This is a genomic window from Amycolatopsis sp. NPDC004772, from assembly GCF_053601215.1.
In genome coordinates this window covers 57,672-173,014 of sequence record NZ_JBSGBK010000008.1, presented here as the reverse complement: position 1 = coordinate 173,014, position 115,343 = coordinate 57,672, and the positions used below count along the sequence as shown (strand labels likewise).

Here is a 115,343-nt window from a genome sequence, read left to right as displayed (position 1 = left end):
ACACGCTCGCCGTCGAGATGGACGCGGACCTGTTCACGCAGACGCCGGCCGCGGCGCGCGGTGACTTCGAGAAGCTCGGCCCGGCTTCGGCGCTGCGCTGGAGCCACGTCGCCGCCGAGGTCGCGCCGCCCGCCGCGCCGGGTGCCGGCCAGGCGGTCCTCTCGACCTGGCGCCAGCTGATCGACAACGGTTCGCTGCAGGACGGCGAGCCGCACCTCAAGGGCACCCAGCGCACCCCGGTCGCGCGGCTGTCCGCGAAGACCGCCGAAGGGCTGGGCGTCACCGTGCGCGTCAGCACCGAGCGCGGTGCGATCACGCTGCCGGTGGAGATCGCCGACCTGCCCGACGGTGTCGTGTGGCTGCCGGGCAACTCGGACGGCTCGGCCGTGTTCAAGACGCTCGGTGCCGGGCACGGCGCCGTCGTGAACCTCGCTGGAGGTGGGCAATGACCCCGCTGCTGACCGAAGCCGCCGTCGGGAGTGTTCCCGACGCGGCTACCCGGGCGGCGCTGCTGGCCGATGACCCGTTGTGGCTGATCCTGCTCAAGTGCGTGGTCATCCTGCTGATCGGGCCGATCATGACGATCTTCCTGATCGTCTGGGAGCGCAAGGCGGTCGGCCGGATGCAGAACCGGCCCGGCCCCAACCGGGTCGGCCCGGGCGGCTACCTGCAGTCCCTGGCGGACGCGATCAAGCTGCCGTTCAAGGAACAGATCATCCCGGACACCGCCGACCGCAAGGTGTACTTCCTCGCGCCGGTCATGTGCGTGGTGCCCTCGCTGATCGCGCTGTCGGCCATCCCGTTCGGGCCGGTCGTCTCGATCTTCGGCGAGCGGACCGTCCTGCAGCTGCTCGACCTGCCGGTCAGCGCGCTGGTGATCCTGGCCTGCTCCTCGATCGGCGTCTACGGCATCGTGCTCGCCGGCTGGTCGTCCGGCTCGCCGTACCCGCTGCTCGGCGGCATGCGCTCCGCGGCGCAGGTGATCTCCTACGAGATCGCGATGGGGCTCTCGATCGTCGCGGTGATCCTGCAGGCCGGGTCGCTGAACCTGGCCGACATCGTCGGCGCGCAGCACAAGGTGTGGTTCCTCTACCTGGTCCCGAGCTTCGTGATCTACCTGATCTCGATGGTCGGCGAGACCAACCGCGCCCCGTTCGACCTCCCCGAGGCCGAGTCGGAGCTGGTCGGCGGCTTCCACACCGAGTACAGCTCGATGAAGTTCGCGATGTTCTTCCTCGCCGAGTACGTCAACATGGTGATCGTCTCGGCGTTCGCGACGACGCTGTTCCTCGGCGGCTGGATGGCCCCGTGGCCGCTGTCGCTGATCGGGAACAACGTCCTCAACACCGGCTGGTGGCCGGTGCTGTGGTTCTTCGCGAAGATGTTCATCCTGCTCTTCGGGTTCATCTGGCTGCGCGGCACGCTGCCCCGCCTGCGCTACGACCAGTTCATGCGCCTGGGCTGGAAGGTCCTGGTCCCGCTGAACCTGGTCTGGATCATCATGGTGACGTTCGCGAAGGTCATCGCCTGGAACACCGCGACCATCATCATCGCCGCGGTCGCGATCTTCATCGTCGTCGCGCTGTTCTTCTACGTCCGGGCCGCGAGCCGGGAAGAGGAGAGCGAAAGCATCCCGGTCACCGGCGGCGGCTTCCCGGTCCCGCCGCTGGACCTCAAGGTGCCGCAGACCACCCCGCGTCAGAAGGCTTTGGCCAAGGCCGAGGCGAAGGCGGCCCGCCGCAAGCCGGCGGCCGTCGGTACCGCAAAGGAAGGGGCACAAGATGGGGTTTCTTGATCCCGTCAAGGGCTTCGGCGTCACCTTCGGGATGATGTTCAAGAAGGTCGCCACCGAGGAGTACCCGGAGGCCGGCGCGCCCGCCGCCCCGCGCTACCACGGCCGGCACCAGCTGAACCGCCACCCGGACGGCCTCGAGAAGTGCGTCGGCTGCGAGCTGTGCGCGTGGGCGTGCCCGGCGGACGCGATCTTCGTCGAGGGCGGTGACAACACCGAGGAAGCCCGGTACTCGCCGGGCGAGCGGTACGGCGCGGACTACCAGATCAACTACCTGCGCTGCATCGGCTGCGGCCTCTGCATCGAGGCGTGCCCGACCCGGTCGCTGACGATGATCAACTTCTACGAGCTGGCCGACGACGACCGCCAGCGGCTGATCTACACGAAGGAAGACCTGCTCGCCCCGCTGCTGCCCGGCATGGAGCAGCCGCCGCACCCGATGCGGCTCGGCGAGAACGAGCAGGACTACTACGTGAACGGCCCCGAGCTCGCACGCGGGGAGGGCGTCAAGTGATCTCCGCAGTTCTGGCCGCGGCGCCTTCCCCGTCGGCCGGTGTTTCCACCGGCGAAGCGATCGCGTTCTGGGTCCTCGGCCCGCTCTCGCTGCTCGGCGCGCTCGGCATGATCTTCTCCCGCAACGCCGTCCACTCGGCGCTGTGGCTGGTGCTGACCATGCTGAGCCTGGGCGCGCTGTACATGATCCAGTCGGCGCCGTTCCTGGGCTTCACCCAGATCATCGTCTACACCGGCGCGATCATGATGCTGTTCCTCTTCGTGCTGATGCTGGTCGGCCGGGAGAGCTCGGACTCGGTCGTCGAAGTCCTGCGCGGGCAGCGGCTGGCCGCGACGGTGCTCGGCATCGGGCTGGCCGCGCTGCTGGCCACCGGCATCTACCGGGCGCTGGCGAACGTCACCCCGGCCGTCCCGCTCGACTCCGCCACTCCCGCGGGTGGCGGGCCGAAGGGCCTGGGCCGGCTGATCTTCACCGACTACCTGTTCCCGTTCGAGCTGACGTCGGCGCTGCTCATCACCGCCGCGATCGGCGCGATGGTGCTGGCCTTCACCGACCGGCACGCCAAGGGCGGGAAGCTCACGCAGAAGGAACTGGTGCTCCTGCGGTTCCGCGGCGAGCACGACCGGCCGTCGCCGCTGCCCGGCCCGGGTGTCTTCGCCACCGCCAACTCGGTGGCCACCCCGGCGCTGCTGCCGGACGGCACGGTCGCCCCGGAGTCGCTGTCGGCGATCATCGAGTCCACTTCGGCGATCGAGCTGGCGAAGGAACGCAAGCTCGTCGCGGACGAGGGCCCGCACCCGGACGCGCACGCCCTGGTCGGTTCCGAGGGCACTCCGGAAGGCTCGGAAGGGGAGAAGGCATGACCCCCACGTACTACCTGCTGCTGTCGGCGCTGCTGTTCGCGCTCGGCGCGGTCGGCGTGCTGGTACGGCGCAACGCGATCGTCGTGTTCATGTGCATCGAGCTGATGCTCAACGCCGTGAACCTGTCGCTGGTCACCTTCGCCCGGATCAACGGCGGGCTCGACGGCCAGATCATGGCGTTCTTCGTCATGGTCGTCGCGGCCGCCGAGGTCGTGGTCGGCCTGGCGATCATCATGGCCATCTTCCGCACCCGGCGCTCGGCCTCGGTCGACGACACCAACCTGCTGAAGTACTAGGAGACCCCCGAGTGACCGCATCATCGTGGCTGCTGGTGGCCCTCCCCGGTCTCGGCGCCTTGATCCTCCTGCTGGCGGGGAAGCGCGCGAAGGCCTGGGGGCATCTGCTCGGCTGTGCCACCGTCACGCTGGCTTTCGTCTACGGCGTCATCCTGTTCTTCAGCGCCGACACGGGCACGACGACCGACACCAAGGTCTACTCGTGGATCCCGGTCGGGGCGCTGCAGGTGGACTTCGGGCTGCGGATCGACGCGCTGTCGCTGACGTTCGTTCTGCTCATCACCGGCGTCGGCATGCTGATCCACTACTACTCGATCGGCTACATGGCCGACGACGAGGGCCGGTACCGCTTCTTCGCGTACCTCAACCTCTTCGTCGCCTCGATGTTGATCCTGGTGCTGGGCAACAGCTTCGTGACGCTCTACCTGGGCTGGGAGGGCGTGGGTCTCGCGTCCTACCTGCTCATCGGCTGGTACCAGGGCCGCCCGTCCGCCGCCACCGCGGCGAAGAAGGCGTTCCTGATGAACCGCGTCGGGGACGTCGGGCTCGCGCTGGCCATCTTCATCATGTTCAAGTACGCGGGCTCGACCGGCTACGCCGAGGTCTTCAAGGCGGTCGGCGACGGCAAGTTCTCCACGGGGGCGATCACCGCGATGGCGATCCTGCTCCTGCTGGGCGCCTGCGGTAAGTCCGGCCAGTTCCCGCTCCAGGCGTGGCTCCCGGACGCGATGGAGGGCCCGACCCCGGTGTCGGCCCTCATCCACGCGGCGACGATGGTCACCGCGGGCGTCTACCTGGTGGCCCGCTCCAAGGACATCTTCAACGCCACCGAAGACGGCCGCCTGATCGTCACGTTGGTCGGCACGGTGACGCTGCTGCTCGGGTGCATCATCGGCTGCGCGTACGACGACATCAAAAAGGTCCTCGCGTACTCGACGGTCAGCCAGATCGGCTACATGATGCTCGCCGTCGGCCTCGGGCCCATCGCGTACGCGCTGGGCATCATGCACCTGGTGGCGCACGGCTTCTTCAAGGCCGGGCTCTTCCTCGGGGCCGGGTCGGTCATGCACGGCATGAACGACGAGGTCGACATGCGGAAGTTCGGCGGCCTGCGCAAGAAGATGCCGATCACGTTCATCACCTTCGGCCTCGGCTACCTGGCCCTGATCGGCATCCCGCCGCTGTCGGGCTTCTTCACCAAGGACGCGATCATCGAAGCGGCGTTCAGCCAGGGCGGCTGGCGCGGCTGGGTGATGGGCGGCGCCGCGCTGCTGGGCGCCGGGCTCACCGCGTTCTACATGACCCGGCTGATGGTGATGACGTTCTTCGGCAAGGAGCGCTGGAAGGACATCAAGAGCACCGACGGCCGCGACTTCCACCCGCACGAATCCAAGGCGATCATGTGGGTCCCGATGGCGGTCCTGGCGGTCGGCTCGGTCGGTGCCGGCGCGTTCTTCGCCCTCGGCGACCGCTTCGCCCACTGGCTGACCCCGTCGGTCGGTGAGCTCGAAGAGGCCCACCACTCGCCGCTGAACGCCGGCGTGATCTCGGCGGGCGCGATCGTGTTCTCCGTGCTCGGGGTCCTGATCGCGTACTTGATCTTCCGTCGTGACGTCCCGGTCGAGCAGCCCCAGCGGGTCTCGTTCGTCACCCGGGCCGCGCGCAAGGACCTGTACGGCAACACGCTCAACGAGACGCTGGTGGCCCGCCCGGGCACCTGGCTCTCGCGGGCGCTGGTGTATGTCGACAACCGCGGCGTCGACGGCGCGGTCAACGGCCTGGCCGCCGGTCTCGGCGGCGGGTCCGGCCGGCTCCGGCGGCTCCAGACCGGGTTCGTCCGGTCCTACGCGCTGTCGATGCTGGGCGGCACGTTCCTGCTTCTGGCGGCTCTCCTGCTGGTGAGGTTCTCCTGATGACCTGGTTGCTCATCCTCATCCTGGTGCCGCTCGCCGGCTCCCTGGTGCTGGCGTTCCTCAAGGGGAACGACCGCGCCGCGGTGCTGACGGCGTTCGGGTTCTCGCTGCTCGAGCTGGTGCTGATCATCCCGTTCTGGCTCAGCTACTCGCCTTCGGGCGCGCGGCTGCAGATGACGTCCAGCTTCGACTGGATCCCCAGCTTCGGCGTGCACATCGCGTTCGGCACCGACGGCATCTCGCTGATCATGATCGCGGTGATCGCGCTGCTGGTGCCGATCGTCGTCGGCGGGCTCGGCACGCTGGACAAGCTCCCGGAGGGGCGCAGCGCGGGCGGGTTCCTGTCGCTGATCCTGCTGCAGGAGGCGCTCACGATCGGCGTGTTCGCCGCGACCGACGTCTTCCTGTTCTACGTGCTGTTCGAAATCATGCTGATCCCGATGTACTTCCTCATCGGCGGCTACGGCGGCGCGAACCGGCAGTACGCGGCGGTGAAGTTCTTCCTGTACTCGTTCCTCGGCGGCCTGATCATGCTGGCGTCGGCGATCGGGGCGTACTCGCTGGCGTCGGACAAGCTCGGCAAGGGCACGTTCGACTGGGCCACGCTGGTGACGGTGGTGCGCGACGCGCCGCTGTCCACGCAGATCTGGCTGTTCCTCGGGTTCTTCCTGGCCTTCGCGATCAAGGCGCCGCTGGTGCCGTTCCACACCTGGCTGCCGGACGCGGCGGGGGAGGCGCCGATCGGCGTCGCCGTCCTGCTGGTCGGCGTGCTGGACAAGGTCGGCACGTTCGGGTTCCTGCGCTACTGCCTGCCGATGTTCCCCGAGGCGAGCAAGACCCTGGCGCCGCTGGTGCTGGTGCTCTCGGTGGTCGGTGTCCTCTACGGCTCGATCCTCGCCGCGGGGCAGCGGGACATGAAGCGGTTCATCGCCTACGTCTCCATCGCGCACTTCGGCTTCATCTCGCTGGGCATCTTCGCGTTCAACGAGCAGGCGATGGTCGGCTCGGCGACGTACATGCTCAACCACAGCCTGGCGACCGGCATGCTGATCGTGGTGATCGGCCTGGTGATCGCGCGCGGCGGGTCGTCGCGCATCTCGGACTACGGCGGCATGGCCAAGGTGACGCCGTTGCTGGCCGGGCTGTTCCTGCTCGCCGGTCTGTCCACGCTGTCCCTGCCGGGCACCAACTCGTTCGTCTCGGAGTTCCTGGTGCTCATCGGGTCCTTTGTGGACCAGCCGGTGTACACGATCCTCGCCACGGTGGGCATGGTCCTGGCCGCGGCATACGTGCTCTGGCTCTACCAGCGGGTCTTCCAGGGCCCGGTCCGCGGTGACGCTCTCGTGGGCGTCGGCGGGGGCCCGGGTACGGCCATCGCGCCGGAACTGGGCGCGAAGAAGGCGATCACCGACCTCAACGGCCGCGAGATCGCGATCCTCGCGCCGCTGGTCGTGCTGATCATCGTTCTCGGCTTCTACCCGAAGCCGGTGCTCGACACAGTCACCCCGACGGTGCAGCAGACGCTGTCCGCGGTCCAGGGAGGCAAGTAAAAGTGCTCGACATCCTCCTGACCCAGGCGCCGACGCCGATCACGACGCCGTCGATCGACTACCCGGCGGTGCTGCCGGTGCTGATCGTCTTCGGCGCGGCGTGCGTCAGCGTGCTGGTCGAGGCGTTCGCGGCGAAGCGCTCGCGGTTCGGCATCCAGGTGGGCCTAAGCCTGGCGTCGATCGTCGCGGCCGGCGTCAGCCTGATCATCTACGCGACGGGCAGCGCCCCGGCGGGCGGCGTCACGACGTTCAGCGGCGCCATCTCGATCGACCGGCCGGCGCTGTTCCTCTGGGGCACGCTGCTGGCGCTGGCGGTCGGCGCGGTGCTGCTGATCTCGGACCGCGTGGTCGAGCCGGGCGGCGCGCTGGTCGCGCAGGCCGGCATCCGCCCGGGCACGGTCCAGGACCGCGCCCAGACGGCGACGGTGATGCAGACCGAGGTGTTCCCGCTGACGCTGTTCGCCCTCGGCGGCATGATGGCGTTCACCGCGGCGAACGACCTGCTGACGATGTTCATCGCGCTGGAGGTGCTGTCGCTCCCGCTGTACCTGATGTGCGGCCTGGCGCGGCGCCGCCGGTTGCTCTCGCAGGAAGCGGCGGTCAAGTACTTCCTGCTGGGCGCGTTCTCCTCGGCGTTCTTCCTGTACGGCCTGGCGCTGCTGTACGGCTACGCGAACTCGGTGAAGCTGGGCGAGATCGCGGCCGCGGCGGCGGGTTCGGACCGCTCGGACACGCTGCTGTTCGCGGGCCTGGGTCTCCTGGTGGTGGGCCTGCTGTTCAAGGGGTCGGTCGGCCCGTTCCACACGTGGACCCCGGACGTCTACCAGGGAGCCCCGACGCCGGTGACGGCGTTCATGGCGGCGTGCACGAAGGTGGCGGCGTTCGGCGGCATCCTGCGCGTGCTGTCGGTGGCGTTCTCGTCGACGTCCTGGGAGTGGCGCGGCGTCCTGTGGGGCGTGGCGATCATCTCGATGGTGATCGGCGCGGTGCTGGGCCTGACCCAGACGGACGTCAAGCGCATGGTGGCGTACTCGTCGATCGCCCACGCGGGCTTCCTGCTCGTGGGTGCGATCGCGATGACGAAGGACGGGCTGTCGAGCACGCTGTTCTACTTGCTGGCGTACGGCTTCACGACGCTGGCAGCGTTCGGCGTGATCAGCCTGGTGCGCGATTCGTCGGGCGAGGCGACGCACCTGTCGGCGTGGGCGGGGCTGGCGAAGCGCTCGCCGTTGCTGGCCGGGGTGTTCACGTTCCTGTTGCTGGCGCTGGCGGGTATCCCGTTGACGTCCGGTTTCATCGGGAAGTTCGTCGTGTTCTCGGCGGCGTTGTCGGACGGAATGGCCCCGCTGGTGGTGGTGGCCCTGGTGTTCAGCGCGGTGGCGGCGTTCTTCTACCTGCGGGTGATCGTCCTGATGTACTTCTCCGAGCCGGCGGCGGACGGCCCGTCGGTTTCGGTCCCGGGCTTCGGCACGGGAACGGCGATCTTCCTGGGCACGGCGGTGACGCTGGTACTGGGCCTGGTCCCGGCGTTCGCGCTCGGCTGGGCGGGTTCCGGCGGTTTCGCTTTCTGAGTTTGTGCTTTTCCCGGGCCGCCGCTCTCGCTATTCGAGGGCGGCGGCCTTCAGCATTTGGCTGAGGTTTTCGTTTTCCCCGGGGGCGACGTTGATGTAGCCGTTTTTGAGGGCAATCCCGACGCGCCCGGCTTTGAGGTCGAGGTAACTGACGGTCTGCTCGCCGGCGTGGAGCTGCCCGACGCCGAAGTGGGGCTGCCGCAGGAGGGCGTCGAGCTCCTGCGCTGCCCGGCTGCGCTCTTCGTCGAAGACGTCGCTTGCCGGTGGCGTCCGGAACTCGTCTTGGGGGAGCGAGAAGGGCTTGAGATCGGCGGCCCGGCGGTGCGGCAGGTGCGCGACGAGGGCGTCGGCGGGATGGACGTCAACCTCAGTGAGCTCGACTTGATCCCCGCGGCAGACCACGCAGACGGAGGTTCCGTCATCGGCCGCGGCGAGGATGCTGGTTTGGCCGGCGGCGTCCCGCGTGTAGGCGAAGTATTCCTGGGCCGGTTGGTCGATGAGGTGCAGGAGGTCTTCGAATTCGGGGGTGAAGCCGTCGCCTTGGGTGACGCCGTATTGGCTGAGTTCGTCGAAGGCTTCGCTGGTGATTTGTTGTTTGAGAGAGGGCGGAATGTAGCGAAGGCCGTTGGCGAAGACGGGGTGCGGATCACCGCAGCCGACACCGCGCATGGCGGTGAGCAAGGTGCCGAGCGAGAAGATCATCGTTTCTTGTGCTCACCGATAACGGGCGGCATGGGCTTTTCGGTGAAGCCGCCGAAGGTCTCGTCGGGATCGGGGTTCTGGAGGTAGGGGGCTGGTTTCTTTTCACGGTCTTCTTCTTTGCCGCCACGCCCGGCGAGCGGAGTGCCCATGGGGAGGCCGTTGGCGCCTCGGGGGCCGGCGGAGCCACGGACGGGGTTCTGGCCGGGAAGCCGTTCCTCGGGGAGGCGGGCGCCGGTGCTGCCGCCGGGGGCGCGGGTGCCGGGCTGGTTGGCCCTGCTTCCGGTTCCTGGTCCCGTTCCTGGCGTTCCCGTGCTGGGCGTTCCTGTGCTGGGCGTTCCCGGTCCGGTGCTGGTTCCCGGCATTCCTGGCCCGGTGCTGGTCCCGGGCAGTCCGGGTCCCGGCTGATATCCGCCGCCGTATGGCCCGAACTCACCGGGCCAGTTCGTCCCGGTCAGGTTGCTGACGGGCTGCCCAGTAGGCCCGAAGTCATACCCACCTTGAGCGGCGGGCAGGACGGGCTTGGGGGCGTAGCTGTTGGCGTGGGTGTAGTCGGTGGTCGTGTTCCCGCTGCTTGCGGTTCCGATGTTCCCAGACTGAACCTGGTTCGGCCTGGGCTGTCGATCCTGCTGAGTTTGCCGTTGATTTCCGCCGGTCACCCGGTTCTCCCCGGGCCGAACGGTCTGCCGATCCTGACTCGGAACCTGCGTATCCCGGGGGTTTCGAGCCCATTCCCCGGTATCAGTAGCCCCGGCTTTGTCCCCGGAGGTCCGCATGGAAATAGGAGCCCCCGATTCGGCAAGCTGCGCGTATTGCGCGGGCATCTGCCCACCATTGGAGGTGCTGGCGGAGTGATAGGCACTAAAGGCATCGATGTTGGCTTGGCTGTCCGCCTGCCATTGGGAAACTTTGGTGTGGTAGGAACCCCACCCGTTGTCCGAAATGGCCCGAACAACATCCTCGGCCCCAAGTTCAGGTGGCTGAGCGGCAACCGGCTTGACGGAATACTTGGCGGTGCCAAAGGCATCCATCTGAGCCCCAACAGCACTTTGAGCATTCTGAAGATGAACAGCATCATCAGCAGCGGCTTGAACAAGAGGAAGAGTCGCATCCGCAGCGGCCTCCCCGGCATTCCCACGCCAACCGGACATGGTCTTGGAGCGGAGAGCACTGATCCGCTGAGCCCGTTCAACCATCCGAGTGGTCAACTGTCGAGCACCGTCCTGAGCGTCAGCCAACGAGCCGACACCTTCGCCGCCAGTGATCTGCTCATAAATCTGCGCTGCCGTCAGCGGATATTCTTCGGCCATCAGCTTCCCTCTCGCAGAGTTGCTAGTACCTTCGAGCCAACGGTGCTCGCGGCGGCGCAGGGATCTGTTTTGCCGATGTTGCCGCGCGACTGCGTAATCGTGATATCTAATGTACTGTGGTCCGATGTACCGATGGCGATAGAGCAGATGCCATCAGATCGAAAATCTGAGGTTCCGTAAGCTGCTGCCGGGTATCCGCTAATGGGTTCCAGGGGTTGGAAAAATTTGTATTCACTACCTTTTGCTTGGTAGATACTGGTCAAGCCAAGTTGGTCGACGGTCGAAAATATCAGGTTGATAGTGGCGCCGGTCAGGTCGGCGGGAGTCCAAGTGCACGTGGGGCCTGCGGGTGCCTGCGTATCAGGCTTGGATGTCGAGCGCCCGCCGAAGATCTCATTTGCCTGAACTTCGGTGAGCGCCGAACAAGGTGCAGACTCGAAGCTCTTCGTGTTGAGCGGTGTCTCCACCTTCGGGACGCCAGGTCCAGGCACTTGTTGCTCGGTGTTCGGCCTTCCTGGTGAACTTGGCGTGCTGGCGGGCGAAGCGGTGCCGGTGGTCTGCGGTGAGCAGGCAGTTGCCAACATCAGGCCGATGCCGCACGGCGCGAGTATCCGACGCACTAGAGGGTGCCTTTCGTGGTCCGGCTGATCTCAATGGCGTGAGCTTCCTCGGCTGACGCGTAACTGCCCAGGGCAGTGACGAACCTCGCGGCCATTGCGTCGCAATAAAGAGCTCGTTGTCGCAATGTTTCGGATAGTGATTTGCCAGATGCTCGGATCAGCTCTGCGTTGTTTCCGCTGGCGTATTCGAGTCCTGGACCGTGCGCCCGTTCGAGTGCCTCGGCCTGCGCAAAGTCTGCTCGAAACTCGTTCGCGAGATCGCTCCACTCGCGCACCAGTTCGTGCAGCGTCTCCTCGTCATAAGCGAACCCCGCCCCACCAGAAGAACCACCAGCAGGCCCATAAGACCCCGCCAGCGGCACCCCATTGGGCCCCGGCAGCTCCCAATCCCCGCTCGGGTCGTAGACCTCAGGCACAGCACACCGTCGTCATCAGCTCTCCCCTAGCTTGCAGTGTGCTCCGCCCCGAGCACCCTGCGTATCCGACGCACCGCACCCTACCAGGGTTCCCGCACCACAAAAGCCAAGGTCACAAGGGCCGCGGCGGTCCTCTCGGCGCTCTCCCAAGCCGCGGCCCTCGTGACGTCTACGGGGTCGGCGTGCAGCTCGTGCGCCCCAGCGTCACCGCTCCGCTCAGGCCCGATGGTGGGAGAAAGTCGATTCGCAACATCGTCAAGCCGATGCTTCCGTCGCCCGGGACGTCCTGGATGTTGAATACCGCGTTCGCCACGACCGTTCCGTCCGGTTTCCGGAGCGGCGATACGTATCCCACCGGGACCGGGCTCGGCGGGTTCGCGATCCCCGACAGCCCGCCGTACGTCCAGTTCGCGTTCGTCTGCGTCTGGGTTCCCACGCACGTCACCGTGTAGCTCGACAGCTTCACCTGGGGCCCGCCCGCGGCCACCAGCGCCGACAGGTCGAAATTCTTGCCCGTAGCGGTGGAGGTCGTCGAGTCGCCGGAGGGCGACGTCGTGCACGAGGACGTTCCGCCGCCGAAGGTGATGCCCGGCTTCGAGACCTGCTGGGCCGTTGCGCTCGTCGGGCCGCCGATCGAGCAGGGTGCCTGGGGCGCGATCACGACCTTCGCGAACGCAGCCGCGCCGATGTCCGCCACGCCAGGCTGGGGAGCCGCCCACGAAGTGCCGGAAGCCGCCAGGCCGGTCACCACCAAGGCCGTGACGATCGTGCTGCGCATCCGCTGTCCTCCTCGCCGCCGGAGAGGGGCCTGGGCGGCCGCTCTTCCAGGACTGAATATCCGCCCGCCGGAGACCCGCGTTGCGCCTGGGAACGGCGATCACCCTTTCGAGGATCACCAACCACCCGGGCGGTGTCATGTTCATCACCGTTTCCGCAGGACAGCGGGTAAACGACCGCGCGGCGGAGCCACTACGCTCAAGGGGCAACCGACCGGTGCACGAGTAGAGCGGAGCCGACGTGTCTGTGCCTTCCCCAGCCCCCGGGGCGGGATCCCTCCCCGCTGCGCCGGGCGGCGCCCTCGACGACCTGCGGGCGTCGGTCGGGCTGCAGATCGCCGACGAAACCCTGCTGCGGTCGATCGCCGGCGGGCTGACCGAGGTCGAGAAGCTGCTGCGCGAGGTCGTCCGCAGTGACGTCCAGGCCGTCAACGACGCCGCATTGCACCTGGTCGAGGCCGGGGGCAAACGCTTCCGTCCGCTGTTCACGCTGCTCGCCGCGCAGTTCGGCCCCAAGCAGGACGACCACGTGGTGATCGCCGCCGCCGCGGTCGAGCTGGTGCACCTGGCCACGCTCTACCACGACGACGTCATGGACGAGGCCACCATGCGGCGCGGCGCCGAGAGCGTCAACGCCCGCTGGGACAACACCATCGCCATCCTCACCGGCGACTTCCTCTTCGCGCACGCCTCCCGCCTGGTCGCCGACCTCGGCACGGACGCCGCGCGGATCATCGCCGAAACCTTCGGCGAGCTGGTCACCGGCCAGATGCGGGAGACCGTCGGCCCCGGCCCGGGTGACGACGCCGTCGCGCACTACCTCACCGTCATCGCGCAGAAGACCGGTTCGCTGATCGCCACCTCCGGCCGGTTCGGCGGCATGATGTCCGGCGCCGCCGAGGACCACATCGAGGCGCTGCGCCGGTTCGGCGACATCATCGGCACCGCCTTCCAGATCTCCGACGACATCATCGACATCGCGTCGCCGTCCGACGAGCTCGGCAAGGCGCAGGGCACCGACCTGCGCGAAGGCGTCCGGACGCTGCCGATGCTGTACGCGCTGGCCGACCCGGAGACCGACCCGCGGCTGATCGAGCTGCTGTCCGGCCCGATCGCCGACGACGCGCTCGTGCAGGAGGCGCTGGACCTCCTCCGGGTCAGTAGCGGACTCGATCGAGCACGCGTCACCCTTTCCGACTACGCTCAGCGCGCGCGAGCCGAGCTCACCGCGCTGCCCGCGTCACCCGCCCGGGACGCGTGCGAGTCGGTCGCCGACTACCTGGTCGCGCGTACGCGCTGAGCACTTAACAGGGGCAGGAAAAGATGTCCATATTCGGACAGGTCTGGCTGTGGAGCCTCGCCGCGTTCTTCGTCGGGGTCCTCCTCACCTGGCTGGTGCTGGTGCTGCCGCTCCGCAAGAGCGTCCGCCGGCTGGAGAGCTCGCTGGCGCAGGCCCACGCCGACGCCGCGCGCACCCCCGCGAACGCCGCGACGGTCGGCAGCGGCACCGACGCGTTCCGGCGGCGCGAACCGGAGCCGTCCCGCCAGGAGACCTCCTACCCCGGCACGCTGGTCGCCGCGCCGCCGATCCACCGCGACGACGTCCACGACGACATCGACGAGGACTTCGCCGAGCTGGACGCGCAGGTGCCGTCCCGGATCCCGCCGGAGCCGGAGCCCGTCCGCGCGCCCGAGCCGGAGCTCGAGGAGGACGACCCGTACCGGAGCGCGGCCACCCAGTTCCTGACGTCGGACGAGGAGCCGGAGCGCGCCTCCGCGACCCAGTACCTGGCCCCGGTCGGCGACTCGTTCGACGACGAGCCGGAGCCCGAATCGCCGGCGTTGTCGCGGCTCGAGCAGCTCGACACCGACTCCGCGGGCTCGCTGTTCCAGCCGCCGGCCGGCGAGGCGGCGGACACGCCGGACTGGTTCGACGACGAGGCCCCGTCCCAGCGGTCGGCGTTCGAAGAGCCGGTGGAGCGCACCCGCTTCATCACCGAACACCCCGGCTCGGTGCGCCAGGACGAGCCGGAAGACGCCGAGCCGCCGCAGTACGCGTTCGGTGGTGACATCGCCGAAAGCGAGCTGGACGTGCCGCCGGAGACCCCCGCCGAAGCGACGCAGGTGCTGCCGAAGCGACAGCCTCGGGAGGCGGTGCGCGGCGGGTTCGACGCCCCGCAGCCGATCCAGCCGTCGATGCGCACGGTCGAGCGCCGCGAACCGGACCTGTCCGGCGCGCACAGCGGCTCGCTGTTCGAGCCGTCGGTCCAGCCGAACCAGGCGGCGGCCGCCGCGAGTGTCGCGGCTCCGGAGCCGCCCCCGGCCCGGCAGGCCGCGGGTGACTCGGTCCCGCCGGGGCCGTTCGGCCCCGGTTCGGCGATGCCGCGCCCGGGCGGCGGTGCCCCCAGCGACAGCTTCGCCGTGAAGGCCAGCGTCACGGCTTTGCGGTACTGCACCGAGGAATCGGCGCAATTCCCGAAGATGGTCGCCGAGGTCTGGTTCCGGACGGCCGAGGACGCCGAGCGCGTCGGGTTCCGCCCGCTCAGCTGACGCCCGGCGCGGCCTCGAACAGCACGAGGGCCGCGCCACCGGGATCGGTGACCACCACCAGGGAGCCGAACGGGAGGTCGGTGCGCTCGCGCACCAGGGTTCCGCCCAGCGCCAGCGCTTTCGCCGCGGCAGCGTCCACATCGGACACCGGCGCGTAGGGCAGCCACTGCGGCGCCCGGTCGTCGCCGGGCGCCAGCTCGGTGAGGCCGCCCCAGGGCGCGCCGCCGGTCGTCAGCAGCGTGTCGTCGGCTTCCCAGCCCAGCAACTCGGCGAAGAACCGCTTGCTGCCCGCCGCGTCGGCGGTGCGGACGTCGAAGAACACGAAAGGTGAATTGGGTCGCATGGCCTAAAACTTAGGACACTAGTCCCAGCCAAGGCAACCCCGAAGACGCCGAAGGCCGCCATGCAGCGGGCATGGCGGCCTTCGGGAAGCAGCGGTTACGCGACCGTCCAGGTGTCCTTGCCGCGCAGCAGCCCCTGCAGGTCCGGCTTGCGGGCCGCGCGGGCCTCCTCGACCTGGGCGCGGGCGCCGTCGTCGTACGTCGGGCGCTCGACCTGGCGGAGGACGCCCGTCGGGACGTGGTTGAGGTTCTGGTCGCCCAGGCGCGACAGCGCGAACGCGTACGACGTGTCCGCGATCGACGGGTCGTGCACGACGAGGTTGTCCTCGCCGATGTCCGCGACCTTGGCGACGTCCAGGCCGCCCCAGTCGCCGCGCTTGACGCCGAACTCCTGGTTCGGGCCGAACCGGATCGGCTCGCCGGCGCGCAGCGGGATCAGGCGGGTGGCGGCCTCGTCGGCGTCCTTGAGGACGTCGAACGCGCCGTCGTTGAAGATCGGGCAGTTCTGGTAGATCTCGACCAGAGCCGAGCCGCGGTGCTGCGCCGCCGCCTGCAGGACCTCGGTGAGGCCCTTGCGGTCGGAGTCCAGCGCGCGGCCCACGAACGACGCTTCGGCGCCGATCGCCAGCGAGAGCGGGTTGAACGGCGTGTCCACCGAACCCATCGGCGTCGACTTCGTGACCATGCCCTGCCCGGACGTCGGGGAGTACTGGCCCTTGGTCAGCCCGTAGATCCGGTTGTTGAACAGCAGGATCTTGATGTTGACGTTGCGCCGCAACGCGTGGATCAGGTGGTTGCCGCCGATGGACAGCGCGTCGCCGTCGCCGGTGACGACCCACACCGACAGGTCCGGGCGGGTGGTCGCCAGGCCGGTCGCGATCGACGGCGCGCGGCCGTGGATCGAGTGCATGCCGTAGGTGTTGAGGTAGTACGGGAACCGCGACGAGCACCCGATGCCCGAGATGAAGACGATGTTCTCGCGCTTGAGGCCCAGCGTCGGCAGGAACGACTGGACGGCGTTGAGGACGACGTAGTCGCCGCAGCCGGGGCACCAGCGGACTTCCTGGTCGGACTTGTAGTCCTTGGCCTTCTGCGGCTCGTCGGTGGTGGGCACGAGGTCCAGGCCACCGATGGTGGGAAGCCCGATGTCGATTGCGGTCATTTCGCCGCCTCCGTAGTAACGCCGGTGATGATCTCCGAGAACAGGTTCTGCAGCTCTTCGGCCTTGAACGGCAGCCCGGCGACCTTGGTGTGCGAATGGACGTCGACCAGGTACTTCGCCCGCAGCAGCAGCGCGAGCTGGCCCAGGTTCATCTCCGGCACCACGACCTTGTCGTAGCTGCGCAGGATGTCGCCGAGGTTGGCCGGCAGCGGGTTGAGGTGGCGCAGGTGCGCCTGCGCGATCGGCAGGCCGAGCTTGCGCACGCGCCGGCAGGCCGCGCCGATCGGGCCGAACGAGCTGCCCCAGCCGAGCGCGAGCACGCGGGCCTTGCCGCCGCTGGGGTCGTCGACGACCAGGTCGGGGACGTCGATGCCGTCCACCTTCGCCTGCCGCAGCCGGACCATCTTGTCGTGGTTGTCGGGGTCGTAGGAGATGTGACCGGTCTTGTCGGCCTTCTCCAGCCCGCCGATGCGGTGCTGCAGCCCCGGGGTGCCCGGGACCGCCCAGGCGCGGGCGAGGGTCTCGGGGTCGCGGACGTACGGCCAGAACTCGCCGGAGTCGTTGTCCGCGTTGGGTTCGCTGGCGAACTCGACCCGCAGGTCGGGCAGCTCGTCGACGTCCGGGATCAGCCACGGCTCGGAGCCGTTCGCGATCGCGCCGTCCGAGAGCAGCAGCACCGGCGTGCGGTACTTCAGCGCGATCCGGGTCGCCTCGACCGCCGCATCGAAGCAGTCCGCCGGCGACAGCGGCGCGATGATCGGGACCGGCGACTCGCCGTTGCGGCCGTACATCGCCTGCAGCAGGTCGGCCTGCTCGGTCTTGGTCGGCAGGCCGGTGGACGGGCCGCCGCGCTGGACGTCGATGACGACCAGCGGCAGCTCCACCATCACGCCGAGGCCGACGGCTTCGGACTTCAGCGCGACACCGGGCCCGGACGTCGAGGTGACGCCGAGCGCGCCGCCGTAGGACGCGCCGAGCGCGGCGCCGATGCCGGCGATCTCGTCCTCGGCCTGGAAGGTGATGATGCCGAAGTTCTTGTGCTTGGACAGCTCGTGGAGGATGTCCGAGGCCGGCGTGATCGGGTACGTGCCGAGCAGGATCTGCAGGCCCGAGCGCTGCCCGGCGGCCACGATCCCGTACGCGAGCGCGGTGTTGCCGGTGATCTGCCGGTAGGTGCCCTGGGTCAGCTTGGCCGGGGCGACCTGGAACGTCGTCGCGAACGACTCGGTGGTCTCGCCGTAGTTCCAGCCCGCGCGGAAGGCGAGGATGTTCGCCTCGGCGATGTCCGGCTTCTTCGCGAACTTCTCGCGCAGGAACCGCTCGGTGCCCTCGGTCGGCCGGTGGTACATCCACGACAGCAGGCCGAGCGCGAACATGTTCTTGCAGCGCTCGGCGTCCTTCTTGCCGAGGCCGGTGTCGGCGAGCGCGCCTTGGGTCAGGGTCGACATGGCGACCCGGTGCACCTGGTAGGGCGTGAGCGTGTCGTCGTCCAGCGGGTCCGTCGCGTAGCCGACCTTGGTCAGGTTGCGCTTGATGAACTCGTCGGTGTTGAGGATGATCGTGCCGCCGTGCGGGACGTCGCCGAGGTTCGCCTTGAGCGCGGCCGGGTTCATCGCCACCAGCACGTCCGGCCGGTCGCCGGGGGTGAGGATGTCGTAGTCGGCGAAGTGCACCTGGAAGCTGGAGACGCCGGGGATGGTGCCCTGTGGCGCGCGGATCTCGGCGGGGAAGTTCGGCATCGTCGACAGGTCGTTGCCGAAGGCGGCGGCTTCGGACGTGAAGCGGTCGCCGGTCAGCTGCATGCCGTCACCGGAGTCGCCCGCGAACCGGATGACCACCCGGTCCAGCTTGCTGACCTCGGTCGGCCTGGTTGCGGCGAGCGAGCCGTGACCAGCGCCGTTGCCGTTCGCACTCGTGCTCATGGGTCAGGGATTCCCTCTCTCCCGACGGTACGGCTTCCGTTCGCCTGCCGGTGCCGCGGCTGCGTTCACCAGGTCTACTCCCGAGGTTAGCTCGCCCTCAACACCGATGTTGGTAGTGTCCCGGGTGTTGGACGACCTCTTCGGTGCTCTTCAATGTCCCCTTCGCAGGTCCGTCAGATACCTGTAACTCATGGTAACGGTTAGTTGCCGCGCGGACCTGTGACGCGCGTCTCCCGCGTCACGGCCGGGACCGGATCCGTTCCCGTATCAGGGAAAGCCGTTCGGCGAACTCCGGTGACGCCAGCGAGGCGAGCTGCGGCCGGATCTCGACGTCGACGGCGTCGCTGTGCTCGGCCAGGCCCGCGGTGGCGCGCAGGCTGCGCTTGGTGGCGATCAGCGCTTCGCGCGGCGCGGCGACGGCGGGGTGAGCGAGCTCACGCGCGGCGGTCAGCAGTTCGTCATGGCCCCCGTCGACGACGCGCAGAGCCAGCCCGGCCCGCACGGCGGCTCCGGCGTCGAGCGGCTGCCCGAACAGCGTCATGGCGGCGGCCTGCTGCGGGCCGGCGATCCGCTGCGTCATCCAGGTCATCCCGCCCCCGGGGTGCAGCCCGAGTTCGAGGAACCGGGCGACGAACTTCGCCTGCGGCCCGGCCAGCCGCACATCGGCGGCGAGCGCGAGGTTCAGCCCGGCTCCGACGGCGGCACCCCCGACGGCGGCAATGGTCGGCAGCGAGCACCGCGCGACGGAGAGGAAGCCCTCGTAGATGGCACGCAGGCCGGCTTCGTCGGCTTCGGCCAGGGCGGCCAGATCGGCGCCGGCGCAGAAGGCGGGCGGAGTACCGGTGACGACGACGGCGTGCACGGATTCATCCCGCTCGGCGGCGGCGACGGCGTCGGCGAGCTGCGCGGAGAGGTCGAGGGTCAGCGCGTTCCGGCTCCCGGGAGCGTCGACGGTGAGGAGGGCGACGCCGCCGGCGTGCTCGCTGACGATGCTGTCGGTCATCGGATCAGGGTATTGGTGGGGTGTGGTGGAACTGCTGGTGGTGCTGGTCGGCAACCTGCTGACGATGATCGACATGTCGGAGCTGTTCGGCGGACGGCGCCGCCGATCCCGCGCCGCGGCCCTCGCGCGCGGCGAGCGGGTGGAGTACCCGTGCGTGCTGCGGTCCGAAGAGGTGACCGACGGCCGCGAACGGCGGGGCTGGATCGCGGTGGGCGGGAGGAGGGCGACGTGGCGGACCCCGGGCGCGGAGCCGGTGCCGTTCGACCCGGGCGAGCTGACGATGCAGGCGGTGGACCGCCAGGCGGTGACGTTCCGGTCGCCGGACGGCCGGACGGAGCTGCGCCTGCACCCGGACGAGGCACCGCCGGTGCTGCGCGCGCTGGGCGGCTGAGCGCTTTCGGCCCTGCTTGGTCGCGGCCGGGGTGAGGGTGCGTTTCGGGCCCTGCCTGGTCACGAGGTGGAGTCGCGCTTCGGTCTGATGCTGGGGCTCACCCCCGGCCTGGGTGACGGAGGGGGGCTCACTGCTCCGGAGTAGGCGGCCGCTCCAGCAGCCGCGAGAGCACCACCGTCGACACCGTCCGGTCCACGATCTCCAGCCCTCGCAGCCGCTCGAGCGCCGTCTCCAGGTGGTGGATGTCCGCCGCCCTCAGGTGGACGATGGCGTCCGCCGCGCCGGACACCGTGTACGCCGCCACCACCTCCGGCAAGGGTTCCAAGCGGGCGCGGATGCGGGCCGGCGTGATGTTGCCCTGGCACGTGACCTCGACGAACGCCTCCGTTCCCCAGCCCAGCGCCTCCGGGTCGACCACCGCCGTGAAGCCGCGCAGGATGCCCGTTTCGAGGAGCCGGTCCACCCGCCTCTTGACCGCCGGCGCCGACAGGCCGACCACCTTGCCGATCTCCGCATAGCTTGATCGCGCGTTCGCCACGAGGCACGAAACGATTCGCTGGTCGATGGTGTTCACACGCAACATCTAGCACAGATACGCGCAGCGAACAGCGATTGATTGCGAGTTTAGGCGCGCCTTACCCTGCAACCATGCAGGCGATGCGCGTACCGACCACCCGTCGATACCTGATGTGTCCCCCGCGTCACTTCGCGGTGGACTACGTGATCAACCCCTGGATGGACCCGACCCAGCCGGTCAGCGCGGACGTCGCAGTCGCGCAGTGGACCGAGCTGCGCGACACCTATCGCCGCCTCGGCCACACCGTCGAGGAGATCGAGCCCCAGCCCGGCCTGCCCGACATGGTCTTCGCCGCCAACTCCGGCACCGTCGTCGACGGCCGCGTGCTCGGCTCGCGGTTCCGCGCCCCGCAGCGCGCCGCGGAGGCCGAGCACTTCCGCCGCTGGTTCGTCGAGCACGGCTACCGCGACATCACCATGCCGGAGAAGATCAACGAGGCCGAGGGCGACTTCGCCTGGACCGGCTCCCTGCTGCTCGCCGGCACCGGGTTCCGCACCGACCCGGCCGCGCACGCCGAGGCCCAGGAAGTCCTCGGCGTCCCGGTCGTCTCGCTGCAGCTGGTCGACCCGCGCTACTACCACCTCGACACCGCGCTGTTCGTGCTCGCCGAAGCGACCGACACGACCCGCGCGCAGATCGTCTACTACCCGGACGCCTTCTCGGCCGGCTCGCGCCGGGTCCTGGAGCGGGTGTTCCCGGACGCGGTCCTCGCGACCCGGGAAGACGCCGAGTGTTTCGGCCTCAACGGCGTGTCCGACGGCCGCAACGTCGTGCTGCCCGTCGAGGCCACCCGATTGGGTGAACTTCTCGCCGCGCGGGGGTACGAGCCCGTCTACGTCGACATCTCTGAGCTGCGGAAAGCCGGCGGCGGCCCGAAGTGCTGCACGCTGGAAATCCGCAAAGGCTAAATAACGGCAAAAAAGTGTAACTCACCCGTTTGCCAGTGCGATTAATCGAAGTAACAAATCGACTACTCGCGGTGGCAGGCGGTGGGAGTGGTGACGGTGATCCTCGCCGTGCACGGGGTGGGCCGGCCGGCCCGCCAGCTCGACCCCGGTGAAGACGAGCGCTGGCTGACCGTCGAGCAGTTCGAGCGCGTCCTCGACGCCGCGGCGGACCGCGAAGACGTCCGGCTCACCTTCGACGACGGCAACGACTCCGACGTCGAGATCGTGCTGCCGCGGCTGGCCGACCGCGGGCTGACGGCGGAGTTCTTCCCGCTCGCCGGCCGGCTCGGGCAGCGCGGCTACCTCGACCGCGACGGCCTGCGCGAGCTCGTGCACGCCGGCATGGAGATCGGTTCGCACGGCTGGGAACCGCGCGACTGGCGGCGCCTCGACGACCGCCACGCCGACCGCGAGCTGAAGGACGCGCCGAAGCTGCTGGGCGACCTGTGCGGCCGCCCGGTCCGGCGGTACTCGCTGCCGTTCGGCGCCTACGACCGGCGCGTGCTCGCCCGGCTCCGGCAGGCAGGGGCGACCCGGGTGTATTCGAGCGACGGTGGCGCGGTCCACCCCGACGGCTGGCTCCAGCCTCGAACGGAGCTCCCGCACGACCTCGACGGAGATTGGCTCGACGGCGTCCTCGCCGGCTCCCGCCGACGCGCGACCCGCTGGGCGAACCGCCTGTTCCGCCGCACTGCCCAGTAGACGCGGACCCCGCGAGGCGGATGCCTAGTGTCGCGCCGGGCGAGCGGCCAGCCGTGCTACGGCAAGGCCTGTCCGATAGGCGAACTTCGCCGGATCCCGGCCACCCCACTGCGTCCCGGCGAACGGGACACCCGCCGAACCGGTCGCCGCCGGGTCAGAGCGGTGAGCAGCCTTTTCGTCAACTCGGGCCACCTGATGGGAAATTCCCGCACCCGAAGGCCTTGAACGTGCCCGCCTCCGCGGTGCATCCTGGTGCCCCGCCGCCGTAAGGAAAGTTTCCTAACTAAAGGGAGCACCAGGAATGCGGAAACTGATCCTGCTCGCGACGCTCGCGCTGGCGTCGGCCGTGGTGCCGTCGGCCGTCGCGTCCGCGTCGCCCGCCCCGGCCGTGGCACCGGCCACCGCGGCACCGGCCACCGTGGCCGCCGCCCCCACCGCCGCGCAGCTGCTCGCCAAGACCAACAGCTGCAAGCAGATCTCGAACGGCAAATACAAGACCGACGAAGACGTTTCGAGCAAAACGGTCGCCGTCTGCGATGCCAACGGGGCCGTCTTCTGGAAAGCCGACATGGACATCGACTGCGACGGGCAGCGCACCTCGCAGTGCAACGAGGACACCGACTGCTGCTTCCAGGACGACACCGCGTTCCACCAGTCCGACGGCAAGCCGCTCAACGCCGCGAAGCTGCCCTACATCGTCGTGCCGAGCTCCAGCAGCATCTGGAAGTACTCCTCCTCCGGTCTCAAGGGTGGCGGCTCCTGCGCGGTGATCTACAACGGCAAGGTCGAGTACACCGTCATCGGCGACACCGGCCCGTCGCAGATCATCGGTGAAGCCTCCTACGCCACGGCGAAGGACCTCGGCATCAACCCCGACCCGTCCAACGGTGGCACCGACTCCGGCGTCACCTACATCTGCTTCAAGAACTCGACCGTCTCGCCGATCGAGAACCACGCCAACGCGGTGAGCAAGGGAGAAAGCCTCGCCACCACGTTCGTGAACAACAACTGACGCAACCTATTCACGATCCGGCGGCGAACCGTGGGCGTAGTCCACCGTTCGCCGCCGGATCGAGACGCAATTCTCACTCGGATCCCTTGCGTCTCACCGCCATCTCACGCCGTCCCCCGTTCGCCGCGTCCGCGGTAACGATCCAGGGGCGCCCGCCGACCAACTTGAGGGTCGCGCGGAATAGCGGAGGTTTTGGCGTGGAGATCAGTGTCTTCGGGCTCGGTTACGTCGGCTGTGTCTCCGCCGCGTGCCTGGCGGGGCAGGGACACCGGGTGGTCGGCGTGGACGTCAACCCGGTGAAGATCGACCTGATCACCCAGGGCAACGCCCCGGTGGTCGAGGAGCGGATCGGCGAGCTGACCGCCGAGGTGGTCGCGAGCGGTGCGCTGAGAGCCACCACCGACGTCGCGGAAGCCGTCGCCGACAGCGAGATCTCGCTGGTCTGCGTCGGGACGCCGTCGGCGCCGAACGGCAGCCTCTCCACCGTCTACCTCGAGCGCGTCGCCGAGGAAATCGGGGAAGCGCTCGCCAAGAAGAGCACGCGGCACACCGTCGTCTTCCGCAGCACCATGCTGCCGGGCACCTGCCTCGACCTGCTGGTCCCGATCTTGGAGAAGGCCTCGGGCCGCACCGCCGGGGTCGATTTCGGCGTCGCGGTGAACCCGGAGTTCCTGCGCGAAGGCACCAGCGTCCGCGACTTCTTCGACCCGCCGAAGACGGTCATCGGCGAGATCGACGAAGCCAGCGGCGACGCCGTCGCGGCGTTGTACGAGGGCCTGCCCGGCCCGGTTTTCCGGGTGCCGATCCCGGTCGCGGAAATGACGAAGTACGCCGACAACTCCTTCCACGGCCTGAAGATCGGGTTCGCGAACGAGCTCGGCGCGATCTGCCGGGCGCTGGGCCTCGACTCGCACCAGGTGATCGACGTCTTCCTCGCCGACACCAAGCTCAACATCAGCCCCGCCTACCTCAAGCCCGGGTTCGCCTTCGGCGGCTCGTGCCTGCCGAAGGACCTGCGCGGGCTCGTCTACGCCGCGCACCGGGCCGACGTCAGCGTGCCGATCCTGTCGCACGTGCTCGCGTCGAACGACGAACACCTGCAGCGGGCCTTCGACCTGGTCGCGCGCACCGGCAAGCGCAAGGTCGGGCTGTTCGGCCTGTCGTTCAAGCCGGGCACCGACGACCTGCGCGAGTCGCCGCTGGTGGAGCTGGCCGAGAAGCTGCTCGGCAAGGGCTACGACCTGAAGATCTACGACGCCAACGTCAGCCTCTCCCGGCTGATGGGCGCCAACCGCGAGTACATCGAGAGCCGGCTGCCGCACCTCGGCCAGCTGCTCGCCGGGTCCGTCGACGAGGTCGTGAACCACGCCGACGTCCTGCTCGTGGGCACCAAGGACCCGGACGTGCTGGCGGCCCTGCCGCACGGGGGCGACCGGGCCCTGATCGACCTCGTCCGCCTGCCCGACGCCGCTGAGCGTCGCCTTGAAGAGGGATACGCCGGCCTTGCCTGGTAAAGCGCTCATCCTCGTCGAAAACCTCTCCGTCCCCTTCGACCGGCGGGTCTGGCAGGAGTCCACGACCCTGCGCGACGCCGGGTGGGAAGTCCACGTGATCTGCCCGCAGGGCACGAAACGCGACACCGAGGCCGAAGCCGTCGTCGACGGCGTCCACATCCACCGCTACCCGCTCCGGGCGGCGACCGGCGGCCCCGCCGGCTACCTGCAGGAGTACGGCACCGCGCTGTGGCACACCCTGCGGCTGGCCCGCAAGGTCGGGCCGGTCGACGTCGTGCACGCCTGCAACCCGCCGGACCTGCTCTACCTGGTCGCGAAGGTCCTGAAGCGGCAGGGCGCGAGGTTCATCTTCGACCAGCACGACCTGTGCCCCGAGCTGTACCTGTCGCGGTTCGACCGCGGACAGGACCTGCTCTACCGCGGGGTCTGCGCGCTCGAACGCGCCACCTACCGCGCCGCCGACGTCGTCATCTCGACGAACGAGAGTTACAAGCAGGTCGCCCGGATCCGCGGCGGCAAGAAGCCCGAGGACGTCTTCGTGGTGCGCAGCGCCCCCGTCGTCGAGCGGTTCCACGAGGTGCCGGCCGAGCCCGAGCTGAAGAAGGGCAAGCCGCACCTGCTCGCCTACCTCGGCGTGATGGGCCCGCAGGACGGCGTCGACTACGCCCTGCGCGCGCTCGCGAAGCTGCGTGACGAGGTCGGCCGCACCGACTGGCACGCCGTGTTCGTCGGCTCCGGCGACGCGTTCGACGACATGGTCGCGCTGTCGGCGAAGCTCGGGCTGGCCAACCAGGTCGAGTTCACCGGCCGGATCTCCGACGAGGACCTGGTCCGCTACCTCTCCACCGCCGACGTCTGCCTGTCGCCGGACCCGCTGAACCCGCTCAACGACGTCTCCACGATGAACAAGGTCATGGAGTACATGGCGATGAGCAAGCCGATCGTCTCGTTCGAGCTGCGGGAAGCCCGGGTCTCCGCCGGCGACGCGGCCGTCTACGCCCCGGCGAACGACGAGTCGGCCTTCGCGAAGCTCGTCGCCCAGCTGCTCGACGACCCCGAGGAGCGGGCCCGGATGGGTAAGCTCGGCCAGGCCAGGGTGGCGGGTCCGCTCTCCTGGGAGAACTCCGCGAAGGCTCTGCTCGCCGCGTATGAGCACGCTGTGAAGTCCTGATCGCCGTTCGGTCAAGAAGTCACCCGCACGTGTAACCAATGCTCCCGGTCTTACGACGGTTCGGGTAACCGGCCGATCAACTGAACCCGTTCGGCGTACCCGGCTCAGGAATGGAGACCCCGCCGTTGACTGACGACACGGTGCGCCTGGCCCTGGTCGGGCAGGTCCTGCGACGGCGATGGCGGCTGCTGGCCGTCCTCGCCGTCTTGGGCGCGCTGGTCGGCGCGGGAGCGTCGATCCTCTTCTCACCCGGCTACAAGACCACCTCGGGCGTCCTGCTCCAGGGCCCCCGCCAAGCGGACGAGCTGCTCACCCAGGCCGACATCGCGAAGGCTTCGGTCGTGCTCGACCGCACCGCGGCCATGCTCCCGTGGCACCCCAGCGGCGCCGACCTGAAGGACCAGGTCAGCACGTCGGTGGCGCAGAGCAACGTCGTGACGATCACCGTCTCCGCCGACACCGCCGAGCACGCCCAGCAGCTCGCCGACCAGGTCGCCCAGCAGTACGTCAAGTTCTCCACGCAGCTGGCGACCAACTCCGCCGACGCCTCGGTGCAGCTCGCCCAGGAGCAACGCGAGTCGCTGCGCCAGCAGGTGAAGCTGACGACCGAGCGGATCAGCGACCTCGCCAAGAACGTCGGCGGCGACCTGACCGTGGAGAGCGTGCAGGTCCGCACGCAGCTCGAGGGGCTGAAGACGTCGCTCGAGCAGGCGATCAACGACCTCAACCAGGCCGACCTGGCCACCGGCGTCGGCAACACCGTGGTGCTCGGGCCGTCCCAGCGCCCGACCTCGCCGGCCGCCCCGACGATGACGCAGCTCGTCGCCGGGGGCGCGGTGCTGTTCTTCCTCTTCGGGGTGTTCGGCCACCTGTTCACCGCCCGCACCGACCGGCGGCTGCGGGGCGAGCCGCAGATCGCGTCCGCGCTCGGCGCGCCGATCCTGGCCGGCGTCGACGTCGCCACCCCGGAGGGCGACCGCGTCCCGGCCACCGGCTTCCTCGGCAAGGTGCGGCACCTGCTCGGCGGGGACCGCCCGTGGGTGCAGCCCCCGGTCGCGACCTCGGCCGACGAGGTCAACCGCGACATCCGCTTCCGCCGGGTGCTGGCCCGGCTGGCCACCGGCCCGGCCGACATCCTGCTGCTGGTGGCCGACGACGACGAGACCGGCCGCCGGGCCGCCGCCCAGCTCGCCGAGCTGGCCGACCGGCAGTCCCTGCCGCTGCGGGTCTTCGAGTTCTCGCCGGACCGGCCCACCGTGCCGGACGCGACGGCGAGTTCCGGGGTCCTGGTCGTGCTCGGCGCCGGCACGCGCACCGCGTGGCAGCTCGTCCGGCTCGCCGAGGCCTGCGCCGACGGGGGCCAGGAGATCGTCGGGGCCGTCCTCACCCATCCCGTCCGGCCGAGCGCGCCGGAGAAACCCGGACCCGCGGCGGAAGCCCCCGAGAAAGCCCTGGCAGGTTCGGCGTGACGACTCCTCCCGAAACCCCCGCCGCGCCGCTCGTCGACCTCCAGCGGCTGTTCATCGCGATCCGCCGCCGCAAGCGCATCTGGCTGGCCACGGCGCTGCTCGGGCTCTTCGCCGGGGCGGCGCTCGCGGTCGTGCTGCCCGCGCCGCCGACCGCGGTCGCCAAGGTGATCGTGGTCCACCAGGACGACTCGCCGACCGACAGCGGCACGCTGATGCGCACCGACGTCGCCGTGCTGCAGACGGCCCCGATCGCCACGGGCGCGCTGAAGAAGGTCGGCAGCACCGACTCGCCCGAAGACTTCATGAAGAACTACGCGGGTCTCGGTCTCACGAACAACATCCTGCAGATCACCGTCAAGGCCAAGAGCAACGAAGACGCCGTGGCGAAGGCCCAGGCGCTGGCCGAAACGTTCATCGCCGACCACGTCAAGCGCAGCCAGGCGGCCGCGGCCGCCCAGTCGCAGGCCATCCTCGACCAGCGGAAGAACGCCCAGGACGAACTGGGCAAGGTCGAGCAGCAGATCGTCGAGGAGGAGGGCAAGGGCCGCCAGGCCAGCCAGCCCACCCTCGAGAACCTCTACAGCCGCCGCGCCGCGCTGACCGCGCAGATCTCGGACTTCACCTCGCGCGCCCAGCAGGCCGGCATCGGCAGCCCGCAGGTCGCCGCGGGCACCCAGGTCGTCGACGCGGCCCGCGCGCTGCCCAAGGCGTTCCTCAAGACCACCGCGACCAACGCCGGCATCGGCTTCGCGCTCGGCCTGGCCCTCGGGCTCGCGCTGGTCGCCATCGGCGCCGTCTCACGCGACAAGCCGGTCTTGCGCCGCGAGATCTCGACGCACCTGGGTGCGTCCGTGATCGCGCAGCTGCCGTCGAAGCTGCGCGGGCCGGCCCGGCTGTGGCGGCGCTCGCGGGCGGTTTCCGAACGCCGGCGCGTCGCCACGACGCTGGCCAGGCTCATCAAGAAGGACCCGCGCACGGTGTCGCTGCTGGAGCTCGGCGCGCCGAAGGTCGCGGCCGCGCTCAGCCTGGACGTCGCCGCCGAGCTCGCCGAGGACGGTGCCGCGAGCGTCGTCGACGACCTCCCGCGCGAGGACGTCCGCAAGCTCGCGCAGGAGACCAAGAGCGACATCTCGGTGGTCGGGGCCGGCGACCCGCCCGGGAAGCCGGAGGAGCGCCGCGTCGGCGTCGGCACGGTGTCGCCGGGCACGGCGTGGACCGACCTGGAGCACCTCGGCAAGGAGACCGTGCTGGTCGTGAAGGCCGGGCACGCGAACACGCTGTGGCTGCACACGGTCGCGCGGCAGCTGGCCGACCAGGAGATCCCGATCCTCGGCGTCGTGCTGGTCGATCCGGACCCGCGCGACAAGTCCGACGGCACGCTGTGGGACGGCCTGCACACGGCCCTGCGCGGCCGCGGCCGCCCGGCAGCGTCCGCCGCGGCTCCGGCCACGGCTTCGGCTTCGGCCGAGCGGGAGGACCGCCTCGACGAACTGGTCGCCCGCGTCGCCGAGCGCGTCGCCACGGAGCAGCCGACGCGCCGGTTCTCCCCGGTCCGGCCGGTGCTCCAGCCGCCGCACACCGCCTCGCGGCCCCCGGCGTCGCCGCTGCCGCCGCCGGGCGGGGTGAGCGTCCCGGACCACCTGAACGCGCCGACGAAGAAGTTCGCCCCGGTCAAGCCCCAGAAGCGGCCGACGCCGTTCAAGCGCGACCACGGAGAACCGAACCACAAGGGCGATCTCGAACCCGACCTCGAACCCGAAAAGAGCACTGTGACAACCGGGGCTTCGCCCCAGGCCGGGGGCTCCGCCACCCAGACCCCCGAAAAGAGTGCGTGAGTCTCCTGACCCGCGCCGCGACCGAAGGGGAACGCACCCGATGTGCGGCATCGCAGGCACCTACCTCTGGCCGGACGGCGGGCCGCTCACCGACCGGCTGACCAAGACGCTGGCCCACCGCGGCCCGGACGGCTCCGGCCGCTACGAGCACCGGGCCGGGCCCGGCCAAGTCCACTTGGGACACCGGCGGCTCTCGATCATCGACCTGTCCGAGACCGGCGCGCAGCCGATGGTCCTCGACGGGCTCGCGCTGAGCTACAACGGCGAGCTGTACAACGCGCCCGAGCTGCGGGCCGAGCTGGCCGCGGCCGGCGTGCGGTTCCGCGGGACGTCGGACACCGAGGTGCTGCTGCAGGCGTGGCGGCGCTGGGGCACCGACTGCCTGCCCAAGCTGCGCGGCATGTTCGCCTTCGCGCTGTTCGAAGAGGGCACCGGCGAGCTGTTCCTGGTCCGCGACCAGCTGGGCATCAAGCCGCTGTTCTTCGTCCAGCGCAACGGCGGGGTCGCGTTCGCCTCGGAACTCAAGGCGCTCGCGGGTGAGCTCGGCGGGTCGCTGCAGGTCGACAACGCGGCCCTGATCGCGTCGCTGCTCTACTACTGGGTGCCGGACAGCCGGTGCGCCTATCAGGGCGCGGAGAAGCTGCAGCCGGGCACGTGGCTGCGCTGCCGCCCGGACGGCCAGGTCGATCGCGGCCGGTTCTGGTCGCTGCGGGAGGTCGCCGAGGAGGGCGCGGCCTTCGACGGCGAGGTCGACCTGCACGAGGTGATCGCCGAGTCGACGGCCAAGCACCTGCTCTCGGACGTCCCGGTGGCGACCTTCCTGTCGGGCGGGCTGGACTCCAGCTACCTGACGGCGCTCGCCGCCCGGTCCCAGCCCGGGATCTCGGCCTACACCATCGGGTTCCGGGCCGAGGACGCCAAGTTCGAGGCCATGCCGGACGACCTGAAGTACGCCCGGATCGTCGCGGAGCAGTTCGGCGTCGACCTGCACGAGATCGAGATCGCGCCGCAGGTGCTCGACCTGCTGCCGAAGATGACCTACCACCTCGACGAGCCGATCGGCGACCCGGCGGCGATCAACTCGTTCCTGATCTGCTCGGCCGCGCGCGAGGCCGGCGTCAAGGTGATGCTGTCCGGGATGGGCGCCGACGAGCTGTTCGCCGGCTACCGCAAGCACCTCGCGAACCTGATCGCGCTGCGCTACCACAAGGTGCCGAGCGCGGTCCGGCGCCCGGTCGAGTCCATTGTGGACAGGCTGCCGGTGGCGTCGGCCAAGCGCGGCTACCGGTCGGTGCGGTTCGCCAAGCGGTTCCTGTCCTTCGCGGGCCTGCCCGAGGAAACGGCGTTCCGGCGCAGCTACACGATGTACGACCGCGCCGAGCTGCTCGGGCTGGTCAACCCGGACCTGGCGGCTTCCGTCGACGACGTCCTGACCGAGCACGCGGACACGTACCACGACCAGGCCTTGGACGACTTCGTCAACCGGATGTGCCTGGCCGATTCGCGGATGTTCCTGCCCGGGCTGAACCTGACCTACACCGACCGTTCGACGATGGCGGCATCCACCGAGGTGCGGACCCCGTTCGTCGACGTCGAGGTCGTGCGGGCGGCGTTCAAGATCCCGGGGAACCGGAAGATCGTCGGCCGCGCCGGGAAGATGGCGCTGAAGAAGGCCGCCGAGAACATCCTGCCCGGCGAGATCGTGCACCGGCCGAAGGGCCTGTTCAGCGCGCCGCTGCGGGCCTGGATGAGCCGCGACCTGGCGCCGCTGGTGCGCGAAGTCGTCAACGAAGGCGTGCTCGTTTCGTCGGGCTTCCTGCAGCGGGAGGCGTTGCAGCGCATGGTCGCCGAGGACGCCGCCGGTCAGGAAGACCGCGGCAAGCACCTCTGGCACGTCTTGACCCTCGAGTATTGGTACCGGAACGCGATGTCTGGAGCGGGAGCGAAGTGAAGCAGGTAGTCCAGAACTACAAGAGCGGGGAACTGGCGCTCCTCGACGTGCCCGAGCCGGCCTGCAAGCCGGGCGGTGTGCTGGTGCGGACGGTGTACTCGCTGATCTCGACCGGCACCGAGATGATGAAGGTGTCCGAGGCCAGCATGTCCCTGGTGGGCAAGGCGAAGGCCCGCCCCGACCAGGTCGCGAAGGTCATGCAGAGCGTGGCCACCAACGGCCTTTCGGCGACCTACCGCAAGGTGACGTCCAAACTGGACTCCTACACCCCGCTCGGCTACTCGCTGTGCGGTGTCGTCGAGCAGGTCGGCGACGGCATCACCGACGTGAAGGTCGGCGACCTGGTGGCCTGCGCGGGCAACGAGCACGCCCTGCACGCCGAGCTGAACTGGGTGCCCAAGAACCTCTACTCGCCGGTGCCCGCCGGCGTCGACCCGCGGCACGCGGCGTTCGGCACCGTCGGATCGATCGCCATGCAGGGCGTCCGCCGCGGCGAGCCGCAGATCGGCGACGTCGCCCTGGTCATCGGCCTCGGCCTGATCGGCCAGCTGGTCGTGCAGCTGCTGGCGTCGTCCGGCGTGCGCGTGGTCGGCGTGGACCCGGACCCGGAGCGCTGCAAGCTCGCCGAGAGCCTCGGCGCGCTCACCTGTGCGCACCCGGCGTCCGGCATCGTGGACACGGCGGTGGACGAGCTGACCCACGGCGCGGGCGTCGACCAGACGTACCTCGCGGCGGGCGGCAACACGAACGACCCGGTGGAGCTGGCCGCGAAGCTGTCGCGCGACCGCGGCCGCGTGATCGACATCGGCAAATGCAAGCTCGACCTGCCGTGGAACGCCTACTACGAGAAGGAACTCGACGTCCGGTTCTCGCGGTCGTACGGGCCGGGCCGCTACGACCCGTCCTACGAACTGGAGGGGCGTGACTACCCGATCGGCCAGGTCCGCTGGACCGAGCGCCGCAACCTCGAGTGCGTCCTCGACCTGATCGCGCGTGACCGGCTGGACGTCGAGCCGCTGATCACGCACGTCTCGAACTTCTCCGACGCCGTCTCGACGTACCAGTCGCTGAACGAGGGCGCGTTGAAGGCGGTGGCGGTGCTGTTCCGCTACCCGGACGGGGTCGCCCGGACGGAGCCGGTCGTGACGTCGGCGCGCGTCGGCATGGCATCGGCGCCGGCGGCTGCGTTGCCGGCCGGCCAGCCGGTGCGCCTGGGCTTCATCGGGGCGGGCAACTACGCGTCGTCGATGCTGCTGCCGCACCTGGTCGAGCGCCCGGACGTGCAGCTCAAGCACGTCGCGACGACGTCCGCGCTGTCGGGCGCCAACGCCCGCCGCAAGTTCGGCTTCGCGGCGGCGTCGACGGACATCGACGACGTCCTCGGCGACTCGTCGATCGACGCGGTGTTCGTCGTGACCCGGCACAGCTCGCACGCGGAGCTGACCCGCCAGGCGCTGCTGGCGGGCAAGACGGTGTTCGTCGAGAAGCCGCTGGCGCTGTCTCCCGAAGAGTTGCAGAAGGTCCTCGACGCGATCGAGGAGTCCGGCAACGACCGCCTCCAGGTGGGCTTCAACCGCCGGTTCGCCCCGCTGCTGCACGAGGCCCGCGACCAGTTCGGCCCGCGCGTCGGCCCGGCGAGCGTCCGCTACCTGGTGAACGCGGGCCGCCTCGACCACGGCAGCTGGTACAACCAGACGGATTCGGAAGGATCCCGCTTCGCCGGCGAGGGCGGCCACTTCATCGACACGGTGAGCTGGCTCCTCGACGCCGACCCGGTCTCGGTGTACGCCACGGGAGACCTCCAGGTGACCCTCGGCTACGCGGACGGCTCGACGGCGGTGATCACGTACGCCGAGACGGGCTCGTCGGGCTTCCCGAAGGAGACCCTGGACCTGGTCGCGGACGGCAAGGTCCTGAAGTTCGACGACTTCGTGCGAGCGTCGGTGTACTCGCGCAAGAAGTGGGCCAGTTCCCGCATCCCGAAGGGTCGCGACAAGGGCCAGGCCGCGGAGGTCGAGGCGTTCCTGACGGCGGTCCGGACGGGCGCGCCGATGCCGATCTCGATCGCCTCGCTGGCGGCAACGACCCTGGCGACGCTGGCCGCCCAGACGAGCGCGGCGAACGCGGCACCGGTGCGGATCGAGCTGCCGCAGAAGACGGGCGCCCCGGCATGACGAGCGACGCCCTGATCCGGGATGTGGCGCGGTCGACCAGGTCGGATGTCGCCTCGGGCCGGACCGTGGCCCTGCCCGAGGCAGGTGTCCGCCCGTGATGGGGCCTGGCTGGTACCTGCGCCGGCTCTCGCGGATGGGGCCGGCGGAGGTCGTCGGCCGTGCGCGGCATGCCGTTGTCCAGCGGCAGTGGCGGTCCGCGCTGCCCACTCCGCCGGACTGGCCGTCGCACCCGCGCTTCACCGCGACGCTGCCCGCCGGGGTGCTCGGCAAGGTGTCCGGCGAAGCCGTCGCGCGACTGGTGGCCACCGCCGACGAGCTGATGGCGGGCCGCGCGGAGTACTTCGGCGTCGAACGGACGGATTTCAAGGCACCCGACTGGTTCCTCGACCCCAAGACCGGGCGTCGCGCGCCCTCGGACGTGTACGCGTTCGATGTGCCGTACCGGTCGGAAGACACGGTCGGCGACATCAAGCAGATCTGGGAACCGTCGCGGCACCAGCACCTCACCGTGTTGGCCGCGGCGTACGCCCTGACCGGGTCCTCCGCCTACGCCGAGCGCGCGGCGGAGCACCTGCGTTCGTGGTGGGCCGCCAACCCGCCGTTGCGCGGGCCGCACTGGGTGAGCGGGATCGAGCTGGGCATCCGGCTGCTGTCGTGGGTGTGGACGCGCCGGCTGCTCGACGGCTGGCCGGGCGCGGCGGAGCTGTTCGAGCAGAACCCGGACTTCCAGCTCCAGCTGTGGCACCACCAGAACTGGCTCGCGACCCTGCGCAGCCACGGTTCGTCGGCGAACAACCACGTCATCGCCGAGGACGCCGGGCTGCTGGCCGCCGCCTGCGCGTTCGGCTGGTTCCCGGAGTCGGCGAGCTGGCGAACCGCGGCGATGCGCTCGCTGGACGTCCAGCTGGGGCGCAACACCTTCGCGTCCGGCCTCAACGCGGAACTGGCCTCCGAGTACCACGGCCTGGTGCTGGAACTCGGCCTGGCGGCGGCGGTCGAGGCCGACGCCGCCGGCACGCCGGTGCCGGATTCGACCTGGGACGTCCTGCTCCGGATGACCGATGCCTTGGCGTCCATTGTGGACACCAAGCTGCGCCCGCCCCGCCAGGGCGACGCCGACGACGGCTTCGGCTTGATCGTCGACGGCACGGCGACCGACCGCTGGGCGTCGCTGCTGGCTTCCGGCGAGGCGTTGTTCGGCCGTCTCGATTGGTGGCCTGCGGTCCCCGGCGACGACGTCCGCACGGCGCTGCTCGCCTCTCTCGCTTCGCGCACTCCGCGCGCTTCGGGCGTCCGCCCGGGCAAGCGTCCGGCGCACCTGCGGGACGCGGGCATGACGATCCTGCGCTCGGGCCCGGTGTGGGTCCGCTGCGACGGAGGTCCCCACGGGTTCCTGTCGATCGCGGCCCACGCCCACGCCGACGCGCTGTCGCTGGAAGTCCGCCACGACGGTGTCGACGTGCTCGCCGACCCGGGCACGTTCTGCTACCACGGCGAGCCGCAGTGGCGGTCGTACTTCCGGTCGACGCTCGGCCACAACACGCTCGAGCTGGCCGGCCGCAACCAGTCGGTGTCGGGCGGGCCGTTCCTGTGGACCCGCCACGCGGTGACGAAGGTCCTCGACGTCCAAACCCCGGACGACGGGCCCTCCCGCTGGTCGGCCGCCCACGACGGCTACGCCCCGGCGCTCCACCGGCGCACGGTCGAGCTGGACGGCGACGTGCTCAAGATCGACGACGAGGTGCTGGGCGAGGGTGCCCCCGGACCCGCGCGGCTGGCGTTCCACTTCGGGCCGTCGGTGACGGTCATGCTCGACGGCACCACCGCTCGCCTCCGCTGGACGGCGGAGGACGCGAGGGCGTCCGATGCCGCCGCCGATCCGCTGGTCGGGCGGGTCTCCGGTTCCCTCGGCGGTGCCGTGCGCACCGCCGTGATGGAGTTGCCGACCGAACTTGCGTGGACCGTGCACCGGGGTGATGCCGAGCCGCCGCTCGGGTGGTACTCCGCGGGGTTCGGACGCAAGGAACCCGCCACCACCCTCGTCGGCTCCGGGTCGCCCGGACACCTCACCACCCTGCTCCGCTTCAGTTAGGACCCGCCCGTGACAGCCCGCCGCTTCCGACTCCGCCGTGCCGCTCCGCTGCTCGGTGTCCTGCTCACGGTCGCGGCGTGCTCGGGCGGGCCGGACACCGACGGCGGCCCGGCCCAGGCCACCGCGGCTCCCAGCGGGTCGGTCGCCGCGGTGTGCGACAAGCAGCCGGCCGGCCCCGCGGCCGCCCCGGCCGGGGCCGTTGTCGTCGACCCCGCCGTGCCGGGGGACCTGGCGGCGAAGACCCGCTCGGCCGGCTCCGGCACGACGTTCTGGCTCAAGCCCGGCAAGCACATCCTCGGCGACGACAAGTACGACCAGGTGTCGCCCAAGGACGGGGACGTCTACCTCGGCGCCCCCGGCGCTGTGCTCGACGGCCGGAAGATCAACCAGTACGCCTTCACCGGGCACGCCACCAACGTCAAGATCAACTACCTGACCGTGCAGGGCTTCGTCGCTCCGCACGACGAAGGCGTCGTCAACCACGACTCCGGCGACGGCTGGGTGATCGAGCACTCGACCATCCAGGACAACGACGGCGCCGGGCTCATGGCGGGTGCGCGCCAGCAGGTGCGCGGCAACTGCCTGCGCCGCAACGGCCAGTACGGAATGAACGCCTACTCCGGCGGCACGCCGCTCACCGCGCTGGTCGTCGAGGGCAATGAGATCGCCAGCAACAACACCGGCGACTGGGAAGCGAAGATCGAAGGCTGCGGCTGCAGCGGCGGGGTCAAGTTCTGGGACGTCAACGGCGCCGACGTGCGCGGCAACTGGGTGCACGACAACCACGGCACCGGGCTGTGGGCCGACACGAACAACAACGACTTCCTGATCGAGGGCAACCTCATCGAGAACAACGACAGCGCCGCGCTGATCTACGAGATCAGCTACAACGCCGTCATCCGGGACAACACGATCCGCAAGAACAACTGGGCCGACGGCCGCCGGTACGCCGACAAGAGCGACAACTTCCCGACGTCGGCGATCTACATCTCCGAGTCCGGCGGCGAGCCGCGGATCAAGGCACGCACCGCGAAGATCGAGATCTCCCGCAACTACCTGGAGAACAACTGGTCCGGGATCACGCTGTGGGAGAACGCCGACCGGTTCTGCAACAGCCCGGCCAACACCTCCTCGGGCGACTGCACCAAGCTGGTGCCGGCGGTCAAGCAGTGCGCGGCCCCGGCGATCACCAGCGGCGCGCTGCTGGCCGACTGCCGCTGGAAGACCCAGCACGTCGACATCCACGACAACAAGTTCGTCCTCGACCAGGCGGTCGTGGGCTGCCAGGCCTCGTGCGGCCGGATGGGCCTGCTGTCGAACTTCGGCAGCTACCCGGACTGGTCGCCGTATCGCGGCGACGACGTCCAGGAAGCGATCACGTTCAAGCAGGACAACCGCTGGCACGACAACAGCTACGCCGGCCCGTGGACGTTCATCGCCTACTCCGCCGACCGCGTCCTCGAGATCGGCGAGTGGGAGGGTGCGCCGTACTCGCAGGACAGCGGGAGCACCTTCACCGCGCAGGGCGGAGGCTGACATGACCGCGCACACCGGACTGTCCGGCCTCCGTGGCGACACCGCGCCCGAACCCGCGTCCTCGACGCCGAAGTGGGCGGGCCTCGCGTGGGCGTTGCTGATCCTCAACACGCTCGGCTCGACCGGCGCCAAGACGGTCCTCCCGCTGCCGCGGTCGGTCAGCCAGCTGGTCACCATGGGCTCGCTGATGACGGCCTTCGTGATCGCGCTGGCCCTGAACAAGCACCTGCGGATCCGCCCGAGCGCGTACCTGACGCTGCTGACGGCCCTGCTGGGCGCCAGCATCCTCTCCAGCGCCGACCTGCAGGAGGGCTTCGGCGCGCTGTTCCGGTGCTTCCGGCTCACCGTGTTCGTCTCCACGCTCTGGTTGCTGACCCGCTGGTGGGACGGCGGGTTCAGCTTCGTCCGGTACCACATCCGCACGTACGCGGTCGTGCTCGCGTCGGTGGCGATCGGCCTGGTGATCTCGCCCGGCAACGCGATGCCGGAGGAGTACGGCGGCCGGCTTTCGGGCGCGGTCTGGCCGCTGACCCCGCCGCAGATCGGCCAGTACGCGGCGGTCATCTCCGGGCTCACGCTCCTCCTCTGGTTCGGGCGCCGCACAACCTGGCGCAGCGCGCTGATGATCGTGGTGCCGGTGCTGGGCCTGCTGATGCTCACCCACACCCGCACGGCGACGCTCGGTCTCGTCGCCGGTCTCGCGGTGGCCTTCCTGTCGATGGTGCTGACCAGTGCCCGCGCGAGGAAGGTGTTCGCGTGGACGGTCGGCGTCGGCGGGGTGGCCGGCGTGGTGCTCGCGGGCGCGCTGCAGACGTGGTTCCTCCGCGGGCAGAGCGCGGACAACTTCTCCAGCCTGACCGGCCGCGCGAAGGTGTGGGACGCGCTGCTGGAGGCCCCGCGGACGACGGCCGAGTACATCTTCGGCGTCGGCCTGACCGACAAGTCCTACGACGGCCTCCCGATCGACAACAGCTGGCTCGCGATCTACCACGAGCAGGGTTTCGTCGGGATCGCGCTGGTGGCGGGCTTCCTCCTCACCTTGGTCGTGGTGGCCGTGCTGCGGCCACCGTCGCTGGCTCGCGCATGCGCGATCTTCCTGATCACCTATTGCATTTCGGCCTCCTACACCGAAGCGGGTCTCGGCGACGCGTCGCCGTACTTGCTGCACTTGGCGGTCGCCGCGTCGCTGCTGGTCCGCGGGGTGCCGCAGTCCGACGAACAAGCATTCATCCCGGCGAAGGGGGCAGACGTGCGAGGTGCAGGCGCGTGAAGGTGCTCGTGGTGCACAACCGGTACCGCTCCGAGCAGCCGAGCGGGGAGAACAACGTCGTCGACGCCGAGGTGACGCTGCTCGCCGAGGGCGGGCACCAGGTGTCGCTGTTCGAACGCCGCAGCGACGACATCGCGGCGATGCCGTTGCCCCGCAAGGCCGCGGTGCCGCTGATGGTGCCGTGGAACCCGGCCGTGCGGAAGGAGCTCGCCGCCCGGCTGCGGGCCTCGCGCCCGGACGTCGTGCACATCCACAACACGTTCCCGCTGCTGTCGCCGTCGGTGGTCGCCGCGTGCGCGGACGCGGGGGTGCCCGCGGTCGCGACGCTGCACAACTACACGATGGTCTGCCCACCCGGCACGCTCCACCGCGACGGCCGCATCTGCACCGAGTGCGTCGGCGGCTCACCGCTGCCGGCGGTCAAGCACGGCTGCTACCGCGGTTCGACCGCGGCCACGCTCCCGATGGCGGCGAGCATGGTCGCGAACCGGCGCCGGTGGTGGACGGGCATCTCCCGGTTCTTCTGCATTTCGGCGGCTCAACGTGACCTCCTGGTGTCGGCCGGGATGCCCGGCGAGCGGATGGCGGTGAAGCACAACTTCGTCACCGACCCCGGCGTCCGCCGCACCGGCGCCGGCCAGCACGTGCTGTTCCTCGGCCGCGTCACCGAGGAAAAGGGGGTCGGCCTGTTGATACGGGCCTGGGAGCGTCTCGACGGCGCCCTCGGTGTCCCGCTGGTCATCGCAGGCACCGGCCCGATGCAGGACGAGGTCGCGGCCTGGGCGGCCGGCCGCCCCGACGTCTCCTACGTCGGCCTCCAGAACAAGGCGGAATGCCGTGCCCTGACCGCCGACGCGGCCGCGGTGGTCGCGCCCTCGACGTGGCTGGAGGCCTTCGGCCTGGTCGTGGTCGAGGCGATGGCCGCCGGCGTGCCGACGGTCGCCGCCGCGCACGGGGCGTTTCCCGAGCTGGTCGACGACGGCGTGACCGGCCTCCTGCACGCCCCGAACGACGCAGCCTCCCTCGCAGACCGCCTGCGCGCCGTCGCCGGCGACCGCAACGCAGACATGGGCGACGCGGCCCGCGTCCGGTACGAGAAGGACTTCACGCCCGCGGTCGGGCTCGACCGCTTGATCGCCGGGTACGAGGCGGCGATCGAGGCGTGAGGCAGCTGGTCCGGACGGCGCCCGCGGCCCTGCCGGCCGTGCTGCGCACCCCGCTGGCGATGACGGCTGCCTTGGCGACGGCGGTGCTCGTCGCGCTCGGCATCCTGCACTTCCACGACTCCGGCCTGACCGGCATCGACGCGGCCGTTCTGCCGTCGCTCTACCCGGTCCAGCCGCCGTGGCGGTACGTCGCCCTGGCCGTCGACTTCGGGGGCGAGCCGGTGGGATCGGTGATCCTGATCGGTCTCCTTTCGGTGGTGTGCTGGCTGGTCCGCCGGGTCCGGACGGCCGTGCTGACGGTGGTGGGTGTCGTGGTCACGGTGGCGGTGACGACGGTGCTGAAGCCGGTGGTCGGCCGCACCATCCACGGCGAGTTCCTGTCGTACCCGAGCGGGCACACGGCCTTGGCGACGGCACTCGCGCTCGTCATAGCGCTGTTGCTCACCGAGCGACTGGGACTGGGGCGCGCGGCCGGGCTCGCGCTTGTGCTGGGCCTGGCGCTGGTGGCCGGCCTGGTGATGGGGTGGGCCGAGGTCGCGTTGGGCGCGCACTACCCCACGGACGCCCTCGGGGGGTTCTGCGCCGCGCTGGCCGCGGTCCCGGCGACGGCTTGGGTGCTGGACCGGGTGGCCAACCGGCTCTGAGAACAAGGCCGGCTGCTCCTTTGACGCGCGCTGAGGACGTGCGCTCGCGGGGAGGCTGATCCGGGGAACAGCGAGTGGTGTTCACCGTGCTGGTAAGGGTGGGCTGAGGAATTCGTCCACTGTGGACGCGGTGTTCGGCCGAGGCGGTCATGTCTCCGACGGTACCGAACAGGCGTGCGAACGCCAGTCGCTGAAACGGGTGAACCGACGCGTCCGAAATTCTCCGCTCGCGACTTTTCCCTTGTGGCACAGGGGAAAAGTCGGTCCGCGGCGCAAGGCGTTGTGGAAATTGTCGGACCCGGTCGGCAAGCTCGTGATCAGCAGCCGGCGGGCCCACCGCCGAACGAAGAGCACCCGTCCTGCGAGTAGGGCTTTGCCTGCCAGCCCGCAGCGTCGACCGTCCTGGAGGTGTCATGTGCCACGAAAGTCCACGGCCCGGAGTACACATTGTCGTGCCACCGGTTGGCCTGCCGGAAGGTGATGGCCTCTTCGATCACCGTTCCCTTGTAGGGCGACCAGTCCGGGAATGTCCCGAAGTTCGACAACAGGGCCATCCGCCCGCACAGGCTCGTGCAGCCGACGCGGCCGGCGTCGAACTCGAAGGTGTTGCCGTGGATCTCCACCCGCTGCGTCTTCCAGCGGCAGTCGTCGTAGGCCGGGGCCTTCTCGATCGTGCCCGCGGCGCACGAAGGCTTTCCCGCCGGCTTGGTGCAGTAGCCCGTGGACGTGTTCGCCGGGCTGTTGCAGAAGCGGTCGGCGTTCTCCCACAACGTGATCCCGGCCCAGTTGTCCTCGAACGTGTTGCCGCTGATGTCGACGGCGGACGTCCGGGCCGGCACGCGTGGATCGCCGCCCGATTCCGACAGGTACACCGTCGCCACCGGGAAGTTGTCGCCGCGCGCCGCGAACGCGCGGCCCTGCACCAGGGTGTTGCGGCGGAACGTGTTGCCGCGCAGCACCAGGTTGTAGCTGGTCTCGTAGAACAGCGCCTCGGCGTCGTTGGCCTCGAACAAGTTGTCCTCGACGAGGAAGTCGTTGTTGTTCGTGTCCGCCCACAGCCCGGCGCCGTGGTTGCCGTGGACCCAGTTGCCGCGGATGTCGGCGCCGTTCACGGCCCAGAACTTGGCGCCGCCGCTGCAGCCGCAGCCCGGCACCTTGGCCTCCCAGTCGCCGGTGTTGTTGCCGGTGATCTCGTTGCCCTCCAGCACGAGCCCGGTGATGCCGTCGCCCGCCTGGTAGGCGTTGAGCCCGTACTGGCCGTTGTTGCGCAGGCAGCTGTGCCGCACGACCTGCCCGGCGCCGGCCATCAGCCCCGCGCCCGCGTTGGCCTCGATGGTGGTGTTCTCGATGAGCCAGCCGTCGCCGGAGTCGTGGTTGACCACGCCCTGGTCCTGCAGCGCGGCGAACCCGCGGATGGTGAGGCTGCGGAGCTGGACGTCGCGGGCCCGCTGGGTGAAGGCCGCCCGGTTGACGCCGCGGCCGTCCACGACCGCGCCCGGTGCGCCGAGGTACACGTCGCCGTCCTTGGGAGCGACCTGGCCGAACTCGTCCTTGCCGAGCGTGTGGGTGCCGGGCCGGAGCCAGAACGTCGTGCCCGCCGGGTGCGCCGCCGTCTTGGCCGCGAGGTCACCGTCGACGGCCGGGTCGACGGGAACGGCTCCGGAGGGTGGCCGGCCGTACTCGGCGGGTTGGTGGTCGCACACTGGCTGCGGTCCGTCGGCGGCTCCCGCGATCGCCGGGCACGCCACGGCGATCAGGAGCGAGCAAGCAGCGACGAAAACCGCACGAGATCTGCCCATGGCAGGAAGTTACGCACGAACGGGCCGGAAAACAGTCACCCTCAAGTGTCCTCATCGGACCCAACGGGTGAATCCGGCCCGTCCGTGCGGGAATCAGGCGAACTTGCGGAACACGGGCTGCACCGGGCGCCCGCCCATCCACGGCGCCGGGTCGTTCGCGTCGAGGGCCTTCCGGTACACCGTGCAGGCCTGGGCGACGACGTCGATGGTCTTGTCGATGTCGGCTTCGGTGAGCGCGGCGCTGACCACGAAGGACGGTCCGAGCACGCCGCCGCCGATCAGCTCGCGCAGGAACAGCGTCCGGTACGGCTGGGACGGCTTGCCCTGCTCGTCGAGCGTGCCGAAGACCAGGTTGCTGGCCCGGCCGCGGACGACCACGTGGTCCTCGACGCCGATGCCGGCCGCCACCTCGCGGACGCCGGCGGCGAGCCGGTCGCCGAGGGCGTGCAGGCGGCCGATGACGTCTTCGTCGCGGTAGACGTCCATGACCGCCATCGCGGCGGCCAGCGAGTGGGTCTCCGCGCCGTGCGTGGTGGAGAGCAGGAACACCCGCTCCTGGTCGGTGCGCAGGCCGCCGATCTCCATCAGCTCCCGCTTGCCCGCCAGCGCCGACACCGCGAAGCCGTTGCCGAGGGCCTTGCCGAACGTCGAGAGGTCGGGCGTGACGCCGTAGAGGCCCTGCGCGCCCTGGGCGGACCACCGGAAGCCGGTGATCATCTCGTCGAAGATCAGGACGACGCCGTGCCGGGTGGTGAGTTCGCGCAGGCCCTGCAGGTACCCCGGCGGCGGTTCGACTGCCGCGGCCGCCTCCAGGATCATGCACGCGATCTCGCCCTCGTGGCGCTGCAGCAGGTCCTCCGCGGCCTGCAGGTCGCCGTACGGGAAGGACACCACCGCTTCCGTCGTCTCGTCCGGGATGCCCGCGTTCATCGGCGTGGTGCCGATGAACCAGTCGTCGGTGGAGAAGAAGGCGTGGTCGGCGCACTTGGCGACGAGCTTGCGGCCGGTGGCCGCGCGGGCCAGCCGGACCGCCGCGGTCGTCGCGTCCGAGCCGTTCTTGGTGAACTTCACCATGTCGGCCGTCGGCACGTTCTCGAGGAACCGCTCGGCGGCCACGGCCTCGATGATCGACGGCCGGATGAAGTTGCTGCCCTTCTCCAGCTCGCCGCGCACCGCTTCGATCACCCGCGGGTGGGCGTGGCCCAGGCTGACCGCTCTCAGCCCGGCGCCGTACTCGATGTAGGAGTTGCCGTCGACGTCCCAGACGTGACCGCCGCGGCCGTGCGAGATGACCGGGGCCATCCCTTCGGGATACTGGTCCGAGCCCTTGGCGTAAGTGTGCGCACCGCCCGGGATGACCCGGTGCAGCCGCTCGTTCGCCGACGTGGAGCGGGGCAGGTTCGTTCCCATGTCGTGGTTCACCTCGTTGGTTTCAACGCCTCTCCGAGAGAGGGCGCCCGTTCATCCCGGTCACTGACCATTGTGACCGACAGTGGCCACGAAATGTCCAATTCAGGGTCTTTGTACGAAATCGTAATGTCCTCTTCAGGATCGTGCGCCCGATCGATACGGTACGAAACGTCAGAGGGATCGGTGAGTGACTGGAATCCGTGCGCGCAGCCCGCGGGGATGTACAAAGAAACCTGGGTATCACCGGAGAGTTCGAAGGTTTTCACATTCCGGAACGTCGGCGAATCCGGTCGGAGATCCACGACGACGTCGAAGATGGCGCCGTGTGAACACCGCACCAGCTTCGCCTCGCCGGCCCCACCACGCAGGTGCATTCCGCGGACCACGCCCTTGCGCGAACGGGAAAGACTGTCCTGGACGAAGCCGTCCGGGTCGATTCCCACCGACGCGACGACGTCGCGGTCGAACGTCCGGCTGAAGAAGCCGCGCTGGTCCGCGTGCGGGGTGGGTTCGAACAGGTACGCACCGTCGATCTCGGGCACCGGAATCGCCTTCATCGCGCACCCCCGAAGAGGGCCGCCGAAAGGGCGGCGAACTGGTCCTTGAGCCGCTGGGCGTTCATCTCGTTCCGTTCCTGGAGCGTCTGGCGCAGTTCGGCCGAGCGGTTCTCGAGTTCGGTGAACTGCTCGACGAGCCGGTCGAAGGCGACGGTCTTCGCCCGCTGGGTGAAGCCGTCGAGGCCCATCTCCGCCATGAGGACGTCGTTCTTCGGTGCGTAGCCGATCGCCACGGTCGGTTTCGCGACCTTCAGGGCGCAGAGCACGTTGTGGTAGCGCGTGGCCACCACGCTGTCCACTGCGGCCATCTCGTGCATCAGCTCGTCCAGGGTCTCCGCCGGAGCCGCCGTCACCAGCGGGGAAGCGGTCTTCTCGATGATCTCGTCGACGACCTGCCGGTCGATCTGATCACCGATGAACAGCCGGACGGGTCTGCCCTGGTCAACGAGCCAGGCGACGAAACGGTTCATCGTGTCCACGTAGTGGCGGTAGATGCGGTCGGCCTCGGCGCGGTCGTCGTTGCCGCCGTAGTAGGCCATCACCCCGACGCCGACGGTGCCCGGCTTGCCGCCGGCGGCCGGGGTGGGGAGGGAGAACGCGAGGTCGGGGTAGACCTGGTCGGCACTCGTGTCGACGCCCATGGCGCGCATGGCGTCGCGGGAGATGTCGTCGCGGTAGGAGCGGTACGCGGCCAGCCGGCCGGACCAGCGGACCAGCGTCCGGGTCGCCCGCGCGCCGATGTGGTTCGCGCCCACGCAGACGAGGGCCACCTTGGTGCCGAAGAGGCGCCCGGTGGCGGAGAGGAGGAAGAGCGAATACGGGAAACCCCACGGACGCAGCGGAAGCGTCGCTTCGAGGACACCCATGCCGGGCACGATGACGACGTCCTGCTTGCGGACCCAGGCGGCCGTGCGGCCGATGTCGACCAGCTTGCCGAGTCCCTTGAGGACGATCGACCGGAGGCCGGACGCCGTCTCGTACTCGGCCTGGTTCCAGTGCAGCGGCGTGGTGTCGACGCCGTACCGCGCGCGGACGATGTCCGGGCCGCCCACCAGGCCGGTCAGGACCGCGTCCGGGTACTCGGCGCGCAGGTAGCCGAGCACGGCTTCGAGGGAACCGTCGTTGCCGAGGTTCCCCGAGCCGAGCAGGCCGAACACGCCGACGCGGGGCGGACGCTTCACGCGAGCCTGCCTTCCCGGCCGGCCACGATCTCGTTGACCGTGGCGACGTCCGAGGCGGTCGGCGCGCGGTCCTCGACGCGCTCGCCGTGGCCGGAGCGGGCCCGGTTGGTCAACCAGGCGCCGAGGTGGCCGAAGCACTCGCGCTTGTCGGCCGCCGAGATCGGCGCGCGGCGGATCAGGTCCGCGAACCCGTACACGTACTCGCCGAGCAGGCGGACGGTGGGATTCCGGAGCCGGTTCGCGCGCCGCGGGTCCAGATTCGCGCACCGGCTCCGGATGGTCGGGTTGGCCCGTTCCGCGCGGCCGGGGTGGTCGCGGCGGAAGTAGAGCAGCTCGGGCACCTGGTGGAACGGGCCGTGCAGGGCCATCTCGGCCGAGTACGTCCGGTCGGCGTGGTGGTAGCTGTCGAGCGGCTTGACGCGGCGGAGGACGTCGGCGCGGATGACGCCGTAGAAGTCGTCGCCGCCCGGCTCGAACAGGATGCTGCGGAAGCGGTCCGGCGCGTGCGGGGACGCCGTGTTCAGCGTGTACTGCAGCGGCTGGACGATGCGGCCGTCGCCGTCGATGATCGCCTGGTCGCAGTGGGCCAGGATGATGTCCGGGCGCTCGTCGAGGGCCTCGATGCACCGCTTGAGCAGGTCGCGGGCATACAGGTCGTCGTGGGAGACCCACTTGAAGAGCTCGGTGCGGGAGACGTCGAACACGAAGTTGTGGTTCGGTGTCGCGCCGATGTTCTTCGGCTGGCGGACGTAGCGGATCCGCGAGTCCTTCTCGGCGTAGCGGCGGCAGATCTCGTCGGTGCCGTCGGTGGAGGCGTTGTCCGAGATGATCAGCTCGAAGTCTTCGTAGGTCTGGCCGAGCAGGGCGTCCAGCGACTCGGCGAGGTACTCCCCGCCGTTGTACACCGGGAGGCCGAGGCTCAGCCGCGGGACGGTGGTCATGGAGTCCTCATTCCTTGATCGGCTCTTTGATCGGCTCGAACACCACGGTGGGCTCGTCGGCGCCCGGCGGCACGTACTCGCGCAGCCCGGCCCGCAGCTGGAACCACCAGACGACGGATCCGCTGAGGGTGGCCGTCGCGACGCCCCACGCGGACCCGGACGCGCCGCCGAGGAACGCGCCGGCGATGCCGAAGGTGACGTAGAACAGGGACGCGACCAGCTGCGAGCGCAGGCTCCGCTTGGCCGCGCCGAGGGCGCGCAGGCCGGCGGCCGCGCCCGTGGCGAAGCTCGCGCCGACGACGGCGAGGGTCACCGGGAGGATCAGCGGGGACGACGAGTCCCAGACCGAGCCCATCACCCAGCGGCCGGCGCTGTCGGGCACGAGGAGGAGCAGGCCGAGGCCCCAGCACAGGGCGGCGCCCGCTTGGCCGCCGCCGAGGATCATGCAGAAGTGCTTCAGCCGGTGCGGCGCCCGCTGAAGCACCCGCGCGCCCTCGGCGACGGTGACCAGGGACAGCCCCATGAGCAGGGCCAGGAACGGGCCGAGGAGCTGCTCGGCGCCGCGGACCGCGCCGACGGCCGTGATCCCGGCGATGGCGCCGAGGCCGTACGCGCGCAGCTGCGACGCACCGCTGTTGCTGACGTTCTCGACGAGGTACCGGACGCTGAGGTCGCGCTGCGTCCGGAGCCAGCCGAGCATCTCGCGCGGGTGCGGGAGAATCCTCGTCTGGAACCCGCCGTACAGGGCCGCGACCGCACCGGACAGGCCCCAGGCCAGCACGAACGCGACCACCGTGTGGATCTGGGCGGCGACGTAGAGCGCCGGGATCAGGGCGACGCCCCACACGCAGTCGTTGACGAACGCTTTCTTGCCCGCGCCGCGGGCGAAGAACGCGAAGCGCCAGGCGTCCTGCAGGAGCAGGCCAGGCAGGACCACGGCGAGGGCGACGAACGCGTTGCCGAGCGGGCCGCCCGCGGCCAGGCCGGCCACGAGACTGACCAGGCCGGTCGCGCAGCCGACGCCGATCGCGGTGCCGGACGCGCTCGCCACCCCGACCCGCCACCGGTCCTCGGGGACGGCGCTGAAGCGCACCATCAGGGGGTCGGTGGCCAGGCCGCGGGAGACGTTGAGCACCACGCCGTAGGTGACCCAGGCGAGGCTGAAGATGCCGAACGCGAACGTGCCGAGCGAGCGGGCCACGTACAGCCCGACGGCGAAGTTGGTCAGGCTGGACACGGCCTGGTCGCCGAGGCCCCAGCTCAGCCGTCCGGCCATCGCGCGAACCGCGCCCGACCGGAAGATCGAGCGCGGGGTGCGGCGATGGTTGGCCACGTCGCTCACTCCTTGACCAGGCCGGCGTCGTGGAGCGCCCGGGCCGCGACGTCGACGATGTCGAAGGGCAGGCCGGCGCGCTCGGCGATGTCGAGCAGGCTGTGCGAACCGTCGGAGAGGTTGAGCACCCACAGCATCGCCATCTGGGCCTGCTTGGCGTCGCTGCGGCCGCCGAGCGAGTCGTACAGCCCGCGCTTGCCGAGCTGCGGCTCGCCGTACGGGCTCAGATTCACGTACCGGCGGTTGCGGTCCAGGACGCCGAAGGCGTCGAGAAGCGCGCCGAGCGTGTCCTCCATCGCCGCGGGCGACACGAAGCTCGGGTTGTCGGCCGAGGTGTGGTACTCCGGGTAGCCCGCGTACGGCGTGCGCGTCAGGGAGCCGACGCCGAGGTTGAAGCCCGGTGAGCAGAACTGGCGCTCGTCGTAGCCGTACGGCGAGAAGTCGACGACCCGGTGCTCCCGCGACCGCAGGACGTACTGCATGACGCGGTCGATCTCGGCGTCGTCGCGGCGGGACTTCTTGTACGTCAGCGATCCCGGGTCGCCCGCGCACGCCAGCACGAGGCCGTGACGGACCTTGTCGATCCGGGAAGCGTTGCGCGCCAGCCAGGTGATCGAGCCGATCGTGCCCGGCATGAACAGGAACCGGTAGGTGTAGTGGGGCTGGGCGAGCGCCAGCTGCTGGGCCAGCGAGATGGCCACCGCGATGCCGGCGAGGTTGTCGTTCGCCAGCGACGGGTGGCACACGTGGCAGGACACGATGACCTCGTCGGTGACGCGGCCGGGCACGACGTGCTCGGCGTAGGTCAGCGAACCATCGGCCAGCGTCGAGTCGATGACGACGTCGTACTCGCCGTCGGGGAGCGCGTCGAGCTTCTCCTGCGCGAGGCAGAATCCCCAGGCCGGGGCGTAGTAGCTGGTCCGGTAGGGCACCCACGACGGCTGGTCGGGCAGCGTGTGCAGGTGCTCCCGCAGCTCGCTCAGCGGCATCCGCCGGGACACCGGGACGCTGTACCCGACGACGTGCAGGTTCAGCTCCTGGAAGTCGATCACGCGCTCGCCCGAAGGCGCGGCGACGTAGGCGTCCCGGATGTTCCACTCCTGCGGGATCGTCCAGTCCAGCACCGCGGTGCCGGTCGGGACCTCGTGCCGCTCCAGGGCGATGTGCTCGCCGATGATGTCCAGGGTCTGCCGCACGCCGTCGCCGGTGATGCTGCGGCAGATCGGGTACAGCCGCTCGACCAGCGCGTACAGTTCCGCCCCGGTCCGCAGCTGCGGGCCCGCCACTACTTCCGCCGCAGGGTGGTGTCGACGCGGCCGGCTTCGCCCTCGCTCTTCAGCCAGGCCAGCCGGGTGAACAGCTGCTGGAACGACTCGCGGGTCAGCCCGAACTTGCGGTAGGCCTCGATGAGCTCGACGGCGCCGTCCTTGACCGACCAGTCGCAGGCGAAGCCCGGGATCGCCGCGCGGAAGCGCGAGAAGTCGACCCGGTAGGAGCGCGGGTCGGCGCCGGCCTCGCCGGTGATGTTCAGCGTCGAGCCCGGCACGGCCTCGACGACCTCCTGGGCGATCTCGGCGACCGTGACGTTGTTCTCCTCGGTGCCGATGTTGAACGCCTTGTTGTGCACGGCCTCCTTCGGTGCCGTCAGGGCCGCCGTGAACGCGCGGGCGATGTCCTGGGCGTGCACCAGCGGGCGCCACGGCGTGCCGTCCGAGAGCACCAGCACCTCACCGGACAGGTGGGCGTGCGCGGTCAGGTTGTTCAGCACGATGTCGCCGCGCAGGCGGGGCGAGTAGCCGAACGCGGTCGCGTTGCGCATGTACACCGGCGTGAAGTCGTCGTCGGCGAGCTCGTGGACGTCGGCCTCGACGCGCACCTTCGACTCCGCGTACGGCGTCACCGGGCGCAGCGGGGCGTCCTCGTCGACGAGGTTGTCGCCGCCCGCGCCGTACACCGAGCAGGTCGACGCGTAGAGGTACCGCTTGACGCCCGCGTCCTTCGCCAGCTTCGCGAGCTTCACCGACGCGTGGTGGTTGATGTCGTAGGTCAGCTCCGGTGCGAGCGAGCCCAGCGGGTCGTTCGACAGCGCGGCCAGGTGGATGACCGCGTCGAACCCGGTGACGTGCTCAAGCGTGACGTCCCGCAGGTCGACGACGTGCCCGGCCGGGTCGGCGGGGGCGGGCCCGAGCAGGCAGTCCTCGAACAGCCCGGAGTCCAGGCCGGTGACTTCGTGGCCGGCGGCGGCGAGCACCGGGGCCATCACCGTCCCCAGGTAGCCCTTGTGCCCCGTCAGCAACACCCGCATCGGATTCAGCCCTTCAGATCGAGAGTGAGTTTCTTGACGAAAAACGCTTCGGCGTACTTCGCGGCGGCTTCGATCCCGCGGATCCGGGCCAGCCCGAGGAATGCCTCGCGGTCGTACCAGGGCCGGTGCCGCTGCGAGGCGTAGTGCGCCTGCAGCAGCCGGACCTTCTCTTCCGCGAGCTCGTCGGTCAGCGGCTGGTACACCGACGGGCGGCCGAGGTCGCCGTCCCACTTGACGATCTCGTAGCCGAGCGTCAGGTGGTCGCGGAACGCCGTCGGCACCAGCTTCGCCAGCCCGCGGTGGTCCTGGTGCGCGTCGTCGGTGCGCGGCGCCAGGATGACGTCCGGGTCGGTCCGCCGCCGCAGGTCTTCGAGGGCGTTCTTGGCCTCTTCCCAGTGGGCCGGGAAGCGCCCGTCCCGCAGCTTCAGCACCGTGACGTCGACGTCCGCGCCGGGGCAGAACGCCGCCAGCGCGGCCCGCTCCTCGTCCTCGCGGTCGGTGCCGCCGCCGGAGAGGACCAGGGCGTCGACCCGCAGGCCGGGCCGGGTGGAACACAGCGTCAGCAGCGTGCCGCCGGCGCCGATCGCGATGTCGTCGCAGTGCGCACCGAGGGCGACGACGCTGCCGAGCCGATCCGGTCGGAGCCCGATCACGCGGTGCTCGCGGCCGGGCGCTCCCACAGCGCCCAGGGACGGTCGCCGTGGCTGTAGGCGTAGTCCAGCGCCGCCCGCTCCTTGACCGTGTCGGTCGGCTTCCAGAACCCGCGGTACGGGTAGGCGAGCAGGCGGCCCTGCTTGGCCAGCTCGGCGCAGCCGTCGGCGACCAGGTCGCCGTTCTCGGGAATGTGGTCGAACACGTCCTGCCGCAGCACGAAGTAGCCGCCGTTCTCCCACAGCGGCATTTCGCTCACCGCGGTGATCGAGCCGACCATGCCGCCTTCGTCCATTTCGACGCAGTGGAACGACGACTGCGGCGGGACGACCATCATCGACGCGCCCGCGTCCGACTTCTCGAAGCGCTCGATCATCTCGGGCAGCGGCACGTCGGACAGGACGTCGGCGTAGTTCGCGAGGAACATCTCGTCGCCGTCGAGGTGTTCCCGCACCCGCCGCAGCCGCTCGCCGATCGGCGACTCGATCCCGGTCTGCACGAAGGTGATCGTCCAGTCCGCGATGTCGGTCGAGAGCAGCTCGGCCTTGCCGCCCCGGAGGACGAAATCGTTCGAAATCGTTTCCTCGTAGGACAGGAAGAAGTTCTTGATGTGCGCCGCGCCGTAGCCGAGGCACAGGATGAATTCGGTGTGGCCGAAATGCGCGTAGTACCGCATGACGTGCCAGATGAGCGGTCTCGGACCGACCATCGCCATCGGCTTCGGGACGTCGTCGGCCGCGCCGTTGCGCATCCGCATCCCGTAACCACCGCAGAAGAGGACGACCTTCACTTCACTGCACCTCGACGATTTCCAGGTGGGGGATCGGGAACACGAGCTTGCCGCCCCAGGACCCGATGTGGGAGAGCTGTTCGGTCAGTTCCTCCCGGAGGTTCCACGGGAGGACGAGCACGTAGTCCGGCCGGTCCGCGTCGATCCGCTCCGGGGGCAGCACCGGGATGCGCGTGCCCGGGGTGAACCGCCCGTGCTTGTACGGGTTGCGGTCGACCGTGTATTGCAGCAGGTCCGTCCGGATGCCGCAGTGGTTCAGCAGGGTGTTGCCCTTGCCCGGGGCGCCGTAGCCGACGACGGTCTTCCCGTCGTTGCGCGCCTCGATGAGGAACTTCAGCAGGTCCAGCCGCACGCGGGTGACGCGCTCGGCGAACTCGGTGTACCCGGACAGCTCGTGCAGCCCGGCGGCCTTTTCGCGCTCCAGCACGTCGGTCATCCGCTCGCTGGGCTCGCCCGCGACACCGTCGGGACGCGCCCACAGCCGGATCGACCCGCCGTGCGTCGGCAGCAGCTCGACGTCGACCACGGTCAGCCCGCCGGTCGCGAGGGCGCGGCGCGCGGATTCGACCGTGTAGTACTGGAAGTGCTCGTGGTAGATCGTGTCGTACTGGTTCTTTTCGATCAGCGTGAGCAGGTGCTGGACCTCGATGGAGACCCAGCCGTCGTCGGCGACGAGCGCCCGCAGGCCCTTCGTGAAGCCGAGGACGTCGGGGATGTGCGCGTAGACGTTGTTCGCGGCGACGAGGTCGGCCGGCCCGTGCTCCTCGCGCACCTTCAGGCCGGTTTCCTCGGAGAGGAAGGCCGTCAGGGTGGGCACGCCGGCGTCGCGCGCCGCCTGCCCGACGTTCACCGAAGGTTCCACGCCCAGACACCGGATCCCGTGCCCGACGACGTGCTGGAGCAGGTACCCGTCGTTGCTCGCCACCTCGACGACGAACGACTTCTCGCCGAGCCCGAGCCGCTCGACCGCGCCGTCGACGAACCGCTTCGCGTGCTCGACCCACGACGTCGAGAAGGACGAGAAGTACGCGTACTCGGTGAAGGTGTCGTCGGGGTCGATCAGCGGCGGGATCTGGGCGAGCCAGCAGTCGGTGCAGACCTTCAGGTGCAGCGGGAAGGTGGCTTCCGGTTCGTCGAGCTGCTCCGCCGGCAAAAATCGCTCACACGGGGGAGTCGCGCCGAGGTCGACGACACTGGCCGTGTTTGTCGAACCGCAGAGTCGACATGTGGTCATCTACCAGGCTCCTTGGCTCGCGGTCGCGATGTGCACCCAACACGTCGACCGGCGCCGGAAGGTCGTTACAGCGACGCGGGAGCCGCTGGTGGACCGATTCGGAACCGCAACCTGAACGGCCGGACTGTGGCCGGAATCACGAACCGTGCCCGGCCGAACCCGTAACGTCCACAGTGGACGTGCTCCTAGGCTGGCCGGATGACATCGGAGTCCACCCCCCGCCTGAGCGGGTTCACGGGCGTGGTGCTGACGGCCCGCTTCCTCACCGAGCTGATGCTGCTGGGCGGGCTGGCCCTGGCGGGCACGCAGCTCGGGAGCGGGGTGGCGCTGGCGATCGTCGACGCGGTCCTGCTGCCGGTGGCGGCCGCCGCGCTCTGGGGTCTCTTCCTGGCGCCACGGGCGCGCCGCCGCCTGCCGGAACCGGCCCGGTTCCTGCTGGAATTCGCCCTCTTCGGGGTCACCGGCGTGGTGCTCGCGCTGGTGGGCTGGCTGATCACCGGGATCGTGGTCGCGGTGGCCGGGATCGGCGTCGCGGCCCTCACCCGGGTCGTCGCCAAGGACGGCTGAGCCCTCCCCGCCGGGTGGCGGAGAGGGCTCCGGACGACGTTCAGGAGATCTTCGCCGCCGCCGGGATGACGTCGGTGGCGAACTTCTCCAGGATCGCCGGCTTGTGGACGTGCGGGACCATGCCCAGCGCCACGTGGATGCCCAGGCCGTTCAGCCGCTCCAGCTCGGCCAGCAGCTCGCCGGATTTCTCACCGTTCTCGCCGATGTCGAGGATGTGGTAGACGGTCTTGGTGATCGAGTCGTAGTCGCGGCCCTCGTTCTCGCAGTGCTGCCGCAGCACGTCGAGCTTGCGCTCCAGCTCCGGCCCGTTGAACAGGTTGCACTGGTCGGCGTACTTGGCGACCAGCCGCAGCGTCTTCTTCTCCCCGCCGCCGCCGATCATGATCGGCGGCCGCGGCTCCGACAGCACTTGGGGCACGTTCAGCAGCCGTTCGGCGTCGAAGTGCTTGCTCTTGAACGGCGCGTCACCGTTGGTCCACATCTGCAGCACGTACTGGAGGTTCTCCTCCAGCAGCTCGAAGCGCTCGGCCACGGACGGGAACGGGAAGCCGAGCCCGCGGGACTCCTCCTCGTTCCAGCCCGCGCCGATGCCGAGGATCGCGCGGCCGCCGGAGAGCACGTCCAGCGTCGTGATCGCCTTGGCGAGCAGGCCGGGGTGCCGGTAGAGGACGCCGGTGACGACGGTGAGCAGCTTGGCGCGCTCGGTGTGCGCCGCGATGAAGCCGAGGGTGGTGTACGCCTCGAGCATGTCGTTTTCGGTGGGGCCGACGCCGCCGATCTGGAAGAAGTGGTCCATCACCGCGATGGAGCCGAAGCCGGCCCGGTCGGCGGCGCGGACGACGGCGGCCAGGTCGGCGCCCAGCGCGGACGCCCCGTTCGGCCAGGTGAAGTCGGGGATCTGCAGTCCGAGTTCCATGTCCGCCGACCGTATACCTGGAGTTGCCCCAGGTGGCGGTCAGAAGTTGCGGACCAGGAAGAGGCGCCCGTGCAGGGGGTCGGTGACCCACACGGTGCGTGACCGCTGGTCGACCGCGACGTCGCCGGGGTTGACGCCCAGTGACAGCTCGCCGCTCAGCGTGCCCGCCGTGCCGTCGACGCGGGTGAGCCCGTTCTGGCCGCCGTTCGTGTACACCGTGTTCGTGCCCTGGTGCACGGCCAGCGCGGAGGATTCGCTGCGCAGCAGCACGGTCTTGCGCTCGGTGCGCGTCGCAGCGTCCACAATGGACATGTGGTGGATGCCGGAGTTCGCGACGTAGACCGTGCCGCTCGCCTGGTGCACGGCGACGCCGGTCGGGTTGCGCCCGACTTTCACCGAGGCGACGAACCGCCCGCTGTCGATCGAGAAGACTTCGACCGAATCGGAGGCGGTGCTCGCGCAGTAGGCCAGCTTGCGGCCGGAGTCGACGCCGATCCCGGCGAAGCCCGGCTTCGGGCCCGGCACGAGCGCGGTGAGCGTGCAGCTGACGCCGTCGAGCACGGCGATCGTGCCGGTGGTGCCGCTGGCCGCGTAGACGCGGTTGGCCTCCTCGTCGACCGCCAGCGCCGACGCGCCGGCGCCCGCGCCGATCACGCTCACCAGGTCGTGCGTCCGGCCGTCCAGCACCACGACCGTGCCCGCGGGCGGGTTCGCGACGTAGATCCTTCCCGCCTCCGGGTCGGCCGCGACGTCGCCGGGCTCGCCGCCGACGTGGATCACGTCGACGACCGACACCCGCCGCGGATCCACCACGGAGACCGTCCCGGCCTGGGCGTCGGTGACGTACCCGAGGCCGGTGACCGGATTCACCGCGACCCCGGCCGGCGCCCCGCCGAGGTCGAGCGACCGGACGTCCTCCGCGCGGGCCGTCCCGGGCAGCACGAGGGCGCCGGCACCCGCCGTGACCAGGGCGAACAGGGTTCGCCGGGATAGCCGCGCACCGCCCATCGGCGCCTCCGCTCCTGATCATCTCGCCGTGCGAGCGTAACCCGCGGGATCGCCACGTGAAGGAACTTCGCGTCCCCCGATCGCGTTGTTTCCACTGGGTAACCCACTTCCACAGCGGACGGAGGCGAGCGGACGTGCACGGGCACCAAAACGGACTCAAGACGGCAATGCTGCTCGGCCTTCTGTCGGCGATCATCGTCGCGCTCAGCGGGTTCTTCGGCCGGGGCGCGCTGGTCATCGGGCTGGTCGTGGCCCTCGGGATGAACGCGTTCGCCTACTTCAGTTCCGACAAGCTGGCGCTGCGCGCGATGCGGGCGCGGCCGGTGTCCGAGGTCGAGCAGCCCGCGATGTACCGGATCGTGCGCGAGCTCGCGCAGGTCGCCCGGCAGCCGATGCCGCAGCTCTACATCAGCCCGACGGTCGCGCCGAACGCGTTCGCGACCGGCCGCAACCCGCGGCACGCGGCGGTGTGCTGCACCACCGGCATCCTCGAGCTGCTCGACGAGCGCGAGCTGCGGGCGGTGCTCGGCCACGAGCTCTCGCACGTCTACAACCGCGACATCCTGATCTCGTGCGTGGCCGGCGCGCTGGCCAGCGTGATCAGCGTGCTCGCGAACATCGCGCTGTTCTTCGGCGGCAACAACCGCGACGGGAACCCCCTGCTCAGCCTCCTGCTGATCTTCGTCGGCCCGATCGCGGCGGCCGTCATACGGATGGGTGTCAGCCGGTCGAGGGAATACCAGGCCGACGCGTCCGGCGCCCGGCTGACCGGTGACCCGCTGGGCCTGGCCTCGGCGCTGCGGAAGCTGGACGCCGGCACCCGGGCGCGGCCGCTGGTGGCCGAGCCGCAGCTGGTGTCGCAGTCGCACCTGATGATCGCCAACCCGTTCCGCCCGGGCGAGGGGCTGAGCAAGCTGTTCTCGACGCACCCGCCGATCGCCGACCGGATCGCGCGGCTGGAGGAGATGGCGCGCCGCCCGTTCTGAGCCCTCCGTCCTTTATGGACTGAAGACGGCGAGTAGCGCTTCGGCTCACCAGCAATCGCGACGGTGCTTCGGTGGTGCGAGCCCGGCTAGACCGACGCTCCCGCCGCTACGGCGACTGCCTTGACGTAGTCGCCGTAGCCGGACTTCGCCAGCTTCGCCCCCAGCGCGTAGCACTCGTCGGCGTCGATGAAGCCCATGCGCAGCGCGATCTCCTCGAGGCAGGCGATGCGCACGCCCGTCCGGTGCTCCAGCACCTGCACGAACTGGCCGGCTTCGAGCAGCGAGTCGTGCGTGCCGGTGTCGAGCCAGGCGAAGCCGCGGCTGAGCTCGACCAGCGTGGCGCGGTCCTTCCTCAGGTAGGTCAGGTTGACGTCGGTGATTTCGAGCTCACCGCGCGCCGACGGCTTGAGCGCGCGGGCGATGTCGACGACCTCGTTGTCGTAGAAGTACAGGCCGGTGATCGCCTGGTTGGAGCGCGGCTTCAACGGCTTCTCCTCGATGGTGATCAGCTTGCCCGCGTCGTCGACCTCGCCGACGCCGTAGCGCTCGGGGTCCTTGACCGGGTAGCCGAACAGGACGCAGCCGTCGAGCTCGCGCACGGCCTGCTGCAGGCGGCTGGAGAAGCCCTGGCCGTAGAAGATGTTGTCGCCGAGGACCAGCGCCACGTCGTCGTCGCCGATGAAGTCCGCGCCGATCACGAAGGCCTCGGCCAGGCCGTTCGGGCTCGGCTGCTCGGCGTAGGAGAAGGAGACGCCGAACTGGTCGCCGTTGCCCAGAAGCCTGCGGAACATCGGCAGGTCGGTGGGGGTGGAGATGACGAGGATCTCGCGGATCCCGGCCAGCATCAGCACCGAGATGGGGTAGTAGACCATCGGCTTGTCGTAGACCGGCAGCAGCTGCTTGGACACCGCCTGGGTGATCGGGTGCAGACGTGTCCCGCTGCCTCCGGCCAGCACGATCCCCTTCATGGACTGCCTCCCTTTCCCCGTGGCCGCGACCCGACCACCCTACGGGCCGTCGCTAGAAGGCGGATCCTTTACCGAAGTAGGCCTTGCAGCCGGCGTTGTCCTCGGTGGCGATTTCCAGCACGTTCCGGTCGTCGTCGACCGGCAGCAGCGTCGAGGAGTAGTTGGGGCAGAAGTTGTTCCAGATCCTGCTGATGTGCACGGGAGCGGGCAGTTCGTACCAGTGACCAGCGCCGAAGTCGTCGTTGGCCAGCAGGACCTGGCCGTTCTGCGGCTGCGGCACGCCCTTGGCGTTCGTGTAGATCTGCCCGACCATGACGATCCTCACGCCGTTCGGGCCGCCGGGGAACAGCGTGATGGTTTGCGCATGCTGGAAGTAATTGCCGGTGGCGGTGTCGACGCGGGTGCCCGGATCGCCGGGGTCGCCCCAGTTGGCGCCGTCGGCGGAGATCTTGAAGTACGGGTCGCAGTAGCGGTCGCGGAAGTTGCAGATCTCGTAGGCGAAGTAGTAGCGGCCGTCGGGCAGCCGCCGGATGATCGGCATCCCCGGGCGGACGCGGTCGGGCGGGATCGCCATGGTGAGCTGCTTGGTGCCCCAGTTCACGCCGTCGGTCGAGGCGACCCGGTTGAGCACCTGGGCGTACTTCGGCGCCTGCGTCTCGTCGGCGAAGTGGAGCCAGAGCGTGCCGCCGGCGTCGACGGTGAACTCGGGCTCCCAGATGCCGTCGATGTTGTGCGACCGCGCGGCCTCGGACAGGAAGCTCCACGAGCGGCCGCCGTCCTTGCTGGCCCAGACGCGGATCCCGATCCGGCGCTGCGGCCCGGCGTCCTGCCGGTAGGAGGCGGCCCACAGCAGCGTGCCCGCGCGGAGCCGGCCGACGCGCTCGGGCAGTTCGTAGACGGTGCCGCAGCACATGCCGGACCGGCCGTCGGGGTCGTGGATGGCGCCGATCTCGTGGAACGACTCGCCCTCGTCGGTGCTCTCCAGCACGGGCGTGTACTTGCCGTCGGCGTCTTCGCTGGTCAGGGTGGCGATGATGGGCCCGTTCCCGAGCCGGATCAGCCGCGGGTAGGCGCCGAAGCCGGGGACGAGCTGCCGGCGTTCGGCGGCGCTCGCGGGCGTCAGCAGCGAGGCGACGGCGGCGAGCGTCAGCAGGAAGACCAGCGAACGGCGCAACTCGACCCCCTCCACGCGGTGACCGCGCGATTACAACACGGGTGGGCGACGGTCACCCGGCGCATTCACGCGATCGGGTAACGCTCCCGTGCCCGGTGCCGAAAGATCACCGGAGGGGGAAACATGAGGATCCGGCTGGGTGTGCTGCTGTTGTTGGCGCTGACGTCGGCGTGCGCGCCGGCGACCGGCTACGGCGAGATCGTGGATCCGGCGGCCTCCGCGCCGTCTCCTGTGCCGTCGTCCACTGCGCCCGCGGAGCCGCGTGACGTGCCGCCGGAGACGCACACGGGCACCGAGAGCGGCGAGTTCGAGACGACGTGGCCGGCGGACCAGGTGGGCTTCTTCACGTTCGAGTGCCCGAAGTGCACGTCCAACGTGATCGTCGACACGGACGGCGGCGACCACGGCCTGGTCAACGCGATCGGCGCGTACAAAGGCACGAAGTGGATGAACACGGACCCGCGCACCCCGGTGAAGCGCGTGACGGTCCACGCGAACGCCCCCTGGACGGCGACGATCGCGGACCACCGGAGCGTGCCGACGGCGGAGGCGGGCAAGGAGACACCGGGTAAGGGCGACGCGGTGGTCCGCTTGCCGGCGGGCGTGGCTCACGTGCGGTTCACGGCGAAGACGCGCGGCGCCATCGGGCTGTGGGTGATGTCGCCGGAGGACCGCGACCTGATCTTGAACCAGATCGGCGACCTGCAGGTGGAGCGCGACGTCCGCGGGCCGGCGTACCTGCAGGTGGAGGGCTACGAAGCGAGCTGGACGCTGACGCCGTCCTGAGCGGGCACCCGGCGACCGGGTGCCCGCGGCGGCGTCACCGGTAGTTGGTGAACTGCAGCGCGATCTCGAAGTCCTTGCCCTTCAGCAAGGCGATCACGTCCTGCAGCTGGTCCTTCTTCTTGCCCGACACCCGCAGCTGGTCGCCCTGGATCTGGGCCTGGACGCCCTTGGGGCCCTCGTCGCGGATGAACTTGGCGATCTGCTTCGCCTTGTCCGAGGCGATGCCCTGGAGGATCTTGCCGGAGATCTTGTAGATCTTGCCCGACAGCGCCGGCTCGCCGGCTTCGAAGGCCTTCAGGGAGATGCTGCGCTTGATCAGCTTCTCCTTGAACACCTCGACCGCGGCCAGGGCGCGCTCCTCGGTCTCGGACTCGATCGTGAGCGCCTCCTCGCCGGCCCAGTTGATCGTCGTGCCGGTGCCGCGGAAGTCGAACCGGGTGCCCAGCTCCTTGCTCGCCTGGTTGAGCGCGTTGTCCACCTCCTGGCGGTCGACCTTGCTCACGACGTCGAAAGAGGGATCCGCCACGTGTCCTCACACCTCGTACTCGCTTGTCAGGGGCCACCCAGCCTAGCCCCTGTCACCCGACGGGTATCCCGGTTGACCCCTGCTCGGAGGCGTTCGGTAAGCTTTCCCCCGGCCGGTGCGACCGGCCTAGGCGGGTTACCCGAGTGGCCAAAGGGGACTGGCTGTAAACCAGTTGGCATTGCCTACGGGGGTTCGAATCCCTCACCCGCCACACCAGTGAAGAAGCCCCGTGACCACGGCATATGCCGGGCGCGGGGCTTCTTCGCGTGTGCGGCATATGCGGCCATCTGTGGGCCATCCGTGGGCAGCGCGTGGGACGTGCCGCTTGCTGAGTGCGCCGGGCAACGGCCCGAAGTCGCGTTCGATGGCGTCTCGTCACGGATAAACGCCCCGATCTGGTCGACCTGGACCTGATACACCAGGGTGGTTGGTTCGCGGCACCGTCCGTGCGGCATGCGGGCTGATGATCACGTTCGTGCAGTTCCACAATGGATGGTCATCCGGTAGCGGTTCGGGCTCGGTGACATTCGAAGCGGCGCGCAGGCGGTCCGATTGCAACTCCGCCACAAGTGCGTCCGTGACCACAATTCGCCCGCGACCGGCGTTTACGAGAAGGGCCCCATCGTCCATTGCGGCAAGGAAATACTTATCGACAAGGCCATGCGTCTTGTCGATAAGAGGTGCAGTGATGATCTCCAATTCATGACTTGATTTAACCCAGGTGTGCGCATCCTGAAAGCGCACCAAGGGGGCGCTCGCCAATGTGACATCCGATGGCACCTCGGCAATCCACTTGTCGACGCCCGCGGACGGTAGCTGAACCATCTTGAGGTTGAGAAGCTGCGGGATAAGAGGTAGGCCGCGATGTGTTCCCCGATACCCGTGGTTGGGGACGTGACAGCGCGGCAGCAGCAGACGGGCTACGCGATGCCGCCGCCGTCCTGAAAGATGTCATGTGCAGGCTGCCGAAGTTCACGCTCAGGATTTCTGTGGTCTTGTTCGCCGGTATCGGAACCACTGTACGACTGACGACAGCGCCAGAATGGCAGCCATCGGCCACATCTCCCATGCCCACCGGCTCGACATCACGGCAGCGAGAGCGCAGATGGCGGCTCCGATACCCCCGACGATCACCGATGTCAGAACGAACGCTCTCTGGCCTTTGGTCAGTACTTCTGGACGGCCGTTTCCCCCGTGATTCACGCGCTCAGTCTGCCACCCCACCGGACACCGCACCTACGTCCGAACGGAGTCACCGATCACGACCACGCCCCGGCCGCTGGCCGCCGTGCCGACACGCCCGCCCGCCGCACCCGGTGGACCGACGCGGAGCTGATGCGAGAGGAGTTCCCGCCGCCGAAGTGGGCCGTTCCCGGCCTCCTGGCGGAAGGGCTGAACCTGCTGGCCGGTGCGCCGAAGCCGGGCAAGTCGTGGTTTTCGCTCGGCACGGGCGCCGCGATCGCCAACGGAGACCGGTGTTGGGGTCGATCGAGGTGGAGCGCGGCCCGGTCCCGTACTGCGCGCTGGAGGACACCGGCCGGCGGCCGCGCCCCTGCTCGCCCTCGAGACCGCGTGCCCCACCATGACCGCCGGCGGGACGCCGTACTGGTCGGGTGGCCGGAGGAGAACCCGCACGCCTGGCTGGTCATCATCGACACCTTCGAGAAGATGCGCGGCACCGACGCGGCCGGGTCGTCGGCCTACAGCGCCGACTACGCCGCGGCCGGGCGGTTCAAGCAGCTGGCCGACCACTACAGCGTCCCGTTCTTGCTCATCCCCCACGTCCGCAAGCAGTCTGGGACAGCTGCACAAGACGCCCGGCGGCACCTACAGCGCCCGAGGCGCCGGGGACAACGGGGACACCCCCGAGGAGCTGGTCCGGGTACAGTACGCCGAACCCGCGCTCGACACGCGGCCCGGCGACTTCCGGATCACCGCGTGCGACCAGTCGCCGGCCATGGTCGACGCCGTCGGTGCTCGGGCGGGCGGCGAAGTCGAACTCTCCGTCGGGGACATCCAGGAGATGCCGATCGGCGGTTCGACGTCGTTCTCGCGATGGGCGTGCTCGAGTACACCGATGCCGCCCGGGCTCTGCGCGAAGTCGCCCGGGTGACCCGGCCCGGCGGGCCCTCCTGCCGCATCCTCGGCGCGCTGGAACGCGCCGTCGGCGTCCCGCCGTCGAGACGGCACGGCGCCCGCCGGACCGGGATCGTCGCCCTCACGCCGAGGCGGGTCCGGGAGGTGCTATGGCGGGCCGGCCTGCAGCCCGGCGACGTCATCGCCTACGACGTCACCGCGTCGGTGCCGCCGGTCGATCGGCTGGTCCGGCGGCGGGACCGGTCGTGGCGGGACCGTCCGGAAACGACGGTCCCGCGTGAAGCGAAGCGCTGGCTACCTCGTCGCCGCGCGGAGGGGCGCCGCGTAGGGGAACGGCCGGTTTCCCTTGGGGGAGAAGGAAACCGGCCGTCCGGGGGTGGCGGCGCTCGGGGTTACGCCGCCTGGGAAACCGGCGTCGAAGCCGGGGTCAGGGCGAGGTCGAGGACCTCGCGGACGTTCGCCACCGCGTGCACGTCGAGCTGCGAGAGCACCTCGGCCGGGACGTCGTCCAGGTCCGGCTCGTTGCGCTGGGGGATGATCACCGTCTTCATCCCGGCCCGGTGTGCGGCCAGCAGCTTCTGCTTCACGCCGCCGATCGGCAGGACGCGCCCGGTCAGGGACACCTCGCCGGTCATCGCCACATCCGCGCGGACCACGCGACCCGAGAGCAGCGAGGCCAGGGCCGTCGTCATCGTGATGCCCGCCGACGGGCCGTCCTTCGGCACCGCGCCCGCCGGGACGTGGACGTGGATGCCGCGGTTGCGGAGGTCACCCACCGGCAGCTCCAGCTCCGCGCCGTGCGAGCGGAGGTAGGACAGCGCGATCTGCACCGACTCCTTCATCACGTCGCCGAGCTGGCCGGTCAGCTGCAGCCCGGACGCGCCGGACTCCTGGTCCGCCAGCGACGCCTCGATGTACAGGACGTCACCGCCGGCGCCGGTCACCGCCAGGCCGGTCGCCACGCCCGGGGTTGCCGTGCGCTGGGTCGACGCCGGGAGCGACGACTCCGGGATGTGCCGCGGGCGGCCCAGGTAGGTCTCCAGGTCGGACGCGTCCAGGGAAACCGGCAGCGCGACCTCCTCCAGGGCCACCTTGGTCGCGATCTTCCGCAGCACCTTGGCGATCGTCCGGTTCGCGTCGCGCACGCCCGCCTCGCGGGTGTACTCGGCGGCGATCCGGCTGAACGCGGCGTCCGTCAGCGTGACGTCCGCAGTGCCCAGGCCGGCCCGCTCCAGCTCGCGCGGGAGCAGGTGGTCGCGGGCGATGGTGACCTTCTCGTGCTCGGTGTAGCCGTCCAGCGTGACGAGCTCCATGCGGTCCAGCAGCGGGCCGGGGATGGTCTCCAGCGCGTTGGCCGTGGCCAGGAACACGACGTCGGACAGGTCCAGCTCGACCTCGAGGTAGTGGTCGCGGAACGTGTGGTTCTGCTCCGGGTCCAGCACTTCGAGCAGGGCCGCGGTCGGGTCGCCGCGGTAGTCGGCGCCGACCTTGTCGATCTCGTCGAGCAGCACGACCGGGTTCATCGAGCCGGCTTCCTTGATGGCGCGGACGATCCGGCCGGGCAGTGCGCCGACGTAGGTGCGGCGGTGGCCGCGGATCTCCGCCTCGTCCCGGATGCCGCCGAGCGCCACGCGGACGAACTTGCGGCCCATGGCCTTCGCCACGGACTCGCCCAGCGACGTCTTGCCGACCCCGGGAGGGCCCGCGAGGGCGAGCACCGCGCCCGAACGACGACCGCCGACCGGGCCGAGACCCGATTCCGCGCGCCGCTTGCGGACGGCCAAGTACTCGATGATGCGTTCCTTGACGTCGTCGAGGCCCGCGTGGTCGGCGTCGAGCACCGCACGCGCGGCCGCGATGTCGTAGACGTCGTCGGTGCGCTCGTTCCAGGGCAGCTCCAGGACGGTGTCCAGCCAGGTGCGGATCCACCCGCCCTCGGGGGACTGCTCGGAAGTGCGGTCCAGCTTGTCCACTTCGGCCAGTGCGGCCTTCTTGACGGCGTCGGGCAGCTCGGCACCTTCGACGCGGGCGCGGTAGTCCGTCTCGTCGGCGGTGCCGTCGAGCTCGCCGAGTTCCTTGCGGATCGCTTCGAGCTGGCGGCGCAGCAGGAATTCCTTCTGCTGCTTCTCCATGCCCTCGGCGACGTCCTTGCGGATCGTGTCGGTCACCTCGAGCTCGGCCAGGTGCTCCTTGCTCCACTCGAGGGCCTTCTCCAGGCGCGCGGTGACGTCCAAAGTGGACAGCAGCTCGAGCTTCTGCTCAGTGGACAGGTACGGCGCGTTCCCGGACAGGTCGGCGACCGCGGAGGCGTCCTCGACCTGCTGGACGGCGTCGATCAGCTGCCAGCCGCCGCGCTGCTGGAGGATCGAGATGACGACGGCCTTGTACTCGGCCGCGAGCTTGGCGGTCTGGTCGGTCGTGGTCTCGGGGGCGTCCTCGGCGTGCACCCAGCGGGCGGCGCCGGGACCGTCGGCGATCCGGCCGACGACCGCGCGGGCCGTACCGCGCAGCAGGACGGCGGCCTTGCCGCCGGGCACGCGGCCGATGCGCTCGACCGTCGCGACGGTGCCGAATTCGGCGTACTCGCCGTGGACGCGCGGGACGATGAGGACTTCGGCCTTGGCGGGCGCAGCCGAGCGGATGCCGGGGAAGGACGCCTGGCTCGGCGTCTTGGCCTGGGCGGACTCCACCGCGGCCCGCGTCTCGGTGTCGGTCAGGTCGAGCGGGACGACCATGCCCGGCAGCACGACGTCGTCATCGAGCGGGAGCACGGGCAGGAGGCGGGTGTCGGACATGTGCACTCCTCGGATAGTTGAGTCTGCCTAGCTCAACTCTCCGATGGGTGTGTTTGTTTCCGATGGTGCGTTCGCCCACAGCGATCGCGGAAACCGCAGGTCAGCGGCCTGGCTTCGCCGCCACGGCGCACCAAGCGAAGGGCCGGGCCTCCGCTTCCAGGGCATTGATCTTCCGGTCCGGCCGCCAGTCCGGCAGGTGCACGATGCCTGGCTCCAGGAGCGGCCAGCCGCCGAACAGGGGCTCGATCTCGTCGCGGTTGCGCAGCCAGACCGGATTGCTCGTCTTGCGGTACTGCTCGACGAACCAGCGCAGCCCCTCCAGGTACGGGCCGTCGCCGTCGCCTTCGCTCATCTGGGAGATCGCCAGCCAGCTGCCCGGCGCGAGCGCGTCGCGGTACGCCGCCAGGAGCCCCTCCGGGTCGTCGTCCGGGCCGACGAAGTGCAGCACCGCCGCCATGATCAGGCAGACCGGCTGCGAAAAGTCGATCAGCCGGCGCGTCTCTTCGGAGCGCAGGACGGACTTCGCGTTCCGCATGTCGGCCTGGACGATGCCGGCCCAGTCGGTCGCCATGCCCTCTTCGAGGATCAGCGTCGCGTGGGCGACGGCGACCGGCTCGTAATCGACGTACACGACCTTCGCGTCGTGGTCCTCCGGCAGCTCCGCCTCGACGACCTCGTGCACGTTGCCCGCCGTCGGCACGCCCGAGCCGAGGTCGATGAACTGCCGGATGCCGGCCCGCAGCGCCGCCCGGACCGCGCGGTTCATGAACTCGCGGTTCTGCTTCGACCCCGGGCGCACCAGCGGCCACTGCTGCTCCATGCGCCGGCCGAACTCGCGGTCCACGGCCCAGTTCTGGGTACCGCCCAGGTACCAGTCGTAGATCCGGGCCGCGGACGGCTTCTCGGTGTCGACACCCTCGGGCGCTCTCGGCGCGGAATCCCGCTGGTCGGTCACTTCAGGCTCCCCTCGCTGGCGGCGAGGTCAGCCTATAAGCCCGGGGCAGCCGCGGTAATCCACCAGTAGTTCACCGAACAGCCGGTCGACGCTGCCAGTACGTCCACAGCGGGCGGTAGCCCTGCGCGTACCAGAACGGTGTCGACAGCGGGTTGGCCGCGGCGTGGTGCAGCAGGACGACGTCGGCGCCTTCCTCGTCCAGGACGTGGTGGGCGTGCGTCGCCAGCGCCGTGCCGACGCCGGACGACCGCGCGGCCTCCGCCACGGCCAGGGAGGACAGGTAGCCGACCCGGGACGCGGCGACCCGGCCGCTGATCCAGCCGGTCTCGCCCGGGTGCTGGACGCTCACCATGCCGAGCGGACGGCCGTACAGCTCGGCGATCCACAACGGCGGCTCCGGCCGCTTCAGCTGCTCGGCGAGGTCCTTGGCCAGGATCTCCTCGACCCCCGTGCGCCAGTTCACCGTGCCGTACTGGGCGTCGTAGGAGTGCAGCTCCATGCCGAGCGCGACGGCGGTCTCGAGGTCGTCGGGCTCGGCGCGGCGGATCTTGACCCCGGGCGTCCCGAGCGGCGTCGCCGGGACCAGCCGCTGCGAGGGGCGGACCGCGATCACCCGCAGCGGGGCGAACCCGTGGTGCAGCATCTCCCGGGCGCCGGCGGCGTCGCGGCTCGCGCGCGGGACGATCGCCGCCGTCTCGGTGTCGCCGCGCTCGGCGACCGCGCGCAGATGTTCATCCCATCGGGTGAGCAGGGCGTCGAGGACGGCCGCCGGCTGCGGGCCGGCCAGCTGGAGGTCGAGGCGGTGTTCGGTCAGCGCGCGCCAGGGGGCGTTCGGGGCGTCGCGGTCGACCTGGACGCGGGACGCCAGCCCGGACGCGGCGGAGCCGCCCGTCGCCACCTCCAGGACCACCGCGTTTTCCGCTGCTTCGAAGGGGGTCGAGCCGGGGAGGAGGGGATCCACCGCCGCGAGCCGCGCCGCGTGCTCGGTGGCAATCACATCGCTGTGCATGGAGCCATTGAAGCGCTCCCCGGCTTTTGGTGCGTAGGGAACTGGGCAGAGTTCGGACATCCGGCGTTTCACCCTCTGGTCCACGCAGGTCAGCGCGTTCGAGGCATTGTTAACCCTGGGGTGATCTCTTACTGTCTCGAAAGGGACACGGGTACGCCCTACGGGGTACGGTATGGCCCTTGTCCACACCCGAAGTCACGGATCAGCACCGGTGGACAAGCCGGGAGGGAAGGTCGGATGCCGGACACCAACGCCCACGGTGACGCCGTCGCGCAGGCGCAGCCCGGGCCGGGAGCCGCTTCCGGGACACCACCCGTCTCCGCCGAAGCCCGCACCGACGAACGCCGGTTCCGCGTCTACACCTTCGCCGTCCTGAGCCTCGGGCTCGTCGCCGCGTTCGCGGTCGGCTCGTGGCTGCCGTTCGAGTGGAACGACCGGCTGCTGTGGATCGCGCCGGTGCTCGCGGTCGCCTTCCTGCTCGCCGAACAGCTCGGCATCAACGTCGACGTCCGCAGCGGCATCTCCTGGACGATCTCGTTCACCGAGATCCCGCTCGTCATCGGGTTCTTCATCGCGCCCTTCGAAGTCGTGCTGGCCGCGCACCTCGTCGCCGGCATCGGCACGCTGCTCGCGCGCAAGGTCGCCGGCCGCGTCCTCTACAACGCAGGCGCCTTCCTGCTCGAGATCACCGGCGCCTTCGCGGTCGCCGGGCTGGTCAAGCACGCCGTCGGCACCGGCGACAAGATCCCGTGGGTCGCCGCGCTGGCGGGCACGCTGACCGCGCCGCTGGTGAGCACGCTGCTCGCCCTGGCCGCGGTCCGCGTGCTGCGGCGCCGCATGCGGGTCAGCACCGCCGTCCGGCTCACCGGGCGGATCCTGGTCGTCGGCTTCGTCAACGCGTCCGTCGGCCTCTCCGGCTACCTCGTCATCTCCAGCACGCCCCAGGCGTGGCCGCTGGTGCTCGCCGTCTTCCTCGGCCTGACCGCGCTGTACTGGGCGTACTCCGACCTGCTGCGCGAGCAGCGGGACATGGAGGCGCTCTCCGACGTCAGCCTGATGGTGGCCCGCTCGGGCCAGCAGGCCGCTGCGCGCCCGGCCAGCCGCGCCGACGAGCTCGTCGGCGGCGTCGACGTCCGCGAGTGGGCGACCATCGCCGAGCGCATCAAGGACCAGCTCGCCGCCGGCCGCGTCGTGCTGCGGCTGCGGCTGGAACCGAAGGACACCATGCGGGTCGTGGTCGCGGGCGACGACCTGCCGGCCGCCGAACCCGCCGCCGACGACCCGCTGCTGCGCCTGCCCGGCGCGCACGTCCGGCACTTCCGGATCACCGAGGCCAACCCCGACGTCCGCGCGGCGCTGCTCGACCGCGGCGCGCAGGAGGCACTGGTCGTCCCGCTGCGCAGCGCGAACCGGCTGCTCGGGGTCGTCGAGGCGCACGACCGGCTGTCCCGCTGGCGCGGCTTCGGCAAGTACGACGTCCAGCTGCTCGGCACGATGGCCAGCCACCTCGCGACGTCGCTGGACAACCGGCGCCTGCTGGCGACCCTGCGTCACGACGCCTACCACGACCCGCTCACCGGGCACCTCAACCGGCCGGGCTTCCGGCAGGTGGCCAAGGAACCGTTGCGGGACTTCGCCAACGCCGTGGTGCTGCGGATCGACCTCGACGTCTTCTCCACGGTCAGCGACGCGCTCGGCTATGCGTGGGCGGACCGGATGGTCGTCGCCGCGGGCCGCCGCATCCGCGACGCGCTCGGCCCCGACGTCCCGCTCGCCCGGCTCGAAGGCGCGTCCTTCGCGGCGCTGCTCGTCGGCTGCCCGCCGGAAGACGCCCACCACGCGGCGGAACGGCTGCGCGAAGAGCTGTCGGCGCCGTACCCGGTCGACCGGCTCTCGGTCGAGGCGAACGCGATGATCGGCTACGCGACGACGTCCGCGGAGGAGCCGGGTGACGTCGTCGACATCGAAGGCCTGCTGCAGCGGGCGGACGTGGCGGTCCGCGCGACGAAGGGCGGCGAAGAGGTCCGCGGCTACGTGCCGAGCATGGGCCAGATCTTCCTGCGCCGCTTCCAGATGGTCACGCAGTTCCGGCAGTCCCTCGAGGACGGCCAGGTCAGCGTCCACTACCAGCCGAAGATCACCCTGCCGAACCGGCAGGTGCAGGGCGTCGAGGCGCTGGTCCGCTGGGTGCACCCGGAGTTCGGCCGGCTCGGCCCGGACGAGTTCGTCCCGGCCATCGAGGCGGCCGGCCTGATCGGCGTCCTGACCGGTTTCGTGCTCGGCGAGGCGCTCAAGCGCTGCCGCAAGTGGCTCGACGAGGGCCTGCGGATCTCGGTGGCGGTCAACCTGTCGGTGCGCAACCTGGCCGACGAGGACTTCCCGAACAAGGTCGCCCGCGAGCTGGAGCACCACGGCATCCCGCCCGAGCTGCTGACGTTCGAGCTGACCGAGTCCGGCGTGATGTCCGACCCGCAGAAGGCGCTGCCGATCCTGCGCGAGCTGCACTCGCTGGGCATCACGCTCGCCGTGGACGACTTCGGGACCGGGTACTCGTCGCTGGCGTACCTGCGGCAGCTGCCGGTCGACCAGGTGAAGATCGACAAGAGCTTCGTCCTCGGGATGGGGACCGACCTGGGCGACCTCGCGGTGGTCCGGTCGATCGTCGAGCTGGGGCACTCGCTCGGGCTGACGGTGGTGGCCGAGGGCGTCGAGGAGGACGTGGCGCGCGACCAGCTCGAGGCGATGGGCTGTGACGTCGCCCAGGGCTACCTGATCTCGCGGCCGCTGCCGGAGGACCGCCTGGAGGCATGGCTGCAGGCCCGGACCGCGCGCTCGCCGGGGCGGCACTCGGAGACCGTGCTGACCCTGCTGACCTGAGGTTTTGCGGTTTGGGGACCCCGGTTGCACGGCCGGGTGACGGGGGTTGCTAATCTTTCCAAGTCCTCGCGAGAGGCCAGGCCCCTTTAGCTCAGTCGGCAGAGCGTCTCCATGGTAAGGAGAAGGTCTACGGTTCGATTCCGTAAAGGGGCTCTCGACCTCAGCCGCGTCACGCCTGCGTGTCGCGGCTTGGGTCATGTAAGGGCGGTGTAGCTCAGTTGGCAGAGCAAGCGGCTCATAATCGCTGTGTCGCCGGTTCAAGTCCGGCCACCGCTACGCGGTAACGACGGGGCTGGCCCCCGGACCTGAGAGAGAAGGAAACGCTGTGGCTGCCACCGACGTGCGACCCAAGATCACGCTGGCGTGCGAAGAGTGCAAGCACCGCAACTACATCACCAAGAAGAACCGGCGCAACAACCCGGATCGCCTGGAGATGAAGAAGTTCTGCCCGAACTGCGGTACGCACCGGACGCACAAGGAAACCCGCTGACGCGTACGCGTTCACCAGCTTCGAAGAGCCGCCCTGGATCCCCCGGGGCGGCTCTTTGCTGTTGGTAGCCTCTCCGGGTGCCCTTGGACCAGTCGTTCACCGGGCGGAGCTATCCGCCGCAGACCAGTTACGAAGTGAGCCGGGAGAAGATCCGGGAGTTCGCCGACGCGATCGGTGACGCGAACCCGGTCTACCGCGACCCGGAGGCGGCCCGCGAGGCCGGTCACCCCGACGTGATCGCCCCGCCGACGTTCCTCACGATCATCAACCTCGCCTCGATCAACGCGATCGTCGCCGACCCCGAGCTCGGCCTCGACTACTCGCGGATGGTGCACGGCGACCAGGGCTTCACCTACACGCGCCCGGTGTTCGCCGGTGACGTGCTCGAGGTGACCACCCACATCGACGCCATCATGGCCCGTGCCGGCAACGACTTCATCAACCTGCGTGCCGACATCACCGACGCCGCCGGCCAGAAGGTCTGCACCACCCGCGCTCAGCTGGTGGTCCGAGGGGAGAGCGCGTGAACACCGGCGACGAACTGCCCGCCCTCGAAGTCCGGATCACCCGCGAGCAGCTGGTGCGCTACGCCGGCGCGGCGCTGGACTTCAACCCGATCCACTGGAACGAGGCGTTCGCGAAGGACGTCGGCCTGCCGGACGTGATCGCGCACGGGATGCTGACGATGGCGATCGCGGGCCGCGTGGTCACGGACTGGCTCGGCGACCCGGCACGGCTGATCGACTTCAGCGCCCGCTTCACGCGGCCGGTCGTGGTGCCGAACACCCCCGAGGGGGCGGTGGTCGAGGTGACCGGGAAGGTCGCGGACGTCAAGGACGACGGGATCGCCCGGATCGACCTCGTGGTGAAGTTCGACGGCAAGACCGTGCTCGGGAAGCCGCAGGCCCTGGTCCGCCGCTAAGGCAGCTTCAGGACCGAAAGGACCGCGTCGGCCATGCCCTGCTCACCCCGCGCGTTGGGGTGCAGCGGGGCGGCCGGCGAGGCGGGCAGCAGCCCCTCGATCCAGCGCTTGTCCGACGCCGCGCACACGTCGTGGCCCTTGCCCGGGGTCGCCGTGTCGGCGTAGCCCGCGCGGTGGGCGTCCGCCTGGTCCTCCAGCATCTTGTTCAGCTTGCCCAGCGCGCCGCGGAAGTACTCGATGTCGCCCGCGCCGAACGGCAGGGACGGCCAGCAGCCGGCGCCGTCCGGCAGCACCGCCGGGTAGCCGACCACCACCACCTTGGCCTTCGGGGCCTTCTGGTGGATGCGGTCGAGCACCGCGGCGACCTTCGGGGCGGTGGCGTCGATCCGCTCGGCCAGCTCGTCGCGGCCGCCGGCGGTCAGGCGGTCGCGGCACGGGGACGCGTTCTCGTTCGTCGTCGCGCAGCCCGAGGCGTAGGAGAAGAACCCCACGTCGTTGCCGCCGATGCCGACCGTCACCAGCGTCGTCTCCGCCGTCACCGCGTCCAGCTGCGGCGGGTTCGTGCCGTTGCCGGTCTGCTGCGCCGCGCTGAGGTTCGCCGTCGTCGCGCCGCTGCAGCTGGCGTCGACGAACTGGGCCGGCTTCAGCTTCGCCGAGACCAGGTGCGGGTAGTTGCCGACCGACCGGTCGCAGCCCGCCGGAGTGCCCGCCTGGCGGCCGGTCCGCGGCGCGGACGTGTACGAATCCCCGAGGGCGACGTAGCGGCCGGAGCCGCCGCCGGTGTCCACGCCTTCCGGTGGCGCCGACGACGAACCGTGCTGCCACTTGTAGTACCCGAAGGCCAGCAACCCGACCACGAGCACGACCACCAGGCAGCCACCGCCGCCGCTCTTCTTCGCCACTTATTCGTTTCTACCCAAGCGGCCGCGCCGGCGGCCTAGTCAATCCGGGTGATCCGCTGCGCGAGCAGGTCGTTGACCAGCCCGGCCCCGGTTTCCGGGTCGTCCACGCTCACCAGCACCGTCCGGCCGTTCTCCAGGGCGAGCGCCAGCGCCGGGCCGCCGCGGACCTTGTACGCCGTCGTGCCGGTGACCGGGTTGAAGCGCAGGCCCAGCCCGCCGTCGCCGAACGTCGACAGCTCGCGCGCGGTCGCTTCCCGGATGCTCGCCAGCGCCAGGTGCCGCCACGGGACGCCGAGGAGGCCGAAGCGGATCGTCACGCCCTTGGCGTCCACGGACGCCGAGAGCCGGTACGTCAGCGCCGTCACGACCAGGCCGACCAGGGCGATCCAGGCGGCCGTCGCCCACGGCAGCCCGGTGGGCACGAGGGCGATCGCCACCGGGATCAGCGCCAGCGCCCAGAGCATCCCCGGGTTCGCCGCCCGGCCCGACCAGAACGCGCGCTGCCCGGGCCGCAGGCCGACGCTCGGCAGGCGCGCGGTCTCCTCCTGCACCGGCGCCGACGGCAGCCCGCCGACCAGCGCCGCCACGACGCCGACGGCCGCCGCGCCCAGCATGAAGAGCACGATGCCGGCGCCGCCGCGGGCCGCCTGCCAGTCCGGGACGTCGAGGTTCGCCACGAGCACCGAGAGCAGGACCGCGGCCGGCAGCGCGGCGAACCCGGCGCCCACCCCGACGGTCGGGCGTGGCAGCGGCCGCCCGCGGCGCAGCGCGGTGACCGCCGAAGTGGCCAGGAGCAGGACGGCGACGGTGCCGAGCCCCAGCGTCACGCCGGTGAACGTGCTGAGTGGCGTGTGCCCGTTCGGCGCGCTGCTCCAGTGCGTCGCGACCGGGTCGGGCAGCCGGCCCGCCCACACGTTCTCCAGCGCACCCGCGACGGCGAGCGCGGCGCCCGGCAGCACGGCCGTGGCGACCAGGACCCGGATCAGCTTGGTCATGAGTACTTCTCCTTCAACACCCCGGTGAGCTCGTCGAGGCCGACGCCCGCGCGCTTCGCCTCGCGGACCAGGTCCTCGGCCAGCTCGGCCAGCCGCGCCCGGGAGGACGCGCCGCCGATGACGACGGCGCCCCGGCGTCGCCGCAGGTCGATGAGGCCTTCGTCGCGAAGCAGCGCGTACGCCCGCAGCACGGTGTGGACGTTGATCTCCAGCGCCGCGGCCAGTTCCCGGGCGGGCGGCAGCTGCTGCCCGGGCGGCGGGTGACCGTCGGCCAGCGACCGGCGCAGCGACGCGGCCACCTGCTCGAAGAGCGGGTCCGTGGAGCTCGGATCGATTTGAACGAGCATAGTTCTAACTATAATAGAACAATGGCGCCGTGCGCGAGACTTGCGTCACACTGAGGGTGGCTCAGCCGGCGATCAGTTCGCCGGCCAGCTCCAGGGCGTGGTCGACGTCCTTGGCCACGTAGTGCAGGTCGACGAGCACCTCGGAGATGCCCAGCTCGCGGGCCACGTCGAGGCAGGGATGGACGTCGGCGGCCGTCTCGACGGCGGTGCCCTGGCGCGGGTTGATCCGCAGCACGCGCCGCAGGGTGTCCGGGTCGCGCCCGGCCTTCTCGGCCGCTTCCCGGGCCACCGACCAGAGCCCGGTGAGGTACTGCTCCGGCATCCAGCCGGCGAGCCAGCCGTCCGCGCGGCGGCCGATCCGGGCCAGCGCCGGCGGCGAGAACCCGCCGAGCAGCACCGGCGGGCGCGGCTCCTGCGCCGGGCGCAGCCCGACCGTCGACGGCGCGATCCGCCACTGCGGGCCCGTGTGCTCGGCCGGTTCGCCGGTCCAGAGCGCGTCGAGGGCGTCGAGGAGGTCGTCGAGCCGCTTGCCCCGGCCGTCCCACGGCACGCCGGTGGCGAAGTACTCCTCGCGCAGCCAGCCGAGCCCGAAGCCGACGTCGAGGCGGCCTTCGCTGGCCAGGTCGAGCGAGGTCAGCGCGCGGGCCAGCAGGACCGGGGGATAGACCGGGCCGGTCAGCGCGCTCATCCCGAGGCGGGCCGTGCGGGTCACCGCCGCCGCGGCCGCCAGCGTGGTGAACGGGTCGGCGAAGGTCTCGAACTCCCTGGGGTACGGGTGTTCCGGCGTCCCGCCGCCCGGGTAGAGGTCCGAAGGTGCCAGCGGCGTCAGGATCCGGTCGCCGACCCAGAGCGAGGCGAAGCCGAGGTCCTCCGCGGCCGTCGCGAAGCGCGGCACGGCGGCGGGGTCGGCGAGGGCGCCGTACTGGGGGAGCGCGAGGCCGAGCCGCATCGGAGCCCCCGCCGGACGGGGGGTGGTCGTCATGGCGGACATCCTGGCATGATCAGGAGGTCTGCGGGGAGTTTTCCGCAGGCCGGCCGGGGTACGGCGGTCGATCGGGGGGCGCGGTTGCGGGCTCCCGCGAGGCTTGCCGTAGACTTCGGGACTTGGAACGCACTACGGTCATCCCCGCCTGGATGGTGGGGACGATGGAATGCGTCCACCGGGGCTCCGAGCGATCGGGGCTCCACAGGGGTGTAGCTCAATTGGCAGAGCAGCGGTCTCCAAAACCGCAGGTTGCAGGTTCAAGTCCTGTCACCCCTGCGTAACGGAACTGGTGGAGCGGAGGAGTGGTCGTGAGCGACAGCGACGCCAGCGGCGGCGAGCAGGAGCAGGACGGCACCGGGCAGAAGCCCGAGAGCCCGTCCCGTCCCGTCACAGCCGCTGCCCGGCGTGAGCGCCGTGCGACCGCTCGTCCGGCGGGGAAGTCCGCGGCACGTGCGGACGACAAGACCCGCCCGGCCGGGAAGTCGGGGGAGAAGACCGCCCCCGACGCGAAGGGCGCTCCGACTCCGAAGCGCGACCAGAAGCCGAAGAAGGCCTCCGTGTTCGCGCGGCTGGTGCGCTTCATCCGCGAGGTCTGGGCGGAACTGCGCAAGGTCATCTGGCCCAACCGCAAGCAGATGGTCACCTACACCATCGTCGTGCTGGCGTTCGTGGTGTTCATGGTGGGCCTGGTGAGCGTGCTCGACCTGGCATTCAAGTGGGGCATCGGCAAGATCTTCGGCTGACGCGCCCCCGGCGCGCGCCGATGGGGCCCAGGTCCCGGCCTTGGCCCGCAATGATCAACTGAGAGGACGGAACGTGACCTCCGACAACGGCACAGCAGCCGGTCACGACCTGACCGAGCTTTCCGACGAGCAGGTGCACGCGGCACTCGGTGACGAGGAGTCCGCGCACCTCGAGCCCGTCGACGTGCCGGACGCCGAGGCCGACGACGACGCCGCTGCCGACGAGGCCGCCGCCTCCGGCGATGACGACGACGCTTCCGCCGACGACGTGATCGACGAGACCGGCGCCGAGCCCGCCGCGGACGACGAGGACCCGGTCGCCAAGCTGCGTTCCGAGCTGCTCGCCGCGCCCGGCGAGTGGTACGTCGTGCACTCCTACGCCGGGTACGAGAACAAGGTCAAGACCAACCTCGAGACCCGCACCCAGACCCTGGACGTCGAGGACTACATCTTCCAGATCGAGGTCCCGACCGAAGAGGTCACCGAGATCAAGAACGGCCAGCGCAAGCAGGTGCAGCGCAAGGTGCTGCCCGGCTACATCCTGGTCCGGATGGACCTGAACGACGCCTCGTGGAGCGCGGTGCGCAACACGCCGGGTGTCACCGGGTTCGTCGGCGCCACTTCGCGGCCGTCGCCGCTGACCGTGGACGAGGTGCTGAAGTTCCTCGCCCCGCAGGTCGAGAAGGAAGCCCCGGCCAAGGCCAGCAAGGGCGAGACCGCCGCGGCGGCGCCGCTCGGCGGCCCGGCCGTCGAGGTCGACTTCGAGGTCGGCGAGTCGGTCACCGTCATGGACGGCCCGTTCGCGACGCTGCCGGCGACGATTTCCGAGGTCAACGTCGACGGGCAGAAGCTGAAGGTCCTGGTGTCGATCTTCGGCCGGGAGACCCCGGTCGAGCTGTCGTTCAACCAGGTCTCCAAGATCTGACGGCCGGCCTTTTCGGCCGCAGTCCCCGCGTCCACGGCAGGTACGCGGGGAACGTAGTACAGGACAGGAAAAGAAATGCCACCCAAGAAGAAGAAGCTTGCGGCGATCATCAAGCTGCAGATCAAGGCGGGTGCGGCCAACCCCGCGCCGCCGGTCGGCCCCGCGCTGGGTCAGCACGGCGTCAACATCATGGAGTTCTGCAAGGCCTACAACGCCGCGACCGAGTCGCAGCGCGGGGACGTCGTCCCGGTCGAGATCTCCGTGTACGAGGACCGGTCGTTCGACTTCAAGCTGAAGACGCCGCCGGCCGCGAAGCTGCTGCTGAAGGCCGCGGGCGTGGAGAAGGGCTCCGGCGAGCCGCACAAGACCAAGGTCGCCAAGGTCACCTGGGACCAGGTCCGCGAGATCGCCAAGACCAAGGAGACCGACCTCAACGCGCACGACATCGACCAGGCCGCGAAGATCATCGCCGGCACTGCCCGTTCGATGGGCATCACGGTCGTCGACGCCTGACGTTTGCCGCTCCACCCGTGGGAGAGCCGAGTGCTGGCTCGTCACCACACTGATCCGTTTTTCGAAGTTAGGGACAGAAGCATGACCAAGCACAGCAAGGCTTACCGCCAGGCTGCGGAGCTCATCGACAAGGCGCGCCTGTACGCGCCGCTCGAGGCCGCGAAGCTGGCGAAGGAGACCTCCAAGACCAAGATGGACGCGACCGTCGAGGTCGCGATGCGTCTCGGTGTGGACCCCCGCAAGGCCGACCAGATGGTCCGCGGCACCGTGAACCTGCCGCACGGCACCGGTAAGACCGCCCGCGTCATCGTCTTCGCCGTCGGCGACAAGGCCGCCGAGGCCGAAGCCGCCGGCGCGGACGCGGTCGGCACCGACGAACTGATCGAGCGCATCCAGGGTGGCTGGCTCGACTTCGACGCCGCGATCGCGACGCCGGACCAGATGGCCAAGGTGGGCCGCATCGCCCGCATCCTCGGCCCGCGTGGCCTGATGCCGAACCCGAAGACCGGCACGGTGACCCCCGCGGTCGAGAAGGCCGTGAAGGACATCAAGGGCGGTAAGATCAACTTCCGCGTCGACAAGCAGGCCAACCTGCACCTGGTGATCGGCAAGGCTTCCTTCGACACCGAGAAGCTGGTCGAGAACTACGCGGCCGCGCTGGACGAGATCCTCCGCGCCAAGCCGTCGTCGGCGAAGGGCCGCTACCTGAAGAAGGTCACCTTCACCACCACGATGGGCCCGGGCATCCCGGTCGACCCGCTGCGGACCCGCAACCTCCTCTCGGAGGAAGCGGCCGTCTGAGAACCTTATTCTGGTCAGGACGGCGCTACGGCACGCGACTTGCCCACATGAGGCGAACCTCGCGCCGGCCGACGGCTGAATAAGGTTCTGAGGCTGAGATCACCAGAAAGGGCGTCCCCGCTTGCTGCGGGGGCGCCCTTTCTTCGTGTCTGATGGACGGCATGCCGACTTTCGCGTCGTTCGACGGCCTCCGGTTGAACTACACGGTGTGGGAGGGCGACGGCGTCCACCGCCCGGTGCTGCTGCAGCACGGGTTCGCCGCGGACACGAACGCGAACTGGATCTCCACGGGCGTCGTCGCGGCCCTGCACTCGGCGGGCTTCACGGTGATTTCCCTGGACGCGCGCGGCCACGGCCGCTCCGAGAAGCCGCACGACGAGTCCTGTTACGCCGACGACGCGATGGCCCGGGACGTCTCGGCGTTGCTCGACGAGCTGGGCCTCGACGAAGTCTCGATGGTCGGCTACTCGATGGGCGCGATCATCGCGCTGACGGCGACGGCGACGGACAAGCGCATCCGCTGCTTGGCCACGGGCGGCGTGGGCTCGGGCATCGTCGACTTCGGCGGCGTCGACCTGCGGGTGGTGAAGCCGGTCGAGATCGCTTCGGCGTTGCTGGCCGAGGACCCCGCCTTGGTCCCGCGGTCGGGCGTCCCGTTCCGCCTGCTGGCCGACGCGGTGGGCGGCGATCGCCGGGCGCTGGCGGCGGTGGCACTGGCGTCGCGGGAGGGGCACTTGGAGCTGTCGGCGATCGGGGTGCCGACGCTGGTGCTGGCGGGCGAGCAGGACCAGCTGGCGGCGGAGCCGGAACGGCTGGCGGCGGCGATCGCGGGGGCCCGGCTGGTGCGGATTCCGGGCGACCACATGACGGCGGTGATGTCACCGGCGTTCGCGGAGGCCCTGGTGTCGTTCTTGTCGGCGCCGCACCCGCGCTAACGGCTCGTCGGCGCCACGGTCGGGGCGCCGCTGCACTTGGCCGGCCCGATCGCGTGGCCGGTGATGAGCCACTGTCCCTTCTCGACCTTCGACACCGTGAACACGCCCAGTGCCGGCCCGCCGGTGACGGGGAAGGTGCAGGAATCGATCGTCACGGTGTCGCCGGGCAGCGGCTCCGAGATGCTCGACGGCAGGGATTCGGCGTAGTCGTTCTTGTTCGTCACCTGGGTGGCGAGGAATTCGACGGCTTTCTTGCAGTCGGCCTGGGCCGCGCTCTGCCGGAACGTCTGGGCGATGTCCTGCGCGAACTGGGTTTGGACGTCGCGCTGGCCCTCGTTCTGGAACCGGCCGCAGGCGTCGGCGACCCGGCCCTGGGCGATGTTGTGGTAGACCATCCGCACCGCTTCGTACGGGTTCGTCGAGAACACGTGGTTCGTGTGGTACTTCCCGCCGCCCTCCTGCGCGAGCTGGGCGGAGGTCTTGCCGGAGTCGTTGGGGAAGAAGTGGTTGTACAGCCACGTGCCCGCGACGCCGAGGATGATCAACGCCAGGACCCAGGCGAGGACCTTCTTGCCCAGCCAGGTCACCCACTTCGGCGCCCGGCGGCGCTCGACCGGGACCAGCTGGTAGCCCTCGGGGATCATCGGGGGCCGGCCGCCCTGGTGCGGCGCCGGCTGGGACGGTGGTGCCTGGACGACACCCGCGTCCGGGGTGGGGGCCGGTTGGTTGCCCTGCTGGGCCTGGGTGAAGCGCAGGTAGTCCTGGAACTGCTGGAACTGGCGGAACTGCGCCAGCTCGGCCGGGTCGGTCGGCGGCTGCGCGGACGTGCCGGACGGCTGCGGGAGCGCCGGAGCGCCCTGGACCGGGACGGGAGCGTTGCTGGGCGGCGGGACGGCCGGCGGCACGGCCGGTGGCACGTTCGAGCCCGCCGGTTCGATTTCCGAGCCCGGCTTTCCGTCATCGCGCTGCTCCGCCACGTGACCATGATGCCTCACGTCGCCGGGAAGGTGGGGGTCGGCGAAGGCCTGTCGGCTTGACAAGGTATTCTCGATGACGGTTCTACCGAAGACCGCTGGTTTTCCCCGCCATCACGGGGAACGAAGGTCCCGCACTCGCCGGGCGGCCCGCGCAGGAGGAACGAGGCCGGGCACCCTGGTGCCCGATGACGCCCCGCGCCTGTCTGCGCGAGGGCGTTTCGTCGTTTGAGGGCTCCTCGAAAGCCAGTGGAAACACTAGCCAAGAGAGGAGGCGACCCATGGCGAAGCCCGACAAGGTGGCGGCCGTCGCCGAGATCGCGGAGAGCTTCCGCACCAGCTCGGCCACCGTCGTTACCCAGTACACCGGCCTCTCCGTGTCACAGCTGTCCCAGCTGCGCCGCGCTCTCGGCACCAGTGCCAAGTACCGGGTCGCGAAGAACACCCTGGTCAAGCGGGCGGCCGAGGACGCCGGCATCCAGGGTCTCGAGGACCTGTTCGTCGGCGCGACCGCCATCGCCTTCGTCGAGGGTGAAGCTGTCGACGCCGCCAAGGCGCTTCGCGACTTCGCGAAGGACAACAACGCGCTTGTGATCAAGGGCGGCTACATGGACGGCAAAGCGCTGTCCGTGGACGAGATCAACCGGATCGCCGATCTCGACAGCCGTGAGGTCCTGCTCGCCAAGGCGGCGGGCGCGTTCAAGGCGAAGCTGTCCCAGGCCGCCGCGCTGTTCCAGGCGCCGGCGTCCCAGGTCGCCCGCCTGGCTGCCGCGCTGGAGGAGAAGCAGCGCAACGCCGCCGGTACCGAAGCAGCCGAAGCACCCGCCGAGAGCTGAACCACCCCCACCCCGAACGTCTAGTTCGTTTTTCTGAGAGGAAGCCATCATGGCGAAGCTGAGCACCGCCGAGCTGATCGACGCCTTCAAGGAGCTGACCCTCCTCGAGCTGTCCGAGTTCGTGAAGGAGTTCGAAGAGGTCTTCGACGTCACCGCCGCCGCGCCGGTCGCCGTCGCCGCTGCCGCCCCGGGTGCCGCCGCTGCCCCGGCCGCCGAGGAGCAGGACGAGTTCGACGTCGTCCTCGAGGGCGCCGGCGACAAGAAGATCCAGGTCATCAAGGTCGTCCGCGAGGTCGTCTCGGGCCTGGGCCTGAAGGAGGCCAAGGAGCTGGTCGAGGCCGCTCCCAAGGCCCTCCTGGAGAAGGTCGACAAGGAGGCCGCCGAGGCCGCCAAGGAGAAGCTCGAGGCCGCGGGCGCCAAGATCTCCATCAAGTGATTTCCGGCGCGCAAGCGCCTCCGCGAACGGGCGGGCACCCACTCGGGTGCCCGCCCGTTCCGTTTTGCCGGGAAAGTCCGGATGTTGCGCCGGCCGCCCCGGCCGCGACTGATGACCATGACCGACCCCGAGCACCTCGAGCTCCTCGCCCAGCAGTTGACCGACCGCCAACTCTGCACGCTCTCGCTGCCGGCCGTGGTCGCGCCCGTGGTGTTCCTGCTGGTCGTCGCCGCTCTCACCGTCATCCCCTAGGACCTGTGTCCGATTGGCCCCGGGCCCCCGAATCGTGGGTTCAGGGGCCTGAAGAACTGCGTGGTTGGCCCGAATGGACTACCGTGCTGCCCATTGGCGATCACGGCGGGATGACGATGAACCCGGGGCTGGCCAGAAAAGAAAACTGGTGAGTAACCTAATCGCACTCAGCTCGTTGCACCTGGTTGACGCGGGTTCGTGGGCGCCACCGGCCCACATCCGCCGCCGGCGTGGGTGGCAGGGTGTGGCAGCGGGCGCAATGACGCGGAACAGCTCCTGGAGGTGCGATGGGTGCCGAGGTGGTCATCGAAGGTCTGACGAAGTCCTTCGGTAAGCAGACCATCTGGCGGGACGTCACGTTGACGCTCCCCCCGGGCGAAGTGTCGGCCATGCTCGGCCCGTCAGGGACCGGCAAGTCGGTTTTCCTCAAGTCGATGATCGGGCTGCTCAAGCCCGACCGCGGCCGCTGCGTGATCAACGGTGTCGACATCGTCACCTGCTCCGAGCACAAGCTCTACGAGATCCGGAAGCTCTTCGGCGTCCTTTTCCAGGACGGCGCGCTGTTCGGCTCGATGAACCTCTACGACAACGTCGCCTTCCCGCTGCGCGAGCACACGAAGAAGTCCGAGACGGAGATCCGCCGGATCGTCCTCGAGAAGCTCGACATGACCGGTCTGAACGGCGCCGACAAGAAGCTCCCGGGCGAGATCTCCGGCGGGATGCGCAAGCGCGCCGGCCTGGCCCGCGCCCTGGTGCTCGACCCCGAGATCATCCTGGTCGACGAGCCGGACTCGGGCCTCGACCCGGTCCGCACCACCTACATCTCGCAGCTGTTCCTCGACGTCAACGCCCAGATCGACGCGACCTTCCTGATCGTCACGCACAACATCAACCTGGCCCGCACGGTTCCGGACAACCTGGGCATGCTCTTCCGCAAGGAACTGGTCATGTTCGGCCCGCGCGAGGTGCTGCTGACCAGCGAAGAGCCGGTCGTCAAGCAGTTCCTCAACGGCAAGATGCAGGGCCCGATCGGCATGTCCGAGGAGAAGGACTCCGCCCAGATGGCCGCCGAGCAGGCGATGTTCGACGCCGGCCACCACGCGGGCGGGGTCGAGGACATCAGCGGGGTGCCGCCGCAGATGCAGACGACGCCGGGCGTGGCGACCCGGATGGGCGCGGTCCGCCGCAAGGACCGGGTCATGGAGATCATGCACCGGCTGCCGCCGGCCGCGCAGGAAAGCATCATCGAGTCGCTGAGCCCGGAGGAGCAGCGCCACTACGGCGTGCGCCCGCACCGCGGCCAGCCGCAGCAGGTCGGGGCGCGCCCGCAGGGTGACGGCGTCCCGAACCAGCACCACGGGCAGTTGCCCGCCGACCAGGTGGCCCGGATCCCGGGCGGCGGCCAGCCGCCGAGACCCGGCACGCACCGGATGCCACCGCCACGCGACAACGGGCCAGGTGGCCGGTGAGTTCTCCCGCAACACAGGCGAAGATCCCCGGGATCGGCATGCTCCGCGAGACCGGGAACCTGTTCGCCCTCGGCCTGGACATCGTCCGCGGCCTGTTCCAGAGGCCCTTCCAGCTGCGGGAGTTCATCCAGCAGTCCTGGTTCATCGCGAGCGTGACCATCCTGCCGACGGCCCTGGTGGCCATCCCGTTCGGCGCGGTCATCTCGCTGCAGTTCGGCTCGCTCGCCCGCCAGCTGGGCGCGCAGTCCTACACCGGCGCGGGCTCCGTGCTCGCCACCGTGCAGCAGGCCAGTCCGCTGGTCACCGCGCTGCTGGTGGCGGGCGCGGGCGGCTCGGCCGTCTGCGCCGACATCGGCGCCCGGACCATCCGCGAAGAGATCGCCGCGATGGAGGTGCTCGGCGTCTCCGCGGTCCAGCGGCTGATCGTCCCGCGCACCCTCGCCATGATGCTGGTCGCGCTCCTGCTCAACGGCATGGTCAGCGTCATCGGCGTGCTCGGCGGCTACTTCTTCAACGTCGTGCTGCAGGGCGGGACGCCGGGCGCGTACCTGGCGAGCTTCTCCGCCCTCGCGCAGCTTCCCGACCTGTGGGTCGGTGAGATCAAGGCGCTGATCTTCGGGTTCATCGCCGCCGTCGTCGCGTCCTACCGGGGCCTGAACCCCTCCGGCGGCCCGAAGGGCGTCGGGGACGCGGTGAACCAGTCGGTGGTCATCACGTTCCTGCTGCTGTTCGTCGTGAACTTCGTGATCACCCTGATCTACCTGCAGATCGTGCCCGGAAAGCTGGACTAGCGCCATGACGTTCCTCCAGGGCGCGAAACGCGTCGCCAACCGTCCCCTGCAGACGCTGGACACCCTCGGTGACCAGATGTCGTTCTACGGCCGCGCGCTCCTGTGGACGCCGCGGACCATCCGCCGCTACACCAAAGAGGTGCTGCGGCTGCTGGCCGAGGTGAGCTTCGGCTCCGGCTCCCTCGCCGTCATCGGCGGCACGGTCGGCGTGATGGTCGGCCTGACGCTGTTCACCGGTGTCCTCGTCGGCCTCCAGGGCTACTCGGCGCTGAACTCGATCGGGACGTCGGCCTTCACGGGCTTCCTGACCGCGTTCTTCAACACCCGCGAGATCGCGCCGCTGGTCGCCGGGCTCGCGCTGTCCGCCACGGTCGGCGCCGGGTTCACCGCCCAGCTGGGCGCGATGCGGATCTCCGAGGAGATCGACGCCCTCGAAGTCATGGGTGTGCCGAGCCTGCCGTACCTGGTGACGACGCGGATCATCGCCGGGTTCGTCGCGGTCATCCCGCTCTACATCATCGGCCTGCTGAGCTCGTACCTCGCGTCGAGACTGGTCGTCATCTACATCTACGGCCAATCCGCGGGTACGTACGACCACTACTTCGACCTTTTCCTGCCACCGCAGGACGTGCTCTATTCGTTCATCAAGGTGCTGCTGTTCAGCGTCCTGATCATCCTGTCGCACTGCTACTTCGGGTACCGGGCGACCGGTGGCCCGGCCGGCGTCGGCGTCGCGGTCGGCAAGGCCGTGCGGCTGTCCATCGTCACGGTGTCGATCATGAACTTCTTCATCGGGTTCGCCATCTGGGGAACCGACGTCACGGTAAGGATCGCGGGATGAGGACGCTTCGACGCAGGCTGCTCGGCCTCCTGCTCATCGCCGTGATGGTCGGCGGGGTGGCGCTGTCCATCGCGCTCTACGACAAGGCGTTCACGCCGGTCGTGACGGTCAAGCTGCAGGCCGACAAGATCGGCAACCAGCTGATCAAGCAGTCCGACGTCAAGGTGCGCGGGCTGATCGTCGGGTCCGTCCAGGACATCGTGGCCACGGACAAGGGCGCCGAGCTCACGCTGGCGCTCAAGCCCGAGTCGGCGAAGCTGATCCCGGAGAACGTCTCGGCGCGGTTCCTGCCCAAGACGCTCTTCGGCGAACGGTTCGTGTCGCTGGAGATCCCGAAGGACCCGTCGGCGAAGGCCCTGGCCAACGGGGACGTCATCCCGCAGGACCGCACGTCGAACGCCGTCGAGCTGGAGCAGGCGTTCTCCCACCTGATGCCGGTGCTGCAGGCGGTGCAGCCGCAGAAGCTGTCGGCGACGCTCACGGCGATCTCGACCGCGCTGCAGGGCCGCGGCGACCAGCTCGGCGACACGCTGTCGCAGCTGGGCACCTACATCGGCGAGCTGAACCCGCACGAGCCCGAGCTGCAGCACAACCTCAAGGCGCTCGCGGAGTTCTCCGACCACCTGAAGGACGCGGCCCCGGACCTGGTGCAGAGCCTGGACAACCTGAGCACGACGACCCGGACCGTGGTCGACGAGCGGCAGAACCTGTCCAACCTCTACGGCAGCCTGACCCAGGCCTCGGTGGACCTGCAGACGTTCCTGCAGAACAACAAGGACAACATCATCTCCCTCGTCGACACCGCCCGGCCGACGGCCGAACTGCTGGCGAAGTACGCGCCGGAGTACCCCTGCGTGATCTCGCAGATGGCCAAGAACGTGCCGCTGATCGACCAGGCGCTGGGCAAGGGCACCGACAAGCCCGGCCTGCACGCGACCATCGAGATCATCGTGCCGCGCGCGCCCTACCAAGCAGGCAAGGAAGAGCCGCGGTTCGACGACAAGCGCGGGCCGCGCTGCTACGACATCAAGGACATCCCCAAGCCGTTCCCGTCCGAGCCGCCGGACGGCGCGTTCAAGGACGGCACCCTGCACCAGGCCGCGCCGAAGAGCGTGGGCGAGGGCCTCAACCCGGCCAAGTTCAAGGCCGACGCGGCCGGTGGAGGCAGCGGAGGCGGTGACAGCGCTGATCAACTTGCCTACTCGACGGCGGAGCAGGGCTTCCTGGCCGATCTGCTCGGCCCGCAGCTGGGCCTGAACGCCGCCGACGTCCCGGGCTGGAGCTCGCTGCTCGTCGGCCCGCTGTACCGGGGAGCGGAGGTGACGGTCAAGTGAGGGGCCTGCTCGCACCGCTGATCAAGCTCGGCGTCTTCGTGGTCGTCACGGTGCTGTTCACGACGATCCTCGGGATCAGCATCGCCAACATCAACACCACCAGCACCAACGCCTACAAGGCGCGCTTCACCGACGCGACGCTGCTGCTGCCCAACGACGACGTCCGCATCGCCGGCGTCCGGGTCGGGCAGGTCAAGGACGTCAAGATCGTCGACAAGCGCCAGGCCGAGGTCGAGTTCGAAGTGGACGCCGGCCGCACGCTGCCGGCCGGGGTGACCGCGCAGATCAAGTTCCGCAACCTGGTCGGCCAGCGGTACGTCTCGCTCGGCGAGGGCGAGAACTCCGGCGGCAAGACGCTGCAACCCGGCGGCACCATCCCGCTGGACCGCACCACGCCGGCGCTGGACCTGACCGAGCTGTTCAACGGCTTCAAGCCGCTGTTCACCGCGCTCAACCCGGACGACGTCAACAAGCTGTCCTACGAGGTCATCCAGGTCCTGCAGGGCGAGGGCGGCACCGTCGAAAGCCTGCTGTCGCACACGGCGTCGCTGGCCACCACCATCGCCGACAAGGACCAGGTGATCGGCGAGGTGATCGACAACCTCAACTCGGTGCTCGACACGGTCAACGCGCACACCCCGCAGCTCAACGACCTGATCGTCAAGCTGCAGCAGCTGGTGTCCGGCCTCGCCGCCGACCGCAAGCCCATCGGTGACGCGATCGAGAGCCTCGGCAACCTGGCCGAGACGACGTCCGGGCTGCTCGGCGAAGTCCGCGAGCCGCTGAAGAACGACATCGGCGCGCTGGGCACCCTGACCCAGCAGCTGAACAAGAACGAGCCGGAGCTGGAGCACTTCATCCAGTTCCTGCCGACCAAGGTGAGCACGCTGACCCGCACCGCGGACTACGGCTCCTGGTTCAACTTCTACGCCTGCGAGTTCTCCGGGACGGTCAGCTTGCCCCCATTGATTCCACCGGTCGAACTGCCGCTGATCCCGGCCAACCGGTCGAGGTGCCAGGGATGAAGTCCTTCCAGAAGCGCAACCCCGTGCCGATCGCGCTGGTCGGGATCGTCGTGCTGGCGCTCGGCTTCATCGCCGCGCTCAACTCCGACGACCTCCCGGTGATCGGCGGCGGCACCACGTACTCCGCCGAGTTCAGCGAGGCTTCCGGGCTGCAGAAGGACAACGACGTCCGGATCGCCGGCGTCAAGGTCGGCAAGGTCAGCGACATCGAGCTCGACGGCGCGTCGGTGAAGGTGTCGTTCAAGGTCAAGGACGCCTGGCTGGGCGACCGGACCAGCGCCGCGATCAAGATCAAGACGCTGCTCGGGCAGAAGTACCTGTCGCTGGACCCGCAGGGCGAGAACGCGCTGAACCCAGGCACCGGGATCCCGCGGGACCGCACGATGGCCCCCTATGACGTGCTCGACGCCTTCCGCGGGCTGTCCCAGACGGTCGACGACATCGACACGAAGCAGCTGGCGCAGAGCTTCGACACCATCTCGCAGACCTTCGCCAACACCCCGGAGGACGTCCGGGGCGCGCTGTCCGGGCTGTCGAAGCTGTCGGACACGATCGCCTCGCGCGACCAACAGCTGTCGAACCTGCTGGCCAACACCCGCGAGGTGTCGCAGACGCTGGTCGACCGCGACGCCGAAGTGCAGAAGCTCCTGGAAGACGGCAACGACCTGCTCGGCGAGCTGGCCAAGCGCGAGGACGCGATCACCGCGCTGCTCAACGGCTCCCGCGAGCTCGCCACCCAGCTGCAAGGCCTGATCGACGACAACTCCCACCAGCTCGACCCGGTGCTGACCCAGCTCGACCAGCTGACGTCGATGCTGCAGCGCAACCAGGACTCCCTGGCCGAGGGGCTCAAGAAGTTCGCGCCCTTCATCCGCGTCTTCACCAACACCATCGGCAACGGCCGCTGGTTCGACAACTACATCTGCGGCCTGCTGCTGCCGTCGTTCGGCCCGATCAACGAAGAGGGGTGCTACACGAAATGAGTGACACCCGCTTCGGCCAGGCCCTGACCCGGGGCTTCACCATCGCGATCGTGCTCGCGCTCGTCGTCGCCGGCGGGATCTGGTGGACCCTCAAGGACGCCGGCCGCAACCACCTGACCGCGTACTTCGCCGGCGCCGTCGGCCTGTACGAGGGCAACAGCGTGCGGATGCTCGGCGTCGACATGGGCACCGTCACCAAGATCCAGCCCATGGGCGACCGGGTGAAGGTCGACTTCGAGTACGACCGCTCGGTCGCCGTCCCGGCCGACGCGAAGGCGCTCATCGTGGCGCCGTCGCTGGTGTCCGACCGGTACGTCCAGCTCGCCCCGGCCTACACCGGCGGCCCGCGCATCTCCGACGGCGCGGTGATCGGCCTCGACCGCACCGAGGTGCCCTTGGAGGTCGACCAGCTGGCCGCCAGCCTGGCCCGGGTCAGCGAGACGCTCGGCCCGAACGGCGCCAACAAGCAGGGGTCGCTGTCGAACCTGCTGAACACCGCGGCGGCCAACGTCGACGGCAACGGCCAGGCCCTGCACGACACGATCACCAAGCTCGGCCAGGCGGCCGGCACGCTGTCGGGCAACAAGGACGACCTGTTCTCCACGGTGGAGAACCTCGGCAAGTTCTCGCAGACGCTGGCCGACTCCGACAAGCAGGTCCGCACCTTCGAGTCCCGGCTCGCCGACGTCAGCGGCTACCTGGCGTCCGAAAAGGACAACCTGGCCGCGACCGTGCAGCAGCTGGGCACGACGCTCACCGCGGTGCAGGCGTTCATCGACCAGAACCACGACCGGCTCAAGTCCAATGTGGACAAGCTGGCCGGCATCACGAAGGTGCTCGTCGACCAGCGCAGCTCGCTCGCCGAGATCCTCGACGTCGCCCCGGTCGGCCTGAGCAACCTGGTCAACACCTACAACGGCGCGGCGGGCACGCTCGACGCCCGGCCGAACCTCAACGAACTGACCCAGCCGCCGCTGGTGATGATCTGCCGGCTGCTCAAGCAAGTCGGCACCAACGGCATCCCGGACGTGCTCGGCAACGCCTGCGAGAGCATCGCCGCCGTGGTCGACAAGGCGATCCCGCTGCCGTCCGTGGCGCAGACCGTGCAGGCCCTGCAGTCCGGCCAGCTGCCGCCGCTGCCGCTGCCCATCGCCGGGCAGCTCTACGGAGGTGGCCAGTGAAGAAGCTCCTGACCGTCGGAACGCTGGCCACCGCGTCCGCGCTGGTGCTGTCCGGCTGTGCCTTCAAGGGCATCTACGACCTGCCGCTGCCCGGGGGCGCCGACCTCGGCGACCACCCGTACACGGTGAACGTCGAGTTCCGGGACGTGCTCGACCTGACCCCGCAGGCCGGGGTGAAGGTCGACGAGGTGCCGGTCGGCCGGGTCGAGAACGTCGGGCTCACCAAGGACGGCTGGCACGCGCTGGTGACGTTGAAGGTCAACGGCGACATCAAGCTGCCGGCCAACGCGATCGCCAACGTCAAGCAGTCCAGCCTGCTCGGCGAGAAGTACGTCGAACTGGCCTCGCCGGGGGACGACCAGGCCCACGGGAAGCTCACCGACAACGCGACCATCCCGCTCGCCCGCACCAACCGCAGCGTCGAGGTCGAAGAACTGCTCGGCGCGCTGTCGCTGCTGCTCAACGGCGGTGGGGTCGACCAGCTCAACACCATCACCAAGGAGCTCAACAACGCCACGTCCGGCCGCGAGCCGGACATCAAGGCGCTGCTGGACAACGCGAACCAGCTGGTGACGAACCTCGACCGGCAGTCGCAGAACATCACCCGGGCCATCGACGGGCTCAACCGGCTCTCCTCGACCCTCAACGGCCAGAAGGACAAGCTGGTCGGCGCGGTCGACAACCTCGCGCCCGGGCTCGGCGTGCTGGAGCAGCAGCGCGGCCAGCTGGTCACCATGCTGCAGGCCCTGGACAACCTCTCCGGCGTCGCCACCGACACGGTCAACAAGTCGCAGAAGGACCTCGTCGCCGACCTCAAGGCGCTGACGCCGACGCTGCAGAAGCTCGGCGAGGCGGGCAACGACCTGCCGAAGGCCCTGGAGATCCTGCTGACGTTCCCGTTCAGCGACCAGGCCGTCAACGACGTCAAGGGCGACTACTTCAACCTGTTCGCGAAGGTGGACCTGAACCTGAAGACCGTCGTCGAGAACCTGGGCAACAGCCGGCAGAACGCGCTCTCCGGGCAGCTGCCGCTGGCCGGCCTGACCGGCGGGGTCCAGGGCACGCAGGCCAACCAGCCGCCGCCGCTGCCCATCCCCGGGGCCGGCACCCAGTCCGCGCAGTCGAAGCCGGGCCTGGGCAACCTCTTCGGGCTGCTGGGAGGTGCGGGCTGATGCTGATCCGCCGGACGAAGATCCAGTTGGTGGCCTTCGCGGTCATCTCCGTCGTCGCGATCGTGTACGCGCTGATCCGGTTCGCCGGGCTCGGCAGCGTCTTCGGCAACGACGGCTACACGGTCAAGCTGCAGCTCGACGAATCGGGCGGCATCTTCACCAACGCCGAAGTCACCTACCGCGGCTTCAACATCGGCCGGGTCGGCGAAATGCGGCTGACGCCGACCGGGCTCGAGGCCGACCTGAACATCGACCCGTCGGCCCCGAAGGTGCCCGCGGACCTCGACGCCGTCGTCGCCAACCGCTCGGCGGTCGGCGAGCAGTACGTCGACCTGCGCCCCAAAGCCGACCAGGGCCCGTACCTCGCCGGCGGCTCGGTGATCCCGGCGACCAAGACGACCACCCCGGTCAGCACCGACCGCCTGATCGGCGACCTCGACTCGCTCGCCGCGTCGGTCCCGGTCGACTCGCTGCGCACGGTCGTCGACGAGTCCTACGACGCCTTCCGCGGCACCGGCGGCGACCTGCAGAAGCTGCTGGACACCGCGCGCAGCTTCACCACGACGGCGCAGCAGTACCTGCCGCAGACGATCCAGCTCCTGGACGCCGGCGGCCAGGTGCTCGACACGCAGAACGACGAGGCGCAGAACTTCGCGTCGTTCAGCAAGAGCCTCAACGAACTCACCGGCACGCTGAAGAACTCCGACGGCGACCTGCGCAAGCTGATCGGCATCACACCGCAGGTGGCCGCGCAAGTCAGCCAGGTGCTGCAGGAGTCCGGCCCCGGGCTCGGCGCGCTGACGGCGAACCTGCTCACCACGGCCAACCTGACCGTCACCCGGCTCGACGGCATCGAGCAGGGCCTGGTCACGTACCCGGCGCTGGCCGGGGCGGCCAGCAGCGTGGCGCCCGGCGACGGCACCGCGCACCTCGGCCTGGTGCTCAACCTGTTCAACCCGCCGTCGTGCACCAAGGGCTACCTGCCGTACTCGCAGTACCGCACCGGGAACGACCTCTCGGCGAAGCCGGCGAAGGAAGACGCGTACTGTGCCGAACCGAAGGGCAGCCCGATCAACGTCCGCGGTTCGCAGAACGCGCCGTACGGCGGGGTGCCGGTCGCGCCGTCGGACAGCGACGTCGCGGCCAACAAGAACCGGCCGGCCGAAGAGCTGGCCGAGGAGCGGGACACCCGGGGCGTTCCGGGCATCGTCGGCAGCCCCGGCGTCAGCCTGAACAGCCTGGGCTCGCTGCTCGGCCTGTCCTGACGGGGATTTGATGACCGTTACCTACTCTGGAGTGTCATGAGCACGGACGAGCCGGCCCCCTCGGCGGAGGTCTCCGAGAAGCCGGCGAAGGACCCTTCGCGGACCCTGGTGCTCGGCGCCGGGGCGCTGGCGCTGGCCGCCCTGATCGCCGCGGCGTTCTTCGGCATCCAGTGGTGGGCGGCCGCGGCCGACGACAACGCCGGTCTGGCGGCCTCGCGCGAGGCCGTCGTCAAGGCGGGCACGAACGCGCTGAAGGCCTACACCGAGGTCGACTACACCGACCTCGACGGCTTCTTCGCCCGGCAGAAGGCGGTGTCGGACGACAAGATGGCGCAGCAGATCGACCAGTCCGCGCCGACCTTCCGCAAGGCGCTCTCCGACGCCAAGACGAAGGTCACCACCGACGTCCAGGACATCGCCGTCGAGGAGCTCGACGACCACGAAGGCAAGGCCAGCTTCCTCGCCGCCATCGCCACCACCGTCACCCAGGGGGACAAGAGCAGCGCGAAGCCGCTGCGCCTCGAGGTGTCGATGACCCGGGTGGGCGAGGAGTGGAAGCTGTCCGGCATCGACAGTGTTCCGCTCGTTGCGGCCGGCCAGTGAGGCTTATTCTGGCTAGCCCGGCGCAACCCACCCGCAGCCGCCTGAGCAGCAGTTACCTAGCGCCGGGCGACGGCTGAATAAGCCTCACCAGCGTCACGTCTAAGGAGCTTGTAGTGCCTCCCTCCCGCCGCCAGCCGCCGCGCAGCACTCCGACGCCGTCGCGGCGTCCTCGCGTGGCCGGGCTGCGCAAGCCCGCGACGGACGAGTCCGCCGCCGAGCGGACCGGCCAGCAGCCCGCCGTCCCGTCCGCCGAGACGCGGAAGCCGCGGCCGAGGCCGGCGCCGCGGCCGATGCCCCGGCCGGTCGCCAAGCCGGCCGAACCGGTGGAGCCGGCCGGCGGGCAGCTCGACACCGCGGCCGCCGAGGACACGCAGGTGTTCGCGGCCGTCGAGGCCGAACCCCAGGTCGACGCGCTCACGGGGGAGCCCGCGGCCGAGGAGGAGGTCGCGGAGCGGCCGGCGCCGCGGCGGAAGAAGCGGGACACCGGGATCGCGAAGCCGACCGAGGAAGCCGAGGTCGTCGCTGCGGAAGACGAGCCGGCGAAGCCCGCGGGCTCGAAGGTGCCGAAGCCGTACCTGGTCGCCGGCGCGCTGGTGCTGGTCGCGCTGATCCTGGGCGGGCTGGCGTTCTGGTTCAAGTCCGAAGAGGTCAAGGTCTCCTCGGCGACGAGCAACACGGCGCTCCTGGACGTCGCGAAGACGGCCCAGGTCAAGGACGCGGTGTCGAAGGCGGCCGAGGCACTGTTCTCCTACGACTTCAGCAACATCAAGAAGACCGAGGACGCGGCGAACGACCTGCTCGCCAACGACGACGTCAAGAACAAGTACAACTCGCTGATGGGCGAGGTGAAGCGGCTGGCGCCGCAGCAGAAGATGATCGTGACGTGCAAGGTGACGCGCGCGGCGGTGATCATGCTGAACGGCGACCTGGCGAAGGTGATGGTCTTCGTGGACCAGACCTCCACCCGCACGGACACGAAGAAGACGACGGCGGGCACCGCCCAGCTCCACCTGAACGCCCAGCTCCAGGGCGACAAGTGGAAGATCACCGACATGGACACCTACAACGCCCCGAAGATCCCGGCGGCGTCGCCGGCCCCCTCGTCGGCCCCGGCTTCCCCGTCGCCGACGAAGTAGCCGGGAGCGGCACTTTCCCGTGAAAGTGCCGCCGTTCCACCGGCTTCGGGGCTCAGGTCTCGCGCAGCTTGAACCGGGCCTTGCGGGCCTGCTTGGCGAGCTTGGCGTCCGGGTGCTCCCGCGCGATCACGTCCAGCAGGTGGAGCCGGGCCGGATGGTCCGCCGCGGCGATCACCCCGACGACGGAGCCCGGGTCGTCCAGTTCGGCCAGGTCGTCGAACAGGACCCCCAGCTCGTCCATCGCCGCCCAGTGATCGGTCATGCCGAGGCACATCTCGCCGGCGGTCAGGGTTTCGGCCGTCGTCTCGCCGCGTTCGACCAGCCATGCCGCCGTGACCGCACCCGGGATGCCACCTTTTTCGCGGACGGTTCGGCCGACCGCGAGGCCGGCATCGCCGGTCTCGCCGAGCGCCAGCAACGCGAACAGCCGCTGAGCCGGGCTTTCCGCTTCCTGGAGGAAATCCGCGGCTTCCGCGGCGGCGTCGGCCGGGGATCGGTGAGCCACCCAGGCGGCCACTTCGGCTTCGGCGATCTCCGGCGACGCGTCCGCGACGTGCGCACAGAGGACTTCGAGCGGGGCGGTGGCCAGTTCGCCGAGGATCGGCGCGTCGGCACCCTCGTCGCGGAGCATCCGGTTCAGAGTCCACAGGGCGAGGGGAGTCAAGCTCACGAGGGTGGCGTCGGGTTCGGGACGGCCGGTGAGCTCGGAAATGTCGGCGAGCTCTTCCGCGTCGGCCTCGCTCCGCTCGATCGCCCCGAGGCGGTCCAGGACCTCCAGGGTCGCCCGGAGGGCGTGGCGCCACCGTGAGTTCTCCCGGATTTCGAGCCCCACCGCCAAGGCCGGCATCTGGTCGGCCAGTCCGTACAGCAGCTCCAGCGGCATCGGCGTGCCGCCCGCCGAGTACAGCGTCATCTGCAACGCGCCGAGGAAGTCCAGGCACAGCATCCCGAACTCGATCGGCATCTCTTCGTCCTCGACGGCGAGGCCGTAACCGGCTTCCCCCAGTGTTTCGAATGCGCGGGCCCACAGCTCCAGCGGTTGCTTGAGCAGCTTCGCGTTCTTCTTCACCGGCACGTGCGCGCCCTTCAGGATCCGCACGAGCCCGCACGCTTCGGCCCACCGTGGGATCAGCGTGAGCCTCGGTTCGGTGGTGCCGTCCAGGTCCGTGACGTAGCGCCGCAGGTCGGCCAGCGCTGCGCTGCGCTCGGCAGCGGCCTGTGCTTCGGCCGGAGACGGCAGCCGCACGGGCGGCAGGGCTGGCAGGTCGGCTTCGAGTTCGCATGCCTCGCACATGCCGGCCAGTGTGGCAGCGCGAACTACCCACGTTGGTAATGGCTCCCACCGGGCGGTGTGGGCGACTCTCGGTGGGTGAAGACATCGCGGCCGCTCGAGGTGGCTCTGATCGGTGCGGGGCTGATCGCCCGGCTGCACCTGGAAGCGTGGCTCGGTGCCGGGGCCGTCGTGCGGGTCCACTCCGACGACGGCCGGGGTGCCGAGCTCGCGCGGGAGTTCGGCGCGAAGTCCGCCGGGTCCCTGGCCGAGGCGCTCGACGGGGCCGATGCCGTCGACATCTGCACGCCGACCGCGAGCCACCACCAGATCGCCATGACCGCCATCGCCGCCGGGGTCGGCGTCGTGTGCGAGAAGCCGCTGGCCGCCAGCGCCGAAGAGGCCGAGGAGATCGTCGACGCCGCCGAGAAGGCCGGCGTGCGGCTCTACGCCGCCCACGACGTGCGGTTCGCCGCTCCCTACGCCCGGCTTCACGAGCTCGTCGCGAGCGGGCGGCTGGGCGAAGGCGCGATCGGCCGGTTCTCCTTCTCCGCCTACCACCCGCGGCCCTGGACCGGGACCGCCTCCGCGCGGTCGGGCGGCATCCTCACCGACCAGCTGCTGCACGGCGCCGACCTCGCCCACTGGGTCTTCGGGGACGTCGTCCGCGTGCACGCCTGCTACCAGGGCGACATCGCCACCCCGGCCCCCGAAGGAGCCGTCGCCACCGGGACCGCCGTGCTCACCCACGCCACCGGGGCCATCAGCCAGGTCGTCAGCCGGTGGACCGCGACGCCGCGGCCGCCGGTGCGAGTGGCCTTCCACGTGTCGGGCACCGGCGGGACGGTCAGCTACGACTCCGAGTGGCCCCAGGAAGTCCGGGTGGTCGACGGCGGGGCCGAGAACTTCGGCTACGGCGGGCCGTCGGTGTTCGCCACCGAAATGCGGGAGTTCGCCACGGCCTTCGCGGGCGGCCCCGAACCGCGGATCGGGGCGACGGACGCGCTGGCCGCCGTGCGGATCATCCACGCCGCCGCCGAGTCCGCGTGGACCGGGCGGGCCGTCGAACTTCCGGTGAGGGGAGCAGCGTGAAGGTCGCCATCCTGTCGTCCGCGCCCGAACACCATGCCAAGGCGTTGCGCAGCATGCCGGACGTCGAAGTCGTCGCCACCGCGAGCTGGGACGCGTTCGAGCCGGTCCGGCTGGCGGCCGAGGCCGGCGCGCGCGTGCTGTGCGAACACCCGACGGCCGCGAAGGAAGCGGACCTGAAAGCCATGGTCGACGCCGGGGGCGACCGGCTCACCTTCGCGTCCCCGGCTTGCCACGGCGAGGCGTTCGCGGTGGTGCGCAAGGGAATCGCCGACGGCGGCATCGGCGAGCCGACGACCGTGCTCGGGTCGTTGACCACCAGTGCGGACGGGGTGCTGGGGGCCGCCGCGCCGTACCTGCTCGACCTGGCCGACGCCGTCCTCGGCGGTGAGCCCGCGCAGCAGGTGTACGCCCAGACCAACATCGTCCTCAGTGGACGGACCGGGGAAAGCGCTGCCGTGCTCACCGTGCGGTACCGCAGCGGGCAGGTGGCGTCGTTCGACTGCCGCCGCAGCGGGTCCGCGACGGGCCGGCCCGCCGTCACCTTCATCGGGGACAAGGGGAGCGTGCAGTACGACGCCGGTCCGCGGCTGCTCGACGGCGAGCGGCCCGAGCTGGGCGGCGAGGACCTGCATGCCTTGCTGCTCAACGACTTCCTCGCCGGCACTGGCCCCGCGCCGGACGGCCCGTCCGCGCTCAGAACGTTCCGGATCGTTCAGGCGGCCTACGAATCGGCGCACACCGGGCAGCCCGTGGACCTGCCGCCCGCCGGCTGACGCAACTCCGTCCGGAAGGGGCTTTCTCCTGTGCCACAGGGGAAAGCCCCTTTTCGGTGGGCCTGGGTGGCCCGCCCGGAGGGCCCTACCAGAGTGAGGGATGTCGCCTTGCGGTGGCTCGCCTAGCCTGAATCGAGTATGAAAATACTGCTCTGTGCTGGGAGATTCCCGAAATAGGTGGAGGCCGCGATGAGTGCTACGCAGGTGAAAATCGCGTTGAGCGGGGGACCGGCCGAACTGGCGCTGGCGCACCGGAGCGTCGACGCCGCCGCGCTGGAGAACACGCTCAAGATCCGCCACGGCGCCGGGTACGAGCATTTCGTGCACGGCGGCGAATTCCAGGCCGTCGACGGCTGCGACATCGCGGTGTTCCGCTGGTCGCACCGCACGAAGATCGCCGAATAGAACCCACGGGAAAGGTTTCCATGACCGACGCAATCTCCTTCGAGGTGCCGTGGGATCGGACCGACAAGTTCGATCCGCCCGCGATTTTCGACGCGCTGCGCGAAGAACGTCCGCTCGCGAAGATGGTCTACCCGGATGGGCACGTCGGCTGGATCGTCTCCAGCTACGAGCTGGTCCGCGAGGTCCTCAGCGACCTGCGGTTCAGCCACAGCTGCGAGGTCGGCCACTTCCCGGTCACCCACCAGGGCCAGGTCATCCCGACCCACCCGCTGATCCCCGGCATGTTCATCCACATGGACCCGCCCGAGCACACCCGCTACCGCAAGCTGCTGACCGGCGAGTTCACCGTCCGCCGTACCAGCCGGCTGATCCCGCGCGTCGAGGCCGTGGCCGCCGAGCAGATCGAGGTCATGCGGGCCAAGGGCGGGACCGCCGACATCGTCATGGACTTCGCCAAGCCGCTCGTCCTGCGCATGCTGGGCGAACTCGTCGGCCTGCCCTACGAGGAACGTGACCGGTACGTGCCCGCGGTGACGCTCCTGCACGACGCGGAAGCGGACCCGGCCGAGGCCGCGGCCGCCTACGAGGTGGCCGGGAAGTTCTTCGACGAGGTCATCGAGCGGCGGCGGCAGCAGCCCCAGGACGACCTGATCAGCTCGCTGGTCACCGAGGACCTGACCCAGGAGGAACTGCGCAACATCGTCACCCTGCTGCTGTTCGCCGGGTACGAGACCACCGAAGGCGCGCTCGCCACCGGCGTCTTCGCGCTGCTGCACCACACCGGCCAGCTGGCGAAGCTGCGGGCGGAGCCGGAGAAGCTCGACGCCGCGATCGAGGAGCTGCTGCGCTACCTGACCGTCAACCAGTACCACACCTACCGCACCGCGCTGGAGGACGTGAAGCTGGAGGGCGAGCTGATCAAGAAGGGCGACACGGTGACAGTGTCGCTGCCCGCGGCCAACCGCGACCCGGCGAAGTTCGGCTGTCCCGCGGAGCTGGACATCGAGCGCGACACCTCCGGGCACGTGGCCTTCGGCTTCGGCATCCACCAGTGCCTGGGCCAGAACCTGGCGCGCATCGAGCTGCGCGCCGGCTTCACCGCGCTCCTGCGGGCGTTCCCCGGCCTGAAGCTGGCCGTCCCGGCCGACGAGGTTCCGCTGCGGCTGAAGGGTTCCGTCTTCTCGGTGAAGAAGCTCCCCGTCTCCTGGTGAGCGTTCTTCCCCACGTATAGCCGAAAGGATCTGCGGCACAGTGCGCACCGATCTCATCAAGCCACTTCACGTCGCACTCCTGGAGAACGCGACCCGCTTCGCCGGCAAAACCGCCTTCGCCGACGACCACCGGGCCGTCACCTACGGCGACCTCGAGGCGCGGACGCGGCGGCTGGCCGGGCACCTGGCCGGCCTCGGCGTCCGGCACGGGGACCGGGTGGCGATCTGCCTCGGCAACCGGGTGTCCACTGTGGAGAGTTACTACGCGGTCCTGCGGGCGGGCGGCGTCGGCGTGCCGCTCAACCCCGGGGCGGCGACCGCCGAGCTCGAGCACCCGCTGATCGACAGCGGCGCCACGGTCGTCATCACCGACGCGACCCAGGCGGCCCGGCTGCCGTTCGCGCCGCACGTCCAGGTGCTGGTGACCGGCGACGACGTCCCGGCGGGCGCGCACTCGTACGACGAACTCGCCGGCACCGAACCGGCCGAGCCCGCCGCGGACGACCTCGGCCTCGACGAACCGGCGTGGATGTTCTACACCTCCGGGACGACCGGACGGCCCAAGGGCGTCGTGTCGACCCAGCGCAACTGCCTGTGGTCCGTCGCGTCCTGCTACGTCCCGATCCCCGGGCTGAGCGACGAAGACCGGGTGCTCTGGCCGCTCCCGCTGTTCCACAGCCTTTCGCACATCGCCTGCGTCCTGTCCGCCACCGTGGTCGGCGCGACCGTCCGGATCGCCGACGGCAGCTCCGCCGACGACGTCATGCGGCTGCTGCGGGCCGAGGGCACGACGTTCCTGGCCGGCGTGCCGACCACCTACCACCACCTCGTGCGGGCCGCCCGCCAGAGCGGGTTTTCCGCCCCGAGCCTGCGCATCGGCCTGGCCGGGGGCGCGGTCCTCGGCGCCGGGCTGCGCAGCGACTTCGAAGAGACCTTCGGCGTCCCGCTGATCGACGCCTACGGCAGCACCGAGACCTGCGGGGCCATCACCATGAACCCGCCGGACGGCGCCCGGGTCGACGGCTCGTGCGGCCGGCCCGTGCCCGGCGTCGGCGTGCGCGTCGTCGACCCCGAGACCGGGCTCGAGGTCCCGGCCGGCCAGGAGGGCGAGGTCTGGGTCAGCGGGCCGAACGTCATGCTCGGCTACCACAACAGCCCGGAGGCGACCGCCGCGGCGATGCGCGACGGCTGGTTCCGCACCGGCGACCTGGCCCGCCGCGACGACGCCGGCTACTTCACCATTTGCGGCCGGATCAAGGAACTCGTCATCCGGGGCGGCGCGAACATCCACCCTGGCGAGATCGAAGCCGTCCTGCGCACGGCCGAGGGCGTCGCGGACGCGGCGGTCGGCGGCGTCCCGCACGACACGCTCGGCGAGGTGCCGGTCGCCTACGTGATCCCCGGGCCGGACGGGTTCGACGCGGGCGAGCTGATCGCGAAGTGCCGCGAACAGCTGTCCGCGTACAAGGTGCCCGAGCGGATCATCGAGGTCGCCCACATCCCGCGGACCGCGTCGGGCAAGGTCCGGCGGAACCTGCTAGCCGACGAGCCCGGTGCGCTGCGGTACGCCGCGGCCGAACACGAGGAGCAGTCCCGCTCCGCCGACGAGGCGGTCGCGGCGGCGCTGCGGACGCGACTGTCCGGTTTGGACGAACGCGCGCAGGGCGAGTTCCTGGAAGACCTCGTCCGCACCCAGGCGGCCGACGTGCTGGGGCAGCCGGTCCCGGCCGGGCGCGCGTTCCGCGACCTCGGCTTCACCTCGCTGGCCATCGTCGAGCTGCGCAACCGGCTGACCGAGCACACCGGCCTCTGGCTGCCCGCCAGCGCCGTCTTCGACCACCCGACGCCGGCGGCGCTGGCCACCCGCGTCCGGGCCGAGCTGCTCGGGCTCACCCAGGACTTCGCCGAGCCGGTGGTGGCGGCCGACCCGGACGAGCCGATCGCGATCGTCGGCATGGCGTGCCGGCTGCCGGGCGGTGTGACCTCCCCGGACGAGCTGTGGCGGCTGGTGGCCGAGCGCGTCGACGCCGTCTCGGCGTTCCCCGAGGACCGCGGCTGGGACCTCGACACCCTGATCGACCCGGACCGGGAACGCGCCGGGACGTCGTACGTCGGCCAGGGCGGCTTCCTGCACGACGCCGGCCAGTTCGACGCGGGCTTTTTCGGGATCTCGCCCCGTGAGGCCGTCGCGATGGACCCGCAGCAGCGGCTGCTGCTGGAGACGTCGTGGGAGGCCCTCGAGCACGCCGGCGTCGACCCGATCGCGTTGAAGGGCACCGACACCGGGGTGTTCTCCGGCCTGATGGGCCAGGGCTACGGAGCCGGTGCGGTGTCGCCGGAACTCGAAGGCTTCGTCACCACCGGGGTCGCGTCGAGCGTGGCCTCGGGCCGGGTGTCGTACGTGCTGGGCCTGGAGGGCCCGGCGGTCACCGTGGACACGGCGTGCTCGTCGTCGCTGGTCGCGATGCACCTCGCGGCGCAGGCGCTGCGGCAGGGTGAGTGCTCGATGGCGCTGGCCGGCGGGGTCACCGTGATGGCGACGCCGGGGTCGTTCGTCGAGTTCTCCCGCCAGCGCGCGCTGGCCCCCGACGGGCGGTGCAAGGCCTTCGCGGCGGCGGCCGACGGCACCGGCTGGTCCGAAGGCGTCGGCGTGGTCGTCCTCGAGCGGCTTTCGGTGGCGCGGGAGCGCGGCCACCGGGTCCTCGCCGTGCTGCGCGGCAGCGCGGTCAACCAGGACGGCGCCTCGAACGGGCTCACCGCGCCGAACGGCCTCTCGCAGCAGCGGGTCATCCGCCGCGCGCTGGCCGCCGCGGGCCTGGGACCGTCCGATGTGGACGCCGTCGAGGCGCACGGCACCGGGACGACCCTGGGTGATCCGATCGAGGCGCAGGCCCTGCTGGCCACCTACGGCCAGGAGCGTGAGACGCCGTTGTGGCTCGGGTCGCTGAAGTCGAACATCGGGCACGCGCAGGCGGCCGCGGGCGTCGCGGGCGTGATCAAGATGGTGCAGGCGCTGCGGCACGAGGTTCTGCCGCCGACACTGCATGTCGACAAACCGACTCTCGAGGTGGACTGGGCCGCCGGGGCCGTCGAACTGCTGACGGAAGCCCGTGAGTGGCCGCGCCACGGCCGGCCGCGCCGGGCCGGGGTGTCGTCGTTCGGCGTCAGCGGCACCAACGCGCACCTGATCATCGAGGAAGCCCCCGCCGAGGAGGCGGTCTCCACCTCGGAAGCCCCGGTGGTGCCGCTGGTGGTGTCGGCACGCAGCAAGGAGGCGCTGTCCGGGCAGGCCGAACGGCTGGCGACGTTCCTCGAAGGGGACGTCTCGCTGACCGAGGTTGCCACGGCCCTGGTGTCGCGGCGGGCGGTGCTGGACGAGCGCGCGGTCGTCGTGGCCGGTTCCCGCGAGGAAGCCGTGACCGGCCTGCGGAACCTGGTCCGCCGCGAAAGCGGGACGCCGGGCAAGGTCGTGTGGGTCTTCCCCGGCCAGGGGACGCAGTGGGCCGGGATGGGCCGCGAGCTCCTCGACGCCTCGCCGGTGTTCGCCGAGCGGATCGCCGAGTGCGCGGCCGCGCTGGAGCCGTGGATCGACTGGTCGCTGCTGGACGTCCTCCGTGGCGAGGGTGACCTGGACCGGGTCGATGTGCTGCAGCCCGCGTGTTTCGCGGTGATGGTGGGTTTGGCCGCCGTGTGGGAGTCCGTGGGGGTGCGCCCGGACGCCGTCGTCGGCCACTCGCAGGGCGAGATCGCGGCCGCGTGTGTGTCGGGTGCGCTGTCGCTGGAAGACGCGGCCAAGGTGGTGGCCCTGCGCAGCCAGGCCATCGCGGCGGAACTCTCCGGCCGCGGCGGGATGGCTTCGGTCGCCCTGGGCGAGGATGACGTCGTCTCGCGGCTGGCGGACGGGGTCGAGGTGGCCGCCGTCAACGGGCTCACCTCGGTCGTGATCGCCGGGGACGCCCAGGCCCTCGACGAGACCCTCGAAGTCCTGTCCGGCGAAGGAATCCGCGTGCGGCGGGTGGCCGTGGACTACGCGTCCCACACCCGGCACGTCGAAGACATCGAGGACACCCTGGCCGAGACCCTGGCCGGGATCCGCGCGCAGGCGCCGGTGGTGCCGTTCTACTCGACCGTCACGAGCGAGTGGATTCGCGACGCCGGTGTCCTGGACGGCGGCTACTGGTACCGGAACCTGCGCAACCAGGTCCGGTTCGGCGCGGCCGCGGCGGCGCTGCTCGACCAGGGCCACACGGTGTTCGTCGAGGTCAGCGCGCACCCGGTGACGGTCCAGCCGCTGAGCGAGCTCACCGACGCGGTCGTCGTCGGGACCTTGCGGCGGGACGACGGCGGCCTGCGGCGCCTGCTGACCTCGATGGGCGAGGTGTTCACCGGCGGCGTCGATGTGGACTGGACCGCGGTGGTGCCCGCCGCCGGCTGGGTGGACCTGCCGACCTACGCCTTCGACCACCGGCACTACTGGCTCGAACCGGCCGCCCCCGAGTCGGCCGGCGACCCCCTCCTGGGCACGATCGTCAGCTCGCCCGGCTCGGACCGCCTCACCGCCGTGGCCCGGTGGACCCGCCGGACGCAGCCCTGGGCGGCGGACGGCCTGGTGCCGAACGCGGCCCTGGTCGAGGCGGCGATCCGGCTCGGCGACCTGGCCGCCACCCCCTTCCTCGCCGACCTGACCATCGACACGCCGGTGGTGCTGCCGCAGCGCGGCGGCCGGGACGTCCAGCTGATCGTCGGCGAGCCCGGCGAGCAGCGGCGGCGGCCGATCGAGGTCTTCTCCCGCGAGGCGGACGGACCGTGGACGCGGCACGCCCACGGCACCCTTGCCCCTCCCGCCGCCGCCGAGGTGCCTGACCCGGCGGCGGCGGGAGTCGCCACCGACGTCACCGTCGACGGCCTGCGGGACGCCGACCGCTTCGGCATCCACCCCGCGCTGCTCGACGCGGCCGTCCGCACGGTCGTCGGCGACGACCTGCTCCCGTCCGTCTGGACCGGCGTGTCCCTGCTGGCTTCCGGGGCCACCGCGGTGACCGTGACGCCGACGGCGACCGGCCTGCGGCTGACCGACCCGGCCGGGCAGCCCGTCCTGACCGTCGACGCGGTGCGCGGCACGTCGTTCGCGCGGGAACCGGGGACCACCGACGCGCTCTTCCGCGTCGACTGGACCGAAATCCCGCTTCCCGCGGGCGAAGCCGGCTTCGTCACCCACGAAGCCACGTCGGTCGAGGGCACCCTCTCCGCGCTGCAGGCCTGGCTGGCGGACCCGGCGGAAACCCGGCTGGCCGTCGTCACCGGGGACGGCACCGAACCCGGCGCGGCCGCGATCTGGGGCCTGGTGCGCTCGGCGCAGTCGGAACACCCTGGCCGGATCGTCCTGGCCGACCTCGACGACCACGCCGCGCTGCCCGCCGTGGTGGCGAGCGGCGAACCCCAGGTCAGGGTGCGTGACGGCGTCGCTTCGGTGCCGCGGCTGGCCCGGGTGGCCCCGCTCCCGCAAGCGCGGCCGCTCGACCCCGAGGGCACCGTCCTGATCACCGGCGGTACCGGCACGCTCGGCGCGCTGACCGCCCGGCACCTCGTCACCGCGCACGGTGTCCGGCACCTGGTGCTGGTCAGCCGCCGCGGCGAGGCCCCCGAACTGCACGCCGAGCTGACCGCGCTCGGGGCGTCCGTCACCATCGCCGCCTGCGACGTGGCCGACCGGGCGCAACTCGAGGCCGTCCTGCAGGCGATCCCGGCCGAGCACCCGCTCACCGCCGTGATCCACACCGCCGGCGTGCTGGCCGACGGTGTCATCACCGAGCTGACCCCCGACCGGCTCGAAACCGTGCGGCGCCCGAAGGTCGACGCCACCCGGCACCTGGACGAACTCACCCGAGACGCCGACCTCGCCGCGTTCGTGCTGTTCTCCTCGGCCGCGGGCGTGCTCGGCAACCCCGGCCAGGCCGGCTACGCGGCCGCCAACGCCGAGCTGGACGCGTTGGCGCATCAGCGAACCAGCCGGGGTCTGCCGGCCGTGTCCATCGCCTGGGGCTACTGGTCGGCGGTCAGCGGCATGACCGAGCACCTGGGGGCCGCCGACCTGCGGCGCAACCAGCGGATCGGCATGTCCGGCCTCCCCGCCGACGAAGGCATGGCCCTGCTGGACGCGGCCATCGGCACCGGCGGTGCGCTGGTCGCGGCCAAGTTCGACGTCGCCGCCCTGCGGGCGACGGCGAAGGCCGGCGGCCCGGTGCCGCCGCTGCTGCGCGGACTGGCCCCGCTGCCGCGCCGGACCGCGGCCAAGACCGCGTCGCTGACCGAGCGGCTGGCCGGGCTGGCCGGGGCCGAGCAGGCCGCAACCCTGCTCGACCTGGTCCGGCGGCACGCCGCCGAGGTCCTCGGCCACTCCGGGGCCGAGTCCGTCCACTCCGGACGGACGTTCAAGGACGCCGGCTTCGACTCGCTGACCGCGGTCGAGCTGCGGAACCGCCTCGCGGCCGCGACCGGGCTCACCCTGTCCCCGGCGCTGATCTTCGACTACCCGAAGCCCCCGGCGCTCGCGGAACACCTGCGCACCAAGCTGTTCGGCGAAACCGCGCGGCGGCCGGCCGAGATCGGCACCGCCGTCGTGGACGAGCCGATCGCGATCGTGGCGATGGCCTGCCGGTTCCCCGGCGGCGTGCGCAGCCCCGAGGACCTGTGGCGGCTGGTCGCCGACGGCGTCGACGCGGTCACCGAGTTCCCCGCCGACCGCGGCTGGGACACCGACCGGCTCTACCACGAAGACCCCGACCACGAGGGCACCACGTACGTCCGGCACGGCGCCTTCCTCGACGACGCCGCCGGGTTCGACGCCGCCTTCTTCGGCATCTCGCCGAACGAGGCGCTCGCCATGGACCCGCAGCAGCGGCTGCTGCTGGAGACGTCCTGGGAACTGTTCGAGCGGGCCGCGATCGACCCGACCACCCTGGCCGGGCAGGACATCGGTGTCTTCGCCGGCGTCAACAGCCACGACTACAGCGTGCGGATGCACCGGGCCACCGGGGTCGAGGGCTTCCGGCTCACCGGTGGCTCGGCGAGCGTGCTCTCCGGCCGCGTCGCCTACCACTACGGCGTCGAAGGCCCGGCCGTCACGGTCGACACCGCGTGCTCGTCTTCGCTGGTCGCGCTGCACCTGGCGGTGCAGGCGCTGCAGCGCGGCGAGTGCTCGATGGCGCTGGCCGGCGGCGTGATGGTGATGGGCACGGTCGAGACGTTCGTCGAGTTCTCGCGGCAGCGCGGCCTGGCGCCGGACGGCCGGTGCAAGGCGTTCGCCGACGCCGCCGACGGCACCGGCTGGTCCGAGGGCGTCGGCCTGCTCCTGGTGGAGCGGCTGTCCGAGGCGAGGCGAAAGGGCCACCAGGTCCTGGCCGTGGTCCGCGGCTCGGCGGTCAACTCCGACGGCGCGTCCAACGGCCTGACCGCCCCGAACGGCCCGTCCCAGCAGCGCGTGATCCGCAAGGCCCTGGCCGCCGCCGGACTGTCCACTTCGGACGTCGACGCGGTGGAGGCGCACGGCACCGGGACCACCCTGGGCGACCCGATCGAGGCCGAGGCGCTGCTCGCCACCTACGGGCAGGATCGCGAGCAGCCGCTGTGGCTCGGGTCGGTGAAGTCGAACCTCGGGCACACGCAGGCCGCGGCCGGGGTCGCGGGCGTGATCAAGATGGTCATGGCCATGCGCCACGGCGTCCTGCCCAAGACGCTGCACGTCGACCGGCCGTCGTCCCACGTGGACTGGTCGGCCGGGGCGGTGGAGCTGCTGACCGAGGCCCGCGACTGGCCGGCCGGCGGCCACCCGCGCCGGGCGGGCGTGTCCTCGTTCGGCATCGGCGGCACCAACGCGCACGTCGTCCTCGAAGAGGTGCCGCAACCGGCCGGGACCGCGGCCCCGGAGCCGGCCGGGTTCCTGGTGCCGGTGCTGCTCTCCGCGCGTTCGGCGGCCGGACTGCGCGGACAGGCCGCGCGGCTCGCCGACTTCCTCGGCACCGAGGTGCGCGTCCCCGACGTCGCCCACGCGCTCGCCACCACACGCGCCCAGCTCGACCACCGGGCCGTCGTCCTGGCCTCCGACCGGGACCAGCTCCGCGGCGACCTGGCCGCCTTCGGCCCTGGCGTCGTGTCCGGGACGCCGGTGGACGGCAAGCTGGCCGTCCTCTTCACCGGCCAGGGCAGCCAGTGGGTGGGCATGGGCCGCGAACTCGCCGAGACGTTCCCGGTCTTCCGCGACGCCTTCGAGGCCGCCTGCGCCGCCGTGGACGCGCACCTGGGCGGACGTCCGCTGCGCGAGGTCGTCTTCACCGACCGCGAGCTGCTCGACCGGACGATGTACACCCAGGGCGCGCTGTTCGCCGTGGAAACCGCGCTGTTCCGGCTCTTCGAGTCCTGGGGCGTCCGGCCGGACCTCCTGGCCGGCCACTCGATCGGCGAGCTTGCCGCCGCGCACGTGTCCGGCGTGCTGGACCTGGCCGAGGCGGGCGAACTGGTCGCCGCGCGCGGCCGGCTGATGCAGGCGCTGCCCGCGGGTGGCGCGATGGTGGCCGTCCAGGCGACCGAGGACGAGGTCGCGCCCCTGCTCGGCGCCGACGTCTGCGTCGCCGCGGTCAACGGCCCGGACTCGGTCGTGCTCTCCGGCGCCGAGGCCGCCGTGCTCGCCGCCGCGGCCGACCTGGCGGGCCGCGGCCGCAAGACGAAGCGGCTGACCGTCAGCCACGCCTTCCACTCGCCGCTGATGGAGCCGATGCTCGACGAGTTCCGGGCGGTCGCGGAACGCCTGACCTACCGGCCGGGGGCGCTGCCCGTCGTCTCGACGCTGACCGGGGAGATCGCGGCGCTCGACACCCCGGACTACTGGGTCCGCCAGGTGCGCGAGGCCGTGCGGTTCAGCGACGCCGTCACCGCGCTGAGCGGCCAGGGCGCGACGACGTACCTCGAACTCGGCCCGGGCGGGGCGCTCGCCGCCATGGCGCTCGGCACGCTCGGCGGGTCCGAGCAGAGCTGCGTCGCCACCCTGCGCAAGAACGGCGTGGAGGTCCCGGACGTCCTGACCGCGCTCGCCGAACTGCACGTCCGCGGCGTGGCCGTGGACTGGACGGCCGTCATCGACCGGCCGGGGACGGCGGTCGGTACCGTTCTGCCCACCTACGCCTTCCAGCACCAGCGCTTCTGGGTCGACACCGACGACACCCCGGAAATCGCCCCGCCTGCGGAGGCGGTCGCCGTTCGACCGGTGACCGACGTCCTCGAGCTGGTCCGCGAGAGCGCCGCGGTGGTGCTCGGGCACCGGGACGCCGACGCGTTCGACCTCGACCGGTCCTTCAAGGACCACGGGTTCGACTCCCTGAGCGCGATCAAGCTGCGCAACCGCCTGCGCGACTTCACCGGCGTCGACCTGCCCAGCACGCTGATCTTCGACTACCCGAACCCGGCCGTCCTCGCCGGCCACCTGCGGGCCGAGCTCGCCGGCGAGCGCCCGGCCGCGCCGGTCGTGGTGACGCGGGAGGTCTCCGACGAGCCGATCGCGATCGTCGGCATGAGCACCCGCCTGCCGGGCGGCGCGGACAGCCCCGAAGAGCTGTGGAACCTCGTCGCCGAAGGCCGGGACGCGATCACCGGCTTCCCCGTCGACCGCGGCTGGGACCTCGACGGCCTCTACCACCCCGACCCGGCCCACGCCGGGACGAGCTACACGCGCTCGGGCGGCTTCCTGCACGACGCGGCCCAGTTCGACGCCGGCCTCTTCGGCATTTCGCCGCGCGAAGCCCTCGCCATGGACCCGCAGCAGCGGCTGCTCCTGGAGACGTCGTGGGAGGCCCTCGAACGCGCGGGCGTCGACCCGCTCTCCGCGCGCGGCAGCGACGTCGGCGTCTTCACCGGGATCGTCCACCACGACTACGTGACGCGGCTGCGCGAAGTCCCCGAGGACGTCCAGGGCTACACGATGACCGGCACGGCTTCGAGCGTCGCGTCCGGCCGGGTGGCCTACGTCTTCGGCTTCGAGGGCCCGGCGGTCACCGTGGACACCGCGTGCTCGTCGTCGCTGGTCGCCATCCACCTCGCGGCGCAGGCGCTGCGGCAGGGCGAGTGCTCGATGGCGCTGGCCGGCGGCGCGACCGTGATGGCCAGCCCGGACGCCTTCCTGGAGTTCTCCCGCCAGCGCGGCCTGTCCGCCGACGGCCGGTGCAAGGCCTACGCGGAGGGCGCGGACGGCACGGGCTGGGCCGAGGGCGTCGGCGTGGTCGTGCTGGAGCGGCTTTCGGTGGCGCAGGAACGCGGGCACCGGGTCCTGGCCGTGCTGCGCGGCAGTGCGGTGAACCAGGACGGCGCGTCCAACGGCCTCACCGCCCCGAACGGGCCGTCGCAGCAGCGGGTGATCCGCGGCGCGCTGGCTTCGGCCGGACTCGCCCCGTCCGATGTGGACGTCGTCGAAGGCCACGGCACCGGCACGGCGCTGGGTGACCCGATCGAGGTCCAGGCGCTGCTGGCCACCTACGGGCAGGAGCGGGAAACGCCGCTGTGGCTCGGCTCGCTGAAGTCGAACATCGGGCACACGCAGGCCGCCGCCGGAGTGGTCGGCGTGATCAAGATGGTCATGGCCATGCGCAACGGCGTCATGCCGGCCACGCTGCACGCCGGCGAGCGCACGAGCCAGGTCGACTGGTCCGCGGGCGCGATCGAAGTCCTCACCGAGGCCCGGGAGTGGCCGCGCCCCGGGCGTCCGCGCCGGGCCGGCGTGTCCTCCTTCGGCGCCAGCGGCACGAACGCGCACCTGATCATCGAGGAAGGGCCGGATGCCGGTCTGCCGCGGCTTGTCGTGAGTGGTAACGCGGGTTCTAACCCGCCTTACCACTCACGACCGGCTGTGGTGCCGCTGGTGGTGTCCGCGCGCAGCACCGGTTCGCTGGCCGGGCAGGCCGGCCGGCTCGCCGCGGTGCTCGAAGACGAGTCGCCGGCCGGGGTGGCCAGGGCCCTGGTCTCGGGCCGCGCGACGCTGAACGAGCGCGCGGTCGTCATCGCGGGCTCGGCCGGCGAGGCCCAGGACGGCCTGCAGGCACTGGCCCGCGGCGAGAACGCCCCCGGTGTCGTGACCGGGACCGCGGGGAAGCCCGGCAAGGTCGTCTGGGTCTTCCCCGGCCAGGGCTCGCAGTGGCTCGGCATGGGCCGGGACCTCCTGGACTCGTCGCCGGTGTTCGCCGAGCGGATCAAGGACTGCGCGTCCGCGCTGGAGCAGTGGACGGGCTGGTCGCTGCTCGACGTCCTGCGCGGCGACGCCGACCTGCTGGACCGCGTCGACGTCGTGCAGCCCGCGAGCTTCGCGATGATGGTCGGCCTCGCCGCCGTGTGGGACTCCCTGGGTGTCGTCCCCGACGCCGTGCTGGGCCACTCGCAGGGCGAGATCGCCGCCGCGTGCGTGTCCGGGGCGCTGTCCCTGGACGACGCGGCCAAGGTGGTCGCGCTGCGCAGCCAGGCGATCGCCGCGGAACTGGCCGGGCGCGGCGGCATGGCGTCGGTCGCGCTGAGCGAAGAAGACGCGGTCGCGCGGCTGACGCCGTGGGCGGACCGGGTCGAGGTGGCCGCGATCAACAGCCCGTCCTCGGTCGTCATCGCGGGCGACGCGCAGGCCCTGGACGAGGCCCTCGGAGCCCTGGAAGCCGACGGTGTCCGGGTGCGGCGGGTCGCGGTGGACTACGCCTCGCACACCCGGCACGTCGAAGACCTGGCCGGCACCCTGGACCGGACCCTGGCCGGGATCGACGCGCAGGCCCCGCAGATTCCGTTCTATTCCACCGTTCTCGGCGCGTGGCTCGAGAAGGGCGTCGTCGACGGCGGCTACTGGTACCGGAACCTGCGGCAGCAGGTGCGGTTCGGCCCGTCGGCCGCGGCCCTGGCCGGGCTGGGGTACACCGTGTTCGTCGAGATCAGCGCCCACCCGGTGCTGGTCCAGCCGCTGAGCGAGATCAGCGACGACGCCGTGGTGACCGGCTCGCTGCGGCGCGAAGACGGCGGGCTCCGGCGCCTGCTGGCCTCGGCGGCCGAGCTGTTCGTCCGGGGCGTGGCCGTCGACTGGGCCGCGACGCTGCCCGCGGCCGGCTGGGTCGACCTGCCGACGTACGCCTTCGACCGCCGCCACTTCTGGCTGCACGAGGCCGAAACCACCGAAGCCGCCGCCGAAGGCGTGGACGCCGAGTTCTGGACCGCCGTCGAGCAGTCTGATGTGGACAGCTTGGCCGAGCTCCTCGACCTGGTGCCCGAGCAGCGCGGGGCGCTCAGCACCGTGGTGCCCGTGCTGGCCGGGTGGCGCGACCGGCGTCGCGAACGCTCGACCGCGGAAAAGCTGCGCTACCAGGTCACCTGGCAGCCGCTGGAGCGCGAAGCCACCGGCGTGCCGGGCGGGCGCTGGCTCGCCGTCGTCCCGGCCGGCACGTCCGACGCGCTGCTGAAGGAGCTGACCGGCCAGGGCCTCGACCTCGTCCGGCTGGAGATCGAAGAACCGTCGAGGGACCAGCTCGCCGAGCGGTTGCGCGGTGTCAACGACCTCGCCGGCGTCCTGTCGCTGCTCGCGCTGGACGGCGGGCCCGCGGACGCCACCGAGATCACCGCGTCGACGCTCGCGCTGGTCCAGGCGCTGGGTGACGCCAACGTCGCCGCGCCGCTGTGGTGCCTCACCTCCGGCGCGGTGAACATCGGCATCCAGGACGCCGTCACCGCACCGGCCCAGGCGGCCGTGTGGGGCCTCGGCCGCGCCGTCGCGCTGGAGCGCCTCGACCGGTGGGGCGGCCTGGTCGACCTGCCGGCCGCGATCGACGCGCGCACGGCCCAAGCCCTGCTCGGGGTCCTGAACGGCGCCGGCGGCGAGGACCAGCTCGCGGTCCGCCGGTCCGGCGGCTACCGCCGGCGGCTGGTCCGCAAGCCGGTGCCGGAGTCCGCGACGGGCAAGTGGGAACCCCGCGGCACGGTCCTGGTCACCGGTGGGGCCGAAGGGCTCGGCCGGCACGCCTCGGTCTGGCTCGCGCAATCCGGCGCCGAGCGGCTCATCGTCACCGGCACCGGCGGCGTCGAAGAACTGCGGGCCGAGCTGGCCGGGTTCGGCACCACGGTCGAGTTCTGCGCCGACGGCGACCGGGACGCGATCACGCGGCTGGTGGCGGCGTCGGAGGTCACCGCGGTGGTGCACGCCGCCGACATCGCGCAGACCAGCTCGGTCGACGACACCGGGCGGGCCGACCTCGACGAGGTGTTCACCGCCAAGGTGACCACCGCGGTGTGGCTGGACCAGCTGTTCGAGGACACCCCGCTCGACGCCTTCGTCGTGTTCTCCTCGATCGCCGGCATCTGGGGCGGTGGCGGCCAGGGCCCGGCGGGCGCGGCGAACGCCGTCCTCGACGCCCTGGTCGAATGGCGCCGCGCCCGCGGCCTCAAGGCGACGTCGATCGCCTGGGGCGCCCTGGACGAGATCGGCATCGGCATGGACGAGGCCGCCCTCGCCCAGCTGCGCCGCCGCGGTGTCCTCCCGATGGCGCCGCCGCTGGCGGTGACCGCGATGGTGCAGGCCGTCGCGGGCAACGAGAAGGCCGTGGCGGTGGCCGACATGGATTGGGGTGCCTTCATCCCCGCGTTCACGTCGGTGCGGCCCAGCCCGCTGTTCGCCGATCTCCCCGAAGCGAAGGCGATCCTCCAGGCGACGCAGGACGACGGCGAGGACGGCGACACCGCGGCGTCGCTCGCGGACTCCCTGCGGGCGGTCCCGGACGCCGAGCAGAACCGCATCCTGCTGAAGCTGGTCCGCGGGCACGCCTCGACGGTCCTCGGCCACAGCGGCGCCGAGGGTATCGGCCCGCGGCAGGCGTTCCAGGAGGTCGGCTTCGACTCCCTGGCCGCGGTCAACCTCCGCAACAGCCTGCACGCGGCCACCGGGCTCAAGCTGCCCGCGACGCTGATCTTCGACTACCCCACCCCGGAGGCGCTGGTCGGCTACCTGCGCGTCGAGCTACTCCGGGAGGCCGACGACGGGCTGGCCGGGCGGGAAGACGACCTCCGGCGGGTCCTGGCGGCCGTGCCGTTCGCCCGGTTCAAGGAAGCGGGCGTCCTGGAAGCCCTGCTCGGCCTGGCCGAAGCGGAGACCGGCCCGGAGCCGGAGGTTCCCGCACCGGCCACCGCCGACGACGCAGAACTGATCGACGCACTGGACATCTCCGGTCTCGTGCAACGGGCCCTCGGGCAGACGAGCTGACCGCCGATGGCGAACGAATCGTGGAGGAAGAACATGTCCGCGCCGAACGAGCAGATCGTTGACGCACTGCGCGCTTCGCTGAAGGAGAACGTCCGCCTCCAGCAGGAGAACGCCGCGCTCACCGCGGCCGCGGCGGAGCCCATCGCGATCGTCTCCATGGCCTGCCGGTACGCGGGCGGGATCCGCGGCCCGGAGGACTTCTGGCGCGTGGTGTCCGAAGGCGCCGACGTCTACACCGGCTTCCCGGAGGACCGCGGCTGGGACGTCGAGGGTCTCTACCACCCGGACGCCGACAACCCGGGCACGACGTACGTGCGTGAAGGTGCCTTCCTGCAGGACGCGGCCCAGTTCGACGCCGGGTTCTTCGGCATCTCGCCGCGTGAGGCCCTCGCCATGGACCCGCAGCAGCGGCAGCTCCTGGAGGTGTCCTGGGAGACCCTCGAACGAGCCGGCATCGACCCGCATTCGGTGCGGGGCAGCGACATCGGCGTCTACGCCGGGGTCGTCCACCAGGACTACGCCCCCGACCTCAGCGGGTTCGAGGGCTTCATGAGCCTGGAGCGCGCGCTGGGCACCGCAGGCGGCGTCGCCTCCGGCCGGGTCGCCTACACGCTCGGGCTCGAAGGCCCCGCGGTCACCGTCGACACGATGTGCTCGTCGTCGCTGGTGGCGATCCACCTTGCCGCACAGGCTCTTCGCCGCGGCGAGTGCTCGATGGCCCTGGCCGGTGGCTCGACCGTGATGGCCACGCCGGGCGGGTTCGTCGGCTTCGCGCGGCAGCGCGCCCTGGCCTTCGACGGACGCTGCAAGTCCTACGCCGCGGCCGCCGACGGCTCCGGCTGGGCCGAGGGTGTCGGCGTCCTGCTGCTGGAGCGGCTCTCGGTGGCCCGCGAGCGCGGGCACCAGGTCCTCGCCGTCATCCGCGGCAGCGCGGTGAACCAGGACGGCGCGTCGAACGGCCTGACCGCGCCGAACGGCCCCGCCCAGCAGCGCGTCATCCGCAAGGCCCTCGCCGCCGCCGGGCTCGCACCGTCCGATGTGGACACCGTGGAGGGGCACGGCACCGGGACCGTGCTCGGCGACCCGATCGAGGTCCAGGCCCTGCTGGCCACCTACGGGAAAGACCGCGAGACGCCGTTGTGGCTCGGCTCGGTCAAGTCGATCGTCGGGCACACGCAGGCGGCGTCCGGCGTGGCCGGCGTGATCAAGATGATCCAGTCGCTGCGGCACGGGCAGCTCCCGGCCACCCTGCACGTCGACGCGCCCACCCCGCAGGTCGACTGGTCGGCCGGCTCGATCGAGCTGCTGACCGAAGGCCGCGAGTGGCCGCGCAACGGCCACCCGCGCCGCGGCGCGATCTCCGCGTTCGGCGCCAGCGGCACCAACGCGCACATGATCCTCGAAGAAGCCCCCGAAGACCTCGTGAGTGAAAAAGCGGGTTCTAACCCTCCTTTCCACTCACGACCGTCTGTGGTGCCGCTGGTCGTGTCGGCCGCGACCGCGGCTTCGCTGGCCGCCCAGGCCGGTCGGCTGGCGGAGGTCGGCGACGTTCCGCTCGCGGACATCGCCGGGACGCTGGTGTCCGGCCGCGCGATGCTCAGCGAACGCGCGGTCGTCGTTGCCGGTTCGAACGAAGAAGCCGTCACCGGGCTGCAGGCGCTGGCCCGCGGCGAGAGTGTCCCCGGCCTGCTGACCGGCCGCGGCTCGGGTGCGCCGGGCAAGGTCGTCTGGGTCTTCCCGGGCCAGGGGACGCAGTGGGCCGGGATGGGCCGCGAGCTCCTCGACGCTTCGCCGGTGTTCGCCGCCCGGATCGCCGAGTGCGAGACCGCGCTCGGCCGGTGGGTCGACTGGTCGCTGACCGATGTCCTCCGCGGCGATGCCGATCTCTTGGACCGGGTCGACGTCGTGCAGCCGGCGAGCTTCGCCGTGATGGTCGGGCTCGCGGCCGTGTGGGCCTCGCTCGGCGTCGAGCCCGAGGCCGTGGTGGGCCACTCGCAGGGCGAGATCGCGGCCGCGTGCGTGTCGGGCGCGTTGTCCCTCGACGACGCGGCGAAGGTGGTTGCGTTGCGCAGCCAGGCGATCGCCGCCTCACTGGCCGGCCGCGGCGGGATGGCCTCGGTCGCGCTGAGCGAAGAGGACGCGACCGCGCGGATCGAGCCGTGGGCGGGCCGGGTGGAGGTCGCGGCGGTCAACGGGCCGACGTCCGTGGTCATCGCCGGCGACGCCGAAGCCCTGGACGAAGCCCTCGACGCGCTCGACGACCAGGGGGTCCGGATCCGGCGGGTCGCGGTGGACTACGCCTCCCACACCCGGCACGTCGAAGCCGCCCGCGACGCACTGGCCGAGATGCTCGGCGGGATCCGCGCGCAGGCCCCGGAGGTGCCGTTCTACTCGACCGTCACCGGCGAGTGGGTCGAAGACGCCGGTGTCCTCGACGGCGGCTACTGGTACCGCAACCTGCGCCGCCAGGTCCGGTTCGGCCCGGCCGTGGCCGAGCTGATCGAGCAGGGCCACCGGGTGTTCGTCGAGGTCAGCGCCCACCCGGTGCTGGTCCAGCCGATCAACGAACTCGTCGACGATTCCGAAGCCGTCGTGACCGGGACGCTGCGGCGCGAGGACGGCGGCCTCCGGCGTCTGCTGGCCTCGGCGGCCGAGCTCTTCGTGCGCGGCGTGACCGTGGACTGGTCCGGCGTGCTGCCGCCGTCGCGGCGGGTCGAGCTGCCGACGTACGCCTTCGACCACCAGCACTACTGGCTGCAGATGGGCGGGGCCGCGAGCGACGCGGCTTCGCTGGGCCTGGCCGGCGCCGACCACCCGCTGCTCGGTGCGGTCGTCCCGCTGCCGCAGTCCGACGGCCTGGTCTTCACCTCGCGGCTGTCGCTGAAGACGCACCCGTGGCTGGCCGGGCACGCGATCGGCGGCGTCGTGCTCATCCCGGGCACGGTCTACGTCGACCTCGCCCTGCGGGCCGGGGACGAACTCGGCTTCGGCGTCCTGGAAGAGCTCGTCATCGAGGCGCCGCTGGTGCTCGGCGAACGCGGCGGGGTCCGCGTGCAGGTCGCGGTGAGCGGGCCGAACGAAACCGGCTCGCGCGCGGTCGACGTCTTCTCCATGCGGGACGACAGTGACGAGTGGGTCCGGCACGCGACCGGCCTCCTCGGCGAGTCGGCCGCCCGGGAGCCGGATCGCTTCGACTTCGCCGCCTGGCCGCCCGCTGGGGCCGAGCCGATCGACGTCGAGAACTTCTACTCCGACCTGACCGAACGCGGCTACGCCTACAGCGGCGCGTTCCAGGGCATGCGGGCGGTCTGGCGGCGCGGTGACGAGGTGTTCGCCGAGGTCGCGCTGCCCGACGACCACCGCGAGGACGCCGGCAAGTTCGGCCTCCACCCCGCGCTCCTGGACGCCGCTCTGCACACGAACGCCTTCGCGAACCCGGACGACGACCGCAACGTGCTGCCGTTCGCGTGGAACGGCCTGGTCCTGCACGCCGTCGGCGCCTCGGCGCTGCGGGTGCGGGTCGCGCCGGGCGGGCCGGACGCGCTGACGTTCCAGGCCGCCGACGAGACCGGTGGCCTGGTCGTCACCATGGATTCCCTCGTGTCCCGCGAGGTTTCGGCCGCGCAGCTGGAGACGGCGGCGGGCGAAGAGCGCGACTCGCTGTTCCAGGTCGACTGGGTCGACCTGCCCGCGGCCGAACCCGTGGCCACGGACCACGCCGAGGTGCTCGAAGCCGTCGGCGGTGCGCCCCTGGACCTGACCGGCCGGGTGCTGGAAGCCGTGCAGGCGTGGCTCGACGGCGCGGCCGAGGAAGCCCGCCTGGTCGTCGTGACCCGCGGCGCGGTCCGCGAGGTGACCGACCCGGCCGGAGCTGCCGTGTGGGGCCTGCTGCGGGCCGCCCAGGCGGAGAACCCGGGCCGGATCATCCTGGTCGACACCGACGGCGAACTGCCGCTGGGTGCGGTGCTGGCCACCGGCGAGCCGCAGCTCGCGGTGCGCGGCGGTGCGTTCTCCGTCCCGCGGCTGGCCCGCGCGGCCGGCGAGGTGCCGGACGCGCCCGCGGTGTTCAGTCCGGACGGGACGGTCCTGCTCACCGGCGGCACCGGCTCGCTCGGCGCGCTCGTGGCGAAGCACCTGGTCGCCCGGCACGGCGTCCGGCGCCTGGTCCTCGCGAGTCGTCGCGGCGTGGCCGCGGAAGATCTTCTCGCCGAGCTGACCGGGCAGGGCGCGGACGTGTCCGTGGTCGCCTGCGACGTCTCCGACCGCGACCAGGTCGCCGCGCTGCTGGCCGAGCACCGCCCGACCGGCATCGTGCACCTGGCCGGCCTGCTCGACGACGGCGTCATCGGAGCGCTGAACCGCGAGCGGCTGGCCGGGGTGTTCGCGCCCAAGGTCGACGCCGTCCAGCACCTCGACGAACTGACCCGGGGCAGTGAACTCGACGCCTTCGTCGTGTTCTCGTCCGCGGCCGCGCTCATGGGCTCGGCCGGGCAGGGCAACTACGCGGCGGCCAACGCCTTCCTCGACGGCCTGATGGCCGGGCGCCGGGCGGCGGGCCTGCCGGGCGTGTCGCTGGCGTGGGGCCTGTGGGAGCAGGCCGACGGCCTGACCGCGCACCTGTCCGCCACCGACCAGGCCCGGATGAGCCGCGGCGGCGTGCTCGCCATGACGCCCGCCGAGGCCCTCGACATCTTCGACATCGGCCTGGCTTCCGAGCAGGCGCTGCTGGTCCCGATCAAGCTCGACCTGAAGACCCTGCGCGGCGGCGGGGAGGTCCCGCACCTGCTGCGCGGCCTGGTCCGCGCGAGCCGCCGGGTGGCGCGGACGGCGGCCGCCAGTGGTGGCGGCGGGCTGGTCCACAA

93 protein-coding genes, 4 tRNA genes and 1 pseudogene (2 of these 98 cut by a window edge) are annotated in these 115,343 nt (G+C 70.7%); 62 read left to right on the top strand and 36 right to left on the bottom strand.

Annotated elements, in window-relative coordinates; all coding sequences use genetic code 11:
* The 8 genes in view from ACWEF6_RS07940 to nuoN are tightly spaced (at most 11 nt apart) and all read left to right on the top strand, a layout consistent with a single transcriptional unit that may run on beyond the window.
* Window positions 1-449 carry the 3' portion of an NADH-quinone oxidoreductase subunit G gene (locus tag ACWEF6_RS07940; protein ID WP_449682205.1) on the top strand. Its footprint begins 2,023 nt before the window's first position, so 449 of the gene's 2,472 nt are visible here — the last part of the coding sequence; the start codon falls outside the window, past its left edge; the stop codon is at window positions 447-449.
* On the top strand, window positions 446-1,795 hold the full coding sequence (gene nuoH, locus ACWEF6_RS07935; protein ID WP_449682204.1) for an NADH-quinone oxidoreductase subunit NuoH: 1,350 nt from the start codon (window positions 446-448) through the stop codon (window positions 1,793-1,795). Before ACWEF6_RS07940 ends, nuoH begins: the two co-directional genes overlap by 4 nt.
* On the top strand, window positions 1,782-2,306 hold the full coding sequence (nuoI, locus tag ACWEF6_RS07930; RefSeq protein ID WP_003081846.1) for an NADH-quinone oxidoreductase subunit NuoI: 525 nt from the start codon (window positions 1,782-1,784) through the stop codon (window positions 2,304-2,306). Before nuoH ends, nuoI begins: the two co-directional genes overlap by 14 nt.
* A complete protein-coding gene (locus ACWEF6_RS07925; protein WP_449682203.1) occupies window positions 2,303-3,169 on the top strand; it encodes an NADH-quinone oxidoreductase subunit J in 867 nt (288 codons plus the stop codon). Before nuoI ends, ACWEF6_RS07925 begins: the two co-directional genes overlap by 4 nt.
* On the top strand, window positions 3,166-3,465 hold the full coding sequence (gene nuoK, locus ACWEF6_RS07920; protein WP_003081840.1) for an NADH-quinone oxidoreductase subunit NuoK: 300 nt from the start codon (window positions 3,166-3,168) through the stop codon (window positions 3,463-3,465). Before ACWEF6_RS07925 ends, nuoK begins: the two co-directional genes overlap by 4 nt.
* Window positions 3,466-3,476: 11 nt before the next feature.
* Window positions 3,477-5,378 (top strand): NADH-quinone oxidoreductase subunit L, encoded by a 1,902-nt coding sequence (gene nuoL / locus ACWEF6_RS07915; protein WP_449682202.1) that lies wholly within the window; start codon window positions 3,477-3,479, stop codon window positions 5,376-5,378.
* On the top strand, window positions 5,378-6,928 hold the full coding sequence (locus ACWEF6_RS07910) for an NADH-quinone oxidoreductase subunit M (protein ID WP_449675973.1): 1,551 nt from the start codon (window positions 5,378-5,380) through the stop codon (window positions 6,926-6,928). Before nuoL ends, ACWEF6_RS07910 begins: the two co-directional genes overlap by 1 nt.
* A gap of 2 nt (window positions 6,929-6,930) precedes the next feature.
* Window positions 6,931-8,499, top strand: coding sequence for an NADH-quinone oxidoreductase subunit NuoN (nuoN, locus tag ACWEF6_RS07905; RefSeq protein ID WP_449682201.1), 1,569 nt, complete (start codon window positions 6,931-6,933; stop codon window positions 8,497-8,499).
* Between the two features lie 30 nt (window positions 8,500-8,529).
* Here nuoN and ACWEF6_RS07900 read toward each other — a convergent pair whose 3' ends face one another.
* The 5 genes from ACWEF6_RS07900 to ACWEF6_RS07880 form a co-directional block, all read right to left on the bottom strand.
* Window positions 8,530-9,201 (bottom strand): ESX secretion-associated protein EspG, encoded by a 672-nt coding sequence (locus tag ACWEF6_RS07900; protein ID WP_449682200.1) that lies wholly within the window; start codon window positions 9,199-9,201, stop codon window positions 8,530-8,532.
* Window positions 9,198-10,508, bottom strand: a complete 1,311-nt coding sequence (locus tag ACWEF6_RS07895; protein ID WP_449682199.1) for a PPE domain-containing protein — start codon at window positions 10,506-10,508, stop codon at window positions 9,198-9,200. The genes ACWEF6_RS07900 and ACWEF6_RS07895 overlap by 4 nt, the downstream gene beginning before the upstream one ends.
* Entirely contained in the window at window positions 10,508-11,092 is a 585-nt protein-coding gene (locus tag ACWEF6_RS07890) for a DUF3558 domain-containing protein (RefSeq protein ID WP_449682198.1), read from the bottom strand. Before ACWEF6_RS07890 ends, ACWEF6_RS07895 begins: the two co-directional genes overlap by 1 nt.
* 35 nt (window positions 11,093-11,127) lie before the next feature.
* Complete coding sequence (locus tag ACWEF6_RS07885) at window positions 11,128-11,544, bottom strand: hypothetical protein (RefSeq protein ID WP_449682197.1); 417 nt, start codon at window positions 11,542-11,544, stop codon at window positions 11,128-11,130.
* A 169-nt stretch (window positions 11,545-11,713) separates the two neighbouring features.
* Window positions 11,714-12,322 (bottom strand): hypothetical protein, encoded by a 609-nt coding sequence (locus tag ACWEF6_RS07880; protein ID WP_449682196.1) that lies wholly within the window; start codon window positions 12,320-12,322, stop codon window positions 11,714-11,716.
* A gap of 245 nt (window positions 12,323-12,567) precedes the next feature.
* Here ACWEF6_RS07880 and ACWEF6_RS07875 point away from each other — a divergent pair, with 245 nt between their 5' ends.
* Complete coding sequence (locus tag ACWEF6_RS07875; protein ID WP_449682195.1) at window positions 12,568-13,620, top strand: polyprenyl synthetase family protein; 1,053 nt, start codon at window positions 12,568-12,570, stop codon at window positions 13,618-13,620.
* Window positions 13,621-13,643: 23 nt separating this feature from the next.
* Window positions 13,644-14,870 carry a sunset domain-containing protein gene (locus ACWEF6_RS07870; RefSeq protein WP_449682194.1) on the top strand — a complete coding sequence of 409 codons (1,227 nt, stop codon included), beginning with the start codon at window positions 13,644-13,646 and terminating at the stop codon, window positions 14,868-14,870.
* Here the strand turns inward: ACWEF6_RS07870 and ACWEF6_RS07865 are convergent.
* The 4 genes from ACWEF6_RS07865 to ACWEF6_RS07850 form a co-directional block, all read right to left on the bottom strand.
* Window positions 14,863-15,213, bottom strand: coding sequence for a VOC family protein (locus tag ACWEF6_RS07865; protein WP_449682193.1), 351 nt, complete (start codon window positions 15,211-15,213; stop codon window positions 14,863-14,865). The genes ACWEF6_RS07870 and ACWEF6_RS07865 overlap by 8 nt on opposite strands.
* Window positions 15,214-15,308: 95 nt before the next feature.
* On the bottom strand, window positions 15,309-16,373 hold the full coding sequence (locus ACWEF6_RS07860; RefSeq protein ID WP_449682192.1) for a 2-oxoacid:ferredoxin oxidoreductase subunit beta: 1,065 nt from the start codon (window positions 16,371-16,373) through the stop codon (window positions 15,309-15,311).
* Window positions 16,370-18,295 (bottom strand): 2-oxoacid:acceptor oxidoreductase subunit alpha, encoded by a 1,926-nt coding sequence (locus tag ACWEF6_RS07855; protein WP_449682191.1) that lies wholly within the window; start codon window positions 18,293-18,295, stop codon window positions 16,370-16,372. The genes ACWEF6_RS07860 and ACWEF6_RS07855 overlap by 4 nt, the downstream gene beginning before the upstream one ends.
* Before the next feature lie 238 nt (window positions 18,296-18,533).
* Window positions 18,534-19,298, bottom strand: coding sequence for an enoyl-CoA hydratase (locus ACWEF6_RS07850; RefSeq protein ID WP_449682190.1), 765 nt, complete (start codon window positions 19,296-19,298; stop codon window positions 18,534-18,536).
* Between the two features lie 25 nt (window positions 19,299-19,323).
* On the opposite strand from ACWEF6_RS07850, the gene ACWEF6_RS07845 reads away from it, so the two are divergent.
* Window positions 19,324-19,689 (top strand): hypothetical protein, encoded by a 366-nt coding sequence (locus ACWEF6_RS07845; protein ID WP_449682189.1) that lies wholly within the window; start codon window positions 19,324-19,326, stop codon window positions 19,687-19,689.
* Between the two features lie 127 nt (window positions 19,690-19,816).
* Here ACWEF6_RS07845 and ACWEF6_RS07840 read toward each other — a convergent pair whose 3' ends face one another.
* A complete protein-coding gene (locus ACWEF6_RS07840; RefSeq protein ID WP_033261465.1) occupies window positions 19,817-20,263 on the bottom strand; it encodes an Lrp/AsnC family transcriptional regulator in 447 nt (148 codons plus the stop codon).
* A 74-nt stretch (window positions 20,264-20,337) separates the two neighbouring features.
* Between ACWEF6_RS07840 and ddaH the strand changes: the two genes are divergently transcribed.
* The 14 genes from ddaH (at window position 20,338) to ACWEF6_RS07770 (ending at window position 39,749) form a co-directional block, all read left to right on the top strand.
* Window positions 20,338-21,174 carry a dimethylargininase gene (ddaH, locus tag ACWEF6_RS07835; protein WP_449682188.1) on the top strand — a complete coding sequence of 279 codons (837 nt, stop codon included), beginning with the start codon at window positions 20,338-20,340 and terminating at the stop codon, window positions 21,172-21,174.
* A gap of 81 nt (window positions 21,175-21,255) precedes the next feature.
* Window positions 21,256-21,915, top strand: coding sequence for a polysaccharide deacetylase family protein (locus tag ACWEF6_RS07830; protein WP_449682187.1), 660 nt, complete (start codon window positions 21,256-21,258; stop codon window positions 21,913-21,915).
* Between the two features lie 301 nt (window positions 21,916-22,216).
* Entirely contained in the window at window positions 22,217-22,927 is a 711-nt protein-coding gene (locus ACWEF6_RS07825; RefSeq protein WP_449682186.1) for a glycoside hydrolase family 75 protein, read from the top strand.
* Between the two features lie 197 nt (window positions 22,928-23,124).
* Window positions 23,125-24,441, top strand: coding sequence for a nucleotide sugar dehydrogenase (locus ACWEF6_RS07820; RefSeq protein WP_449682185.1), 1,317 nt, complete (start codon window positions 23,125-23,127; stop codon window positions 24,439-24,441).
* A complete protein-coding gene (locus ACWEF6_RS07815) occupies window positions 24,431-25,612 on the top strand; it encodes a glycosyltransferase family 4 protein (protein ID WP_449682184.1) in 1,182 nt (393 codons plus the stop codon). The genes ACWEF6_RS07820 and ACWEF6_RS07815 overlap by 11 nt, the downstream gene beginning before the upstream one ends.
* Window positions 25,613-25,722: 110 nt before the next feature.
* Entirely contained in the window at window positions 25,723-27,081 is a 1,359-nt protein-coding gene (locus tag ACWEF6_RS07810) for an exopolysaccharide biosynthesis protein (RefSeq protein WP_449682183.1), read from the top strand.
* Window positions 27,078-28,916, top strand: coding sequence for a Wzz/FepE/Etk N-terminal domain-containing protein (locus tag ACWEF6_RS07805; RefSeq protein WP_449682182.1), 1,839 nt, complete (start codon window positions 27,078-27,080; stop codon window positions 28,914-28,916). Before ACWEF6_RS07810 ends, ACWEF6_RS07805 begins: the two co-directional genes overlap by 4 nt.
* Window positions 28,917-28,956: 40 nt before the next feature.
* Window positions 28,957-30,867, top strand: coding sequence for an asparagine synthase (glutamine-hydrolyzing) (gene asnB, locus ACWEF6_RS07800; RefSeq protein WP_449682181.1), 1,911 nt, complete (start codon window positions 28,957-28,959; stop codon window positions 30,865-30,867).
* Entirely contained in the window at window positions 30,864-33,041 is a 2,178-nt protein-coding gene (locus ACWEF6_RS07795; protein WP_449682180.1) for a bi-domain-containing oxidoreductase, read from the top strand. Before asnB ends, ACWEF6_RS07795 begins: the two co-directional genes overlap by 4 nt.
* A gap of 97 nt (window positions 33,042-33,138) precedes the next feature.
* Window positions 33,139-35,133 (top strand): alginate lyase family protein, encoded by a 1,995-nt coding sequence (locus tag ACWEF6_RS07790; RefSeq protein WP_449682179.1) that lies wholly within the window; start codon window positions 33,139-33,141, stop codon window positions 35,131-35,133.
* A 9-nt stretch (window positions 35,134-35,142) separates the two neighbouring features.
* Entirely contained in the window at window positions 35,143-36,669 is a 1,527-nt protein-coding gene (locus tag ACWEF6_RS07785; protein WP_449682178.1) for a right-handed parallel beta-helix repeat-containing protein, read from the top strand.
* Between the two features lies 1 nt (window position 36,670).
* Window positions 36,671-37,939: an O-antigen ligase domain-containing protein gene (locus ACWEF6_RS07780; RefSeq protein ID WP_449682177.1), complete on the top strand. Its 1,269-nt coding sequence runs from the start codon at window positions 36,671-36,673 to the stop codon at window positions 37,937-37,939.
* Window positions 37,936-39,105 (top strand): glycosyltransferase, encoded by a 1,170-nt coding sequence (locus ACWEF6_RS07775; protein ID WP_449682176.1) that lies wholly within the window; start codon window positions 37,936-37,938, stop codon window positions 39,103-39,105. The genes ACWEF6_RS07780 and ACWEF6_RS07775 overlap by 4 nt, the downstream gene beginning before the upstream one ends.
* Window positions 39,102-39,749, top strand: coding sequence for a phosphatase PAP2 family protein (locus ACWEF6_RS07770; RefSeq protein WP_449682175.1), 648 nt, complete (start codon window positions 39,102-39,104; stop codon window positions 39,747-39,749). Before ACWEF6_RS07775 ends, ACWEF6_RS07770 begins: the two co-directional genes overlap by 4 nt.
* Before the next feature lie 317 nt (window positions 39,750-40,066).
* On the opposite strand, the gene ACWEF6_RS07765 is transcribed toward ACWEF6_RS07770, so the two are convergent.
* The 11 genes from ACWEF6_RS07765 to ACWEF6_RS07715 all read right to left on the bottom strand — a co-directional run bounded on the left by ACWEF6_RS07765 (window position 40,067) and on the right by ACWEF6_RS07715 (window position 51,950).
* Complete coding sequence (locus ACWEF6_RS07765; protein ID WP_449682174.1) at window positions 40,067-41,548, bottom strand: right-handed parallel beta-helix repeat-containing protein; 1,482 nt, start codon at window positions 41,546-41,548, stop codon at window positions 40,067-40,069.
* A 93-nt stretch (window positions 41,549-41,641) separates the two neighbouring features.
* Window positions 41,642-42,958, bottom strand: coding sequence for a glutamate-1-semialdehyde 2,1-aminomutase (locus tag ACWEF6_RS07760; protein ID WP_449682173.1), 1,317 nt, complete (start codon window positions 42,956-42,958; stop codon window positions 41,642-41,644).
* A gap of 8 nt (window positions 42,959-42,966) precedes the next feature.
* Window positions 42,967-43,515 (bottom strand): dTDP-4-dehydrorhamnose 3,5-epimerase, encoded by a 549-nt coding sequence (gene rfbC, locus ACWEF6_RS07755; RefSeq protein ID WP_310967840.1) that lies wholly within the window; start codon window positions 43,513-43,515, stop codon window positions 42,967-42,969.
* On the bottom strand, window positions 43,512-44,696 hold the full coding sequence (locus ACWEF6_RS07750) for a polysaccharide pyruvyl transferase family protein (protein ID WP_449682172.1): 1,185 nt from the start codon (window positions 44,694-44,696) through the stop codon (window positions 43,512-43,514). The genes rfbC and ACWEF6_RS07750 overlap by 4 nt, the downstream gene beginning before the upstream one ends.
* Window positions 44,693-45,637 (bottom strand): glycosyltransferase family 2 protein, encoded by a 945-nt coding sequence (locus tag ACWEF6_RS07745; RefSeq protein WP_449682171.1) that lies wholly within the window; start codon window positions 45,635-45,637, stop codon window positions 44,693-44,695. The genes ACWEF6_RS07750 and ACWEF6_RS07745 overlap by 4 nt, the downstream gene beginning before the upstream one ends.
* A gap of 7 nt (window positions 45,638-45,644) precedes the next feature.
* On the bottom strand, window positions 45,645-46,970 hold the full coding sequence (locus ACWEF6_RS07740) for an MATE family efflux transporter (RefSeq protein ID WP_310967837.1): 1,326 nt from the start codon (window positions 46,968-46,970) through the stop codon (window positions 45,645-45,647).
* Window positions 46,971-46,975: 5 nt separating this feature from the next.
* Complete coding sequence (locus ACWEF6_RS07735; RefSeq protein ID WP_449682170.1) at window positions 46,976-48,256, bottom strand: DUF4910 domain-containing protein; 1,281 nt, start codon at window positions 48,254-48,256, stop codon at window positions 46,976-46,978.
* A complete protein-coding gene (locus tag ACWEF6_RS07730) occupies window positions 48,256-49,275 on the bottom strand; it encodes an NAD-dependent epimerase/dehydratase family protein (protein WP_449682169.1) in 1,020 nt (339 codons plus the stop codon). The genes ACWEF6_RS07735 and ACWEF6_RS07730 overlap by 1 nt, the downstream gene beginning before the upstream one ends.
* A 5-nt stretch (window positions 49,276-49,280) precedes the next feature.
* Window positions 49,281-49,928, bottom strand: coding sequence for a PIG-L deacetylase family protein (locus tag ACWEF6_RS07725; protein WP_449682168.1), 648 nt, complete (start codon window positions 49,926-49,928; stop codon window positions 49,281-49,283).
* On the bottom strand, window positions 49,925-50,716 hold the full coding sequence (locus ACWEF6_RS07720; protein ID WP_449682167.1) for a glucose-1-phosphate cytidylyltransferase: 792 nt from the start codon (window positions 50,714-50,716) through the stop codon (window positions 49,925-49,927). Before ACWEF6_RS07720 ends, ACWEF6_RS07725 begins: the two co-directional genes overlap by 4 nt.
* A gap of 1 nt (window position 50,717) precedes the next feature.
* Window positions 50,718-51,950 carry a class I SAM-dependent methyltransferase gene (locus tag ACWEF6_RS07715; RefSeq protein WP_310967832.1) on the bottom strand — a complete coding sequence of 411 codons (1,233 nt, stop codon included), beginning with the start codon at window positions 51,948-51,950 and terminating at the stop codon, window positions 50,718-50,720.
* Between the two features lie 198 nt (window positions 51,951-52,148).
* Here ACWEF6_RS07715 and ACWEF6_RS07710 point away from each other — a divergent pair, with 198 nt between their 5' ends.
* Entirely contained in the window at window positions 52,149-52,517 is a 369-nt protein-coding gene (locus tag ACWEF6_RS07710) for a YrdB family protein (RefSeq protein WP_449682166.1), read from the top strand.
* Window positions 52,518-52,557: 40 nt separating this feature from the next.
* Here ACWEF6_RS07710 and ACWEF6_RS07705 read toward each other — a convergent pair whose 3' ends face one another.
* On the bottom strand, window positions 52,558-53,433 hold the full coding sequence (locus tag ACWEF6_RS07705; protein WP_449682165.1) for an LLM class F420-dependent oxidoreductase: 876 nt from the start codon (window positions 53,431-53,433) through the stop codon (window positions 52,558-52,560).
* A 39-nt stretch (window positions 53,434-53,472) separates the two neighbouring features.
* Window positions 53,473-54,441, bottom strand: coding sequence for a YncE family protein (locus ACWEF6_RS07700; RefSeq protein ID WP_449682164.1), 969 nt, complete (start codon window positions 54,439-54,441; stop codon window positions 53,473-53,475).
* A gap of 134 nt (window positions 54,442-54,575) precedes the next feature.
* Here ACWEF6_RS07700 and htpX point away from each other — a divergent pair, with 134 nt between their 5' ends.
* Window positions 54,576-55,427: a zinc metalloprotease HtpX gene (gene htpX, locus ACWEF6_RS07695; protein WP_449682163.1), complete on the top strand. Its 852-nt coding sequence runs from the start codon at window positions 54,576-54,578 to the stop codon at window positions 55,425-55,427.
* An 86-nt stretch (window positions 55,428-55,513) separates the two neighbouring features.
* Here the strand turns inward: htpX and rfbA are convergent, their stop codons facing one another.
* The gene (gene rfbA / locus ACWEF6_RS07690) at window positions 55,514-56,395 is read right to left on the bottom strand and encodes a glucose-1-phosphate thymidylyltransferase RfbA (protein WP_449682162.1); all 882 of its coding nucleotides are present in this window, start codon (window positions 56,393-56,395) and stop codon (window positions 55,514-55,516) included.
* 52 nt (window positions 56,396-56,447) lie between these two features.
* On the bottom strand, window positions 56,448-57,584 hold the full coding sequence (locus ACWEF6_RS07685) for a sialidase family protein (RefSeq protein WP_449682161.1): 1,137 nt from the start codon (window positions 57,582-57,584) through the stop codon (window positions 56,448-56,450).
* A 108-nt stretch (window positions 57,585-57,692) separates the two neighbouring features.
* On the opposite strand from ACWEF6_RS07685, the gene ACWEF6_RS07680 reads away from it, so the two are divergent.
* Window positions 57,693-58,355, top strand: coding sequence for a hypothetical protein (locus ACWEF6_RS07680; RefSeq protein ID WP_449682160.1), 663 nt, complete (start codon window positions 57,693-57,695; stop codon window positions 58,353-58,355).
* A 34-nt stretch (window positions 58,356-58,389) separates the two neighbouring features.
* Here the strand turns inward: ACWEF6_RS07680 and ACWEF6_RS07675 are convergent, their stop codons facing one another.
* A complete protein-coding gene (locus ACWEF6_RS07675) occupies window positions 58,390-58,881 on the bottom strand; it encodes a YajQ family cyclic di-GMP-binding protein (RefSeq protein ID WP_103337374.1) in 492 nt (163 codons plus the stop codon).
* Window positions 58,882-59,010: 129 nt separating this feature from the next.
* On the opposite strand from ACWEF6_RS07675, the gene ACWEF6_RS07670 reads away from it, so the two are divergent.
* Window positions 59,011-59,092: transfer RNA gene (locus ACWEF6_RS07670), tRNA-Tyr, on the top strand.
* 164 nt (window positions 59,093-59,256) lie between these two features.
* Here ACWEF6_RS07670 and ACWEF6_RS07665 read toward each other — a convergent pair.
* A complete protein-coding gene (locus tag ACWEF6_RS07665; protein WP_449682159.1) occupies window positions 59,257-59,706 on the bottom strand; it encodes an NAD(P)-dependent oxidoreductase in 450 nt (149 codons plus the stop codon).
* A 510-nt stretch (window positions 59,707-60,216) separates the two neighbouring features.
* Here ACWEF6_RS07665 and ACWEF6_RS07660 point away from each other — a divergent pair.
* Window positions 60,217-60,960 (top strand): annotated as a pseudogene (locus ACWEF6_RS07660) (AAA family ATPase); the annotation flags it as partial.
* 410 nt (window positions 60,961-61,370) lie between these two features.
* Here ACWEF6_RS07660 and lon read toward each other — a convergent pair.
* From lon to ACWEF6_RS07645, 3 genes are all read right to left on the bottom strand, one after another.
* Window positions 61,371-63,773, bottom strand: coding sequence for an endopeptidase La (gene lon / locus ACWEF6_RS07655; protein WP_449682158.1), 2,403 nt, complete (start codon window positions 63,771-63,773; stop codon window positions 61,371-61,373).
* Window positions 63,774-63,873: 100 nt separating this feature from the next.
* Window positions 63,874-64,728: an SAM-dependent methyltransferase gene (locus tag ACWEF6_RS07650; RefSeq protein WP_449682157.1), complete on the bottom strand. Its 855-nt coding sequence runs from the start codon at window positions 64,726-64,728 to the stop codon at window positions 63,874-63,876.
* 70 nt (window positions 64,729-64,798) lie between these two features.
* A complete protein-coding gene (locus tag ACWEF6_RS07645; RefSeq protein ID WP_449682156.1) occupies window positions 64,799-65,737 on the bottom strand; it encodes a GNAT family N-acetyltransferase in 939 nt (312 codons plus the stop codon).
* A gap of 237 nt (window positions 65,738-65,974) precedes the next feature.
* On the opposite strand from ACWEF6_RS07645, the gene ACWEF6_RS07640 reads away from it, so the two are divergent.
* From ACWEF6_RS07640 to ACWEF6_RS07615, 6 genes are all read left to right on the top strand, one after another.
* Window positions 65,975-68,614 carry a putative bifunctional diguanylate cyclase/phosphodiesterase gene (locus tag ACWEF6_RS07640; protein WP_449682155.1) on the top strand — a complete coding sequence of 880 codons (2,640 nt, stop codon included), beginning with the start codon at window positions 65,975-65,977 and terminating at the stop codon, window positions 68,612-68,614.
* A gap of 80 nt (window positions 68,615-68,694) precedes the next feature.
* Window positions 68,695-68,767, top strand: a tRNA-Thr gene (locus tag ACWEF6_RS07635).
* A gap of 50 nt (window positions 68,768-68,817) precedes the next feature.
* A tRNA-Met gene (locus ACWEF6_RS07630) sits at window positions 68,818-68,890 on the top strand.
* A gap of 49 nt (window positions 68,891-68,939) precedes the next feature.
* The gene (gene rpmG, locus ACWEF6_RS07625) at window positions 68,940-69,104 is read left to right on the top strand and encodes a 50S ribosomal protein L33 (protein ID WP_005152047.1); all 165 of its coding nucleotides are present in this window, start codon (window positions 68,940-68,942) and stop codon (window positions 69,102-69,104) included.
* 77 nt (window positions 69,105-69,181) lie between these two features.
* Window positions 69,182-69,631, top strand: coding sequence for a MaoC family dehydratase N-terminal domain-containing protein (locus tag ACWEF6_RS07620; RefSeq protein WP_449682154.1), 450 nt, complete (start codon window positions 69,182-69,184; stop codon window positions 69,629-69,631).
* On the top strand, window positions 69,628-70,026 hold the full coding sequence (locus ACWEF6_RS07615) for a MaoC family dehydratase (RefSeq protein WP_449682153.1): 399 nt from the start codon (window positions 69,628-69,630) through the stop codon (window positions 70,024-70,026). The genes ACWEF6_RS07620 and ACWEF6_RS07615 overlap by 4 nt, the downstream gene beginning before the upstream one ends.
* On the opposite strand, the gene ACWEF6_RS07610 is transcribed toward ACWEF6_RS07615, so the two are convergent.
* From ACWEF6_RS07610 to ACWEF6_RS07595, 4 genes are all read right to left on the bottom strand, one after another.
* Window positions 70,023-70,928 carry an SGNH/GDSL hydrolase family protein gene (locus ACWEF6_RS07610; RefSeq protein WP_449682152.1) on the bottom strand — a complete coding sequence of 302 codons (906 nt, stop codon included), beginning with the start codon at window positions 70,926-70,928 and terminating at the stop codon, window positions 70,023-70,025. The two genes, ACWEF6_RS07615 and ACWEF6_RS07610, sit on opposite strands and share 4 nt — an antisense overlap.
* 35 nt (window positions 70,929-70,963) lie before the next feature.
* Window positions 70,964-71,923 carry a hypothetical protein gene (locus ACWEF6_RS07605; RefSeq protein ID WP_449682151.1) on the bottom strand — a complete coding sequence of 320 codons (960 nt, stop codon included), beginning with the start codon at window positions 71,921-71,923 and terminating at the stop codon, window positions 70,964-70,966.
* Complete coding sequence (locus ACWEF6_RS07600; RefSeq protein WP_449675922.1) at window positions 71,920-72,270, bottom strand: GntR family transcriptional regulator; 351 nt, start codon at window positions 72,268-72,270, stop codon at window positions 71,920-71,922. The genes ACWEF6_RS07605 and ACWEF6_RS07600 overlap by 4 nt, the downstream gene beginning before the upstream one ends.
* A gap of 61 nt (window positions 72,271-72,331) precedes the next feature.
* Window positions 72,332-73,252, bottom strand: coding sequence for a TIGR03619 family F420-dependent LLM class oxidoreductase (locus ACWEF6_RS07595; protein WP_449682150.1), 921 nt, complete (start codon window positions 73,250-73,252; stop codon window positions 72,332-72,334).
* Between the two features lie 206 nt (window positions 73,253-73,458).
* On the opposite strand from ACWEF6_RS07595, the gene ACWEF6_RS07590 reads away from it, so the two are divergent.
* The 6 genes from ACWEF6_RS07590 to ACWEF6_RS07565 all read left to right on the top strand — a co-directional run bounded on the left by ACWEF6_RS07590 (window position 73,459) and on the right by ACWEF6_RS07565 (window position 77,172).
* Window positions 73,459-73,531, top strand: a tRNA-Trp gene (locus ACWEF6_RS07590).
* A gap of 26 nt (window positions 73,532-73,557) precedes the next feature.
* A complete protein-coding gene (gene secE, locus ACWEF6_RS07585) occupies window positions 73,558-73,998 on the top strand; it encodes a preprotein translocase subunit SecE (RefSeq protein WP_449682149.1) in 441 nt (146 codons plus the stop codon).
* A gap of 73 nt (window positions 73,999-74,071) precedes the next feature.
* Window positions 74,072-74,923, top strand: a complete 852-nt coding sequence (gene nusG, locus ACWEF6_RS07580) for a transcription termination/antitermination protein NusG (RefSeq protein ID WP_449682148.1) — start codon at window positions 74,072-74,074, stop codon at window positions 74,921-74,923.
* A gap of 75 nt (window positions 74,924-74,998) precedes the next feature.
* The gene (rplK, locus tag ACWEF6_RS07575) at window positions 74,999-75,436 is read left to right on the top strand and encodes a 50S ribosomal protein L11 (protein ID WP_043781763.1); all 438 of its coding nucleotides are present in this window, start codon (window positions 74,999-75,001) and stop codon (window positions 75,434-75,436) included.
* 81 nt (window positions 75,437-75,517) lie between these two features.
* Entirely contained in the window at window positions 75,518-76,237 is a 720-nt protein-coding gene (rplA, locus tag ACWEF6_RS07570) for a 50S ribosomal protein L1 (protein ID WP_086842353.1), read from the top strand.
* Window positions 76,238-76,398: 161 nt separating this feature from the next.
* Complete coding sequence (locus tag ACWEF6_RS07565) at window positions 76,399-77,172, top strand: alpha/beta fold hydrolase (protein ID WP_449682147.1); 774 nt, start codon at window positions 76,399-76,401, stop codon at window positions 77,170-77,172.
* On the opposite strand, the gene ACWEF6_RS07560 is transcribed toward ACWEF6_RS07565, so the two are convergent.
* Entirely contained in the window at window positions 77,169-78,149 is a 981-nt protein-coding gene (locus ACWEF6_RS07560) for a hypothetical protein (RefSeq protein WP_449682146.1), read from the bottom strand. The genes ACWEF6_RS07565 and ACWEF6_RS07560 overlap by 4 nt on opposite strands.
* A gap of 278 nt (window positions 78,150-78,427) precedes the next feature.
* Between ACWEF6_RS07560 and rplJ the strand changes: the two genes are divergently transcribed.
* From rplJ to ACWEF6_RS07490, 14 genes are all read left to right on the top strand, one after another.
* The gene (gene rplJ, locus ACWEF6_RS07555; protein ID WP_091303982.1) at window positions 78,428-78,982 is read left to right on the top strand and encodes a 50S ribosomal protein L10; all 555 of its coding nucleotides are present in this window, start codon (window positions 78,428-78,430) and stop codon (window positions 78,980-78,982) included.
* A gap of 49 nt (window positions 78,983-79,031) precedes the next feature.
* Complete coding sequence (rplL, locus tag ACWEF6_RS07550) at window positions 79,032-79,418, top strand: 50S ribosomal protein L7/L12 (RefSeq protein WP_310967803.1); 387 nt, start codon at window positions 79,032-79,034, stop codon at window positions 79,416-79,418.
* Between the two features lie 111 nt (window positions 79,419-79,529).
* Complete coding sequence (locus tag ACWEF6_RS07545) at window positions 79,530-79,670, top strand: hypothetical protein (protein ID WP_449682145.1); 141 nt, start codon at window positions 79,530-79,532, stop codon at window positions 79,668-79,670.
* A 287-nt stretch (window positions 79,671-79,957) separates the two neighbouring features.
* The gene (locus tag ACWEF6_RS07540) at window positions 79,958-81,139 is read left to right on the top strand and encodes an ABC transporter ATP-binding protein (RefSeq protein ID WP_086842345.1); all 1,182 of its coding nucleotides are present in this window, start codon (window positions 79,958-79,960) and stop codon (window positions 81,137-81,139) included.
* A 38-nt stretch (window positions 81,140-81,177) separates the two neighbouring features.
* Window positions 81,178-81,930, top strand: coding sequence for an MlaE family ABC transporter permease (locus ACWEF6_RS07535; protein ID WP_003060268.1), 753 nt, complete (start codon window positions 81,178-81,180; stop codon window positions 81,928-81,930).
* 4 nt (window positions 81,931-81,934) lie between these two features.
* Complete coding sequence (locus ACWEF6_RS07530) at window positions 81,935-82,771, top strand: MlaE family ABC transporter permease (protein ID WP_072474798.1); 837 nt, start codon at window positions 81,935-81,937, stop codon at window positions 82,769-82,771.
* The gene (locus tag ACWEF6_RS07525; RefSeq protein WP_449682144.1) at window positions 82,768-84,105 is read left to right on the top strand and encodes an MCE family protein; all 1,338 of its coding nucleotides are present in this window, start codon (window positions 82,768-82,770) and stop codon (window positions 84,103-84,105) included. Before ACWEF6_RS07530 ends, ACWEF6_RS07525 begins: the two co-directional genes overlap by 4 nt.
* Window positions 84,102-85,130, top strand: coding sequence for an MCE family protein (locus ACWEF6_RS07520; protein WP_449682143.1), 1,029 nt, complete (start codon window positions 84,102-84,104; stop codon window positions 85,128-85,130). Before ACWEF6_RS07525 ends, ACWEF6_RS07520 begins: the two co-directional genes overlap by 4 nt.
* A complete protein-coding gene (locus ACWEF6_RS07515; protein ID WP_449682142.1) occupies window positions 85,127-86,113 on the top strand; it encodes an MCE family protein in 987 nt (328 codons plus the stop codon). Before ACWEF6_RS07520 ends, ACWEF6_RS07515 begins: the two co-directional genes overlap by 4 nt.
* Window positions 86,110-87,294, top strand: a complete 1,185-nt coding sequence (locus ACWEF6_RS07510) for an MCE family protein (protein WP_449682141.1) — start codon at window positions 86,110-86,112, stop codon at window positions 87,292-87,294. Before ACWEF6_RS07515 ends, ACWEF6_RS07510 begins: the two co-directional genes overlap by 4 nt.
* Window positions 87,291-88,466: an MCE family protein gene (locus tag ACWEF6_RS07505; protein ID WP_449682140.1), complete on the top strand. Its 1,176-nt coding sequence runs from the start codon at window positions 87,291-87,293 to the stop codon at window positions 88,464-88,466. The genes ACWEF6_RS07510 and ACWEF6_RS07505 overlap by 4 nt, the downstream gene beginning before the upstream one ends.
* The gene (locus ACWEF6_RS07500) at window positions 88,466-89,731 is read left to right on the top strand and encodes an MCE family protein (protein ID WP_449682139.1); all 1,266 of its coding nucleotides are present in this window, start codon (window positions 88,466-88,468) and stop codon (window positions 89,729-89,731) included. Before ACWEF6_RS07505 ends, ACWEF6_RS07500 begins: the two co-directional genes overlap by 1 nt.
* 36 nt (window positions 89,732-89,767) lie before the next feature.
* The gene (locus tag ACWEF6_RS07495; RefSeq protein WP_310967790.1) at window positions 89,768-90,334 is read left to right on the top strand and encodes a hypothetical protein; all 567 of its coding nucleotides are present in this window, start codon (window positions 89,768-89,770) and stop codon (window positions 90,332-90,334) included.
* A 173-nt stretch (window positions 90,335-90,507) separates the two neighbouring features.
* Entirely contained in the window at window positions 90,508-91,470 is a 963-nt protein-coding gene (locus ACWEF6_RS07490; RefSeq protein ID WP_449682210.1) for a hypothetical protein, read from the top strand.
* Window positions 91,471-91,522: 52 nt separating this feature from the next.
* On the opposite strand, the gene ACWEF6_RS07485 is transcribed toward ACWEF6_RS07490, so the two are convergent.
* Window positions 91,523-92,764: a hypothetical protein gene (locus ACWEF6_RS07485; protein WP_449682138.1), complete on the bottom strand. Its 1,242-nt coding sequence runs from the start codon at window positions 92,762-92,764 to the stop codon at window positions 91,523-91,525.
* Between the two features lie 75 nt (window positions 92,765-92,839).
* Here ACWEF6_RS07485 and ACWEF6_RS07480 point away from each other — a divergent pair, with 75 nt between their 5' ends.
* The 6 genes from ACWEF6_RS07480 to ACWEF6_RS07455 all read left to right on the top strand — a co-directional run.
* The gene (locus ACWEF6_RS07480; protein WP_449682137.1) at window positions 92,840-93,832 is read left to right on the top strand and encodes a Gfo/Idh/MocA family protein; all 993 of its coding nucleotides are present in this window, start codon (window positions 92,840-92,842) and stop codon (window positions 93,830-93,832) included.
* Complete coding sequence (locus ACWEF6_RS07475) at window positions 93,829-94,605, top strand: Gfo/Idh/MocA family protein (protein WP_449682136.1); 777 nt, start codon at window positions 93,829-93,831, stop codon at window positions 94,603-94,605. Before ACWEF6_RS07480 ends, ACWEF6_RS07475 begins: the two co-directional genes overlap by 4 nt.
* A 189-nt stretch (window positions 94,606-94,794) precedes the next feature.
* Window positions 94,795-95,010 carry a DUF5988 family protein gene (locus ACWEF6_RS07470; protein ID WP_449678008.1) on the top strand — a complete coding sequence of 72 codons (216 nt, stop codon included), beginning with the start codon at window positions 94,795-94,797 and terminating at the stop codon, window positions 95,008-95,010.
* Between the two features lie 20 nt (window positions 95,011-95,030).
* Window positions 95,031-96,221 carry a cytochrome P450 gene (locus ACWEF6_RS07465; RefSeq protein WP_449682135.1) on the top strand — a complete coding sequence of 397 codons (1,191 nt, stop codon included), beginning with the start codon at window positions 95,031-95,033 and terminating at the stop codon, window positions 96,219-96,221.
* A gap of 40 nt (window positions 96,222-96,261) precedes the next feature.
* On the top strand, window positions 96,262-110,481 hold the full coding sequence (locus ACWEF6_RS07460) for a type I polyketide synthase (protein ID WP_449682134.1): 14,220 nt from the start codon (window positions 96,262-96,264) through the stop codon (window positions 110,479-110,481).
* 33 nt (window positions 110,482-110,514) lie between these two features.
* Window positions 110,515-115,343: the start of an SDR family NAD(P)-dependent oxidoreductase gene (locus ACWEF6_RS07455; RefSeq protein ID WP_449682133.1), read on the top strand. 10,255 nt of this gene lie beyond the right edge of the window; 4,829 of the gene's 15,084 nt are visible here — the first part of the coding sequence; its start codon is at window positions 110,515-110,517; its stop codon lies beyond the right edge, outside the window.

Excerpts from the sequence above, each read along its gene's own strand:
- nuoK (WP_003081840.1), top strand. The coding sequence starts at position 3,166 with ATGACCCCCACGTACTACCTGCTGCTGTCGGCGCTGCTGTTCGCGCTC.
- ddaH (WP_449682188.1), top strand. The coding sequence starts at position 20,338 with ATGCAGGCGATGCGCGTACCGACCACCCGTCGATACCTGATGTGTCCC.
- ACWEF6_RS07765 (WP_449682174.1), bottom strand. The coding sequence starts at position 41,548 with ATGGGCAGATCTCGTGCGGTTTTCGTCGCTGCTTGCTCGCTCCTGATC.
- ACWEF6_RS07715 (WP_310967832.1), bottom strand. The coding sequence starts at position 51,950 with ATGACCACATGTCGACTCTGCGGTTCGACAAACACGGCCAGTGTCGTC.
- ACWEF6_RS07525 (WP_449682144.1), top strand. The coding sequence starts at position 82,768 with ATGAGGACGCTTCGACGCAGGCTGCTCGGCCTCCTGCTCATCGCCGTG.
- ACWEF6_RS07730 (WP_449682169.1), bottom strand. The coding sequence starts at position 49,275 with ATGCGGGTGTTGCTGACGGGGCACAAGGGCTACCTGGGGACGGTGATG.
- ACWEF6_RS07605 (WP_449682151.1), bottom strand. The coding sequence starts at position 71,923 with ATGACCAAGCTGATCCGGGTCCTGGTCGCCACGGCCGTGCTGCCGGGC.
- ACWEF6_RS07825 (WP_449682186.1), top strand. The coding sequence starts at position 22,217 with ATGCGGAAACTGATCCTGCTCGCGACGCTCGCGCTGGCGTCGGCCGTG.
- ACWEF6_RS07780 (WP_449682177.1), top strand. The coding sequence starts at position 36,671 with ATGACCGCGCACACCGGACTGTCCGGCCTCCGTGGCGACACCGCGCCC.
- rplJ (WP_091303982.1), top strand. The coding sequence starts at position 78,428 with ATGGCGAAGCCCGACAAGGTGGCGGCCGTCGCCGAGATCGCGGAGAGC.
- ACWEF6_RS07790 (WP_449682179.1), top strand. The coding sequence starts at position 33,139 with ATGGGGCCTGGCTGGTACCTGCGCCGGCTCTCGCGGATGGGGCCGGCG.
- ACWEF6_RS07665 (WP_449682159.1), bottom strand. The coding sequence starts at position 59,706 with ATGGTTCAGCTACCGTCCGCGGGCGTCGACAAGTGGATTGCCGAGGTG.
- ACWEF6_RS07850 (WP_449682190.1), bottom strand. The coding sequence starts at position 19,298 with ATGACCGACAGCATCGTCAGCGAGCACGCCGGCGGCGTCGCCCTCCTC.
- ACWEF6_RS07910 (WP_449675973.1), top strand. The coding sequence starts at position 5,378 with ATGACCTGGTTGCTCATCCTCATCCTGGTGCCGCTCGCCGGCTCCCTG.
- ACWEF6_RS07565 (WP_449682147.1), top strand. The coding sequence starts at position 76,399 with ATGCCGACTTTCGCGTCGTTCGACGGCCTCCGGTTGAACTACACGGTG.
- ACWEF6_RS07535 (WP_003060268.1), top strand. The coding sequence starts at position 81,178 with ATGCTCCGCGAGACCGGGAACCTGTTCGCCCTCGGCCTGGACATCGTC.
- ACWEF6_RS07545 (WP_449682145.1), top strand. The coding sequence starts at position 79,530 with ATGACCATGACCGACCCCGAGCACCTCGAGCTCCTCGCCCAGCAGTTG.
- rplK (WP_043781763.1), top strand. The coding sequence starts at position 74,999 with ATGCCACCCAAGAAGAAGAAGCTTGCGGCGATCATCAAGCTGCAGATC.
- ACWEF6_RS07680 (WP_449682160.1), top strand. The coding sequence starts at position 57,693 with ATGAGGATCCGGCTGGGTGTGCTGCTGTTGTTGGCGCTGACGTCGGCG.
- ACWEF6_RS07855 (WP_449682191.1), bottom strand. The coding sequence starts at position 18,295 with ATGAGCACGAGTGCGAACGGCAACGGCGCTGGTCACGGCTCGCTCGCC.
- rplL (WP_310967803.1), top strand. The coding sequence starts at position 79,032 with ATGGCGAAGCTGAGCACCGCCGAGCTGATCGACGCCTTCAAGGAGCTG.
- ACWEF6_RS07880 (WP_449682196.1), bottom strand. The coding sequence starts at position 12,322 with ATGCGCAGCACGATCGTCACGGCCTTGGTGGTGACCGGCCTGGCGGCT.
- rplA (WP_086842353.1), top strand. The coding sequence starts at position 75,518 with ATGACCAAGCACAGCAAGGCTTACCGCCAGGCTGCGGAGCTCATCGAC.
- ACWEF6_RS07595 (WP_449682150.1), bottom strand. The coding sequence starts at position 73,252 with ATGACGACCACCCCCCGTCCGGCGGGGGCTCCGATGCGGCTCGGCCTC.
- ACWEF6_RS07485 (WP_449682138.1), bottom strand. The coding sequence starts at position 92,764 with ATGTGCGAGGCATGCGAACTCGAAGCCGACCTGCCAGCCCTGCCGCCC.
- ACWEF6_RS07745 (WP_449682171.1), bottom strand. The coding sequence starts at position 45,637 with ATGACCACCGTCCCGCGGCTGAGCCTCGGCCTCCCGGTGTACAACGGC.
- ACWEF6_RS07500 (WP_449682139.1), top strand. The coding sequence starts at position 88,466 with ATGCTGATCCGCCGGACGAAGATCCAGTTGGTGGCCTTCGCGGTCATC.
- nuoI (WP_003081846.1), top strand. The coding sequence starts at position 1,782 with ATGGGGTTTCTTGATCCCGTCAAGGGCTTCGGCGTCACCTTCGGGATG.
- ACWEF6_RS07515 (WP_449682142.1), top strand. The coding sequence starts at position 85,127 with ATGAAGTCCTTCCAGAAGCGCAACCCCGTGCCGATCGCGCTGGTCGGG.
- rfbC (WP_310967840.1), bottom strand. The coding sequence starts at position 43,515 with ATGAAGGCGATTCCGGTGCCCGAGATCGACGGTGCGTACCTGTTCGAA.
- rfbA (WP_449682162.1), bottom strand. The coding sequence starts at position 56,395 with ATGAAGGGGATCGTGCTGGCCGGAGGCAGCGGGACACGTCTGCACCCG.
- ACWEF6_RS07540 (WP_086842345.1), top strand. The coding sequence starts at position 79,958 with ATGGGTGCCGAGGTGGTCATCGAAGGTCTGACGAAGTCCTTCGGTAAG.
- ACWEF6_RS07700 (WP_449682164.1), bottom strand. The coding sequence starts at position 54,441 with ATGGGCGGTGCGCGGCTATCCCGGCGAACCCTGTTCGCCCTGGTCACG.
- ACWEF6_RS07900 (WP_449682200.1), bottom strand. The coding sequence starts at position 9,201 with ATGATCTTCTCGCTCGGCACCTTGCTCACCGCCATGCGCGGTGTCGGC.
- ACWEF6_RS07870 (WP_449682194.1), top strand. The coding sequence starts at position 13,644 with ATGTCCATATTCGGACAGGTCTGGCTGTGGAGCCTCGCCGCGTTCTTC.
- ACWEF6_RS07705 (WP_449682165.1), bottom strand. The coding sequence starts at position 53,433 with ATGGAACTCGGACTGCAGATCCCCGACTTCACCTGGCCGAACGGGGCG.
- ACWEF6_RS07865 (WP_449682193.1), bottom strand. The coding sequence starts at position 15,213 with ATGCGACCCAATTCACCTTTCGTGTTCTTCGACGTCCGCACCGCCGAC.
- ACWEF6_RS07860 (WP_449682192.1), bottom strand. The coding sequence starts at position 16,373 with ATGACCGCAATCGACATCGGGCTTCCCACCATCGGTGGCCTGGACCTC.
- nuoH (WP_449682204.1), top strand. The coding sequence starts at position 446 with ATGACCCCGCTGCTGACCGAAGCCGCCGTCGGGAGTGTTCCCGACGCG.
- ACWEF6_RS07890 (WP_449682198.1), bottom strand. The coding sequence starts at position 11,092 with ATGTTGGCAACTGCCTGCTCACCGCAGACCACCGGCACCGCTTCGCCC.
- ACWEF6_RS07645 (WP_449682156.1), bottom strand. The coding sequence starts at position 65,737 with ATGCACAGCGATGTGATTGCCACCGAGCACGCGGCGCGGCTCGCGGCG.
- ACWEF6_RS07810 (WP_449682183.1), top strand. The coding sequence starts at position 25,723 with ATGGAGACCCCGCCGTTGACTGACGACACGGTGCGCCTGGCCCTGGTC.
- ACWEF6_RS07640 (WP_449682155.1), top strand. The coding sequence starts at position 65,975 with ATGCCGGACACCAACGCCCACGGTGACGCCGTCGCGCAGGCGCAGCCC.
- ACWEF6_RS07600 (WP_449675922.1), bottom strand. The coding sequence starts at position 72,270 with ATGCTCGTTCAAATCGATCCGAGCTCCACGGACCCGCTCTTCGAGCAG.
- ACWEF6_RS07710 (WP_449682166.1), top strand. The coding sequence starts at position 52,149 with ATGACATCGGAGTCCACCCCCCGCCTGAGCGGGTTCACGGGCGTGGTG.
- lon (WP_449682158.1), bottom strand. The coding sequence starts at position 63,773 with ATGTCCGACACCCGCCTCCTGCCCGTGCTCCCGCTCGATGACGACGTC.
- ACWEF6_RS07495 (WP_310967790.1), top strand. The coding sequence starts at position 89,768 with ATGAGCACGGACGAGCCGGCCCCCTCGGCGGAGGTCTCCGAGAAGCCG.
- ACWEF6_RS07530 (WP_072474798.1), top strand. The coding sequence starts at position 81,935 with ATGACGTTCCTCCAGGGCGCGAAACGCGTCGCCAACCGTCCCCTGCAG.
- ACWEF6_RS07510 (WP_449682141.1), top strand. The coding sequence starts at position 86,110 with ATGAGTGACACCCGCTTCGGCCAGGCCCTGACCCGGGGCTTCACCATC.
- ACWEF6_RS07895 (WP_449682199.1), bottom strand. The coding sequence starts at position 10,508 with ATGGCCGAAGAATATCCGCTGACGGCAGCGCAGATTTATGAGCAGATC.
- ACWEF6_RS07760 (WP_449682173.1), bottom strand. The coding sequence starts at position 42,958 with ATGGGAACGAACCTGCCCCGCTCCACGTCGGCGAACGAGCGGCTGCAC.
- ACWEF6_RS07470 (WP_449678008.1), top strand. The coding sequence starts at position 94,795 with ATGAGTGCTACGCAGGTGAAAATCGCGTTGAGCGGGGGACCGGCCGAA.
- asnB (WP_449682181.1), top strand. The coding sequence starts at position 28,957 with ATGTGCGGCATCGCAGGCACCTACCTCTGGCCGGACGGCGGGCCGCTC.
- ACWEF6_RS07465 (WP_449682135.1), top strand. The coding sequence starts at position 95,031 with ATGACCGACGCAATCTCCTTCGAGGTGCCGTGGGATCGGACCGACAAG.